The organism is Thermanaeromonas sp. DSM 22490 (assembly GCF_056378755.1).
In genome coordinates, this window is the sequence record NZ_JBJHHE010000002.1 from 111,536 (window position 1) to 226,878 (window position 115,343).

The 115,343-nt window shown below is 51.6% G+C and carries 112 protein-coding genes, 1 pseudogene and 2 riboswitches (2 of these 115 running past the window's edge); of the genes and pseudogenes, 106 read left to right on the forward strand and 7 right to left on the reverse strand.

Annotated elements, in window-relative coordinates; translation table 11 throughout:
* From AC1BI1_RS02145 to AC1BI1_RS02175, 7 genes are all read right to left on the reverse strand, one after another.
* Nucleotides 1-984, reverse strand: the 5' end (the start) of a protein-coding gene (locus tag AC1BI1_RS02145) for a DEAD/DEAH box helicase (protein ID WP_476715620.1). Its footprint begins 1,821 nt before the window's first position; only the first 984 of its 2,805 coding nucleotides appear in the window; the start codon lies at nucleotides 982-984; the stop codon falls past the left edge of the window.
* Nucleotides 965-1,465 (reverse strand): hypothetical protein, encoded by a 501-nt coding sequence (locus AC1BI1_RS02150; protein WP_476715621.1) that lies wholly within the window; start codon nucleotides 1,463-1,465, stop codon nucleotides 965-967. The genes AC1BI1_RS02145 and AC1BI1_RS02150 overlap by 20 nt, the downstream gene beginning before the upstream one ends.
* Nucleotides 1,462-5,046, reverse strand: coding sequence for a DUF1156 domain-containing protein (locus AC1BI1_RS02155; protein ID WP_476715622.1), 3,585 nt, complete (start codon nucleotides 5,044-5,046; stop codon nucleotides 1,462-1,464). Before AC1BI1_RS02155 ends, AC1BI1_RS02150 begins: the two co-directional genes overlap by 4 nt.
* An 18-nt stretch (nucleotides 5,047-5,064) precedes the next feature.
* On the reverse strand, nucleotides 5,065-6,033 hold the full coding sequence (locus tag AC1BI1_RS02160) for a PglZ domain-containing protein (protein ID WP_476715623.1): 969 nt from the start codon (nucleotides 6,031-6,033) through the stop codon (nucleotides 5,065-5,067).
* The gene (locus tag AC1BI1_RS02165) at nucleotides 5,999-8,800 is read right to left on the reverse strand and encodes a DUF499 domain-containing protein (RefSeq protein ID WP_476715624.1); all 2,802 of its coding nucleotides are present in this window, start codon (nucleotides 8,798-8,800) and stop codon (nucleotides 5,999-6,001) included. Before AC1BI1_RS02165 ends, AC1BI1_RS02160 begins: the two co-directional genes overlap by 35 nt.
* 1,633 nt (nucleotides 8,801-10,433) lie before the next feature.
* On the reverse strand, nucleotides 10,434-11,486 hold the full coding sequence (locus tag AC1BI1_RS02170; protein ID WP_476715625.1) for a uroporphyrinogen decarboxylase family protein: 1,053 nt from the start codon (nucleotides 11,484-11,486) through the stop codon (nucleotides 10,434-10,436).
* A gap of 29 nt (nucleotides 11,487-11,515) precedes the next feature.
* Nucleotides 11,516-12,322: a DeoR/GlpR family DNA-binding transcription regulator gene (locus tag AC1BI1_RS02175; RefSeq protein WP_476715626.1), complete on the reverse strand. Its 807-nt coding sequence runs from the start codon at nucleotides 12,320-12,322 to the stop codon at nucleotides 11,516-11,518.
* 471 nt (nucleotides 12,323-12,793) lie between these two features.
* Between AC1BI1_RS02175 and AC1BI1_RS02180 the strand changes: the two genes are divergently transcribed.
* The 106 genes and pseudogenes from AC1BI1_RS02180 to cobC form a co-directional block, all read left to right on the forward strand.
* Nucleotides 12,794-13,831, forward strand: a complete 1,038-nt coding sequence (locus AC1BI1_RS02180; protein ID WP_476715627.1) for a TRAP transporter substrate-binding protein — start codon at nucleotides 12,794-12,796, stop codon at nucleotides 13,829-13,831.
* Nucleotides 13,832-13,910: 79 nt separating this feature from the next.
* On the forward strand, nucleotides 13,911-14,393 hold the full coding sequence (locus tag AC1BI1_RS02185; protein ID WP_476715628.1) for a TRAP transporter small permease: 483 nt from the start codon (nucleotides 13,911-13,913) through the stop codon (nucleotides 14,391-14,393).
* On the forward strand, nucleotides 14,387-15,667 hold the full coding sequence (locus AC1BI1_RS02190; protein WP_476715629.1) for a TRAP transporter large permease: 1,281 nt from the start codon (nucleotides 14,387-14,389) through the stop codon (nucleotides 15,665-15,667). Before AC1BI1_RS02185 ends, AC1BI1_RS02190 begins: the two co-directional genes overlap by 7 nt.
* An 81-nt stretch (nucleotides 15,668-15,748) precedes the next feature.
* Nucleotides 15,749-16,396 carry a class II aldolase/adducin family protein gene (locus tag AC1BI1_RS02195; RefSeq protein WP_476715630.1) on the forward strand — a complete coding sequence of 216 codons (648 nt, stop codon included), beginning with the start codon at nucleotides 15,749-15,751 and terminating at the stop codon, nucleotides 16,394-16,396.
* Nucleotides 16,397-16,429: 33 nt separating this feature from the next.
* Nucleotides 16,430-17,467 (forward strand): alcohol dehydrogenase catalytic domain-containing protein, encoded by a 1,038-nt coding sequence (locus AC1BI1_RS02200; protein WP_476715631.1) that lies wholly within the window; start codon nucleotides 16,430-16,432, stop codon nucleotides 17,465-17,467.
* An 80-nt stretch (nucleotides 17,468-17,547) separates the two neighbouring features.
* A complete protein-coding gene (locus AC1BI1_RS02205; protein ID WP_476715632.1) occupies nucleotides 17,548-19,083 on the forward strand; it encodes a xylulokinase in 1,536 nt (511 codons plus the stop codon).
* Nucleotides 19,084-19,221: 138 nt separating this feature from the next.
* Entirely contained in the window at nucleotides 19,222-20,268 is a 1,047-nt protein-coding gene (locus tag AC1BI1_RS02210) for a uroporphyrinogen decarboxylase family protein (protein WP_476715633.1), read from the forward strand.
* 770 nt (nucleotides 20,269-21,038) lie between these two features.
* Complete coding sequence (locus AC1BI1_RS02215) at nucleotides 21,039-21,482, forward strand: exoribonuclease R (RefSeq protein ID WP_476715634.1); 444 nt, start codon at nucleotides 21,039-21,041, stop codon at nucleotides 21,480-21,482.
* Between the two features lie 699 nt (nucleotides 21,483-22,181).
* The gene (locus tag AC1BI1_RS02220) at nucleotides 22,182-22,451 is read left to right on the forward strand and encodes a hypothetical protein (protein WP_476715635.1); all 270 of its coding nucleotides are present in this window, start codon (nucleotides 22,182-22,184) and stop codon (nucleotides 22,449-22,451) included.
* Nucleotides 22,452-22,608: 157 nt separating this feature from the next.
* Nucleotides 22,609-23,130 (forward strand): hypothetical protein, encoded by a 522-nt coding sequence (locus tag AC1BI1_RS02225; RefSeq protein ID WP_476715636.1) that lies wholly within the window; start codon nucleotides 22,609-22,611, stop codon nucleotides 23,128-23,130.
* A gap of 167 nt (nucleotides 23,131-23,297) precedes the next feature.
* Nucleotides 23,298-23,369: pseudogene (locus tag AC1BI1_RS02230) on the forward strand (SEC-C metal-binding domain-containing protein); the annotation flags it as partial.
* Between the two features lie 1,088 nt (nucleotides 23,370-24,457).
* Complete coding sequence (locus AC1BI1_RS02235; protein WP_476715637.1) at nucleotides 24,458-25,477, forward strand: DUF362 domain-containing protein; 1,020 nt, start codon at nucleotides 24,458-24,460, stop codon at nucleotides 25,475-25,477.
* Between the two features lie 125 nt (nucleotides 25,478-25,602).
* Nucleotides 25,603-25,842: a toxin-antitoxin system protein gene (locus tag AC1BI1_RS02240; protein ID WP_476715638.1), complete on the forward strand. Its 240-nt coding sequence runs from the start codon at nucleotides 25,603-25,605 to the stop codon at nucleotides 25,840-25,842.
* Entirely contained in the window at nucleotides 25,826-26,188 is a 363-nt protein-coding gene (locus AC1BI1_RS02245) for a type II toxin-antitoxin system PemK/MazF family toxin (protein WP_476715639.1), read from the forward strand. Before AC1BI1_RS02240 ends, AC1BI1_RS02245 begins: the two co-directional genes overlap by 17 nt.
* 172 nt (nucleotides 26,189-26,360) lie before the next feature.
* Nucleotides 26,361-26,489, forward strand: a complete 129-nt coding sequence (locus AC1BI1_RS02250; RefSeq protein WP_476715640.1) for a hypothetical protein — start codon at nucleotides 26,361-26,363, stop codon at nucleotides 26,487-26,489.
* Between the two features lie 110 nt (nucleotides 26,490-26,599).
* The gene (locus AC1BI1_RS02255; protein WP_476715641.1) at nucleotides 26,600-26,869 is read left to right on the forward strand and encodes a hypothetical protein; all 270 of its coding nucleotides are present in this window, start codon (nucleotides 26,600-26,602) and stop codon (nucleotides 26,867-26,869) included.
* A 240-nt stretch (nucleotides 26,870-27,109) separates the two neighbouring features.
* A complete protein-coding gene (locus AC1BI1_RS02260; RefSeq protein ID WP_476715642.1) occupies nucleotides 27,110-27,505 on the forward strand; it encodes a hypothetical protein in 396 nt (131 codons plus the stop codon).
* Nucleotides 27,499-27,912: a type II toxin-antitoxin system VapC family toxin gene (locus AC1BI1_RS02265; protein WP_476715643.1), complete on the forward strand. Its 414-nt coding sequence runs from the start codon at nucleotides 27,499-27,501 to the stop codon at nucleotides 27,910-27,912. Before AC1BI1_RS02260 ends, AC1BI1_RS02265 begins: the two co-directional genes overlap by 7 nt.
* Before the next feature lie 183 nt (nucleotides 27,913-28,095).
* Nucleotides 28,096-28,395 carry a hypothetical protein gene (locus AC1BI1_RS02270; protein ID WP_476715644.1) on the forward strand — a complete coding sequence of 100 codons (300 nt, stop codon included), beginning with the start codon at nucleotides 28,096-28,098 and terminating at the stop codon, nucleotides 28,393-28,395.
* 93 nt (nucleotides 28,396-28,488) lie between these two features.
* A complete protein-coding gene (locus tag AC1BI1_RS02275; RefSeq protein ID WP_476715645.1) occupies nucleotides 28,489-30,012 on the forward strand; it encodes a YifB family Mg chelatase-like AAA ATPase in 1,524 nt (507 codons plus the stop codon).
* A gap of 112 nt (nucleotides 30,013-30,124) precedes the next feature.
* Nucleotides 30,125-31,708: a murein biosynthesis integral membrane protein MurJ gene (murJ, locus tag AC1BI1_RS02280; protein ID WP_476715646.1), complete on the forward strand. Its 1,584-nt coding sequence runs from the start codon at nucleotides 30,125-30,127 to the stop codon at nucleotides 31,706-31,708.
* 10 nt (nucleotides 31,709-31,718) lie between these two features.
* On the forward strand, nucleotides 31,719-33,113 hold the full coding sequence (locus AC1BI1_RS02285) for a MurT ligase domain-containing protein (protein ID WP_476715647.1): 1,395 nt from the start codon (nucleotides 31,719-31,721) through the stop codon (nucleotides 33,111-33,113).
* The gene (locus tag AC1BI1_RS02290) at nucleotides 33,073-33,825 is read left to right on the forward strand and encodes a type 1 glutamine amidotransferase (RefSeq protein ID WP_476715648.1); all 753 of its coding nucleotides are present in this window, start codon (nucleotides 33,073-33,075) and stop codon (nucleotides 33,823-33,825) included. The genes AC1BI1_RS02285 and AC1BI1_RS02290 overlap by 41 nt, the downstream gene beginning before the upstream one ends.
* A 37-nt stretch (nucleotides 33,826-33,862) precedes the next feature.
* On the forward strand, nucleotides 33,863-33,997 hold the full coding sequence (locus AC1BI1_RS02295) for a hypothetical protein (protein ID WP_476715649.1): 135 nt from the start codon (nucleotides 33,863-33,865) through the stop codon (nucleotides 33,995-33,997).
* A 35-nt stretch (nucleotides 33,998-34,032) separates the two neighbouring features.
* A complete protein-coding gene (gene dprA, locus AC1BI1_RS02300) occupies nucleotides 34,033-35,142 on the forward strand; it encodes a DNA-processing protein DprA (protein ID WP_476715650.1) in 1,110 nt (369 codons plus the stop codon).
* A gap of 21 nt (nucleotides 35,143-35,163) precedes the next feature.
* Nucleotides 35,164-37,263, forward strand: coding sequence for a type I DNA topoisomerase (gene topA / locus AC1BI1_RS02305; protein WP_476715651.1), 2,100 nt, complete (start codon nucleotides 35,164-35,166; stop codon nucleotides 37,261-37,263).
* A 2-nt stretch (nucleotides 37,264-37,265) separates the two neighbouring features.
* Nucleotides 37,266-38,585 carry a methylenetetrahydrofolate--tRNA-(uracil(54)-C(5))-methyltransferase (FADH(2)-oxidizing) TrmFO gene (trmFO, locus tag AC1BI1_RS02310; RefSeq protein WP_476715652.1) on the forward strand — a complete coding sequence of 440 codons (1,320 nt, stop codon included), beginning with the start codon at nucleotides 37,266-37,268 and terminating at the stop codon, nucleotides 38,583-38,585.
* A gap of 65 nt (nucleotides 38,586-38,650) precedes the next feature.
* Nucleotides 38,651-39,586, forward strand: a complete 936-nt coding sequence (locus AC1BI1_RS02315; protein ID WP_476715653.1) for a tyrosine recombinase XerC — start codon at nucleotides 38,651-38,653, stop codon at nucleotides 39,584-39,586.
* 1 nt (nucleotide 39,587) lies between these two features.
* Nucleotides 39,588-40,112 carry an ATP-dependent protease subunit HslV gene (hslV, locus tag AC1BI1_RS02320; RefSeq protein ID WP_476715654.1) on the forward strand — a complete coding sequence of 175 codons (525 nt, stop codon included), beginning with the start codon at nucleotides 39,588-39,590 and terminating at the stop codon, nucleotides 40,110-40,112.
* A gap of 55 nt (nucleotides 40,113-40,167) precedes the next feature.
* Nucleotides 40,168-41,550, forward strand: coding sequence for an ATP-dependent protease ATPase subunit HslU (gene hslU, locus AC1BI1_RS02325; RefSeq protein ID WP_476715655.1), 1,383 nt, complete (start codon nucleotides 40,168-40,170; stop codon nucleotides 41,548-41,550).
* Nucleotides 41,551-41,579: 29 nt separating this feature from the next.
* Nucleotides 41,580-42,362 (forward strand): GTP-sensing pleiotropic transcriptional regulator CodY, encoded by a 783-nt coding sequence (codY, locus tag AC1BI1_RS02330; RefSeq protein WP_476715656.1) that lies wholly within the window; start codon nucleotides 41,580-41,582, stop codon nucleotides 42,360-42,362.
* A 231-nt stretch (nucleotides 42,363-42,593) separates the two neighbouring features.
* Nucleotides 42,594-43,304 (forward strand): 30S ribosomal protein S2, encoded by a 711-nt coding sequence (gene rpsB / locus AC1BI1_RS02335; RefSeq protein WP_476715657.1) that lies wholly within the window; start codon nucleotides 42,594-42,596, stop codon nucleotides 43,302-43,304.
* 12 nt (nucleotides 43,305-43,316) lie between these two features.
* Nucleotides 43,317-43,916, forward strand: coding sequence for a translation elongation factor Ts (tsf, locus tag AC1BI1_RS02340; protein WP_476715658.1), 600 nt, complete (start codon nucleotides 43,317-43,319; stop codon nucleotides 43,914-43,916).
* 105 nt (nucleotides 43,917-44,021) lie between these two features.
* Entirely contained in the window at nucleotides 44,022-44,738 is a 717-nt protein-coding gene (gene pyrH / locus AC1BI1_RS02345) for a UMP kinase (protein ID WP_476715659.1), read from the forward strand.
* 39 nt (nucleotides 44,739-44,777) lie between these two features.
* On the forward strand, nucleotides 44,778-45,299 hold the full coding sequence (gene frr, locus AC1BI1_RS02350; RefSeq protein WP_476715752.1) for a ribosome recycling factor: 522 nt from the start codon (nucleotides 44,778-44,780) through the stop codon (nucleotides 45,297-45,299).
* Between the two features lie 7 nt (nucleotides 45,300-45,306).
* On the forward strand, nucleotides 45,307-45,549 hold the full coding sequence (locus tag AC1BI1_RS02355) for a hypothetical protein (RefSeq protein WP_476715660.1): 243 nt from the start codon (nucleotides 45,307-45,309) through the stop codon (nucleotides 45,547-45,549).
* Nucleotides 45,530-45,700 (forward strand): DUF362 domain-containing protein, encoded by a 171-nt coding sequence (locus tag AC1BI1_RS02360; RefSeq protein ID WP_476715661.1) that lies wholly within the window; start codon nucleotides 45,530-45,532, stop codon nucleotides 45,698-45,700. The genes AC1BI1_RS02355 and AC1BI1_RS02360 overlap by 20 nt, the downstream gene beginning before the upstream one ends.
* Nucleotides 45,701-45,737: 37 nt before the next feature.
* On the forward strand, nucleotides 45,738-46,532 hold the full coding sequence (locus tag AC1BI1_RS02365) for an isoprenyl transferase (RefSeq protein ID WP_476715662.1): 795 nt from the start codon (nucleotides 45,738-45,740) through the stop codon (nucleotides 46,530-46,532).
* Nucleotides 46,533-47,318 (forward strand): phosphatidate cytidylyltransferase, encoded by a 786-nt coding sequence (locus AC1BI1_RS02370; RefSeq protein WP_476715663.1) that lies wholly within the window; start codon nucleotides 46,533-46,535, stop codon nucleotides 47,316-47,318.
* A 15-nt stretch (nucleotides 47,319-47,333) separates the two neighbouring features.
* Nucleotides 47,334-48,422, forward strand: coding sequence for a sporulation integral membrane protein YtvI (gene ytvI / locus AC1BI1_RS02375; RefSeq protein ID WP_476715664.1), 1,089 nt, complete (start codon nucleotides 47,334-47,336; stop codon nucleotides 48,420-48,422).
* A gap of 19 nt (nucleotides 48,423-48,441) precedes the next feature.
* Nucleotides 48,442-49,614, forward strand: a complete 1,173-nt coding sequence (locus tag AC1BI1_RS02380) for a 1-deoxy-D-xylulose-5-phosphate reductoisomerase (protein ID WP_476715665.1) — start codon at nucleotides 48,442-48,444, stop codon at nucleotides 49,612-49,614.
* Nucleotides 49,614-50,624 carry an RIP metalloprotease RseP gene (rseP, locus tag AC1BI1_RS02385; protein WP_476715666.1) on the forward strand — a complete coding sequence of 337 codons (1,011 nt, stop codon included), beginning with the start codon at nucleotides 49,614-49,616 and terminating at the stop codon, nucleotides 50,622-50,624. Before AC1BI1_RS02380 ends, rseP begins: the two co-directional genes overlap by 1 nt.
* A gap of 16 nt (nucleotides 50,625-50,640) precedes the next feature.
* Nucleotides 50,641-51,723: a flavodoxin-dependent (E)-4-hydroxy-3-methylbut-2-enyl-diphosphate synthase gene (gene ispG, locus AC1BI1_RS02390; protein WP_476715753.1), complete on the forward strand. Its 1,083-nt coding sequence runs from the start codon at nucleotides 50,641-50,643 to the stop codon at nucleotides 51,721-51,723.
* Nucleotides 51,710-53,446: a proline--tRNA ligase gene (locus tag AC1BI1_RS02395; protein ID WP_476715667.1), complete on the forward strand. Its 1,737-nt coding sequence runs from the start codon at nucleotides 51,710-51,712 to the stop codon at nucleotides 53,444-53,446. The genes ispG and AC1BI1_RS02395 overlap by 14 nt, the downstream gene beginning before the upstream one ends.
* Before the next feature lie 96 nt (nucleotides 53,447-53,542).
* The gene (locus AC1BI1_RS02400; protein ID WP_476715668.1) at nucleotides 53,543-57,181 is read left to right on the forward strand and encodes a PolC-type DNA polymerase III; all 3,639 of its coding nucleotides are present in this window, start codon (nucleotides 53,543-53,545) and stop codon (nucleotides 57,179-57,181) included.
* 202 nt (nucleotides 57,182-57,383) lie between these two features.
* Nucleotides 57,384-57,797, forward strand: a complete 414-nt coding sequence (locus AC1BI1_RS02405) for a ribosome maturation factor RimP (protein WP_476715754.1) — start codon at nucleotides 57,384-57,386, stop codon at nucleotides 57,795-57,797.
* A gap of 16 nt (nucleotides 57,798-57,813) precedes the next feature.
* Nucleotides 57,814-58,887: a transcription termination factor NusA gene (nusA, locus tag AC1BI1_RS02410; RefSeq protein WP_476715669.1), complete on the forward strand. Its 1,074-nt coding sequence runs from the start codon at nucleotides 57,814-57,816 to the stop codon at nucleotides 58,885-58,887.
* A gap of 19 nt (nucleotides 58,888-58,906) precedes the next feature.
* Nucleotides 58,907-59,194, forward strand: coding sequence for an RNase P modulator RnpM (gene rnpM, locus AC1BI1_RS02415; RefSeq protein WP_476715670.1), 288 nt, complete (start codon nucleotides 58,907-58,909; stop codon nucleotides 59,192-59,194).
* The gene (locus tag AC1BI1_RS02420) at nucleotides 59,178-59,489 is read left to right on the forward strand and encodes a L7Ae/L30e/S12e/Gadd45 family ribosomal protein (RefSeq protein WP_476715671.1); all 312 of its coding nucleotides are present in this window, start codon (nucleotides 59,178-59,180) and stop codon (nucleotides 59,487-59,489) included. Before rnpM ends, AC1BI1_RS02420 begins: the two co-directional genes overlap by 17 nt.
* A 19-nt stretch (nucleotides 59,490-59,508) precedes the next feature.
* A complete protein-coding gene (gene infB / locus AC1BI1_RS02425) occupies nucleotides 59,509-62,007 on the forward strand; it encodes a translation initiation factor IF-2 (RefSeq protein ID WP_476715672.1) in 2,499 nt (832 codons plus the stop codon).
* A 15-nt stretch (nucleotides 62,008-62,022) separates the two neighbouring features.
* Nucleotides 62,023-62,379 (forward strand): 30S ribosome-binding factor RbfA, encoded by a 357-nt coding sequence (gene rbfA, locus AC1BI1_RS02430; protein WP_476715673.1) that lies wholly within the window; start codon nucleotides 62,023-62,025, stop codon nucleotides 62,377-62,379.
* Nucleotides 62,376-63,359, forward strand: coding sequence for a DHH family phosphoesterase (locus AC1BI1_RS02435; RefSeq protein WP_476715674.1), 984 nt, complete (start codon nucleotides 62,376-62,378; stop codon nucleotides 63,357-63,359). The genes rbfA and AC1BI1_RS02435 overlap by 4 nt, the downstream gene beginning before the upstream one ends.
* A complete protein-coding gene (gene truB / locus AC1BI1_RS02440) occupies nucleotides 63,340-64,257 on the forward strand; it encodes a tRNA pseudouridine(55) synthase TruB (RefSeq protein WP_476715675.1) in 918 nt (305 codons plus the stop codon). The genes AC1BI1_RS02435 and truB overlap by 20 nt, the downstream gene beginning before the upstream one ends.
* 31 nt (nucleotides 64,258-64,288) lie before the next feature.
* On the forward strand, nucleotides 64,289-65,218 hold the full coding sequence (locus AC1BI1_RS02445) for a bifunctional riboflavin kinase/FAD synthetase (protein WP_476715676.1): 930 nt from the start codon (nucleotides 64,289-64,291) through the stop codon (nucleotides 65,216-65,218).
* 79 nt (nucleotides 65,219-65,297) lie between these two features.
* Entirely contained in the window at nucleotides 65,298-65,519 is a 222-nt protein-coding gene (locus AC1BI1_RS02450; protein WP_476715677.1) for a hypothetical protein, read from the forward strand.
* A 176-nt stretch (nucleotides 65,520-65,695) separates the two neighbouring features.
* A complete protein-coding gene (gene rpsO, locus AC1BI1_RS02455; protein WP_476715678.1) occupies nucleotides 65,696-65,965 on the forward strand; it encodes a 30S ribosomal protein S15 in 270 nt (89 codons plus the stop codon).
* Nucleotides 65,966-66,109: 144 nt separating this feature from the next.
* Nucleotides 66,110-68,329, forward strand: a complete 2,220-nt coding sequence (locus AC1BI1_RS02460) for a polyribonucleotide nucleotidyltransferase (protein WP_476715679.1) — start codon at nucleotides 66,110-66,112, stop codon at nucleotides 68,327-68,329.
* Nucleotides 68,330-68,391: 62 nt separating this feature from the next.
* Complete coding sequence (locus AC1BI1_RS02465) at nucleotides 68,392-69,126, forward strand: polysaccharide deacetylase family protein (RefSeq protein ID WP_476715680.1); 735 nt, start codon at nucleotides 68,392-68,394, stop codon at nucleotides 69,124-69,126.
* 75 nt (nucleotides 69,127-69,201) lie between these two features.
* Complete coding sequence (locus AC1BI1_RS02470) at nucleotides 69,202-70,296, forward strand: D-alanyl-D-alanine carboxypeptidase family protein (RefSeq protein ID WP_476715681.1); 1,095 nt, start codon at nucleotides 69,202-69,204, stop codon at nucleotides 70,294-70,296.
* Nucleotides 70,297-70,323: 27 nt separating this feature from the next.
* Nucleotides 70,324-71,589, forward strand: coding sequence for a M16 family metallopeptidase (locus AC1BI1_RS02475; RefSeq protein WP_476715682.1), 1,266 nt, complete (start codon nucleotides 70,324-70,326; stop codon nucleotides 71,587-71,589).
* A gap of 27 nt (nucleotides 71,590-71,616) precedes the next feature.
* Complete coding sequence (locus AC1BI1_RS02480) at nucleotides 71,617-71,988, forward strand: dUTPase (RefSeq protein WP_476715683.1); 372 nt, start codon at nucleotides 71,617-71,619, stop codon at nucleotides 71,986-71,988.
* Nucleotides 71,985-72,155 (forward strand): aspartyl-phosphate phosphatase Spo0E family protein, encoded by a 171-nt coding sequence (locus AC1BI1_RS02485; RefSeq protein ID WP_476715684.1) that lies wholly within the window; start codon nucleotides 71,985-71,987, stop codon nucleotides 72,153-72,155. The genes AC1BI1_RS02480 and AC1BI1_RS02485 overlap by 4 nt, the downstream gene beginning before the upstream one ends.
* Nucleotides 72,156-72,198: 43 nt before the next feature.
* Nucleotides 72,199-72,522, forward strand: a complete 324-nt coding sequence (locus AC1BI1_RS02490; RefSeq protein ID WP_476715685.1) for a hypothetical protein — start codon at nucleotides 72,199-72,201, stop codon at nucleotides 72,520-72,522.
* A 7-nt stretch (nucleotides 72,523-72,529) separates the two neighbouring features.
* The gene (locus AC1BI1_RS02495) at nucleotides 72,530-72,772 is read left to right on the forward strand and encodes a YlmC/YmxH family sporulation protein (RefSeq protein ID WP_476715686.1); all 243 of its coding nucleotides are present in this window, start codon (nucleotides 72,530-72,532) and stop codon (nucleotides 72,770-72,772) included.
* Between the two features lie 99 nt (nucleotides 72,773-72,871).
* Nucleotides 72,872-73,045: riboswitch (Lysine riboswitch) on the forward strand.
* A gap of 99 nt (nucleotides 73,046-73,144) precedes the next feature.
* Nucleotides 73,145-73,957 (forward strand): 4-hydroxy-tetrahydrodipicolinate reductase, encoded by an 813-nt coding sequence (dapB, locus tag AC1BI1_RS02500; protein ID WP_476715687.1) that lies wholly within the window; start codon nucleotides 73,145-73,147, stop codon nucleotides 73,955-73,957.
* Nucleotides 73,958-74,056: 99 nt separating this feature from the next.
* Complete coding sequence (gene dpsA / locus AC1BI1_RS02505) at nucleotides 74,057-74,950, forward strand: dipicolinate synthase subunit DpsA (RefSeq protein ID WP_476715688.1); 894 nt, start codon at nucleotides 74,057-74,059, stop codon at nucleotides 74,948-74,950.
* A 23-nt stretch (nucleotides 74,951-74,973) separates the two neighbouring features.
* A complete protein-coding gene (locus AC1BI1_RS02510; RefSeq protein WP_476715689.1) occupies nucleotides 74,974-75,576 on the forward strand; it encodes a dipicolinate synthase subunit B in 603 nt (200 codons plus the stop codon).
* 29 nt (nucleotides 75,577-75,605) lie between these two features.
* Nucleotides 75,606-76,616: an aspartate-semialdehyde dehydrogenase gene (locus tag AC1BI1_RS02515; protein ID WP_476715690.1), complete on the forward strand. Its 1,011-nt coding sequence runs from the start codon at nucleotides 75,606-75,608 to the stop codon at nucleotides 76,614-76,616.
* Between the two features lie 18 nt (nucleotides 76,617-76,634).
* Nucleotides 76,635-77,840: an aspartate kinase gene (dapG, locus tag AC1BI1_RS02520; RefSeq protein ID WP_476715691.1), complete on the forward strand. Its 1,206-nt coding sequence runs from the start codon at nucleotides 76,635-76,637 to the stop codon at nucleotides 77,838-77,840.
* Between the two features lie 23 nt (nucleotides 77,841-77,863).
* Nucleotides 77,864-78,748: a 4-hydroxy-tetrahydrodipicolinate synthase gene (gene dapA / locus AC1BI1_RS02525; protein WP_476715692.1), complete on the forward strand. Its 885-nt coding sequence runs from the start codon at nucleotides 77,864-77,866 to the stop codon at nucleotides 78,746-78,748.
* Nucleotides 78,749-78,900: 152 nt separating this feature from the next.
* The gene (locus AC1BI1_RS02530; protein WP_476715693.1) at nucleotides 78,901-80,565 is read left to right on the forward strand and encodes a ribonuclease J; all 1,665 of its coding nucleotides are present in this window, start codon (nucleotides 78,901-78,903) and stop codon (nucleotides 80,563-80,565) included.
* A gap of 139 nt (nucleotides 80,566-80,704) precedes the next feature.
* Nucleotides 80,705-81,529, forward strand: a complete 825-nt coding sequence (ku, locus tag AC1BI1_RS02535; protein WP_476715694.1) for a non-homologous end joining protein Ku — start codon at nucleotides 80,705-80,707, stop codon at nucleotides 81,527-81,529.
* A 10-nt stretch (nucleotides 81,530-81,539) separates the two neighbouring features.
* Entirely contained in the window at nucleotides 81,540-82,475 is a 936-nt protein-coding gene (ligD, locus tag AC1BI1_RS02540; protein WP_476715695.1) for a non-homologous end-joining DNA ligase, read from the forward strand.
* Between the two features lie 6 nt (nucleotides 82,476-82,481).
* Nucleotides 82,482-83,426: a non-homologous end-joining DNA ligase gene (ligD, locus tag AC1BI1_RS02545; RefSeq protein WP_476715696.1), complete on the forward strand. Its 945-nt coding sequence runs from the start codon at nucleotides 82,482-82,484 to the stop codon at nucleotides 83,424-83,426.
* 299 nt (nucleotides 83,427-83,725) lie between these two features.
* Nucleotides 83,726-85,840 (forward strand): DNA topoisomerase III, encoded by a 2,115-nt coding sequence (locus tag AC1BI1_RS02550; protein WP_476715697.1) that lies wholly within the window; start codon nucleotides 83,726-83,728, stop codon nucleotides 85,838-85,840.
* Nucleotides 85,841-85,938: 98 nt separating this feature from the next.
* Nucleotides 85,939-86,682 (forward strand): ClpP family protease, encoded by a 744-nt coding sequence (locus tag AC1BI1_RS02555; RefSeq protein ID WP_476715698.1) that lies wholly within the window; start codon nucleotides 85,939-85,941, stop codon nucleotides 86,680-86,682.
* Nucleotides 86,682-86,909, forward strand: a complete 228-nt coding sequence (locus AC1BI1_RS02560; RefSeq protein ID WP_476715699.1) for a YlzJ-like family protein — start codon at nucleotides 86,682-86,684, stop codon at nucleotides 86,907-86,909. The genes AC1BI1_RS02555 and AC1BI1_RS02560 overlap by 1 nt, the downstream gene beginning before the upstream one ends.
* A 103-nt stretch (nucleotides 86,910-87,012) precedes the next feature.
* Nucleotides 87,013-89,316, forward strand: a complete 2,304-nt coding sequence (locus tag AC1BI1_RS02565) for an FtsK/SpoIIIE family DNA translocase (protein WP_476715700.1) — start codon at nucleotides 87,013-87,015, stop codon at nucleotides 89,314-89,316.
* Between the two features lie 80 nt (nucleotides 89,317-89,396).
* The gene (locus tag AC1BI1_RS02570; RefSeq protein WP_476715701.1) at nucleotides 89,397-90,149 is read left to right on the forward strand and encodes a helix-turn-helix domain-containing protein; all 753 of its coding nucleotides are present in this window, start codon (nucleotides 89,397-89,399) and stop codon (nucleotides 90,147-90,149) included.
* A gap of 44 nt (nucleotides 90,150-90,193) precedes the next feature.
* Nucleotides 90,194-91,522 (forward strand): 30S ribosomal protein S12 methylthiotransferase RimO, encoded by a 1,329-nt coding sequence (gene rimO, locus AC1BI1_RS02575; protein ID WP_476715702.1) that lies wholly within the window; start codon nucleotides 90,194-90,196, stop codon nucleotides 91,520-91,522.
* A gap of 85 nt (nucleotides 91,523-91,607) precedes the next feature.
* Nucleotides 91,608-92,162: a hypothetical protein gene (locus AC1BI1_RS02580; protein ID WP_476715703.1), complete on the forward strand. Its 555-nt coding sequence runs from the start codon at nucleotides 91,608-91,610 to the stop codon at nucleotides 92,160-92,162.
* Nucleotides 92,155-93,636, forward strand: a complete 1,482-nt coding sequence (locus AC1BI1_RS02585) for an AAA family ATPase (RefSeq protein WP_476715704.1) — start codon at nucleotides 92,155-92,157, stop codon at nucleotides 93,634-93,636. Before AC1BI1_RS02580 ends, AC1BI1_RS02585 begins: the two co-directional genes overlap by 8 nt.
* A gap of 47 nt (nucleotides 93,637-93,683) precedes the next feature.
* On the forward strand, nucleotides 93,684-94,259 hold the full coding sequence (thpR, locus tag AC1BI1_RS02590; RefSeq protein WP_476715705.1) for an RNA 2',3'-cyclic phosphodiesterase: 576 nt from the start codon (nucleotides 93,684-93,686) through the stop codon (nucleotides 94,257-94,259).
* A 76-nt stretch (nucleotides 94,260-94,335) separates the two neighbouring features.
* Nucleotides 94,336-95,349, forward strand: coding sequence for a recombinase RecA (recA, locus tag AC1BI1_RS02595; RefSeq protein ID WP_476715755.1), 1,014 nt, complete (start codon nucleotides 94,336-94,338; stop codon nucleotides 95,347-95,349).
* A gap of 362 nt (nucleotides 95,350-95,711) precedes the next feature.
* The gene (gene rny, locus AC1BI1_RS02600; protein ID WP_476715756.1) at nucleotides 95,712-97,250 is read left to right on the forward strand and encodes a ribonuclease Y; all 1,539 of its coding nucleotides are present in this window, start codon (nucleotides 95,712-95,714) and stop codon (nucleotides 97,248-97,250) included.
* A gap of 149 nt (nucleotides 97,251-97,399) precedes the next feature.
* Nucleotides 97,400-97,918: a hypothetical protein gene (locus AC1BI1_RS02605; RefSeq protein WP_476715706.1), complete on the forward strand. Its 519-nt coding sequence runs from the start codon at nucleotides 97,400-97,402 to the stop codon at nucleotides 97,916-97,918.
* A 24-nt stretch (nucleotides 97,919-97,942) separates the two neighbouring features.
* Nucleotides 97,943-98,773, forward strand: coding sequence for a PHP domain-containing protein (locus tag AC1BI1_RS02610; RefSeq protein ID WP_476715707.1), 831 nt, complete (start codon nucleotides 97,943-97,945; stop codon nucleotides 98,771-98,773).
* A gap of 136 nt (nucleotides 98,774-98,909) precedes the next feature.
* A riboswitch (cobalamin riboswitch) is annotated at nucleotides 98,910-99,091 on the forward strand.
* 107 nt (nucleotides 99,092-99,198) lie between these two features.
* Nucleotides 99,199-99,765, forward strand: a complete 567-nt coding sequence (gene cobU / locus AC1BI1_RS02615) for a bifunctional adenosylcobinamide kinase/adenosylcobinamide-phosphate guanylyltransferase (protein ID WP_476715708.1) — start codon at nucleotides 99,199-99,201, stop codon at nucleotides 99,763-99,765.
* A gap of 11 nt (nucleotides 99,766-99,776) precedes the next feature.
* Nucleotides 99,777-100,892, forward strand: a complete 1,116-nt coding sequence (cbiD, locus tag AC1BI1_RS02620) for a cobalt-precorrin-5B (C(1))-methyltransferase CbiD (protein ID WP_476715709.1) — start codon at nucleotides 99,777-99,779, stop codon at nucleotides 100,890-100,892.
* Nucleotides 100,876-101,529, forward strand: coding sequence for a precorrin-6y C5,15-methyltransferase (decarboxylating) subunit CbiE (gene cbiE, locus AC1BI1_RS02625; RefSeq protein ID WP_476715710.1), 654 nt, complete (start codon nucleotides 100,876-100,878; stop codon nucleotides 101,527-101,529). Before cbiD ends, cbiE begins: the two co-directional genes overlap by 17 nt.
* Complete coding sequence (gene cbiT / locus AC1BI1_RS02630) at nucleotides 101,516-102,109, forward strand: precorrin-6Y C5,15-methyltransferase (decarboxylating) subunit CbiT (RefSeq protein ID WP_476715757.1); 594 nt, start codon at nucleotides 101,516-101,518, stop codon at nucleotides 102,107-102,109. The genes cbiE and cbiT overlap by 14 nt, the downstream gene beginning before the upstream one ends.
* A gap of 11 nt (nucleotides 102,110-102,120) precedes the next feature.
* A complete protein-coding gene (cobI, locus tag AC1BI1_RS02635) occupies nucleotides 102,121-102,834 on the forward strand; it encodes a precorrin-2 C(20)-methyltransferase (RefSeq protein WP_476715711.1) in 714 nt (237 codons plus the stop codon).
* The gene (cobM, locus tag AC1BI1_RS02640) at nucleotides 102,831-103,631 is read left to right on the forward strand and encodes a precorrin-4 C(11)-methyltransferase (RefSeq protein WP_476715712.1); all 801 of its coding nucleotides are present in this window, start codon (nucleotides 102,831-102,833) and stop codon (nucleotides 103,629-103,631) included. Before cobI ends, cobM begins: the two co-directional genes overlap by 4 nt.
* A complete protein-coding gene (locus AC1BI1_RS02645) occupies nucleotides 103,582-104,655 on the forward strand; it encodes a cobalt-precorrin 5A hydrolase (protein ID WP_476715713.1) in 1,074 nt (357 codons plus the stop codon). Before cobM ends, AC1BI1_RS02645 begins: the two co-directional genes overlap by 50 nt.
* Nucleotides 104,595-105,374, forward strand: a complete 780-nt coding sequence (gene cobJ, locus AC1BI1_RS02650) for a precorrin-3B C(17)-methyltransferase (protein ID WP_476715714.1) — start codon at nucleotides 104,595-104,597, stop codon at nucleotides 105,372-105,374. The genes AC1BI1_RS02645 and cobJ overlap by 61 nt, the downstream gene beginning before the upstream one ends.
* Entirely contained in the window at nucleotides 105,371-106,126 is a 756-nt protein-coding gene (gene cobK / locus AC1BI1_RS02655; RefSeq protein WP_476715715.1) for a precorrin-6A reductase, read from the forward strand. The genes cobJ and cobK overlap by 4 nt, the downstream gene beginning before the upstream one ends.
* A gap of 84 nt (nucleotides 106,127-106,210) precedes the next feature.
* On the forward strand, nucleotides 106,211-106,609 hold the full coding sequence (locus tag AC1BI1_RS02660; RefSeq protein WP_476715716.1) for a sirohydrochlorin chelatase: 399 nt from the start codon (nucleotides 106,211-106,213) through the stop codon (nucleotides 106,607-106,609).
* Complete coding sequence (locus tag AC1BI1_RS02665) at nucleotides 106,578-107,207, forward strand: precorrin-8X methylmutase (RefSeq protein ID WP_476715717.1); 630 nt, start codon at nucleotides 106,578-106,580, stop codon at nucleotides 107,205-107,207. The genes AC1BI1_RS02660 and AC1BI1_RS02665 overlap by 32 nt, the downstream gene beginning before the upstream one ends.
* Before the next feature lie 104 nt (nucleotides 107,208-107,311).
* Complete coding sequence (locus tag AC1BI1_RS02670) at nucleotides 107,312-108,856, forward strand: cobyric acid synthase (RefSeq protein WP_476715758.1); 1,545 nt, start codon at nucleotides 107,312-107,314, stop codon at nucleotides 108,854-108,856.
* A complete protein-coding gene (cbiB, locus tag AC1BI1_RS02675) occupies nucleotides 108,846-109,805 on the forward strand; it encodes an adenosylcobinamide-phosphate synthase CbiB (RefSeq protein ID WP_476715718.1) in 960 nt (319 codons plus the stop codon). The genes AC1BI1_RS02670 and cbiB overlap by 11 nt, the downstream gene beginning before the upstream one ends.
* A 51-nt stretch (nucleotides 109,806-109,856) precedes the next feature.
* A complete protein-coding gene (locus tag AC1BI1_RS02680) occupies nucleotides 109,857-111,278 on the forward strand; it encodes a cobyrinate a,c-diamide synthase (RefSeq protein ID WP_476715719.1) in 1,422 nt (473 codons plus the stop codon).
* Complete coding sequence (gene cobT, locus AC1BI1_RS02685; RefSeq protein ID WP_476715720.1) at nucleotides 111,244-112,305, forward strand: nicotinate-nucleotide--dimethylbenzimidazole phosphoribosyltransferase; 1,062 nt, start codon at nucleotides 111,244-111,246, stop codon at nucleotides 112,303-112,305. The genes AC1BI1_RS02680 and cobT overlap by 35 nt, the downstream gene beginning before the upstream one ends.
* Nucleotides 112,302-113,084: an adenosylcobinamide-GDP ribazoletransferase gene (gene cobS / locus AC1BI1_RS02690; protein ID WP_476715721.1), complete on the forward strand. Its 783-nt coding sequence runs from the start codon at nucleotides 112,302-112,304 to the stop codon at nucleotides 113,082-113,084. Before cobT ends, cobS begins: the two co-directional genes overlap by 4 nt.
* Nucleotides 113,085-114,032 carry a GHMP family kinase ATP-binding protein gene (locus AC1BI1_RS02695; protein ID WP_476715722.1) on the forward strand — a complete coding sequence of 316 codons (948 nt, stop codon included), beginning with the start codon at nucleotides 113,085-113,087 and terminating at the stop codon, nucleotides 114,030-114,032. It begins immediately after the preceding gene.
* Complete coding sequence (gene cobD / locus AC1BI1_RS02700; protein ID WP_476715723.1) at nucleotides 113,944-115,095, forward strand: threonine-phosphate decarboxylase CobD; 1,152 nt, start codon at nucleotides 113,944-113,946, stop codon at nucleotides 115,093-115,095. The genes AC1BI1_RS02695 and cobD overlap by 89 nt, the downstream gene beginning before the upstream one ends.
* Nucleotides 115,040-115,343 carry the 5' portion of an alpha-ribazole phosphatase gene (cobC, locus tag AC1BI1_RS02705; protein WP_476715724.1) on the forward strand. The gene runs 320 nt beyond the window's last position, so the window shows 304 of its 624 coding nt (coding positions 1-304); it begins with the start codon at nucleotides 115,040-115,042; its stop codon lies beyond the right edge, outside the window. Before cobD ends, cobC begins: the two co-directional genes overlap by 56 nt.

Below are 115,343 nucleotides of genomic sequence, written 5' to 3' on the forward strand. Positions count from 1 at the left end.
ACCCTGGGTGTATACCACCCGCCGGGCGAAAAGCGGGCTTCCGTCGGCCGCGCAGGCCTCAGCCTTGGTGCGACGGATTACCACTGCGTTCAAGCGGTGGCGGTTCTCTACCATATCCCTTTCGTCTTCAAACAAAGTAGGGTTTAAAAGCCGTATAAGCATCCAGAAGCGAAAATGATCGCCCTGATGCGGAGTGGCGGACAGTAGCAGAAGGTCGCGGCAGCGATCCCGGAGGGCTTCGGCCAACTTAAAGTTCTCGGTTTTCCTGACCTTCCTACCGTTCCGGTAAGCACTCAGGTGATGTGCCTCATCGAACACCACCACATCCCACGGAGGCGCTTCCAGAAGGCGCCTGACGCGGTCACGTCTTTTTAGAGTGTCGATCGAAACAATAAGGCGGTTATGCCTGGCAAAGGCATTTGACTTCCGGTCCGTAACGTCCCCTTCGGCGCCGAACACCTCAAAATCCAGATCAAAGACTTGGTTTAGTTCTTGCTCCCAGTTGTCTACAAGGCCGGCCGGCACAATAACCAGCGCCCGCCTGAGTTCGCCGCGAAAAGCCAGTTCCCGTAAAATCAGGGCGGTTTCGATGGTTTTCCCTAACCCCACCTCGTCGGCAATAAGAAACCGCCGGGGTTGGGCATTGGCAATGCGGTGAACCAGAACTATCTGGTGCGGCAGCAGGTCCACTTTGGCTGCGGTCAAGGTGGCAACGCTCTCCAGAAGCGGCAGTTCCACGGCCTCAACTGCCAACCATAACCGCTCTAGGGCGTCGGGTGTGACCGGTCGTAGCCCGGATATCACCCGGTCGGCCCAGCTTTCCACCTCCCGAAGGTCCTCTGCCGATACCCGGCGCTCGCCGAGGGAGCGGAAAAATACGCGGGCGAACCCGGTAGGCTCGAGGGCGATGATGACACCTTCACCCAGATCCGGGTGCATTACCTTCTTCCCCGGCTGCAATTGCTCAAGAGATCCTGGCAACATGGTATCCCACCGTAAACCGTCTACCAGTTTGAGCCTCCTCGCGCACCAATCGGGTAACGTCCAGGGTAGCGCTGCCGTCCCAAAGGGCAAAGGAAAGATGAACTCGCTCGCCGTCCCGTCTCACGAACAAAACTTCTTCGTCGGCAACCGTGACTTCGAAGGAACGCTCCGGGGCGGCAAACCCAAACACGAGGCCGCACTGCTCCCACCGGTACTGGAACTCTAGGATCAAGGGCTTGACCCGCTTGCGCAGGAAGGCCTCCGCGTCCGCCGGGTCCAGCACTTCCAGAACGGTTTCCAGGCCGCTGACGAGCAAGGTGTTCCTTCCACCCGGGGGCTCGACCGGCCATGCCTTCAACCACCCCAGCGCCTGCCGAAGCGAAACCAGACTGGCGGCCTCGATCAGACGACCGAGAATATACTTATCAAAGACCACGCTAGATCCGCGCCGTAGCCATGCACTGCTGGACATCTCCCTCATGGCACTTCCTCCGCTTCCAAACGGTCAAACAGCGTCATCTGACGGACCCCCTCATTCCTGGTTGGTCTGGCCCGCCAGTGACGAATCAGGTCAAGGGCCAGGCGTGCAGCCTGGCGGATGTCGGCGTCCGGGTCGGTCTCGGCGTACCATTCCAGGATGGCATCTACGGCCTTCTTGAGCTGAAAAGTATGCCGGTCGAGTTCATCGATGACATTGACCCCGCTACCGGGCTGCGCCGCCCCAATAAGGAAATGGGCCTGATCAAGGTCCGTCTTAATTACCTTGCGGTTGCGGCCCGGTGCGGTGAAATAGCGGAAGCGCTCGGCGATGGGTACCACATGCACCGTAGTTCCTGCAGACCTTATCCACCCCCTCGCCTCGAGGTCATCCTGGGACACGCCGGTGCCGCGCAACATTTTATGCAGGTCGTCCCGCGCAAGGGATGTGCGCCCCTGGAAGATGTATAGAAAGAGCCGGGTGGCGGGCTCGGCCATGTCGGGCGGGCGGCGCCTACCGTTGTCGCCTTCACCGTGAAGCAGGTCATCGAGTAGCTGGTTGATGCCCAGGAGGGCCTCCCGGACGGTAAGCACCTGGCCCTCGCCCTTATACACCTGGCCGTAGTGACGGCTGTAAAACTCCAGCGCCTTGCCGCGCAGAACTACGCGTAGATCTGCTTCCGATAGCCCCTTGCCGTGGGAGTGCTCAAGCAGCTCTTTGAGTCGCGCGGTTTCCTCCTTCACCCAGCGTCGCATCCGGGCCCAGCTTACCGGTTGCGGGGGTTCGAGACGCTTGCGGCAGACGTGGATGATGTCGTACTCGATTTTCTGGCTACCAAACTGCGCCCGTTCGCCCTTGGTCTCGTCGCTACGTATCGGGTATGTGGCAACCAAGATGAACCCCGCGCCGAATAGGGCCTCCAGGACATTTACCCAGGTCTCATCCTCATTGTGGTGGAAGGTAAAAGCCATGAGGCCCCCGGGTTTAAGGAGGCGGTTGGCCTCAGCCCAGCAGGCCATAAGGGTTTGCTGGTAGAATTCGGAGGATGGCTCGGGGCGGTAAAGGGGGTTGCGGTCCTTCTCTTGCAAGTCCGGATTGCCCGTTAACGCCCGCACTTGAGCAAGGATGGCGCGGGTAATGAAGGGTTCCTTTTCCCATTCCTCCCGGTCATCCGGGTGCTCCACGGAGTTATCCACCGCCTCCAGGGCGTGGGGCGTGCGCTCCGGCTCGAAGTAAGCCCGCTCGGGCAGGCCCGCGTACCACCTCAAGAGGGGTATGCGGAGCCAGACGTAAAAGAAATCGGCCAGATCGGCGTAGAACACGTTGTCTCCAAAGGGCGGATCAGTAATGACGAGGTCGAAGGGCTCGTGGCCGAACATGGATAGGTCGGTAGCTGACCCGCAATAGGCTGCGGCAATACCCTTTAGCGGGTCGCCAGGCTTGACCTTCCCAGATTTTTTTCCATCGACTCCTGCCGCCGCGCCAACAACAAATAACTCCCAGGGGTCTAATGACCATTGCACGGCCTGGAACACCTTTTGGGAAGATGAAACCCAGTTGCCGCGACCAAGTATATTAAAGACACAGTTCTCAATTACTTGCTGCTTGGGATGGTAGTTGGGATTCGAGAACATCGGTTCAGGCGTATCACGCTGTGGATTCCAAAATGCAAACATATTCTGGTTCCGCAGGTATTGCTGGAATGCACCAAGTGCCTGCTCGCGCACATCTAGGGGCCACTTTTCCTCCGGGGCTTCGGTGATGGCCCGGAGGAGCTGGGCGTGCACCAGGAGCTGGCGGGGATTGAACATCTTCCACCAGTGGGTATAGCCCCACCGGTCCAGCGCGTCCCTCTTGTGTGTTCTCTCACCGTAAGCTATTTCTTGCCGCGGCCAGTAAGCCGCCAAATCGGTATCCCGGCGCGCCGCCCATTCCCTTTCCGCCTGAGCCAGGCGCCTCAGATCTTCGGCGTCGGGAGCCTTGAAGTACCGCCCGCCGTAGTTATACCCTTCCGCCTCGCACTGCGGGCAGTAGCACTGCAGAGCGTAAACAGCGATAGGCTGGGTTTTACCGAATTCCGCTGTACTATCGAATATCGGCTGCTGCCGTCCGCAGTTATAGCAACTAAAGGTAGCCTTTGACGGCACTGTGCCAACTCGTGTCTGGATCCTGGTGCCGTCGGCAAGGACGATTTCGCGCGGCAGGCCGTATTGTTTGCGGTCGACAGTTTCTTCTTCTGTTTCGTCCCCGGTGTCCTCCGGAATTTCTGCTCCTTCCTCTTGGGCAAGTCTCTCCTCTTCAGTTAGCTTGATCCGGCCCCGCACTTCAATAAGCCTCAGGCCTTCCAGCCGCTTCTCGAACCAGGCGATGGTCGCCTCCGGGTCGGCCCCGGCGTAGCCTCCCATTTCCCTCCCGTGGTCCCAACCGCCGGCGCCCTGGAACCAGTCTGGATGAATTAAAAGGTACATGTGGACGGGGCGAGTGCGGATACCGAAGTCTTGCTTCTTCAAATCGCTGACCCGGCGCGCCCTGGTATGGCGGTAAAGGACCTCCTTGACCTGGTTGCCGGAAAAGGCACCGCATTTAGGGCACCGCAGGCCCGGCTCGCGATCCACAAGGGCAAGGAGTTCCCGTACACGGCCGAACCGCTCCGTGGCGTTACCCTTGGAATAGTCTTGCAGCAAACGGGCAAAAGTCTGGGTGGTCTCGGTAAAGCTCGGCTCAGTAGCTAGCACCACTCGCTCGGCACCGGGGGCCAGGCGGGTCTCGCCCAGTTCTACGTTAAAAGTGTGGCCGCAGGAAGGGCAGGTCGTTTCGATATAAGCAGTGGTCAATTTCTTCTCAGCTATAACCGGGTTTTTGAAAATCGGGGTGCGGTGGCCGCAATCCCGGCTCTGGCACGGCCCGTGCTTGGCCCAAAAGGTGTAGATAACCTCGGGGCCCTCCCAGCGGTAACGCTTCCGCTCTTCCGGAGAGAGGTTAAGGGGGGCCACATCGGCAATTTTGCCGGTTTCCGTATCGATCCAGCGGCCCCGGTGCCCGCGCGGGCAAGTAGTAACATAAAAAGGCTGGACGAGGGGCTTGAGCTCTGCTTCAATGTGGTCAAAGAAGGCCTTAACTTGTTCGGGGTCGCTGCAGGCGAGTTCATTCTTGGTGACAAACCAGGCCACCGGGTTAAGGTCCACACCCACCACGTGGAAGCCCAGCCGCGCTCCCTCGACCAGGGTAGTGCCACCGCCCATGAAGATATCCAATACCCGTAACTTCTTGAAGGAACCGGCCTTCTGGTGATTGGCGTAGTAGTGATCCCAAACCAGCTTCGCCGCCTGAGCCGGATCCTGGGGAGCCTGGGTGGCAGCGGCGATCAAGAGACTCCGGAACACGCTGGAACGGCGCCGCGCCCACCATTTTGACATCTGGTAAATGGGTTTGCCGGCGTTACCCTCGAGCTTAGAGAGGGCGTTGATAGGCGCAATGGGAAAGTCTACTTCCAGGCAGACCGGGGGCCGCCGGGGATCGTTAAAGTCGGGTACGGGCAGTCGCACAGCCTTGCCCAGATTGGGTGGCTCGTTTGCTCCGTGCATTTTCGGATCACCCTCCCATCAAAGCGGGGGAAATTCCACGAACGGCACCGCCACTTCGAGAAGGCTGAGTCCACCGTGGATCAGGTGGGGAAACCCGCCCTGGACCTTCCATTTGCGCTGCCCCATAACTACATGGAAGTTGTTTTCGGTTAGCACTACCGGTGGCATGGACCTGGCCGGCCACGGCCCGGAGGCCACGCTGTAGCGGGAGGCACCAAAAGTACCTCGTAACGCTTCGACTACCTCCGGGTCGGTTTCCTCGCTAGAAAACAGCCGGCTTTCGGCGTACCCGTGGTCGGCCGTAATGACTAGCTTTCTTCCTTGCCGCAGGCGATCCACAAAGGCCCAGAAACCCTCGCTCCGTAGAACCCTCGAAGCTTCTCTGGCGATTTGTTCGGGTGAGTTTCTGTACACATGGATAAGATCGTCCAGCCAAGTATGCCAGATAAAGACATTTGGCGCGGCCGGGACGTACGCCGCGCTATCCTCAAAGGGTATGCTGAGGACATGGGTGAAGACCGGCCCGTCACGGAATACGAAGCTTGCGGGGGCGCCGTTATTCTCCAACCGGTGACGGGCCGGCACCCCCAGGGCCACAGCAAACTGGTCGGTGTCCGAGGGTACTTCGGATCCCGTTACTCTTATCTTTGTTGGCGAGAGGCCACGGGCCTGGGCTCCCTCCAAGAGCGGGGTAAGCTGCCTTAAGGAAAAGGCGTCCAGGATAAGCACAGCCCGGCCGAGTGACGTAGGCGCGGACCACCACTGACGCAGCGCTTCAGAAGTCCGTAGAGCCTCCCTCTGGTACGCCACCCAAAGTTCCCACGCACTCTCCGCAAGCAGGCGGTCTGCAGCCACGGTTTGGTGGTGAAGCTCTGTAGGCGCTAGGCCGGCCACGGCCAGGTCTCTGAGCCGCCCGAAGATTGCTTTCCACACCTCTGAAGCTGACGGGGAATCAAAAATTATCTCCACCCAAGGACAGGCGGCCATTGTCTTTCCCTTCTTCCGTATAGGTAACCTCTAGTAAGGCCCGGGCGAAAGATGGTAGTCGCTGGAGGATTTGTTTTACCTGTTGCACCGTAAGGCCGCGGAACTCGAGCTTTACCGTATCCAGGGTGTGCTCGGGTGAAAGACACCATTTCTCAAAGTAACCGCAAAGATTGATTCCGGTGTTCGGCTCTTCGGTCAAACAGGTCTTCTGTATACCTGAGGGCCTCGTTCCAACAGCAGCCCCAGCAACAGCGGGCGACAACTGGGTGACCTGACCAGGGGGTAGGGGGGCCGTCTCTCTGATTACCAATGCTTCCTGCTCCGGTGATATGGTCGCGGTTCCGGCCGACGGCGCCGTTACCGTTGCCCCGCCTACTGAGGAAGGGAGCCCTAATTGTACCGCGCGGATGTCCAGCCCGGAGCAAAACGCTTTTGAGCGGATGTAGCGCAATGCCTCTTCGTCGTCGGCATGTTCCGGCAGGCGTCCTACCCAGGTGCCGCCGACGTTGACCACCAGCTTGCCCCGGGCCACTGCCTTGAGAATCTCTTCGTAAATCCTGATATCGCCTAAATAGGGAATGGCGTCGCGAGACTCGGCCGGTGGAGGCTCGACCAGCTCGTCGAGGAGCTTGCCCACGAGAAACGATTCTCCGGCCCGCTGAATAAGTAGCTCTTGAAAGGCCTCAGGATCAAAAAGGTCCTCCGTAACCCTCTTTTCAACTGCGGATGGTATCTCCTCACCTTGGGCATTAATGCGCTCCACCTCAAAAATACACTGCTCGGGATTGCGGTAGTCCCAGCGCTTCAGGATCGCGAGACGGTCAAAGCGCCTCTTAAGGGCCTCCCTGAGCGGTTTGTCAAATTCGTCTTTTAGCGCCCTATACTTCGGGTCATCTCTCCAGGCAATGGAGGTAAGATAAGAACACCGGGCGCAAAACAAGAGCTCCACATCTTTATACAGGCCCTTGCTTCCCGCCTCGGGGAGGAGAAAGCGTACGGTATTGCGCCGGGTGGAAACATGCCGGACCAACCACATTCCCAGTTCGGGAATTCTCCCGTCGCTTATCGGGAGTGGATCGGGCACGAGGATAAGTACTGGACGTTCCCAGCGGCCGGGCCTGTCTGCCTCATCAACGTCGGCCCAGGGATCGTTAGCCCAGTCAGGGCCCAAGACAATTACCCTAGAAGGAGGTTCGCGGTCGGCCGGAACAAGAAGATGGCGGAGCGTATTACGAATATGTTCGATATCCTTGCCCGGGTAACGCACCTGCCCCGCCTGGGTGGCCGAACCTGGCTGCCAAAACCTGTCATTCCTCGCCGTTGCCCTCACCCTCGAACGCGGGTTTTCTTCAAGAGCGAACCGCAGCTGGCCCTCCGGGCTTTCCTCCCCGTGGATGTTAATACTGTTCTCTATCAATTGTACGATCTCGCCCTGGAAGGCATTGTCATCGATAGCTTCGTGGCGAGTGATATCCAGGTGGAGTTCCTGGCGCGTGCCGCCCGCGTTTGACCAGGGGGACATGGATCGCACCCACAGCGCGCTCACCAGTTCCCGAGCATGAGGTATCACTGTATTGGTGGCTTTAACGGCCTCTAGGTTCCGTCTGGCAATTTCCCGTAGCCGCTCGTGATGTGCGCTGGCAGATATGGAATCAAGTAGGGATTGGACGCCACAAGAGTCATCGTCAACGAAGAAATCTGCCGGGGTAATAATCGGCACCTCTTCGCCCCTGGCCCGGTACACCTGGGCCAAAATGCGGATGAGGTCCCTGGTCTCCTGAGCGGCCTCAGCCATCAGTATCTGGTCCTCCAAGAGCTCCAGCAGCTCTGGCGAGAAGGGCCAACAGGCTACCACTTCCTCAGCGACGCGCCCGCGCTCGGATTCCGGCAGGTGGGAGAAGAGCAGGCGGTAGCGCTCGGCTGCATAAGGGGCAGTAAGATGCCTGATATCAGAGGTTGGTATGTTCTCCCTGTTTTCAAAAAGACGGTAGAGTACCAATTTCTGCCGATCCTGCTTGGCAGTCGGCCCGCGAAAATCAATAAGAACCGGGCCGACTCTGTGAACCTGGCGAAACGCCTCCGTGTTGTTGTTCAGGACCGAAACCACTAGTATTAAAAGGTCAGGCCGTTCTTTGGAGATCTCGGAAAGGTTTTGAATGAAATTCTCCGCCCAAGTTCTATACTTCCTCCCCTCCGGGCCGGGTTCGTCGCGCAGTCCGTCGAACCATTTCTGGAACTCGTCCAAGATCAAGACTATCGGCTGGGCTGTAAGCATTTCCTCGATGAGTGAGCGCGGGGGATAGGGATGCCCTATTTGCTGAAACTTGCCCCGGAATAGTTCGCCCCTGGGGTGCCGATCGAACAAGAGCTCCCAAAGCAACGGGTATTCTTGATTGTGTACAGGTTCGGAAATAGCGCGAAATCCTCTTTGCAGATGCAAGTTCTGTAGCGCGCCTATGCCCAATCTTTCTCCCCATTCTCTGGCCCAGGCCTCTACGTAGTCTGGCGATTCAATAGCGTGGTGCATGACCGACATTATGTGCGACTTCCCACGTCCCCGGTCACCCAGAAGTACGATCGGGCGGCCGGCACGTTCAACGCTTATCGCCCGCAATGCTGTCACCACATCTGCAGTTGGATAGGTTATGGAAAGTATACGGTCAGGACTTTGCTGAGTGGAACCGGTGTTATCCGGCCTGCGCAGCATAATAGTTGTGCCAGGCATTTGCGGGCCAAGGAATTCGTCTCTGAGCCTAAGGCCTAACATAAAGATTACCCTGCCTTCGATGGTTATTTAAGCGTTCTTTTTCCTAAATTAGCTAATTCCTTGACTTGCTGGCCACTACCGCAACAACCAAAACCAATTGCCCCATGAGTTTTTTAATATGACCGGCGGTAGGATTTGTATTAGTTCGAAAATAGCCTTTTACTTATTTTCATTATTGGTAGCGCCGGACAGCCTAGACGGTTAGTAGGTAATTTCCGCCTCCCTGGCCTCCTGATGAAGCTTCACAAACAAGTTCTGTATACTTTGCGTTGGGCGCGACGGTTATCACCTGGGCTATGCTGGTCAGCAGCAGCTTGGCGTTGAATATCTCGGCCCGGACCCCCGGCTCCTACCCGGTTTCTGGCGGGGAAACCAGACATACACCAGGAGCCGACCGCACTTGTCGCGCTCGTCAACGTCCAGCAACAAGGACAAAGAATGGAAGAAGGGGGCCCGCCGGCGCGGCGCCGCGCGCTAGGACGTTACCCGCGATCCGCCCGGCGGGTCACGCTCACCCCCCCCCTGGGGGTTATTGCTACATAACACGCATGGAGCCAGCAGCATCTCCGGCCCAATTTCTGCACTATTTTGGTATTATTCGCTGCCGTTCAAGAAACTCCTGCATACAGCAGCAGGACTATCTTACGGCGGATAGGCCTCCATTTTGCTCCAAGAACTTGAAAACAGCCTAGACTGAGAAGAAGGGTACTACCAAAATTTCGTTATGTCTCGGACGAGGTTACATGTATCCCTTAATTTATTCTGCAAGTATCCCCCGGCGCAAGGTTGAAGAAATCATTGAGCCGATTATCCGGATTCTGGAACCGACCAGCTCACTATAACGCTCCTTTCCTCAGAAGTTAACGGTGCCGGAAGGCCGTTGATGCGGTTTTCCCAGTAGTGCCGGACCTCAACGCAGCATTCGAGAGAGACCAATTGATAGAAGGGGACGGGAAGGTTTGCCGGGGAGGAAAGCCGGGCTGTCGTTCAACCAGCTCTCGAGTTCCTCCTCACGGACCGGGCGGAGTATTAAATCGGGGGCCAACTACACCTGCTGGGCACCTTTCATTGAAGCGTTGAGCAGTGGGGCCACGAATGTAAAGTCCGCTACGAGTGAGTCCGCCTCACTATTAGTCTAGCAACGGCAACCCGCTCGGCTAGGGTGTCACCGTAGGCGAAGGCACCTGCCTGAGGTAGGCAGGCATCACCGACGGAAGAAACTGGTTTATTAACCACTGTGCGGAACCGTTTAACGCCGTAGTTCGAACGGGATTAATCGGTTCGTATTCCGGAAAGGTGATGTATTATTCAAAAAGGTCATCCTACCGTACTCCTGTAGGATGGCCTTTTTGCATTTCTCTATCTTATAGTTATACGCAAAAAATATTGCCGCGAAATAGGTTCTTGGCATTCAGGCAGATAATACACCAGCTATCGTCAGGGTTAGCAAAGGGAGGTATATTCTCCTTGCTTACTTCTTTCTCTATCTCTCGTGCTTCATATAAGCGACGGTTAGCGTCCTGAATTATAAGGAAATGGTCGTGCATTTTTTTTCATAGGTGGGAGGAGGGGGGCTAATCATCCCCTTCTACCCGATTTAATCTTCTCGTTTGTTATTATTACGCCAGAACGTTTAAAAGAGGGTGCGGTATCGGCGAATAGCTTTAACCAGGGCAATAATGTTTTCTAAAGGAACATCCGAGGTGATATGCTGGGAAGGAGCAATGATATAGCCGCCGCCTTTACCCAAGACTTCAACACAATGACGGACAGTATTATCAACATCCTCGGGGGTTCCAAAGGGCAAAACGCTCTGGGCACCTATGCCGCCATAGAAAGTCAAGTTTTTACCATAACGTTTCTTGAGGTATTCTATGTCCATGGCTTCGGGCTGAACAGGGTGCAAAACGCTAAGCCCCATGTCGACCATATCATCAAGGATAGCCGTTACATCACCGCACGTATGGTGAATGATGGGGATACCGGCTTCCAGGTACACATCCCAAATTCGCTGGAGACGGGGTTTTATCATCTCCCGCCAGAGTTTGGGGGAGAACAGGAGGCCTTTTTGCGCACCGTAGTCATCGCCGGTGCGGGCTCCATCAACACCCAGAGCCACATATCGCCTGGCGACGGCGGCCTGGTAATCGGCTATTTTATCTAATAACTCCTCAGCAAAATCCCGGTTGACCACCATATCGCACATGAAGTTTTCCAGGCCCCTGAGGGCCCAGGCTCGTTCAAACAGTAAGATATTCTGGTAAGAACAGATAAAGTGAGTGCCGCCATACTTTTTAATCGTATCGATGGCGATATCCATCAGGTGTTCGCTATTGGGATCAGGAAGCTGGTAAGATTCCCACTTTTCCATGTCCTTCAAGGGATGAACCCGGAAATTGGCCCCTTCGGCGTGGTTATCCCAGCCGATACCCCATTCATCATAAAGGATGTTCTCCTGGCGGTTGATAGTTGCCCGGTTGCGCTGTTGGCCATAAGGGTCATTCAGGTAAGCATAAATAATATCACTTTCTGTAACATCCAGTAAGCCCTGCTCACCTTGCAGCTCAAAATATTGGGAAAGTTTGTCCAGGGCCGAAGGCGTAAAATCGATCTGAACCGGGTGCATATCTACTTCCTCGTGCTTAATGGTACGGATAATCCTTTCTTTGGGTGTCAGTTTTGCCATGCTATGACCTCCTGAAGGTAATGAGTTGATTATTGCTCGTCAGCGGCCGGGTACATTTCGGTGGAACAAGGGGCTACCAAAACCTCTATGCCCTTTTGCCGGAATTGCTCCAGCACGCGAGGAGAGGTCTGCCAATCCGTTACAATGGTATCGATCTGCTCAACGGGAGCTACAGTTGCCAGAGCTATACTCTCAAATTTGGTATGGTCAGCTACGACTATTACTTTTTTACTGATGGCCACCAGGGCCTTTTTGGCTCCCACTGCCAGCAAGTTGGTGTTCATAGCACCCTTCTCTGGGGTCAGCGAATGGCAACCGATTACGGCCTTGTCACAACGGTAATTGAGCAGAGTCTCTTCCGTTAGAGGCCCCACCAAGGATAGGGTTCTACTCCGTACCATACCGCCGGGCATAACGACCGTTATTTCCTCGCTATCACATTCAGCAAATATCTGGGCAATGGTCAGCGATGGCGTCACTACAGTCAGGGGCCGGGTGTTCACCAGTAATCGCGCCAATTGTGTGGTGGTAGTACCGGCATCCAGGGCCACAATATCGCCCGGATTAATCAATTTGGCGGCTACCTGGGCAATAGCCTTTTTCTCCGGCAGGCATACTTCCAGACGTTTGCTATAGTGAGGCTCATAGCCCACCCGTTGCAGCTCTACGGCGCCACCATAGGTACGCAGCAGGTAGTTTTCTTGCTCTAACCGTTCAAGATCGCGCCGGACGGTGGCCGGGGAAACCTGCAAGAGCTCCGTCAGTTCATTAACAGAAACGGAACCCTTTTGCTGCAAAAGTTCAAGGATCTTTTGCTGGCGTTTGCCCAAAGGCATTTAGCAGACCTCCGTTTTATTATTATAAAGCTGACTAAATTGTAGCATAACTGATTGAAATATGCAAGAGAGTGATAAAAACGCAAGATGATTGACAATTAAATATTGACACCAAGATTCGAATGGCGCTATAATCTCGTTAGCCAGACTGGTTGGAGTTGTCATTAAACGCAACAAAAGCCCCAAAAATATGATAGTTCCACTCGAACAATAGGCACTAGCTCATTAAATAGAGCAACTCAATTTGCGTACCAATTAAAAGTTGCGTTTAAAATGTGCAGATAACCCCGCCTAATTGAGTTACTATTAAAATAACCCATCCGGATTTATGGAAACGACAGGACCCCCATGAGTTTAATCTACTGCCTAAAGGGAAGGGGTGATGCTGGTAGTTTAAAAGGAGGTTGGGCAGGGGGGTTATTTGCTTAAGCCAGTACAAATTATTCACCACTTTATGAAGGAGGCACATCCATGAGGAAAAAGACTGTAAGCATATTACTGGCTATGGCGCTATTGCTAACATGGTTACTTACAGCTTGCGGTAGCAAGCAAGACAACAATTCCGGCGCTCAAAAAAGCGGAGATCAGGGGAACAAGGATAAAATCGTTATTCGGGTCGGTTACATTACTCCGCCCAATAGTTCGGCGGACAAAGGTGCCAAGAAATTTAAAGAACTAGTCGAAAAACGAAGCAACGGCCGCGTTGAAGTCCAGGTGTTCCCCTCAGCTCAGCTTGGCGGCGAACAGGATATGTTGAACCTCATCCAGATGGGCAGCCTGGAAATGGAGATTACCGGTGACGGTCCTATTAATGTTTTCCTGCCGCAATATGGTGCCATGACTATGCCCTTTGTCTTCCGCGATTCTGATCACATGAAGAAAGTGCTGGATGGGCCTATCGGTGAAGAAATCAGCCAAGCCCTGATTAAAGCGAAGGGCAGCCGGATTATTGACTGGTGGGTTAGGGGACCGCGCTACCTGACGGCCAACAAAGAAATCAAAACACCGGAGGATCTCAAAGGTGTTAAGCTGAGGGTGCCGGAGATGCAGGTTTACATTCAAACGTGGAACCGCTTAGGCGCCAGTGCTACCCCGATGGCCTTCTCGGAAGTCTATTCCGCCTTGCAACAGAAAGTTATCGATGCCCAGGAAAACCCCCTAGACCTAATCTATACCTCCAGCTTCTTTGAAGTACAGAAATATCTGATGAAGACAGCCCACGTTTATGGACCTTATCTGGTGGTCATTGGTGAACAGTTCTATCAGAAGTTACCCGAGGACCTGAAAAAGATCGTGACCGACAGTATCAAGGAAGCAGGCGAGTATGTAAAGCAGGAAACCCTGGCCGAACAGGATAAGTTGTTCAAGGAACTGCAAGCTAAGGGCATGACTATAGTTGATGTTGATCGCAAGTTGTTCATGGACAAACTCCAGGGCTTGCCCCAGGAACTGGAGAAGAAACTAAACTGGAAACCGGGTCTGTACCAGCAGATTGTGGACGTAAAGTAATAACAAACTAAAGCTAACCAACCGGGGGCAGAGCACGAGTCTGCCCCCGGACGCAAAATCCCCGGGGAGAGGTGGAACTTTGAGCAAGATTACCAAGGTGCTGGACGACGTCTTAAGGGTAGTCATTATTTGTCTGTCGGCCGGTATGGTGACAGTTATCTTCCTCCAGGTGCTTACCAGATATTTTTTCCAGTTGCCCCTTTCTTGGTCAGAAGAGTTAGCCCGTTACCTTTTTACTTGGGTAACATTCCTTGGTGCCGCTGTGGGAGTGGGTAAAAAGAGCCACATCGTCATTGACTTTGTTACCAATTTAATCCCTTCCAGGTATAAAGCCGCCCATGAACTGCTCATAAGCGTTATCACGGCGCTTTATATCGTGATTATCGGTTATTCCAGCTACAAACTTTTGCCGATGGTGGCCACCAGCATTACACCGGCGCTCCAGCTACCCTATACCTACGTTTACGCTTCCCTTCCGGTAGGCAGTCTCATCATGATTATTTATTTGCTGGACAACGTGTTAAAGGATGTAGCCAAACTCCGGGAGGGGAAAAAATGTTAAGCATAATGATTGCCTCCTTCCTTGTATTATTGGTTATTGGGGTACCGATGGCCTTTGCCCTGGTGCTGGCCTCGGCAATGTATGTAGCCACTGGCGGTAATATTCCGTTGCCGTCGTTTCCCCAGCGAATGGTAGCCAGTGTGGACTCCTTCACCTTTATGGCCATCCCTTTCTTCCTTTTAGCTGGTGAACTCATGAATCACGGCGGTTTAACTAAGCGCCTGGTGCAGTTTGCCAATGGCCTGGTGGGGTGGGTGCGCGGTGGGCTAGCTTATGTGACCATCGTGGTGAACATGATTATGGCCGGCATGTCTGGATCGGCTCTGGCGGATGCGGCCGCTACCGGGAGCGTATTAATTCCCGCTATGGAAAGAACCGGCTTTGAAAAAGGCTTCGCTTCAGCTGTCGTGGCTGCAGCAGGGACCATTGGTCCGGTAATTCCCCCGAGCATCCCCTTTGTTGTTTATGCTGGCATTGCCGGAGTTTCAGTTGGCAAAATGTTTTTGGCCGGGGCCTTGCCGGGGATCGCTATGGGACTATTTATGATGGTAGCGGTCTATATCATTGCCAGCAAACGTAATTACCCCCGTGAACGACGCCAGAGTTTTAAGGAAATACTGGTAGGTTTAAAGGACGCTGTCTTGGCCCTGATTATGCCGCTGATTATCCTGGTAACCATCCTAACGGGAATGACTACGCCGACGGAAGGGGCCGTTATAGCTGTAGTCTACTCTTTATTTGTTGCTACCGTCGTCTACCGAGAAGTCAACCTGAGATCTTTGGGTGAAATTCTTTACCGTACGGCAATAAACAGCGCCATTGTCATGTTTATCGTCTCGGCTGCCAGCCAGTTCGGTTGGGTTCTGGGCCGGGAGCAGGTGCCCATTAAGCTACAGATGCTGGTCAGCAGCCTAACGACCAACCCGCTAATGGTGCTATTACTTATTAATATTTTGCTGTTATTTCTGGGCTGTTTCATGGAAGGCACATCGATCATCATCATCCTAACCCCCGTACTCTTGCCGATGCTGCAAAGCTTCAACATTAATTTGATCCATTTCGGGGTTGTCTTAGTGCTAAATATGATGATCGGTCTGCTCACTCCACCGGTAGGGATGAACCTCTTTGTCGTTTCCAAGGTGGCTAACGTCCAGCTAACAGAGATCGTTAAAGAACTGGTGCCGTTTATTATAGCTTTGCTGGTTACCTTGGTCCTGGTGACTTATGTACCTAAGTTTTCTTTATGGCTGCCTTCCCTAATTATTGGCAATTAACTAAAGCTGAAAATTTTTTCACAGCAAGGTCTTGCGCGATTTAATCACAAAGGTTTATACTATCCCCAGGAAGGTGATAGAATGAATCACGAAGAAGCGCAATTAGCGCAAGAACTGATTGAGACATGCCACCGGCTCTATCAGATGGGGCTGGTGTCCAGCACCGGTGGAAACGTCAGCATCCGGTGCGCCGACGGGCTGCTGATTACACCAACCGGTTGTTCCCTGGGGACGGTCAAGGCCGAAGAACTGGTAAAGCTGAGTCTGAACGGCGAGGTTTTGAGCGCTGGCAAGCCCTCCAAGGAATGGGCCTTTCATACAGGGATCATGAAAAAATGGACGGAAGTGAACGCCGTTATCCACGTCCATCCCACCTATGCTGTAGCCATAGCCTGCAGGCAAGACCTCTGTTTTGCTGACGCTATGCCAGCCTACACCCCGGGCTATGCCCTCAAAGTCGGGACACTGCCGGTGGTGCCCTATATGTCCCCCGGTTCCCCCGAACTGGCGGCTACCCTGTTGGAGCTACTGGAGGGGCATAAGGCCGTGCTGATGCAAAACCATGGAGTTACAGCCATTGGTAAAAACCTGGAAGACGCCTACAATATTATTGAAGAGATCGAAGAAAATGCCCATCTTTGCTTGATCCTGGGCGACAAAGGCCGGCCGCTTACCGAGGGAGAGTTGAGCCAACTGCGCTACCGCCTAAAAGGGGCCAAATCGGCTTAAGTAAAATACATCTTAGCAAGGGGAGAAACCGATATGGACGGAACAATGCGGGCCCTGTGCTTTAACAGTCCGGGTAACATGGAATTAATTACAGCACCTATTCCCGAAATAAATGCCGGTGAGCTACTGGTCAAAGTTCACTTCGCCGGGGTTTGTGGTACAGACCTGCGCATTTTTCGCGGCACAAAGGTAATTAAAGGTCCCCGTATCATCGGTCACGAGTTTGCCGGCGTAGTTGCCGAAGTAGGCGCTGGCGTTAGCGAGTTCCAGGTAGGCGACCGCGTCGTGGTCTACCCGGTCATTGCCTGCGGCCGATGCTATGCCTGCCAGGCCGGGCGACCTAACATCTGCCTCAACCGGGTGACTATCGGTTATGAACTAGATGGCGGGTTTGCCGAATACGTCCGCATCCCAGCGGAGGCAATTAAAGGTGGCAACGTCATCCACCTGCCGGAGGGAGTGAGCTTTAAAGAAGGAGCGGCCTCTGAACCTGTCACGGCGGCCCTCCACGGAGTCCTGCGTTCCGGGCTTGGTCCTGGTCAGACAGTAGCTATCTTTGGCGCCGGTCCCATCGGTCTCTATCACGTCCAACTGGCCCGCTGGAAAGGGGCCAGCAAGATAGCCGTTTCCGAGCCTCAGGCCCACCGACAGGCCATGGCCCAGAAATTTGGCGCCGACGTGGTGGCGGCTCCCGAAGAGGCCCATGACGCCATTATGGGCATGACTGCCGGTGAAGGCGTTGATGTCGCTTTCATCGATGTAGGCATACCGGCGATTATCGATCAGGCCTTGGGGGCTATGAAAAAGGGCGGCACCTGTGTACTCTTTGCCGGCTGTCCGGTAGGCAGCAAGGCTGAAATCGATCCCAACGTCATTCATTACCGGGAAATAAACTTCATAGGTTCTTCCGCCTCGACGCCCAATAACTTAAAGACCGTCCTGGAGTTGGTGGCTACGGGTAAGCTTAACCTGAAGGATACCATTGCCAACGTATTACCCCTGGAGCAATGGCAAGAAGCCTTTTTAATGAAAGAGAATTTCTCCGGATTTAAGACTTTACTAGAACCTTAGGTTTAATAGAGAGAAAAGACTTACACGTAATTGAGGAACCCCTGTCCGGGGTTCTTCAATTAACCCGTGGGGGCAGTGTGGTGCTCATCATTAATAAAAAAGAGACCTGTGTCATGGGGATCGACATCGGGGGAACCGGGTGTAAGGTTACACTTTTCAATCGCCAGGGAAACCCGGTGGCCAGTAGCTATCAAGACTACCCTCTTTTATTTCCCCGGCCCGGTTGGGTGGAAGCGAGCCCGGAAACCTGGTGGGATGCCTGTGTGGCGAACATCCGCAAGGTACTGGAAGCAAAACCCGAAATAACGATTGCAGCTATTGGTATCAGCTGCACCAACGCCCTGGTGACGGTCGATGCAAGTGGCAAGCCCCTCGACAATGCCATCATGCAACTCGACCAGCGATCGGCAGCCCTGGTAGAAGCTATTAAGGAAAAGATCCCCGCTGAGCGGGTAGGCCAGATCACCGGGAACCGGGTAGCTTCCGGCACCTACGCCTTGCCCACGATCCTGTGGTTAAAGCAAAACCGGCCCGAAATAGTAAATCGGCCCCACACTTTCCTGGCCCCGACCGGTTTCATCGTCCGCCGGTTAACCGGCCGGAATACCATAGACTACAGTCGGGCAGCCACCACGATGCTCTTCGATATCCATCATGAGCAGTGGTCCGCAGAAATGATGAAGGCTGTCGACGTGGCTGAGGCAGAACTGCCGGATATTTACGCCCCGGGGGATATTGTCGGGGGTGTGACGGCAGAAGCCGCAGCAGTGACGGGAGTGCCAGCGGGCACGCCCGTGGTGGCGGGTTGTATGGATACGGTAGCCGCCATGTTAGGGGCGGGACTGGGCGACGCTGGGGAAGTCCTGCTCACCCTGGGGACGGTGGGGCGGTTGTCGGTTTCTCTAGAGAAGGATAACTTTGACCAGCGCTTTCTCAACTGCCACCATGGCGTCAAAGGTCGTTGGATATCCATAGCCCTGGTTAATACCGTAGGTGCTGTCTTGAAATGGTACCAGCGCACAACCGTTGACCGGAACGGTAATGTCGACTCCCTGGAATACCTTGATGAGCTGGCCGCCCAGGTACCGGCGGGTTCGGAAGGATTGATCTTTTTGCCCTACCTAGCCGGTGAACGTTCCCCCTTATGGGACCCCGAGGCCCGGGGAGTCCTTTTCGGACTCACCTTACGCCATGGCAAGGGGCATATCTTCCGGGCGATCCTGGAGGGCATAGGTTATGCCCTGCGTTCTAACCTGATAATTCTGGAAAAACTGCTTGGTCAACCGGTAGCCCGTATCAGCTTAGGTGGCGGCGGTGCCAGGAGTAGAATTTGGAGCCAGATCCTCGCCAACATTTTACAGCGGCCCCTTGTAACTCTGAAAGACCCCAATATAGAGCCTCTGGGCTCGGCCTGGCTGGCCGGGAATGCCGTCGGCGCCATTGACTTTAGCCTGAAGGATATTGCCCTGAGGCAACAAGACGAGGTAATCGTACCTACCGATGAGGGCCAAAAAGAATACGAACAGTTGTTTGCAGTCTTCGAAGGGTTATACCGCAACTGTTCCCAGGCCTTTAGCGACGTATCGAGGATGGTTACCTCATACAGCAGGACGTAAAGGCCAGGTGTAAATATTAAAACCCAAGGGACCGCATGGGTTTAAACTTCCGTTAGTGTTCTAGAATGTCAAGGTACAGGTTAACAAAGTCACCAGGAGCCTTGGCGTACGTGCTAATGCAAATAGGGGGAAACTCACATGAATTATATGACCACGGAGGAAAAGCAGGCGTATATTCGCCGGACCTGGGACCTTAAACCGCAGCCAGTGCCACCGTTCATAGTTCGCCCACGCGGTAAGTGGTTTGCTACCAAGGCACGACTCGAAAATACCCAGGCCGATCTTGAAGAGCAACTGGAGGTTCTGGAGAATGATGCCACAGTGGGTGACTTTGCCGTGCCGGCCCTTTATACCGGCGTGGGCATCGGTGTGATCGCCGCTGCCTTCGGCTGCGAAAGTGTACTTGATGAGGTTCAAGACCCCTGGGTTAAGCCCATTGTTAAAGAAGATCCTCGGGCGGTTTACCAGCTTAAACTACCCGATGTCGACCGGGATGGTCTTTACCCCCTGGTCTGGCAACGGATTGAATATTTCCAGCGACAGTCAAAATTACCCCTAAGGGCGTGTAATATCCCTTCACCCTTAACCGTGGCCTCCCAACTCTGGGATTATACCACTTTCTTGACGGCGCTCTATGAAAACCCCCGGGAGATTCACCACACCCTGGAGTTGGCTACCCAGGCTATCATAGATTTTGTTAAAGCCCAGGAACAACGAATCACGAATTTGTTTGGCCTGACCCATGAGGACTGGTATTTTCCCCGCGAGTATGGCATCCGCGTCAGCGATGACGTGCTGGCGGAAATCTCACCGAAGCATTACCGGGAATTCGGCGTGCGATATAATAATAGGATTTCCCGTGCCTTCGGTGGCATTTTAATCCATTCCTGCGGCAACATCGGTCATAACCTCGATGTTTTGCTGGAGGTAGAAGGGCTGCGGGGTGTGGAGTGCAACGTCCCGCAGAACGACCTGGCCTTGCTCAAAGAGAAACTGGCCGGCCGGACGGTACTGTCGTTGCGTTACTGGACCATGGACTGGGTGGGCCAGGACATACCGGAATTAGGGAGTTATACGCGGGAACTGATAGATTTCTATGGCCCCAACGGCCTTTTACTCCTCATGGAAAGCAAAGATCTAAGTGAGGCCAGAGAGCTGGCAGCAGCCCTGCGGCAAGGGATGTAGGTGGCCCTTCCTGTTCTGCAACCACCATCTTGTCTGCCTTTATTCCGGGTGTGGCTCTGTATAAGGAAGCGCTGAAAGTGGTTTTAATCGAACTTTATATTACATACGTTCAGAAAGCGGTGTGGAAGCGGAGAGGAAGCGGAGAGATTCCGACCCGAGCCGTTAAATATAATTAAACCTTTCGAAAGGAGGTAGCTGCGGCTCAGTTGACCAACATCGGGCACGGAGCCTCTGGCAGCAGGCCAAAAAAGTGACCGAGCGCTAACAGGAAGTACTGCCCTGGTGGCGAATAGCAATGGTTAGGGAAAAACTACCAGGGGGTTGAGTGGTTTGCCACTTTTTGAAAGTGTGGGATCGTATTCCAGATATGGATATTAAAGAGCGATAACCTGGTGGTAACCGGGTTCCACATGAGGTACAACTTTAGTATAACTTCAGAGGAATTGGAAAAGTATGCCTTTCTGCCTCTGCTAGTTAGAGAGCAGGTGCTCAAGGAGCAGGTAAGGTTGTTGTGGGCGGGCTGCTGCCGATTTCCGGTGGCGGCCCAAATTTGTGCATAGATCCGCAGGCCTTGGCCGATAATGTAGCCTTGTGCCAATTCCCGCGCGGCTGGCCTTGTTCAGGGGGGATTGGCAATCTGGCTATGGCGGTCGATAGGATAAAGATACGTAATTTTAGCCTGACCCACCGCGCGGGCGGGGAGGTGTCTTACTGAGACATATTGTACATTTTGAGCAGTTTGTAGATAATTAAAACTGAGGTGTTGGGTAATGCTTCAGGAACACCAGTTCTCTGAAGTGCGCCGGGAATTTAGCGCCATCTATGATAGTATTTATAACGCCCTCAGGCCTGCCATCATACGGCGGGGGCGGGGGGAGGAAATTCTGCTCCTGCGAAAAGACATTTTTAGAACTATGTTGGAAATGTTTCCTTTAAAGGCCGAACTGCTGGAGGAAGAAGATGGCTCAGTCACCCTCGCCCTCGACCAACTGGACATAGCCGTAAACGCTCCTTCTTTGCAACAGGCTGTGGAGGAAATTGTGCAGGAACTCAAGATTTATGCCAGAGACTATCTGGACCGCGGCCAGCTTTTCTTTAATGCGCCCAACCGCCGTCACGACTTTCCCTACGTACTTCGCATCGCCCTGTGTAACAGTGATGAGGAGATCAAAGCCCTAATAGAGGTATCATGCCGCCAAAATTCAGAGATCTGAAGGCTTATTGTGAAAAAGATGGCTGGGTGCTGGTACGCAAGACTGACCACTACTATTATGAAAAAGTGTTAGCTGACGGTACCGTACTGCGTACAAGGGTGAGCATGGCCTTAGACAAAGAAATCCCCAAGCACCTCTGGAAACGCATTCTATCGCGGTAGTTGCGGGTGACGGAGCAGGAGTTTTACCAAGGATTACGTTGAAAAATAGAAACTTAACTAAGCAGCTGCACTGAGACCAAGCTCTACCGTTACTAAACAGTCATCCCGATAGATATTAGCAAAACGCCACGGCATATAGCTAAACCTTCAACTTACTGAAGCCAGTATCGCCATAGGCGAAATCCGGAAAGATTATTTGGGCCATAGATAAAAAGACGAGAAATATCAGCCGTGAAGGGAGGAAAAATGTACTCTCCTTATTGAGAAAAACCCTTTTCAGGGTTATCATATATTGCCAAAACTTCGGAACTAGCCTTTCGGGATAGCGGGCAAAAAAGAAAAAATAAATAAGTTGATAGTGTGGAAATATCTGGGTAAAATAGAGGCAAAGGTAGACCCAGTTCTGCCAGAAGAAAAATTTTTGGGAGCCTTAATTATTCTCCGGGTATAGTATAAATAAGCTGTAGTATAAATAAGCTGGGGAGTGAGCTAGGGAGAGGGACGATGGATATTATACAAGCAAGGAGACGGAGAATAAATGATAACTAGACAAGATGTAGCCAATAAGTTAATTGACTACCTTTATAAACGTATAAACCTTGCAGAATTGGTCGATTGGGCTGAAAAAGTGATGATGGAAGAGGAATTTGAAGAACGTGATCTACCGTTACTCAGAGATATAATAGCTCGCCTGGGGCTTAGCGATACTCTGGCCTTTGGCTTGAGTTGGGAGGACTGTCAAAAGTATCTACAGTCCCTTGGGTACCGGGTAGAACTAACAATTATCAAGGCAGCTAGCAATCAATAGAGTGCTGAGTTCCTTCCCAAGGCTGAAGCCTGTGGGTTCCTGAAGGCGGTGTAGCACCCTTAGGAATACCGCACGCTACTGGCCAAACAATCCATGATAAGAGATTTGGCCGGACGAGGCTTGTGAAATGCCTGAAGTAAAGGGGAACCTGAGAGGTATGGTAAGAAAACCTCCTAAATTCCTAAAGGCGGACGTAGAGCGAGGATTTATTTGGGCTTATTATGAACTGGTTAAAGGCTGTGCAGTTAGTCTGGATATGCGGGGAGAAAATATTGTACCGGTGGTAGCCTTTGCTCATAAACCAGGAGAAGTATATGGTATGGACTTCTCTAGCACTTATCATTTTGCAGAAAAAGAAAAACCCAGTACACGCTATCGTTGGTTAAAACGAAAAGTAGAAGAGCTTACAAGGTACGCTCAGTTTTATGCAGAGCAGAACAAGACGAAATACCAGGTACTCTATGAAATCTGGTGCTTTATCCCACCCAATGAATTGGTCACCGATACAGTAGCCAGGGCCGTAGCGGAAGGGATGCCTGTTAAGCTGGTGGATTTGAGGGAAGTACATGAGCGAATAAGACAAGTAGCCCTTTTGGAGCCCCTTGACCGGGATATTATTTACGAAAACGCTTTTCTTTGGGCAGCAGAACTTTTCCGGGAGGCTGGCGCTTGGAAATAGCAATATTTTCTAAGTGCTCCCGGAATGGGTTAATGTACGTGTATGTATGGGGGATAAGCTGCTCTATTATATATATGTTATATTGCCGGATAAAAGGCTGGCGACGAAGCCCTAACATAGGAAGGCAAAACAGAAGGAACTTCACTTAGGAAGAGTGATATAGTTTGGGTAAAGTCGGCCGAAACGACCCCTGTCCCTGCGGGAGCGGGAAGAAATACAAGAAATGTTGCCTTCCGCTGGAGAGGCAAAAGCGGTGGAGCGTGGAAGAGGTTCGCTCTCTTTCCACGAAAGAGATAATTTCCAAGCTGGGTTCCATGGGCATTGCAATTACTGAAGAGAGTTTCCTTCAGGAAGTCGGAAACTTTTATTCCGCCTATGATCTGGCCGAAAACTGGTGGAAAATCTACCCTGTGACAGCCAAGGATTTTGATCAGGACTTCCCTTGGACGGCCGCTGTTGTCTTGTGGGAAAGGCTCGCCCCTCACGTAATGAATTCAGAGAAACTTGACCAGATGATGCAGGAGGGATACAACCTTTGCGATGAAGGCAAAGAGGTTGAAGGCTGTCAGATCTGGCTCAAAGTGTGGGAACACTTAAAGGAGCGGTTCACGCCTGACATGAAGTCCGTGGAACAAGCGGAAAGAGTTTTTAGCGGAATGGAGTTCTTGAGTAATTGGTGTCAAGATTTAGAGATGGAGCTGGGCAACGCGGGGTTAAAAGATCCTTCGTTTTACAAAAAGCGGATAGAATACTGCCGGGAGTTCTGTACACTTTTCCCGGAATCAGACAGACTGATTATAGAGAACATGAAGCGAGCGGAAGCGGAGTCTTACTTTGCTCTGGGTATGCTGGAAGAAGGGGAAAAGGCCTTTCAGGACCTGGTGGCAGAGTTTCCTGATTCCGCGTGGGCCTACATAGGTTGGGGAGACATGTATTGGCTCTATGAAGACAGCAAGGCGCCGCGCAACTATGAGAAGGCGGAAGATATTTACCGTATGGCCCTGGATAGAGGTGTTGATGAAAGGGAAGAAGTTTTGGATAGGCTGGAGATGCTGAAGGAAGAGAAAAACAAAAAAATTGATATAGGTAATCAGTTGCGTTGTAACTGCACTTGAAGCGGAACCCACCTTATTCCTTCATATGGATTGTTTGAGGAGCGGTAACCGCATGATTCTGGTTACCGGTGCTACCGGCTTAGTCGGTCGACATATCGTTTGGGCCCAAGGGCTTGCTGACTGCAAATCTTGATCTACTGCACCCAGCGACGCGCAGGTGGTGAGCTGCTATTTTTGGAGACAGAGTATTAAATCGTCGGGAATTTATACGAATGTGCTATTATGCCGGTCTAGGCATAACGGCTTTGGGGCTTGCATCGTGCGCCTGGCCGGGAAGCTGGAGGGAAAAGGAACGGCAAATGGTGAGAAAAGAATCGGGTTTGGCTGGTAAAGAACCGACGGATACGGCAAAGGTATTTATGGTAAAGACCCGGGACAGGAAAGAAGGGGTTAAGAGGTTGTTGGCGCTCCTAGGACCTTTAGCATACGCGGGAAAGAGTATACTTGTGAAGCCCAACTTTAACACAGCCGATCCGGCGCCCGGCTCCACCCATAACGATACACTGAAGCAGCTATTAATTGAATTAAAGGCGGCTGGTCCATCCTCTATCGCCGTCGGGGAAAGGAGTGGCCCCCCTCTGACTGAAATCGTACTCAAGCAGAAGGGGGTAATCGAGCTTTGCGATCGATTAGGAGTAACGTTAATTAACTACGATAAGCTTTCTCCCGAGGGCTGGGTGAAGTTCTGGAGAGAAGGTTTACACTGGAAGGACGGATTTTATGTGGCCAAGCCCGTTTTAGACGCAGACGTGAATATCGGCACCTGTACCCTGAAGACCCATGCTTACGGAGGGGTTTTCAGTATGTCTTTGAAGCTGGCGGTAGGAATAACTCCGCGCAGGGGATACTCTTTGATGAGCGAACTCCACAGTTCACCCCATATGGGAAAGATGATCGCTGAAATTAATCTAGCATATACGCCAGACTTCGTTCTGATGGACGGAGTTGATGTCTTTGTAGACGGAGGGCCGGACCGGGGAACGAGAAGGGAAGGAAACGTTATGCTTCTTTCCCGGGACCGTGTAGCGTTAGATGCCGTAGGTCTGGCTGTTTTAAAAGATTTAGGCAGCAATAGGGAAATTATGGAGGTACCGATCTTCAAGCAGGAACAAATATCGAGGGCGGTAGAACTTGGCCTTGGAGTTCGCAGTGCTGATCAGATAGAGATAATTACGGACGACAAGGAAGGCAAACAGTATGCAAGCCACCTGGAAAAAATCTTAAGAGAATAGACTGGTGTCTTTCGGGTACATGTATATTATCAGCGATTCAGATAGTGTTACAATTACGTTGACAAAAGTGTATGCAAAAGGGTATGCTAATCTGTAGATGATCCTAAAACAGGGGGTTGATCACGGTGCCTGTGACTCGCGTTTCTGAAAAGGTAGTAGAGCTGCTGAAGGAAATAGTCTCCCTGACTGGCGAATCCAGGCAAGAAGTGTTGCTTAAAGCGCTTGAGGCATATAAGCGTCAGAGATTTTTAGAGCAAGCCAACGCTGCTTTTGCTGCATTGAAAGCCAATAGTGAAGAGTGGAAGACGGAACAGGAAGAAAGAAGAATGTGGGATGTGACACTAAACGATGGTTTGGAGAGATAAAGAAGTTCTGATACCGTACCGAGGCGAGATCTGGCTGGTTGATCTAAATCCTGTTCGCGGACATGAGCAGGCAGGTACGCGGCCGGCTCTAATTATTTCAGTGGATCCTTTCAATCACGGACCGGCCGGCATGGTAGTGGTTATCCCGCTAACTACTAGGGATAAGCGAATTCCGTTCCACGTAAGGTTGACTCCGCCCGAAGGCGGTGTGAAGTCGGTTAGTTTCATTAAATGTGAGGACGTTAGATCTATATCCAAGGAAAGGCTTATAGAGCCTCTGGGGAGAGTTGAAGCCGAGACTATTGTTGCTGTAGAAGAGCGTTTAAGAATTCTACTGGGGCTCTGATTGTTATAGGCTCTCGTAAATTTCCGGAAAAAGCCAAATAAAACTATATTAGTTGACCAATACCAGGTACGGCCTCAGGCAGCAGGCCAAAAAAGTGATAAGGCGCTAGCAGGAAGTACTGCCCTGGTGGCGAATAGCAATGGTTGGGGAAAAACTACCAGGGGGTTAACTAGTGCTAGCCATCATTCATTCTGTGGTTCTCGTGGGCCTGGAGGGGCAAAGGGTAAGGGTAGAAGTTGATATCAGCAATGGATTGCCAGTATTTGAGAATGTGGGATCGTATTCCAGATATGGATATTAAAGAGCGATATCCTGGTGGCAACCGGGTTCCACATGAGGTACAACTTTAGTATAACTTCAGAGGAATTGGAAAGTATGCCTTTCTCAAAAAGTTAGTGAGGTGGAGAATAAATGATAACTAGACAAGATGTAGCCAATAAGTTAATTGACTACCTTTATAAACGTATAAACCTTGCAGAATTGGTCGATTGGGCTGAAAAAGTGATGATGGAAGAGGAATTTGAAGAACGTGATCTACCGTTACTCAGAGATATAATAGCTCGCCTGGGGCTTAGTGATACTCTGGCCTTTGGCTTGAGTTGGGAGGACTGTCAAAAGTATCTACAGTCCCTTGGGTATCGGGTAGAATTGACAATTATCAAGGCAGCTAGCAGTCAATAGAGTGCTGACTTCCTTCCCAAGGCTGAAGCCTGTGGGTTCCTGAAGGCGGCGTAGCCGCCTTAGGAATACCGCACGCTACCGAGATGTGTCGGCGCATTTGTGACATTAACCGGAAGCTTAGGCAGCTGCTGCAGGCTGAAGGTGGTAACCCTACGACGGCGGAAAAATGGAAAGAAAGGGCCTCTTGGCACAAGTGACGTGGCACGGCGCGGACGGCCGTTTTAATGGAAGTTACCTGATGTGGATGATATAATATTCACAGGAGGTACGTACAGTGGATGTGGAGAAGATAAAAAAGGCATAGCGGTCCTGATTTTGCGGCGGCAAGGTGCAACTAGTGCGTTCATTTTCGGTTCCCACGCAAGGGGAGAACAGGTTGAAGATAGTGATATAACACCAATACCGGGAGGGATGGCGGTGGCCGCGGTAGAGAAAATCCTTGACGAAATCAGGCGCCTCAGCAGGAAGGAAAGAGAAATACTGCTGCGCGCCCTAGAGCACGAAAGGGTGAAAGACGAGGCTGCCGAGAGGTTCGAGAAGGCGGCTGGTTCCTGGGCTGACTTTGACGCGGACAGTTTCCTGGCTGAAGTCTATGCCTGTCGGCGCAAAGGAGAAAGGGCGGTACCGGAGTGGTGATCCCGGCAAGGTACCTCGTGGACACCGACTGGGCAGTATACTACCTCCGCGGTAGGGAACCCTACGTAACCAGGCTGAGGCAGTACCGGGAGGCAGGCCTGGGCATTAGCGTGGTCTCCCTGGCTGAGCTGTACGAGGGCGTATTCCGGGCACCGGACTGGCAGGACAAGGAGAAAGCCCTGGAAGACTTTCTTGCGGGACTGGCTGTGGCTGATGTAACCCGTGACGTGGCCCGCACCTTCGGGCGGCTCCGAGCCGAACTGCGGGCACAGGGGATAACAGTGCCTCAGCTGGACCTTTTAATCGGGAGCACGGCAGTTTATTACGGGTTGGTGCTCCTGACGGACAACCGCCGGCACTACGAAAAGATACCTGGGATCCAGTTGGTAGAAGCGGAGGCGGAATGAGGCTCATTAGGACATTGCCATAGCGGCTTCTGGCAGGGCAGGTGTTTTTCCCACCAGGAATAACGTCTGCCGGAGTGAAGCCACCAATACCCTCCTACGGCCGGCTGTAGTTGTAATGCTCGATATACTGGCTGATGCGGGCATTGGCTTCTTCCACGGGGAACGCGAAGGGAAGGAAACGTTATGCTTCTTTCCCGGGACCGTGTAGCGTTAGATGCCGTAGGTCTGGCTGTTTTAAAAGATTTAGGCAGCAATAGGGAAATTATGGAGGTACCGATCTTCAAGCAGGAACAAATATCGAGGGCGGTAGAACTTGGCCTTGGAGTTCGCAGTGCTGATCAGAGAGATAATTACGGACGACAAGGAAGGCAAACAGTATGCAAGCCGCCTGGAAAAAATCTTAAGAGAATAGACTGGTGTCTTTCGGGTACATGTAACTTCTTAATACTGGACACGGCTCAGACCAGCGGGTTTACATCCTGATCCTATCACCAGAAAAAAGTAAAACGAAAGCAGGAAGTACTGCCCTGGTGGCGAATAGCAATGGTTGGGGAAAAACTACCAGGGGGTTGACTGGTGCTAGCCATCATTCATTCTGTGGTTCTCGTAGGCCTGGAGGGGCAAAGGGTAAGGGTAGAGGTAGATATTAGTAATGGTTTGCCAGTATTTGACATCGTAGGTTTACCTGATCCTTCCGTGAAGGAAGCCCGGGAAAGGGTGCGGGCGGCCCTCAAGAACTCTGGCTTTGAGTTTCCTTTACGCCGCATTATCGTCAATCTAGCCCCCGGTGATATCAAAAAAGAAGGCCCTATTTATGACCTTCCGATAGCTCTGGGCATCTTAGCTGCCGCCGGGGAGCTTAGCAGGGAGCCAGCACCGACCATCCATGCTGTCGGCGAGCTCTCCCTGGAAGGAAGCTTGCGGCCCATTCCGGGAGTCTTGCCCATGGCCCTGGCTCTCCAGGAAATTGAGCCGGGGGCTACCTTTATTGTGCCGTCGGCCAATGCCAACGAAGCCGCCCTGGCTACTCGCTTAAGAGTGCTGGCTGCTGAAAGCCTGGTACAAGTAGTGGCTTACTTGCGAGGAGAGGGTGAGCTAGCTGAGGTTAAACCGGCAGCCCCTAGCAGCCAGATTGAAGCTTTTACAGGTATTGATATGGCAGACATCAAGGGTCAAGCAGCTGCTAAGAGGGGTTTGGAAATAGCCGCTGCCGGCGGTCATAATATTCTCCTTATCGGTAGCCCCGGGGCGGGGAAAACTATGCTGGCCCGGAGTCTACCTTCTATTTTACCGCCGTTGACCTACGAAGAAGCTTTAACCGTAACCAAGATTTACAGTGCTGCCGGACTACTGGCCCCAGGCCAGGGGCTAGTAACGGAACGCCCTTTCCGCACACCCCACCATACTGCTTCCACGGCCAGCATCATTGGCGGTGGCCGGGTCCCCAAGCCCGGCGAGGTGAGCCTGGCTACCCATGGTGTTCTTTTTTTGGATGAGATGCCTGAGTTTCGCCGCGATGTATTAGAAGCCTTGCGCCAGCCTTTAGAAGACCGGGTAGTTACCGTGGCCCGCGTAGCAGCAGCCGTTACCTATCCGGCTAATTTCCTGTTGGTGGGGAGTATGAATCCGTGTCCCTGCGGTTATTATGGGGATGAAAGGCATAAATGTAATTGTACCCCCTATCAGGTAGCCCAGTATCGCAAGCGCCTATCCGGGCCATTGCTGGACCGCATTGACCTCCACCTAGAGGTGCGCCGCTTGGAGTACCAAGAGATCGAAAATCGCGGACCGGCAGAAACGTCGGCCCTTGTACGGCAAAGGGTGGAAGAAGCCAGGCAGAGGCAGCGCCGGCGCCTGGCTGAGGTTGGCCTTAATTGCAATGCCGAAATGAGCGGCCAACAGGTGCGGAAATTCTGTCAGCTCACGCGACCAGCTCGTATGCTTTTACGGGCTGCCTTTAATAAGCTGGCCCTTTCCATGCGGGCCCATGACCGCTTGCTCAAGGTAGCTCGCACTATTGCCGACCTGGAAGGGGCGGAAATTATTGAAGAGCATCACCTGGCGGAGGCCATTCAATATCGCTCCCCGTGGGGAAGCTAACCTGGTTGCGTTAACTTCCTCTTTTTTTGCAGTGGAAAGAGATTAAAATACAGTTAGCCTGGCAAAACTGAAGGAATACAGTCTGGCTAAAATTTAGGGGAAGGTTTGTTCGGTGACGGAAAAGGCAGAGTTGGGTTTAGCCCATTGGGCAATTGTGATGACTGTTGCTTCTATTCTTTCTCGTATACTGGGTTTTTTGCGCAATACCATCATCTCGGCCCTTTTTGGTCAAAACCGGCTAACCGATATGCTTAATGCTTCTTTTGTTATTCCCGATACCATTTATCTTATTTTGGTAGGCGGGGGTATAAGTTCAGCTTTTATTCCGGTGTTATCGAGTTATTTAGCCGAGAAACGCGAAGAAGAGGTTTGGGAAATAGTAAGTATTGCTTTCAATTTAGTTTTATCCCTGGTGGGGTTAGCAGTAATTTTGAGCATGATTTGGGCACCTATTCTGGTGCGCGTAGTAGCTCCGGGCTTTGACCCCCAGGAAGTAGCCTATACGGCTTATTTAACCCGCATAGGCTTAGTAAGCATCTTATTCCATTCGCTTAATGGCGTGCTCATGGGAACCGAATATGCTTATCAATCCTTTCTGGGTACAGCTGTCGGTCCCCTGGTTTATAATGCGGCCATTATAATTTTTGGCGCTGCCCTGGCTAATCATCTGGGTATTGCAGCCTTTGCCGTGGCTACCCTTATTGGCGCTTTTCTTAATTTCCTGGTGCAAGTTTGGGGTGTTTGGCGCTTACGACCGCGCTACATGTTATCCCTGAATTTTCGCCACCCGGCCATCAGGCGGATAGGCCAGCTCATGTTACCGGTCGCCATAGGTTTATCTGTAGCTCAAATAAACCTTTTTTTAAACCAGACCTTCATTGCTTCTTTTTTGCCCCAGGGCTCTATAAATGCGCTGACCATTTCCAGCCGGGTCGTCCTGGTTCCTATGCTTTTTGCCACTTCTATAGGTATTACCTTGCTTCCTGCCTTAACCCGGTTGGCCGTAAGGCAGGAGGAGCGCACTTTTAGCCATTATTTAACTACTTCTTTAAGGTCCATTATTTTTCTGGCCTTCCCGGCCACTGTGGGACTGGCGGTCCTGGGCCAACCGGTGGTAAAAGTACTTTTTGAGCACGGACGCTTTACCAGGGAAGATACCCTGGCTACTGCTAACGCTCTAATTTTTTATGCCATAGGTATTACGGCTTATGGAGCCTATGAGATATTGATCCGCGCTTTTTATGCCTTGCAGGATACCAGGACACCTTTAAAGGTGGGGCTCTTGACGTTGGCCGTGGGTTCTGCTTTAAATTTTACTTTGGGTCCCCTCTGGGGAGTGAGGGGACTCGCCCTGGCTTATTCCTTGGCCGGGTGGTTTAATGTTATTCTTCTTTTTTATTTTCTCCGCCAGCGAGGAATTATTCAAACAGACCTGAGGCACCTCGGGGTTAGTCTGGCCAATAGTCTGGTGGCCTCCCTGGCCATGGGCTTAATTTTAAAGTTGGTGGCCAGCAGGCTTTCTTTACCTTACTTTGAACCCCAGCTGGTTAGGGAAGGATTGGAACTCTTGCTTTTAATCGGCTGTGGTGCCTTGATTTATTTTGGTCTGGCCAGGGTTTTGCAGATGGAGGAATTGAATTTTTTGCTGAAAATCGTGCGGGGTCGTCTGCAGCGTTCGCGGCCTCTAGGAGGATAAACGTTTCAGCATGTTAAACTTTTTGCTTGGTGCAATAGCTATTTTGCTTGGGCGCCTGGTGGCTGTAATTTGCCGCTTAAGTGGGCGGGAAGGTACTTCTCTGCCGGGTTATGTAGCTTTAAAGGTGGACCCCGGGCTTTTGGAGAAGCTTTCCCGGGACCTGGACCACATAATAATTGTAACAGGGACCAACGGCAAGACCACTACTGCAAACTTACTGGCCAGGATCTTGTCCGGCCAGGGCCTAGAGGTAATCCACAACGGTGAAGGAGCTAATATGCCTGCTGGCATAGCTACTGCCTTGATCAAGCCCCGAGGGAAGCGACGGGGAAAAAAGGCTGTGGCAGCTGTTTTGGAGGTAGATGAAGGTAGTTTGGGCCTTGTTTTACGGCAGGTGCCGGCCGAAGTGGTGCTGGTCACCAATCTTTTGCGGGATCAGCTGGACCGCTATCATGAATTGGAACAGCTGGCCAAAGCTATGAAACGGGCCCTGGATCAAGTGCCGGGTGCGGGGCTTTTGCTCAATGCTGATGATCCTCTTGTTACTTTACTTGGACGGGGACGGAATAAAGTATATTATTTTGGTCTTGAGCGTAACCCTTATAGCCGCACTACTACCGAGGAGGTACAGGAAGGGCACATTTGTCCGGATTGCCAGGCGCCTTTGGAATTTATTTATTACCATTACAGCCATTTGGGCGATTACCGGTGTCCTCGTTGTGCCTGGCGACGGCCGGCACCGGACTTTAAGGCAGAACACTTGGTCTGGGAGGATAAAGGCTGTTCTTTTACAGTGGTTTATTCCGGAGGCCGCCTGGATCTTACCACTCCTTTGCCGGGGATTTATAATTGTTATAACCTTTTAGCTGCGGCAAGTGCGGGACTAATTTTGGGAGTAAATCCGCAGGTCATCGCTGAAGAAGTAAAAATTTTTCGCCCCGGACAGGGGCGGATTGAAGGCTTCTTCCTGGCCGGCAAGAGAGGCACTTTGCTTTTGGTCAAGAACCCTACCGGCTTGACCGAAGCTTTGCGCACAGTGGCCGGGGAAAACCGTGCGGCTTATGTTTTGGCTATCAATGATTTGGCGGCTGACGGCCGGGATGTGTCCTGGTTGTGGGATGCCGACCTGGAGCCTCTACTGACTGCCTCTTATTCCCACGTTATTTGTTCGGGTTTAAGGGCTTGGGATATGGCTGTATGTTTGAAATATAACGGTATTGATCCCAAGGCTATAAAAATTGTTCCCGACCAGGAAGCGAGTATCCAGGAACTACTGCAAGAGCCCGTGGAGAACCTATTCATCTTGTGTACCTATACTAACCTGGCTGTTTACCGCCGCTTGTTGCTTAGGATGGGTGCTCAAAGTGAAACTGCGCATTGGCCATCTTTATCCCGAACTGCTTAATTTATACGGTGACCGGGGTAACATCTTGATTTTGCGCCGCCGCGCAGAGTGGAGGGGTATAGAGGTGGAAATAACCCGGATCTCCTTAGGTGACCGGCTGGACTCGCACGCCTATGATCTGTTCTTCCTGGGAGGAGGGCCGGATCAAGAGCAAGGGGTGGCCAGCAAGGATTTGCTCGAAAAGGGACCATACTTGAGGGAAGCCGTGGAGGAAGGGGCAGCTGTGCTGGCTATCTGCGGTGGGTATCAGCTTTTAGGCCGATATTATCGTACGGCTACAGGAGAAATTTTGCCGGGTGTGGGTATTTTTCCTGTTTATACCGAAGCAGGAAATACGCGCTTAAAGGGGAATATAGCTATCGAGGTTGGAGATTTATGTGACTCCCGTCCTGTAGTTGGTTTTGAAAACCATGGGGGGCGCACCTTTTTGGAAGATTATGAGCATCATAGCCGGCCCCTAGGCAGAGTAATTTTTGGCTTCGGTAACAATGGAATAGATGGGACTGAAGGTTGTGTTTACCAGAGGGCCATAGGTACTTATTTACACGGGCCTCTGCTAGCCAAAAATCCCCATTTGGCTGACTATATCTTAACCTTGGCCCTGGAAAAGCGCTATGGACGTGTCGAACTATCTCCGCTAGATGATGGGCTGGAATGGAGGGCTAACAGGGAAGTATTCCGGCGCTTCAGTAAGCGGAGGAAAAAAATCTAATATAAAATATAACTTTAATTGTAGGGGGTTGGTGTTAATGCTAAAATTCTTCTTCGCCTTGGGCTCCATGGTTATTCAGCTTTTTGCTTTTTATCTTCTTCTTTTAGTTATAGGCGATAAAAAGGGCGAGGTAAAAGAAAAACACGAGCACAAGCCAGCCCACGGCCATTAATGGTGTAATAATTTAATTATGAGGAGCAGGTAAAATTGAATTATATAGGGCACGACAAAACTTATTGGGTAGCCCTGCAACAGTCACCCGGTCTCGGTGCTCGAAAGATGTTACAATTAATAGAGCACTTCGGCAGCGCAGAAGCGGTCTGGAGGGCCAGCGAAAGGGAAATTTTGAGCCTGCCCTGGCTGGGCGGTGCGGGCGAGGGGTTTCTCGCCTGGAGAAAAAGTGTAACACCGGCAGCTCTCTGGGATGATTTATGCCGCCAGGGGGTTGGAGTCCTTACTTTTTCTGACCCGGCTTATCCCTGGGAGTTAAAAAGTATTTACAATCCGCCACCTGTGTTATATTATCTGGGCAGTTTAGCCTCTCTAGAAAATATCAGAATTGCCATAGTAGGCACCAGGCAGGCCACACCTTACGGTTTGAAAGTAGCCCAGGCCCTGGCTCAAGGCCTGGCTGAAGCCGGAGTAAGCGTGGTCAGCGGGCTCGCCCTGGGCATAGATGCTGCTGCCCACCGGGGAGCTTTAAAGGGAAAGGGTAAAACTATAGCCGTTTTGGGCTGTGGCGTGGATATTGTTTATCCTCGAGAGAACGCTTCCCTCTTCCGGGAGATAGCTCAAGAGGGGCTCATTCTGTCTGAGTTGCCCCTGGGGACGCCGCCTGAAAAACGCCATTTTCCGTCGCGTAACCGTATTATTAGTGGTCTGGCCCGGGGAACAGTAGTGGTAGAGGCGGGCGAAAAAAGCGGCGCCCTTATAACGGCTGATTTTGCCCTTGAACAGGGGCGCGATGTGTTTGCCGTACCGGGGCCCATTACCAGTGCTCAGAGCAGAGGGACTAATAATTTAATTAAGCAGGGGGCTAAAATGGTTACTGAAGTGAACGATATTCTGGAAGAATATATCTCAGTAGAGAATACCCGGTATGCCCCTTGGGCAGTAAGAACGGAAGAGGAGATTAAGGTCAAGCTATCTCCAGTAGAGGAAAAGGTAATGGCAGCAGTTGCCTCGGTACCCGTAGCCATTGAGGACTTGGTGGTCGCTACCGGCTTATCTACTCAGGAAATAAGTATAGCCCTCACTTTTTTAGAATTGCAAGGGCTGGTACGGCGGCTACCAGGGGGGCTCTATGTACGCTGTTGATATAGATAGAGGTGAAGGGGATTGGCGAAGACCTTGGTTATAGTAGAATCGCCAGCCAAGGCCAAAACTATAAGCAAATTTTTAGGCCGGGATTATTTAGTCAAATCCTCCATGGGGCACGTGCGGGATTTGCCTAGAAGCCAGTTCGGCATAGACATTGAAAATGGGTTCGAGCCCCACTATATTACCATTCGCGGCAAGGGAGAAATAGTAAAGGAATTAAAGCAGGCAGCCCAGAGAACAGAGCAAGTTTTACTGGCCCCCGACCCGGATCGCGAAGGCGAAGCCATTGCCTGGCACTTGCAGCACCTGCTGGGCCTTCCTGATGGCCAGTGCAGGATAGAATTCAATGAAATAACGCGCCAGGCTATCCAGGAGGCTATTAAAAAGCCCAGACCTATTGACCCGTACCGCGTTGCTGCCCAGCAGGCCCGCCGGGTGTTGGACCGCCTGGTAGGCTATATGCTCAGCCCCCTTTTGTGGCGCAAAATAAAGAGGGGCTTGAGCGCAGGAAGGGTGCAATCGGTAGCCGTACGCCTTATAGTGGACCGGGAAAGGGAAATTGCCAGTTTTAAACCGGAAGAGTATTGGAGTTTGACGGCCTGGCTAAAAGGAGAGAACGATGGTTTAGCTTTTGCGGCCAAGCTTCATAAATGCCAGGGCGAAGCGGTTACTATAAGCGACAAAGAGGCTATGGACAAGGTTTTGGCCGCCCTCCAGGGCGTGCCCTTTAAAGTAATAGACGTAAAGAAAAGGGAACGGCGCAAAAATCCACCTACCCCCTTTACTACTAGCACCCTGCAACAGGAAGCCTATCGCCGCTTAAATTTTACTACGCGCCGTACCATGCAGGTAGCCCAACAGCTTTATGAAGGCGTTGATGTGGGCCCCGATCTGGGCCGGATAGGCTTAATTACTTATATCCGTACGGATTCTACTAGGGTAGCTGCAGTGGCCCAGGAAGAAGCGCGGAATTACCTGCTGGAGCATTTTGGGCCGGCCTATGTTCCGGTGGAAAAGCGCCAGTATACCGGCCGTAAAGATAATATTCAGGATGCCCATGAAGCTATAAGGCCTACGTCCATATGGGTGCAGCCCGAGGCCGTTAAGGGCTATTTGACGCGGGATCAATATCGCCTGTATTCCCTTATCTGGGAGAGGTTTTTAGCCAGCCAGATGGAGGCGGCTCTCCTGGATACAGTAACAGTAGACATTGCTGCTGGCGACTATATTTTTCGAGCCACCGGCTCGGTAGTTAAATTTCCTGGTTTTCTTAAGGCTTTACAAGGGGACAGGGAAGAAGAGGAATGGGAAAAAGAGGAACGTTTGCCGGAACTGTTCCCCGACCAAATTCTTACCGTTGTTTCTCTGGAACCTAAGCAGCATTTCACCCAGCCGCCGCCGCGTTATACCGAAGCGACCCTAGTGAAAACCATGGAGGAATTGGGTATCGGCCGGCCGAGCACTTATGCGCCTACTATTGAAACTATCTTGAGCCGCGGTTACGTGGTGCGGGAGCAGAAGCAACTGGTCCCTACTGAACTGGGCTGCGTAGTGGTGGACCTTTTGAAGGAGCATTTTCCCGATATTATTGATGTAGAGTTCACGGCCCATATGGAAGCTAAGCTGGACCAGGTTGAAGAAGGGAAGTTATCCTGGCGCCAGGTAGTGGAAGAATTTTACCTGCCCTTCAGCCAAATCTTAGAGCAGGCAGAGGCTAAGATCGGCATCATTGAGTTGCCGGAGGAGGTTAGCGAAGAGAAGTGCGAGATATGCGGGCGTAATCTGGTGGTGAAACAGGGGCGGTATGGCAGGTTTTTGGCCTGTCCGGGTTTTCCGGAATGCCGCTTTACCAGGCCGCTTCTTAATACTATAGGTGTTTCCTGTCCCAAGTGTGGCGGGGAGATTGTGGAAAGGCGCAGCAGAAAAGGACGCAAGTTTTATAGTTGTAAGAATTACCCCCAGTGCGATTATATCTCCTGGGACAAACCCAGCCAGACCCTTTGCCCTCGTTGCGGTAATCGCCTGGTAGAGAAAGCTGGACGAAACACGTTGCGCCTGGTGTGTCCTCAAAAAGACTGTGGGTATGAAGAAGAGGTTAAAAGGCAGGGAGAAATGTAGAAATGGAAGAGGCAGCGCTGGTAGTTATAGGGGGAGGCTTGGCCGGCAGTGAAGCAGCTTGGCAGGCTGCCACAAGGGGCATAAAGGTGGAGCTGTGGGAGATGCGGCCTCATAAGAGCACGCCTGCCCACCATACGGGTTATCTGGCCGAGCTGGTTTGCTCCAACTCTTTGCGCTCTAATGAACTGGAAAATGCAGCCGGCCTGCTCAAAGAGGAAATGCGGCGGGCAGGCTCCCTAATTATGGAAGCAGCCGAAAGGCACCGGGTACCGGCGGGCAAAGCTCTGGCGGTAGACCGGGAAGGTTTTAGCCGGGAAGTAACGGCTAGGATAGAAGCTCATCCATTCATAACGGTAATAAGGGAAGAGGTTGAGGAAATCCCTGCCGGCCGCGTAGTCATTATCGCTACGGGTCCCCTCACCTCACCAGCCCTGACCCGGGCTTTGCAGGAGTTAACCGGCGAGGAATATCTTTATTTTTATGATGCTGCTGCACCTATTGTTACTGCCGAATCCCTGGACTGGAGCCAACTTTTTCGCGCTTCTCGCTATGGGCGGGGGGAAGAAGATTACTTGAATTGTCCCCTCACAGAAGAAGAATATTATACCTTTTATGAGGCCCTGGTCCGAGCCGAACGCCACCACCCTCACCCTTTTGAAAAGGAGATTTACTTTGAAGGATGTATGCCGGTGGAAGAGCTGGCCCGGCGGGGGCCGGAGACTTTGCGCTATGGCCCCATGAAGCCTGTAGGATTAATTGACCCAGCTACCGGAAAGCAGCCCTTTGCGGTAGTACAGCTGCGGCAGGATAACCGCGAGGGCACTTTATATAATCTGGTAGGCTTTCAAACCAGTCTTAAATGGGGCGAGCAGGACCGGGTTTTTCGCCTCATTCCTGCGTTAGCTCAGGCGGAATTTGTCCGCTACGGGGTTATGCACCGCAATACGTATATAAACTCGCCACGCTTATTGCTGCCTACTTTACAGCTCCAAAGCCGGCCGGAGATCTTTTTGGCCGGCCAGATTACCGGGGTAGAAGGCTATATTGAGTCCGCAGCCATGGGCTTGGTGGCTGGTATTAATGCGGCCAGGTTGCTAAAAGGTCTGGAACCTCTAATTCTGCCCCGTGATACAGCCCACGGGGCTCTGGTATATTATATTACTGAAGCTAACCCGGAAAGATTTCAGCCCATGAACATTAATTTTGGTCTGTTGCCCCCCCTTACGGTTAGGGTACGTTCCCGACAGCAGCGCAATCTCTTACTCTCGCAGCGAGCCCTAGAGAGCTGGCAAAGGATTCTCGGTGAATTTTCGCGCAATTGACTTGCTCTTTACTTAAAGATTTGGTAGGATATAATACGATTGTATGGGGAGGCCCTTTTTAAATAATGATTAAAGCTTTCGAGGAGGCGCTGGCCGGTTTTAGTACCTATTTGGCTGCCGAGAAAAACGTTTCCGCCAGTACCTTAAAAGCGTATTTGACTGATTTAAAACAATTTGTTTCCTATGTGGAAAAAAACTTGGGGCCCGCCGCGCATCCAGAGCAGGTTGACCACACGTTAGTCCGGCGTTTTTTAGGCTGGCTTAATGCTCAAAACCAAAAGAAGAGCAGCATGGCGCGTAAACTGGTGGCTTTGCGGGTATTTTATCACTATCTTATGCGGGAAGGGCAGGCCAGCAAAAACCCGGTGGAGCTGATCAAATCGCCCCGGCAAAATAAGCGGCTACCCCGTTACTTAACTTATAGCGAGCTTCTTAAGCTCCTGGAGATACCCGCCCATACACCCTTAGGGTTAAGGGATCGAGCTATTTGGGAAACCCTTTATGCTTCCGGCGTGCGGGTAAGTGAGCTGGTTAATCTCAATATAGAAGATCTGGATTTAAGCGCTGGACAGCTGAGGGTTATGGGTAAGGGCCGGCGAGAGCGCCTGGCGCTTTTGGGTTCGGCGGCTATTGCCGCCCTTAAGGATTACCTGATTTCTGCCCGGCCGGTTCTGGAACGCCAGGGGAAGGGGGAAGAGCGGGCCCTTTTCCTTAATTACCGCGGCCAAAGGCTTACTTGCCGGGGCGTTAGGGATCGGCTGGAATATTATGTAAAGAGAGCGGCCTTGAGCGGTGGTGTTTCCCCGCACACCTTACGCCACTGTTTTGCTACCCATTTGCTGGAGCGCGGGGCTGACCTGCGGGCAGTACAGGAATTGCTGGGACATGTCCGTCTTAGCAGCACCCAAGTGTATGCCCATGTAAATCCCAGGCGCCTGCGAGAAGTTTATGATCTAGCCCATCCCCGTGCTGGTAAAAATTTACCGGGAGGGGAAGAATAATATGGAAGGAACTACGGTTATAGCTGTTAAGAAGGGTGATAAAGTAGCTGTAGCCAGCGATGGCCAGGTGACGCTGGGGAATACGGTGCTGAAACACCGGGCCCGTAAAGTGCGCCGTCTCTATCAGGGACAGGTGCTAGCCGGCTTTGCGGGAAGTGTGGCTGACGCCTTCACCCTCTTTGAAAAATTTGAAGCTAAACTGGAAGAATACCGAGGAAACTTGCAGCGGGCTGCAGTAGAGTTAGGTAAGGAATGGCGTACCGACCGCATGCTCAGGCGCCTGGAAGCCCTGCTGGTGGTGGCCGACCGGGAGAAGCTGCTCCTTATTTCTGGTGGAGGTGAAATTGTAGAGCCTGATGATGGCCTGGTGGCTATTGGCTCAGGGGGACCTTATGCCCTGGCGGCAGCGCGGGCCTTGCTCACCTACACCGATTTGGAAGCAGCAGCCATTGCCCGCGAGGCTTTAAAAATTGCAGCTTCAATTTGTATTTACACTAACGATAATATTATAGTAGAAGAATTGTAGGGTATGTGGTGAAGAGGGGAAAAGTAGGGAGTAGCTAAGGAAAGGGGGTCCAGGGGTGACGATTCTGACTCCGCGTGAAATTGTGCACGAACTGGATAAATATATCATTGGCCAGGAAGAGGCCAAGAAATGTGTAGCTATAGCCCTCCGTAACCGCTATCGGCGGCAAAAGCTTCCGCCGGAAATAAGGGATGAGGTTTTGCCCAAGAATATCCTCATGATTGGTCCTACAGGTGTAGGTAAAACCGAAATCGCCCGGCGTCTGGCCCGCTTGGTGGGCGCGCCTTTCCTCAAGGTGGAAGCCACCCGTTTTACCGAAGTCGGGTATGTAGGTCGAGATGTAGAGTCCATGATCCGGGAGTTAGTGGAAAATGCGGTAAGGATGGTTAAGGCAGAAAAACGGGCCGAAGTGGAAAAAGAGGCAGCCAAGTTAGCAGAAAAGAGGTTGCTGGATTTGCTCCTGCCCCGTTCGCGCCGTAGTCAACCATCCCGCAATCCCCTGGAGGTTCTTTTCAGCGGGCTGGTTAACGAAGGGGGTACTACGGAGCAGGAGGAGGTAACGGAGGACAAGAGGGCTATCTTACGCGAAAAACTCAGACGACAGGAACTGGAAGACATGATGGTAGAAATAGAAGTAGAAGAGAGCAGCATGCCGGGGGTTATGTTTGGCGCCTTGGGTTTGGAAGAATTTGGAATAAACTTACAGGATGCCTTGAGCAATGTATTGCCCCGGCGGAAGCGCAAGCGCCGGGTGACGGTAGCTGAGGCGAGGCGGATCTTGACCCAGGAAGAAGCCGATAAACTTATCGATATGGATGAAGTGGCCGCCGAAGCTGTACAGCGAGTAGAGCAGAATGGTATTATATTTATCGACGAAATCGATAAGATTGCTGGGCGAAATGGGGGAGTGGGCCCTGATGTTTCCCGGGAAGGGGTCCAGAGGGATATCCTTCCCATTGTGGAGGGCACCACTGTGCAGACTAAGTATGGTCCGGTCAAGACCGATCATATTTTGTTTATCGCTGCCGGCGCCTTTCATGTAGCCAAGCCGGCCGATTTAATTCCCGAGTTGCAGGGCCGTTTCCCCATCAGGGTGGAGTTAAAAAGCTTAACCCGCGAAGATTTTAAGCGAATTTTAACGGAGCCCAAAAACTCTTTACTGCGCCAGTATGCAGCCTTATTGGCAACTGAGGGTTTAGAATTAGAATTTACTGGTGATGCTATTGCGGAAATTGCTGATATTGCTTATACTGTAAATACTCAGGGAGAAGACATCGGCGCTCGCCGTCTCCATACAATCTTAGAAAAGGTGCTGCAGGATCTCTTGTTTGCTGCTCCAGAAGTGGAGACCAACCGGGTAGTTATTGATCGTAACTACGTCCGGGAGAAATTAGGAGAAATCCTTCAGAATGCCGATGTAAGAGCCTATATTCTGTAAAAATTAGCTTGAGGGGAGGAATGATTGTCATGCAGACTCTATTAGAAAAAACTCGTAGTATTAACCGCCTTCTGCAGAAGACAGCGGGCAACCCGGTGGACTTTCAGGAGATGGCCAGCGTCCTCCGGGATGTTTTGGGGGCTAACACTTATATCGTAGGCCGCCACGGGCGAGTTCTGGGATATGCCTTTGTGGAGGGCTTCACTTGCGACATCATGGAGGAGATTGTATTTCAATCGGAGCGTTTTCCGGAGAAATACAATGAGCAGCTCCTCCGTATTGATGAGACACAAGCCAACTTCTGCCAGGTGGGTAATGCTTGCGTTTTCGACTCAGATAAAAGATGTGTTTTTAACAACAAATTAACTACTGTGGTGCCTATAATCAGCGGCGGGCAGCGACTGGGTACATTAGTGCTGTCCAAATTTAATATCCGCTTTACTGATGAGGATTTGATCTTAGCTGAATATGGAGCCACAGTAGTAGGCATGGAGATCCTGCGCTCAAAAGCTGAGAAGATTGAAGAGGAGGCGCGCAAGCGGGCTGCCGTTCAGGTGGCGCTGGCTACCCTGTCTTATTCCGAATTGGAAGCAGTTGAGCACATCTTCGCCGAACTGGACGGAGATGAGGGAATTCTAGTAGCCAGCAAAATTGCCGATAGGGCAGGCATTACCCGTTCGGTAATTGTCAATGCCCTGCGGAAGTTTGAAAGCGCCGGTGTCATTGAGTCGAAATCCCTGGGTATGAAAGGAACCTATATCCGCATCTTGAACGATAATTTACTGGAAGAACTGCAGAAGCTTCGCCGGTAAGAAAGAGTCAAGTTCTTCTATGCCGGCCAGCAAAGCCAGGGGGCAAAATGAATTCCCCTGGCTTTGTTGTTTTCGGGTTTTTCTGTTATAAACTTGCGGGTGGTTCAGGTTTATGCTATACTACCGCTGGTGTCTGATTCCACACGCTGTTAGATGCACAGGACGGTGCCTAAAAGGTCTCCTGTGAAGATGAGGGCAGCGGAGGTATAAAACCAAAGAGGAGGTTAATTTATGGCAGTTATTTCCATGAAGCAATTGCTAGAGGCCGGGGTGCATTTTGGCCATCAGACCCGGCGCTGGAATCCCAAAATGGCGCCTTACATTTTTACCGAGCGCAACGGGATATACATCATCGACCTGCAGCGTACAGTAAAAAAGATAGAGGAAGCCTATAATTTTGTACGCGATCTGGCGCGGGACGGCGGTAAGATTCTTTTTGTGGGCACTAAAAAGCAAGCGCAGGAATCGGTCAAAGAAGAAGCAGAACGGTGTGGTATGTATTACGTTAATGTGCGCTGGTTAGGGGGTACTCTGACCAATTTCCCGACCATTCGCCGGCGCATCGATCGCTTGAAGGAATTGGAGCGCATGGAAGAAGATGGCACTATGGAGCTGCTGCCCAAGAAAGAAGCCATGAGGTTGCGTAAAGAAAAAGAAAAACTGGAACGCTTTCTGGGCGGCATCAAGAACATGAGGCAACTGCCGGATGCCCTTTTTGTAGTGGACCCCCGGAAAGAGCGCATTGCCGTAGCCGAAGCTCGGCGCTTAGGGATACCCATTGTAGCTATCGTAGATACCAATTGCAATCCAGATGAAATAGATTACGTGATTCCGGGTAATGATGACGCTATTCGGGCTGTCAAACTCTTAACAAGTAAGATAGCCGATGCCGTGCTGGAAGGATTACAAGGACAAGATCAGCCTGAAGCTGTGGGCGAATAGAGGGGGATAGCCATGATTTCTGCTGCTGATGTCAAGGAGTTGCGTAACCGCACGGGTGCCGGTATGATGGACTGTAAAAGGGCTCTAGAAGAAACCGGCGGTGATATGGAGAAGGCTATTGAATATTTGCGTATGAAGGGTCTGGCAGCTGCTGCCAAAAAGGCGGGCAGGGCGACCAAAGAGGGATTGGTGGAGGCCTATATCCACGGCGGTGGCCGCATTGGGGTTTTAATTGAAGTGAATTGCGAAACAGATTTTGTGGCCCGGACTGAGGATTTTAAGGCCCTGGTTCATGACCTGGCCATGCAGGTGGCTGCTGCCCGACCGCGGTATGTAAAAAGAGAAGATGTGCCGGAGGAAGTGGTGGAAAAGGAGAAAAGTATACTTCGGGCTCAGGCCCTTAACGAAGGCAAGCCGGAGAAGGTTATTGATAAAATAGTGGCTGGGCGGTTGGAAAAATTTTATCAAGATACCTGCTTGCTGGAACAGCCCTTTATTAAAGACATGGAACGCACGGTGAAGGATATAATTGCGGAGAAAATAGCCAAGCTGGGCGAGAATATCGAGGTACGCCGTTTTGCCCGCTTTGAGGTGGGCGAAGAGTTATCATAGGCGTAAAGAAAAAAAGAGCACGGAAGTGCTCTTTTTTTCCAAAGGCGAAAGGAATTTTGCTTAACATGTAGAAACATTATGGGGAGTCACGGAGGTACTCACCTCATGCGGAAACCCAAGTATAAAAGGGTGGTTTTAAAATTAAGCGGAGAAGCGTTAGCCGGGAACCAAGGTTTTGGTATTGATCAGGATACTATAAGTTCCATCGCAGAACAAATTAAAGAGGTGCGGGATCTAGGAGTAGATGTAGCTGTAGTTGTAGGCGGAGGCAACATCTGGCGGGGAGTCAAGGGAAGCGCTAAAGGCATGGACCGGGCTACAGCCGACTACATGGGCATGCTAGCCACGGTTATTAACGCTCTGGCCCTGCAGGATGCCCTGGAACGCATAGGGGTTGATACGCGGGTGCAGACGGCTATTGAAATGCGGCAAATAGCTGAGCCTTACATCAGGAGGCGGGCCATCCGCCATTTGGAAAAAGGTCGGGTAGTAATTTTTGCCGCAGGGACGGGCAACCCTTATTTTTCTACGGATACCACTGCCGCCCTTAGGGCGGCAGAAATAGAGGCCGAAGTAATCCTTATGGCCAAGAAAGTTGACGGGGTTTATGATTCCGATCCGGAACAAAATCCTAATGCCAAACGGTATGCAGGGTTGGATTACCTGGATGTGTTAAACGGCAATTTAGGAGTAATGGATTCTACTGCTACTTCTCTTTGTATGGATAATAACATTCCCCTAATTGTTTTTGGCATTAAAGAAAAGGGTAATATTCTTAAAGCGGTGATGGGTGAAGAAATAGGCACTTACGTTGGGAGGTAGGTACAGTTGGAAGAGATCCTAAAAGAAGCAGAAAGTAAAATGCAGAAGGCTGTGGAGGGGCTGCGGCGGGAGCTGGCTAGCATTAGAGCAGGGAGGGCTAATCCTGCTCTGCTGGAAAAAGTACAAGTCAATTATTACGGAACACCTACTCCCATTAACCAGTTAGCTACTATTTCCGCTCCCGAAGCCCGCTTGCTTGTCGTTCAGCCCTGGGATCGTTCTATGCTGGGTGAAATGGAAAAGGCCATTCTTAAATCTGATTTGGGCTTAACCCCTACCAGCGATGGAACGGTAATCCGCATTGTTCTGCCCCAGCTCACCGAAGAAAGGCGGGCTGAGCTGGTTAAGCTGGCCAGGAAAAAAGCAGAGGAATTCCGGGTGATTGTACGCAATATCCGGCGCGATGCCAACGATAAGCTTAAAGCCAAGGAGAAGAGCGGTGAAATTTCGGAAGATGAAGTGCGCCGGGCCCAGGATAAAGTGCAAAAGTTGACGGATAAGTATATTCAAGCCATTGATAGGGCTTTGGCCACCAAGGAAGAAGAAATTATGGAGGTTTAAAGAGGAATTGTTGGAGGATTATCTGGGTTTACCACCTGAAGAAGCAAAACCGGCCCTTGCTGAAGCTGGTTACCAGGTGGTGGCTATTAAGTTTACCGGCGGGCAGAATTCTTCCCCTTCAGAGGCTGAAAGCCGGGTTGTCAGGGTTCGGGTGGTGGGAGCCGGCCAGGTGGAGCTGGTACTGGCTCCAGTATATACCCAGCCACCAGCGAAAGGAGGTGTAGGAACCTATGCCCCATCGGATTACTGAGGAATGCCTCGCCTGTGGTGTATGTGCTGATGAGTGCCCTAATGGAGCTATTTCCGAGGGAGATAACATCTTTGTAATTGACCCGGAACTTTGTACTGATTGTGGCGCTTGTATGGAAGCTTGTCCTAATGAGGCCATCGTTGAAGAGTGATGGCGACAATCCCCCTCCCCCGGAGGGGGTTTGTTTTATGGAGTTGGCAGGAGGTATACAGGGAGTGATTTATTCGTTATTTCCCCGGCGACGCAGCAAAAACGCGCAACAGGCAAGCCTTCCCGATCATGGACGTTTACCCCGGCATGTGGCTATTATTATGGACGGGAACGGGCGCTGGGCTTTGCGCAGGGGGTTGCCCAGGGTGGCAGGGCACAAGGCCGGGGTCGAAGCCTTGCGAGAGGTAGTCAAAGCTTGTCTCGATTGGGGCATTGAGGTTCTTACGGTTTACGCTTTTTCTACGGAGAATTGGAAGAGGCCGCACGCGGAAGTAGAGGCTTTAATGCAGCTTTTAGTGGAATATCTGGAGCGTGAGGTGGAGGAGCTACACAGGCAAGGTGTACAAATACGGGCTATTGGGCGGTTACACGAACTTCCTTCTGAAGCTCAAAGAGAACTGCACCGAGCCATGGAACATACAGCCGGTAATAAAAGGTTAATCCTTAATCTGGCTTTAAATTATGGAGGACGGGCTGAACTGGTAGATGCTTGTTGTGCTGTGGTTCAGGATGTTCTTCAGGGGAAACTGGATATAAACGACATTAGCGAAGAGGTTTTGAGCAATCATCTTTATACTTCTGATCTGCCGGATCCCGATTTATTGATTAGAGCTGCTGGAGAAATGCGCCTTAGCAACTTTTTGCTATGGCAGTCAGCTTACACGGAATTGTGGGTTACTTCTACTTTATGGCCTGATTTTCGTCGCGAAGATTTACTGGCTGCCCTTCAGGATTATGCCCGGCGGGAGCGTCGCTTTGGAGGATTAAAATAGGTGTTGGGTCAACGTATCCTGGTAGCCATAGTAGGTATCCCTCTTTTATTGTTGCCGGCCTATGCAGGAGGGGGCTGGTTTTTCGCCCTTATAGTTATATTATCGTTTTTGGGGCTAAGGGAGTATTATCATTTATTAAAGCATATGGGGTTAAATCCTCCGATCGCTTGGGGCCAGTTAGGCGGCTTGGGTTTACTGGTGACGGTATATTTAAGGCAAGAATTTCCCGCTTTCCTGCCGCAATTTCTTCTCTTCTTATTTCTTTTAGGATTTTTATTGACCTTTCCCCGCTATTCTCTGGCGGAGGTAGCCACGAGTTTTTTAGGTGTTCTTTATGTGGCCGGTTCCTTCAGCTATTTACTGCTTTTACGGCTTATTCCCGGCTGGGGTTTCTCTCTTTTGCTCTTCACTTTACTCCTCGTTTGGGCCAATGATACGGTAGCGTATTTTGCAGGGAAAATCTGGGGCCGAAAAAAAATGTGCCCGATTTTAAGCCCGGGGAAAACATGGGAAGGAGCTTTAGGGGGGCTGGCGGGGACTTTAATTGTTGGCGTTCTTATAGGCAGCAGATTATTGCCCCAAGGCCAGCTTTTGCTCCTCATCCTTTCCTTACTGGTTGCTTTAGCCGGTCAAACTGGAGACTTGATAGAATCGGGGATAAAGCGACTGGCGCAGGTTAAGGATAGTGGCCGTTTTTTGCCCGGCCACGGCGGCATCTTAGATCGCTTTGATAGTTTGTTTCTAGTGGGACCAGTGGTATACTATTTCTGGATATTTGTTAGTTAAGCAGAGGTGAATTTCTTGACTGCACAGGATCGCTTTATGCGGGTATTTCAGGTATTACTATTGGTCCTAATGGTTATTATTATTTGCTTCTTTCTTTTTTATTATATTTTCCCTGCGGTGGCAGTGATTATAAATAAAATAGTGCCGGTGATGCTTCCTTTTGCCCTGGCGGCTTTACTTGCTGCTTTAATAGATCCGGTGGTAAACTTTCTCCAGGAGCGGGGAAGATTAAGCCGGACTGTAGCTGTACTGGCTGCCATTTTGGTTGTTTTAGGTTTAACAAGTATCGCCCTTTTTTTCTTAATTTCTAACCTTATTCTGGAACTCGAGGTCTTAGTGGCCAGCCTGCCGGCTCAGGCCCGAGCCCTGGGACCTGTGCTGCAAAGTTTGCTGGCGCGGGTGCAGGCTTTTTATTTTTCCGGTAACCTGCCGCCCGATATTTGGAATTCGATCCAAAACCTCCTAAATACAGGTATTGCCAGTTTAAGGGGACTATTAACCTTTATAGTCCAGTGGCTGATAGCTTTCTTGAGCTCCTTGCCAGAACTTTTTATTTTGGTTATTATCACCCTGGTGGCTACTTTCTTCTTCAGCCGGGATAAAGAAGTAATTCTGACCACCCTGCGACGTTCTTTGCCCCGAATTTGGGCAGAGCGGGTGGAGAGGACCGGAGCTTTTTTGGGCAAGGCAATTATCGGGGTGCTGAGGGCAGAAACAGTTTTAATTAGCCTCCAAATTACGCAGACGGTAATCGGCTTGCTGATACTGCGAGTAGACTACGCTCTAACCTTGGCTTTTTTGATCGGCTTGGCCGACATCCTGCCCATTGTGGGCCCGGGCACCATTTATATTCCCTGGGCTATTTGGGAATTTATCCGGGGCAGGTACGGGTTGGGCATTGCTCTACTAGTTCTTTATAGCTTTATTATCCTATTGCGCCAGCTTTTGCAGCCCAAGCTAGTAGCCATCAACTTAGGCCTGCATCCCTTGACCACTTTGATTGCCCTTTATGCAGGATTAAAATTGCTGGGCATCGCGGGATTGATCGTAGGTCCCCTAACGGTAGTTGTCATCAAAGCTTTTTTAGCAGCAGGCAAAAGATAGAAGAGGCAGGAGGCCCTTAATGGCTAAAAGTATAGTCATTTTAGGTTCCACCGGGTCCATCGGCCGGCAGGCCCTGGAAGTTATAGATAATTATAGGGAGAGGTTCCGGGTAGTGGCCCTGGCTGCGGCCCGCAATATAGATTTGCTGGAGGAGCAGGTGAAGCGTTACCGGCCCCGGGTGGCGGTGGTGCTGGATAAGGGGAGGCAGAATGAGCTAAGAGCAAGGGTGCAGGGATTAGGAGTCGAGGTACTGGCCGGCGAGGAAGGGCTGGCCGCCGCAGCTACCCTGCCTGAGGCCGAGCTGGTGCTGGCTGCCATGGTAGGGATTAAGAGTTTGCCGGCAGTGCTGGCAGCCATTGAAGCGGGGAAAAACATAGCTCTGGCCAATAAAGAAATCCTGGTGACGGCCGGAGACCTGGTCATGGAGAGGGCCCGGTTTAAGGGAATCAAGATTTTGCCCGTGGACAGCGAACATTCGGCCATTTTCCAGTGCCTGCGAGCGGGGGAGCGGGTCAAAAAAGTTACCCTCACAGCTTCTGGCGGACCTCTGCGGCGGTTGCCTTTAGAGGAAATGGACAAAGTTACACCGGAAATGGCCCTGGCCCACCCCAATTGGAAAATGGGGCCCAGAATTACCGTGGATTCGGCTACTTTGATGAACAAGGGATTCGAGGTTATCGAGGCCAAACATCTTTTCCAGCTGGAGTACGAGGATATTGAAGTTTTGATTCATCCCCAGAGCATTGTTCATGCTATAGTTACATATAATGATGGCAGTTCTCTGGCTCACATGAGTTTACCAGATATGCGTCTTCCTATCCAGTATGCTCTGACGTGGCCGGAGAGGTGGGACAATGCCTATAGTTGTCTTGATCTGGCGGCTTTAGGGGAACTCACTTTTGAGCGACCTGACTGGCAGCGTTTTCCCTGTTTTAAGCTAGCCCTGGAGGCCGGCTGCCAGGGCGGGACGTTCCCGGCCGTCTTAAACGCTGCCGACGAGGTGGCGGTGGACCTGTTCTTGCGGGGTAATATAAAGTTTTCGGACATCTCCCGCTTAGTAGAAGAAGTTTTAACCCGGCATGTTAAGCTTTCCAACCCCAGCCTGGAAGATATACTGGCTGCTGACACCTGGGCCCGCCGAGAGGTTTTATCCTTGGTCTCCGGTTTGGAGAAAGGAAGGAGTAGGTCTTAGTGACGATAATATTGGCATTGCTAGTTTTCAGCCTCCTGATCGTTGCCCATGAGCTGGGCCATTTTTTGGTGGCTAAAAGGGCCGGTATTAAAGTGGAGGAATTTGCCATAGGCATGGGCCCCGCCCTTCTTAAATTTAAGCGCGGTGAGACAATATACTCTTTGAGGGCGTTTCCCTTCGGCGGCTTTAATCGCATGGCCGGGATGGAGGGACAGGGCGAAGATGATCCCCGAGGTTTTAATAAGCAGCCGGTACTGACGCGCATGGCCGTGATCGCCGCTGGCTCAGGCATGAATTTTGTCCTGGCGGTTGGGCTATTTGTTTTTATTTTCATGGTCTTAGGTATTCCTAAAGATGTAAATGTTATCGGTAGGGTGGAACCCGGAAGGCCGGCAGATTTAGCCGGATTGAAGCCCGGAGATAAGGTTCTCTCTATTGACGGCGTGCCGGTGGATAGCTGGACAGCCATGGTGCGGGAGATTTACCAGCGGCCGGAAGAGGATATTGTTTTAGAAATAGAACGTGGGGGTCAGCGGCAGAAGGTAACGGTTAAAAGCGAGCGCGATCCGCGCTCGGGAGTAGGAATGATAGGGATAGGCCCCCTGTGGGAACGGCAGGGATTCTGGCGGTCCATACACCTGGGTTTTTCCCAGGCAGTGGCCATAACAGCTATGATTATTGTTAGCCTGGTACAGATGCTTACCGGTAGGGTAGCCCCGGAAGTGGTAGGTCCGGTAGGCATAGTCCAGATGGTGGGCCAAGCGGCTACCTTTGGTCTGGCCAATGTCCTCAATTTTACTGCTGTGCTAAGCCTGGATCTAGGTTTAATAAATCTCTTACCCGTTCCGGCTCTAGACGGCAGCAGATTGGTTTTCTTAAGCTGGGAATGGATCCGGGGCCGACCTATTGATCCTGCTAAAGAAAATATGATTCACCTCATAGGATTTGCCCTGCTCATGGGTTTATTGATATTAATAACCTACCAGGATTTGATACGCCTTTTCAGCTGAGGTGAAGATGGTGGAGATTAAAAGGCGGCCTTCCCGCAGAATTTATGTAGGCAAGGTGCCCGTCGGGGGCGGGGCTCCCATCTCCGTCCAATCTATGACCAATACTGATACCCGGAACGTGGAAGCTACTGTGGCTCAAATTAGGCGCCTGGAAGAGGCAGGCTGTGAAATTGTCCGGGTGGCTGTGCCGGACCGGGAGGGAGCGCGGGCCTTAAAAAGAATAAAAGAGCAGATCAATATCCCCCTTATTGCCGATATTCATTTTGATTACCGCCTGGCTTTGGAGGCCCTGGCTGCCGGGGTGGATGGCCTGCGGATAAATCCCGGTAATATTGGCGGTCCTCAAGCTTTAAAGCTCGTAGCCCGGGAGGCAGCGGAGCGCGGCGTACCCATCCGGGTGGGAGTAAATGCGGGTTCTCTAGAGGAGGAAGTGAAGGCCGCCCATGGGGGCGTAACGGCGGAAGCCATGGTGGCCAGCGCTCTGCGCTCTATACGCCTTTTGGAAGATCAGGGATTTTTTAATATTAAAGTTTCCCTTAAAGCCTCGGAAGTACTTTTAATGATAGAGGCTTATCGCCTTCTGGCCGAGCAAGTCGACTACCCTTTCCACCTGGGCGTGACCGAAGCGGGTCCTGTCCTACCGGGGGCAGTGAAATCGGCGGTGGGTTTAGGTATTTTGCTAAGCCAGGGCATCGGTGATACTATAAGGGTTTCCTTGACGGGCGATCCCGTTTTAGAGGTAGAAGTAGCCTATTACATTTTGCGCTCCTTAGGCTTGAGGCGGAGGGGAGTGGAGCTTATTTCCTGTCCTACCTGCGGCCGCTGCCAAATTGATTTAGAGAGATTAGCTGCTCAAGTGGAAGAGAAGTTAAAGGGCATTACTTTTCCCCTAAAAGTAGCCGTAATGGGCTGCGCGGTCAACGGTCCCGGAGAGGCCCGGCAGGCCGATGTCGGTATAGCCGGGGGGCGGGGGTGGGGTACGGTTTTCAGGAAAGGAGAAATAGTCAAGCGGGTGCCAGAAGGACAATTGGTGGAGGCCCTGCTAGAAGAAGTTAATGAAATTATACTGGGATGGGAGGAAAAGGATGCGAGCAAGTGAACTTTTTGCTCCTACTTTAAAGGAAATACCTGCTGAAGCCGAGGTTATCAGTCACCAGTTATTATTGCGGGCAGGTTTTATTCGTAAGGCCGCTGCCGGCATTTATACTTTCCTTCCTTTGGCCTGGAGGGTTCTGCGCAAAATTGAAGATATTGTTAGAGAGGAAATGGACCGCGCCGGTGCTCAGGAATTGGTGCTACCCATTATTCAGCCTGCAGAAATTTGGCAGGAGAGCGGTCGCTGGGAAGTTTACGGTGAAGAAATGTTTCGCCTGCAAGACCGCCATGGCCGTAATTTTTGTTTAGGCCCCACCCATGAGGAAATAGTTACGGCCCTGGTTCGCAGTGAGGTTAATTCTTACCGGCAACTCCCTTTGCTGTTGTACCAGATTCAAAATAAGTACCGGGATGAGCGGAGGCCGCGCTTTGGCTTACTTAGGGGCCGGGAATTTATCATGAAGGATCTCTATTCCTTCGACCGGGACGAAGAGGGCCTGCAGGAGAGCTACGACAAGATGTATGCGGCTTACAGCAACGTCTTTCGCCGGTGTGGCCTAAAGTTTCGGGTCGTAGAGGCCGATACGGGAGCTATTGGCGGGAGTTCCAGCCACGAGTTTATGGTCCTGGCCGAAGCCGGAGAAGCCGTGGTACTTTTCTGCCACCATTGTAATTATGCTGCCAATGTAGAAATAGCTAAGGCTACACCGCGACCCTTAACAGGAGATGACCAAGCCTTACCTTTGGAGAAGGTGGCTACCCCGGGCCAGCGCACCGTTAAAGAGGTCTGCGCTTATCTGGGCATTGAACCCCAGCGCCTTATTAAGACCATCCTTTATGAAGCGGATGGTCAGCTGATAGCTGCCCTGGTGCGAGGAGACCGCGAGTTAAACGAGGTTAAGCTGCAGAAAGCCGTGGGATGTCGCCAATTAAACTTAGCTGAACCGGAGAAGGTCGAAAAGTTGCTGGGAGTGACTGTGGGATATGTAGGTCCGGTAGGCCTGGGCAATATTCCTATCTATGCAGATTTGGAAATTCCTTACCTGGTTAATGCGGTGGCCGGAGCTAACTACAATGATTACCATTTCGTGAATGTTAACCCGGGCCGCGACTTTACCCCCGTCAAGGTGGCGGACCTGCGCCAGGCCGAAGCGGGTGAACCCTGTCCCCAATGCGGCTCTGTTTTGGACCAGGCCCGGGGAATAGAGGTAGGGCAAATTTTTAAGTTGGGTACCAAGTACAGCCAGGCCTTAGGCGCCACTTATGTGGATGAAAAAGGCGAGGAACATCCCGTGGTCATGGGTTGCTACGGAATCGGCATTAGCCGGACTATGGCTGCTGCTGTGGAGCAGCACCATGATGAGCATGGCATTATCTGGCCTATCTCCATTGCTCCCTATCAGGTGGTAATAATACCTGTTTCCGGACGGGATGAAATACAGATGGCTGTGGCAGAGAAGCTTTACCAGGAATTGCAGGCGGAGGGGCTGGAGGTAGTCCTGGATGACCGGGATGAAAGGGCAGGGGTTAAATTTGTAGAGGCCGATCTCATCGGCTATCCTCTGAGGTTAACTATTGGCAAGAAAACCCTAACGCAGGGTACCGTAGACTGGAAGTGGCGCTGGAGCAAGGAAGAAAAGGCGGTACCGCGAGAAGGTCTGGCCCGGCGAGTAAAGGAAGCCATAATGAGAGCACTGCAGTCACCGGAGGAATTTTATCTGGGTTAGTCCAGGTTTTGAGCCTCCTTTGGCTTCTAGCGAATGGGCTTCTTTAAAATTTCCCACAGCTATGAGGCTTAGAGCGTTTCATGGGGGAGCAGTGGCATGGCTGTTGATCTTGCGGCCATTGAAAAGGTAGAAGTGTTTCGTCGTCAGGGCCGATGCCGCATCTGGCTGCGAGGTGGGCTAACACCCGCGGAAGAGGTCTCCTGGCAAAGCTTCCTGTCAGAGCAGTTTCCCGGCCTGGAAATCAAGTTGGAACAAATTGAACCTACTAGCTGGGAAGAAGAGAAAAAAAAGGAAAAAGAGGAAAAAGAAGAAAAAGAATTATTTAAGGAACAGATTTTACAGCAAGTGGCCAGCTACCTAGGCAATGGTAGTCGGGCCTGGCTGGCCGGGGCCCGCCTAGAAAAGGGCGAGGGCAGCAAGTGGGAGCTAATCCTGCCGGGCAAGCTAGCGGTGGAAGCGTTGAAACAACTGGGTTGTGCGGCGGTCTTAACCGAAGTCTTGCAGCGCGCCCTGAAGCAGGAGGTAAAGGTAGAACTTAAGGCCGATAAGGATTACGGCCAGGAGCTGGCCCGGGTGTCCAAGGAGTTACAGGCACAAGAACTCCAAAAAGTTCTCCAGCCGGCCAAGGATAATGAGGGCTGTCAGGAAGGAGCCACGGCTAAGCCGGAAGACGGGAGGGTGTTGCTGGGCAATAAAATTAAAGGTCCAGAGCGCGCCCTTAAAGAAATTCAGGATGAAGAACACCAGGTAATCGTACGGGGAGAGGTGTCAAATTTTGCTGCCAGGCAGCTTAAGAGCGGCCGCCTGCTGGTAACCTTTGATGTGACCGATAGAACCGATAGCATAAGTGTAAAGGCTTTTGTTGCCGAGGGGCCCTTAAAGGAGAAGACTTTGCAGCCGGGCGACTGGGTATTGATCAGGGGAGATGTCCAGTACGATCCCTATAGCCAGGAATTAGTGCTGCTGGCCCGGGATATTGAGCTGGCCGAACCGCGCTTACGCCAGGATCTGGCACCGGTGAAAAGAGTGGAGCTACATCTTCATACTAAAATGAGCGCCATGGACGGTGTGGCGGAAGTTGAGGAAGCAATATGCCTGGCTGCCCGCTGGCAGCACGGAGCCCTCGCCATTACTGATCATGGTGTTCTCCAAGCTTTCCCGGTAGCCGCTGAAGCTGCCCGCAAATATGGAATAAAGATAATTTATGGTCTGGAAGGGTATTTATTTGATGATGACGGTTCTCCACCGGACCAGCAAAAGACCTACCACATTGTGCTTCTAGTTAAAAACCGGGAGGGACTCCTTAACCTTTATCGTCTGGTAACTGCTTCTCATTTGCAATATTTTTACCGCAAGCCCAGGATATCTCGCCAACTGCTAAAGCAATATCGTGAGGGATTACTTTTAGGTACAGCCTGTGAGGCGGGAGAGCTTATTCGGCACTACCTGGCCGGAGCGGATGAGGATAAGCTCACCGAGATAGCGGCTTTTTATGATTACCTGGAAATCCAGCCCCTGGCCAACAATGAATTTCTGGTTCGGGAAGGGAAAGTGCCTGATAGGCAAGCCCTGGAAGAGATGAATCGCAAAATTGTGGCCCTGGGTGAAAAATTAGGTAAGCCGGTGGTGGCAACCGGCGATGTCCATTTTATCGAACCCGAGGATGCCATCTTTCGCCAAATTCTTCTAGCAGGCCAGGGTTATGAAGATGAAGTCCAGGCCCCCCTTTTTTACCGGACAACAGAGGAGATGCTGACCGAGTTCAGTTATTTGGGTGAAGAGAAAGCTAGGGAGGTAGTGATTGATAACCCGCGGGCTCTGGCTGAGGCGGTGGAAGAGATCAAGCCCATTCCCGATGAATTTTATCCGCCGGAAATTCCAGGGGCGGAGGAAGAACTGACCCGGATTGTCCTGGGCCGGGCGCGGGAGTGGTATGGCGATCCCCTCCCACCGGTGGTCCAGGCCCGCTTGGATAAGGAACTCGGTTCTATTATTAAACACGGTTTTGCGGTTCTTTATCTCATTGCCCATAAGCTGGTCAAAAAGTCCAACGAAGATGGCTATCTGGTAGGTTCCCGGGGTTCGGTGGGCTCTTCCTTGGTGGCTACCATGGCGGGTATTACAGAAGTTAACCCCTTACCTCCCCACTACCGGTGTCCGGGCTGCCGCTATACCGAGTTTATCCAGGATGGCAGTGTTAACTGCGGGGCCGACCTGCCGGATAAGCGGTGCCCCCAATGTGGCCAAAGGCTGGTTAAGGATGGCCATGATATACCTTTCGAGGTTTTTCTCGGCTTTAAAGGAGATAAGGTGCCAGATATTGATCTCAATTTTTCCGGGGAATATCAGGCCCGGGCCCACCGTTACGCAGAAGAGATGTTTGGCAAAGACCACGTGTTCCGGGCCGGCACTATAGCTACCATAGCGGAGCGTACGGCCTTTGGCTTTGTGCAGAAGTACTTGGAAGAGCGCAATTTAAAGCTACGGCAAGCGGAGATTAACCGCCTGGTACGCGGTTGCACAGGGGTTAAACGGACTACCGGCCAGCACCCCGGCGGACTAATGGTGGTGCCCCGAGGGATGGATATCCATTTATTTACTCCTCTGCAGAGGCCGGCTGATGATCCCTCCAGTAATGTTATTACTACCCATTTTGATTACGAAGCTTTAAGTGAGAGATTGGTAAAGTTAGACCTGTTGGGCCACGATGATCCTACGGTAATAAAGATGCTGGAAGATTTGACTGGCGTACCGGCACGGGAGATACCACTGGACGAGAAGAAAACCATGTCCCTCTTTTCCAGTGTAGAGGTCCTGGGGGTTAACCCCGAGGACATCGGTTCCCAGGTGGGGACCTTGGGCATTCCCGAATTTGGTACGCGTTTTGTACGCCAAATGCTCGAGGAAACCCGCCCCAAAACCTTTTCTGAACTGGTGCGGATCAGCGGTTTTTCCCATGGAACGGATGTCTGGCTTAATAATGCTCAAGACCTCATAAGGAGCGGGACTGCCCGCCTGAGTGAGGCCATTTCTACCCGGGACGATATTATGAACTTCCTGATCCAAAAAGGTGTGGCTCCGGATGTGGCCTTCCGGGTTATGGAAGATGTGCGCAAAGGCAAAGGCGTAAAAGGGGAATACGAAGAGATAATGCGGGCAGCAGGGGTGCCCGAATGGTTTCTGCAGTCGTGTAAAAAGATTACTTATCTGTTTCCTAAAGCACATGCTGTGGCCTATGTTATGATGGCCTTTCGTATTGCCTACTATAAAGTTTATTATCCAGAGGCCTTCTACGCTGCTTTCTTTAGCGTCCGGGCCGAGGAATTCGATGCTGACATCATCTGCCAGGGCCTGGACCGGGTCCGGCAAGAAATAGAAACATTGGAGCGCAAGGGTAATGAGGCTAGTGCCCGGGACAAGAATTTCTTGTCAATTTTAGAAGTGGCCAGGGAAATGTTTTGTCGGGGCATCAAATTAAAACGGGTGGACCTGGCCAGGTCCGCTGCCACTCGTTTCTTGATAGGCCCCGGAGAACTGCTCCCTCCCCTGGGTGCGCTGGCCGGGGTAGGCCGGGCGGCGGCGGAAGCCATTGTCCGAGCCCGCGATGAAAAGCCTTTTACCTCGGTGGAAGATTTGCAGCGCCGGAGTCGGATTAACCGGGCGGTACTGGAAATTTTAGAGCGCCATGGATGTTTGGCAGATCTTCCGGCCACTGACCAATTGGTGCTGTTTTAAAGGCTCAAGACTTGCATAGGGTTAAAAGCTGTGCTATACTATGGCTAGGTTTTAGCTTGCATTTTAAGCCCTTAAGGAAGGAGAAGTAATGTGCGCAAAGAGTGGGTGAGAACCCACTCTTTTATGTTGATGTTGGGGAGGGAAGGCTGTGGGTAAAATAGCCTCCACTGTACAGAGTTTGGTAGAACCTATTATTGTGCAAATGGGTTACGAACTGGTGGATGTAGAATACTGTCGCGAGGGGCAGAGGTATTTCCTACGCTTATTTATTGATGGCCCGGGGGGAGTCAGCCTGGATGATTGTGAGAGGGTTAGCCGGGCGGTCGAAGAGGAATTGGATCGCGCGGATCCCATTCCTCATAGTTATTATTTAGAAGTATCCTCGCCCGGGGTAGAACGCCCCCTTAAAAAAGATGCTGACTTTATACGTTTTCAAGGGCGCAAGGTTACCATACGTACTTTTGCTCCTATATATGGGCGGCGAAATTTTGAAGGCGAGCTTTTAGGCCTGGAGGGGGAAACGGTCGCCATATTGACTCCCTCAGGGGAGCAGCTCAGCATTCCTCGCCAGGGAATAGCCAGCGCCAAACTTAAGTATGAACCCAGGAAGGAGTGAGGAGGGCTTAAAGACAATGAATACGGAGTTTATATACGCTTTAAAGGAACTGGAGCGGGAAAAAGGCCTGCAGATAGCTGTTTTGTTAGAAGCCATTGAAGCAGCCCTGGTATCGGCTTATAAGAAAAATTTTGGGTCTGCTCAAAATGTTCGGGTACACATTCAGCCAGAGACGGGTGAAATAAAAGTTTTTGCCCAAAAAAAGGTGGTGGAAAAGGTTAACGATCCCCGGACAGAAATTAGCCTGAGTGAGGCGCGATATCTCAACAGCAATTATGAAGTGGGAGATATAGTAGAAAAGGAGATTACTCCTAAAGAATTCGGTAGAATAGCAGCTCAAACGGCCAAACAGGTAGTAATTCAGCGCATTCGAGAAGCTGAGCGCAACTTAATTTATGAAGAATTTATCGCCCATGAAAATGACATTGTTACAGGTATCGTGAGACGCCAGGAAGGTAAGAATTGGATTATTGACCTGGGCCGCGTGGAAGCCATAATGGCCCCTACCGAACAGATACCGACGGAAACCTATTCTCCGGGAGAAAGGATAAAGGTTTATGTGGTAGAAGTCAAGAAGACCACTAAAGGGCCACAGATTTTTGTTTCCCGCACTCACCCAGGACTGCTTAAACGTTTGTTTGAATTAGAGGTACCCGAAATTCATGATGGCATAGTTGAAATTAAAGGGGTGGCTCGTGAGGCCGGTACTAGGTCGAAAATTGCCGTCCATTCCCGGGAGGAAAGGGTGGACCCGGTGGGAGCTTGTGTGGGACCTAAGGGTATTAGAGTTCAGGCAATTGTTAATGAATTACGAGGAGAAAAAATTGATATCATTAAATGGAGCGATGACCCTGCGGTTTTTGTGGCCAATTCTTTAAGTCCCGCCCGGGTTCTGGATGTAGAGATTGATTATGAAAACAAGATTGGGAGCGTTATTGTACCTGATAATCAGCTATCTTTAGCCATAGGCAAAGAAGGCCAAAATGCACGCCTGGCAGCTAAACTCACCGGGTGGAAGATTGACATTAAGAGTGAAAGTGAAGCAGGGGACTGGGACGCTTGGGATGACGATCTAGACCTTGAGGCTTAAAAATGGGGGAGAAGGAAAGGTGCCTCGACCGAAAAAAGTGCCTGTGCGCATGTGCGTGGGCTGTCGCAGCCGGAAAGAAAAAAAAGAGCTGATTCGCGTAGTCCGGACTCCAGAGCTAACTTTGCTCATAGATCCTACAGGCAAGAAAGCCGGGCGAGGTGCTTACCTTTGCCCGCGAATAGAATGCTTACAGAAAGCCATTAAAAGCCGCGCCCTAGAAAAGACCCTGGGTGTACAGATTAATCCTGAAATACTGGCCGAACTGGAGGCCAGCTTGAGAAAGGAGTCTTATGAAGAGGATTCTTGAGCTTCTGGGCCTGGCTTTGCGGGCCAGAAAGCTTGCCTGGGGGGCCAGGGCAACAAAGGCTAGCTTAAGGAAAGGCAAAGTTTATCTAGTGATTATAACTGAGGATGCCAGTCCCCGCCTTAAGAGAGAGTTCTGGCTCCTCTGCCAAAAGACTGGTGTTCCCCTGGCGATATGGGGTAAAAAAGAAGAAATAGGTCTGGCCCTGGGAAAACCTCCTTGTACTGTAGTGGGGGTGGAAGAAGTGGGCTTTGCTGAGTTAATACGACAGGTAGCAGGGGAGGTTGGTTGGCCATGAAATTTATGGAGGTGATTGTATGGGCAAAACCAGAGTTTATGAACTGGCTAAAGAGCTGCACGTTTCCCATAAAGAGCTAATGGATACTATGGCCAGCTTAGGGATTTATACTAGGTCTCATATGAGCGTATTAGAAAATGGTGAAGTTATTAAGATTCGCAATCATTACAGGCGGATGAGACGAGCCGCTAAGGCGGCTGCTGCCCAGGCTCCTGCTCCGGAGGCAGTTCAGGTTGAGGAGAAAAAGGTAACAGAAGCGCCACAGACAGCAGAAATACAAGCTGAAACTGTACAGGTTGAAACCCCAGCTCCTAAACCTGAAGAAAAAATACAGGAACAAAGAGCACCAGAGGAAGTTCAGCCCAAGGTGGAGAAAGTGGCGGAAAAGGCAGTCCAGACGCCGGTGACCCCCAAGGAAGAAGTAAAACCGCCTGCGCAGCAAACAAGGACGGAAAGAACTGCTGCGCCCCAGGAACAGCCCCGGGAGCGGCAACGCCGGGACTACGGGCGCAGGCGCAAGGCCTTACCGCCTGAAGCCGGCAAGCCTCCCCGCAAGCGCACGGATAGCAAACCCTTGCGCATCCCTAAACCTCCGGAGCCGGCTACTAAGGACCAGATAGAAAAAAGGCGCGAGCGCCCCAGCAAGACAGAGTTAAAAGCGCGGGAACGGAGCCGCGACAAGTTTTATGAGGAACGGGAAGAAGAACGCCTGCTGTGGCGGGAGAAGGCGCGGCCTAAGAGCAAAGAGCAGCAGGTAGATGTGCCACGGGTGGTACCCCATGTTGTTTTAAATGGTCCCCTTACCGTGCAGGATTTGGCTAAAAAGCTTAACAAAACGGCGGCGGAAGTTATTAAAAAGCTCATAAGTCTGGGTGTAATGGCCACTATCAATCAGGAGCTGGATGTGGATACGGCGGCCATTGTGGCTCAGGAATTGGGGGCCGAAGTGGAGGTTAAGATAGAGACGCCCATTACCGAATTACCGGACATTCCCGATGACCCGGCTACCCTTAAAGATCGTCCGCCGGTAGTGACGGTTATGGGTCATGTCGATCACGGCAAGACTACCCTTTTGGATGCCATTCGCCAGACCAATGTAACGGCTACTGAAGCGGGCGGTATCACCCAGCATATTGGCGCTTATCAGGTCACGCTTAAGGGGCGGAAAATAACTTTTATCGACACGCCTGGCCACGAAGCTTTTACCGCCATGCGAGCCCGCGGAGCACAGGTTACGGATATCGCCATTTTAGTGGTTGCTGCCGACGATGGAGTTATGCCCCAGACGGTAGAAGCTATTAACCATGCCAAAGAGGCCAATGTCCCTATTATCGTGGCCATTAATAAGGTCGACAAACCCGGTGCTAACCCGGAACGCATTAAGCAGCAGTTGACTGAATACGGGCTGGTACCGGAGGAATGGGGCGGCGACACCATTATGGTACCCATCTCGGCCTTGAGGAAGCAGGGTCTGGACCAACTGCTGGAAATGGTGCTCCTGGTAGCCGACCTGGCTGAGCTAAAGGCGAATCCTGATCGGCCTGCTCGAGGTGTGGTTATTGAGGCCAAATTGGACCGGGGCAGAGGACCCGTAGCTACAGTACTGGTGCAAAAGGGTACTTTAAAAGTAGGAGATAATATTGTTGCCGGCAGCGTTTACGGCCGGGTGCGGGCTATGTTTGACGACCGGGGTAACCGCGTCAACGAAGCACCGCCTTCCATGCCGGTAGAAATTCTGGGCCTGGATAATGTTCCGGAAGCCGGAGATATATTCCAAGTGGTGGAAGATGAAAAGCTGGCCCGTCAGATTGCGGAACAGCGCCAGATAGAAAAACGGCAGAAAGAATTACAGGTAGCGAGCAAAACTTCCCTGGATGAGATTTTCAAACAGATGGAGGGCCAGGTTAAAGAGCTGAAGCTTATCCTCAAGGGTGATGTACAGGGTTCGGTGGAAGCTTTGCGCAATGCCCTGGAACGTTTATCTACAGATGAAGTTAGAGTAAGCCTTATTCATACCGGAGTAGGCGCTATTACGGAGACGGACGTGATGCTGGCAGCAGCGTCCAATGCCATAATAATAGGTTTCCAGGTCCGTCCGGATGCCAATGCCCGCAAGGCTGCTGAGAGTACAGGAGTGGAAATTCGCCTCTACCGGGTAATATATGAAGTCCTGGACGATATCAAGGCAGCTATGGCCGGTCTCCTGGAACCTGAAAGGCGAGAAGTTACCCTGGGCCACGCTGAGGTAAGGGCTACCTTCAAGGTGCCCAAAGTGGGAACTGTGGCGGGTTGTTATGTTACCGAAGGCAAAATAGTTAATAAATCTATGGTCAGGTTGATTCGTGACGGGGTAGTAGTGTACGAAGGCCGTATTGCCTCTCTCAAACGGTTCAAAGATGATGTGCGTGAGGTTGCTCAAGGGTTTGAATGCGGTATAGGGTTGGAGAAGTTTAACGACATTAAGGAGGGCGACATTTTAGAAGCATACACGATTGAAGAGATAAAGCGCGAATTATAGGAGGGTGAGTCGCCTATGTCTCTACGAGCCGAGCGCGTGGCGGAGCAGATGAAAAAAGAAATAGCTCAGATACTGCAGGACGAGCTTAAAGATCCTCGAATAGGTTTCGTTACCGTAACAGCAGTAGAGCTATCCAACGACTTGCAGCACGCCAAAGTTTACGTGAGTATATATGGGACGGAGCAGGAAAAAAAGCAAACCATGGAGGCTCTGGCCAGGGCGACGGGTTTTGTACGGCGGGAAATAGGCCGGCGGATTAAACTGCGGTTAACACCGGAGATTGTATTCAAATTTGATGCCTCCATTGAACATGGAGAACGTATAGCCAGACTCCTATCCCAGATCAAAGCGGAGGAAGCTAAAGAATCATGAACTCCTTGGGAGAAATAGCGGCGGAGCTAGCCAGAGCCAGAGAAGTAGCCATAGCTTCCCACAGCGTTCCAGACGGTGACTGCATCGGCTCAACTATAGCCCTGGCCCGGGGATTGCGCCAGCGAGGGGCGGCGGTTACGGCCATTATTGGGGACCCGCTACCCGAGATGTACAGTTTTTTGGCTGGCAGTGAGCGCATACTGCTTCCCGGCCAGGTCACCTCCTTGCCCCCTTTGCTGGTGGTGGTGGATTGTACGGACCTGGATCGGGTACAGGAAGGGTTCAAAGCCTGGCGCAATAAGGTGGAGCGGATTATAAACATTGATCACCATAAGAGCAATACTTTCTTTGGCGACCTGAACTTGGTAGATGAAGGGGCAGCAGCAACCGGAGAGTTGATTTATGCTATATTAAAAGAGCTGGGAATAGTCGTTGATTCAACTATGGCCAGTGCCCTGTACACGGCCCTGGTCACCGACACTGGTTCTTTCCAATACGAAAATTGCCAGGCTAAAACCTTGAGGATGGCAGCAGATTTAATTGACCTAGGTGCGAATATAAACTTGATCAGAGAATTCTTATGGGAAAGCAAGCCCTTGTTGAGCATACGCTTGCTGGCCGAAGTCCTGCCTACCCTTTCCTTAGCCTATGAGGGGAAAGTAGCTTGGGTAGTAATAACCCGGGAAGTTATGGAGCGCCTGGGTGCTAAACCAGAACATGCAGAAGGGCTGGTGAACTATCCCCGGTCCATTGCCGGGGTGGAGGTTGGTCTATCCTTTCGCGAATTAGAGTCGGGGGTCATTAGGGTGGGCCTGCGGTCTAAGAAGTTGGTAGATGTTAATGAGATAGCGGCTATGTTCGGGGGCGGGGGCCATAAGCGAGCGGCGGGTTGCACCGTATACAGCCCTCTGGAAGAGGCTGTGAAGCAAGTAATAAAAGCGGTGGGTGATAAATTAAAAGGTGCTGGAGGGCTTTATTAATGTATTAAAGCCGCCGGGCCTTACTTCTCACGATGTAGTTCAAAGAGTCCGGCGACTTCTGGGGATAAAAAGAGTGGGCCATGGCGGTACCCTGGATCCTGTGGCAACCGGGGTGTTACCCCTGGCCCTAGGAAGAGCCACCCGGTTATTGGAATATGTTCAGGCGGGTTCCAAGGCTTACCGGGTAGAGGTTATCTTTGGCCTAAAAACAACCACCCAGGATATAACTGGAGAGGTGCTGGAGCGGCGTCCAGTGGACAGGCTGGAAGAGGAAGCTGTGCTGGCCGCTTTGCCCCACTTTACAGGAGCTCAAGAGCAGTTACCTCCTATATTTTCGGCTCTTCATTACCAAGGGCGGAGGTTTTATGAGCTGGCGCGCCAGGGCAAGGACATACCCCGGCAACCCAGGCAAATTTTTATTTATGAGCTGCAGCTGAAAAGAATGTGGCCGGACGGTCCATATCCCCGTGCCTTGCTGGATGTAGTCTGTTCCAAAGGGACTTACGTCCGGACCCTGTGCCACGATCTGGGTATCTACCTGGGGTGTGGAGCCACTGTATTTTTTCTCCTGAGGCGGCAGTCCGGTCCTTTCGTAATAGAGGGGGCCTGGACCATGGAAGAAATGGAAGCAGCGGTGAAAGAGGGGCGACAGGATTTCCTGTTGCCCTTAGAAGCGGGAGTCCAGCATCTACAGGCAGTAATAGTAAAACCAGAGGCTGTAAGCACTGTATTGAGAGGAGCGGCTATAAAAATATCCCTCTGCCAGGAGGTGCCTGAAGGTTTGCGCCTAGGAGATGAGGTTCGGCTGCATCGGGGAGATGGGACACTTTTGGCTATAGGCTCTTGTACAGGTAGATCCCGGCTGGAAGGTATAAAACCTCACAAGGTTCTTGCTTAAATTTCCTTAACGGAATAAGGGTTTGAGGAAAATGAGGGTTTATCAAGGTTTAGAAGGGACAGAAGAGGTAAAGGGCTGTTGCCTGGCTTTGGGCAACTTCGACGGAGTTCACCGGGGGCACCAAAGGCTTATAAGGCTTACAGTAGAGAAGGCCCGCGAAAGAAATTTAGCCTCTGTAGTTCTGACTCTTGATCCCCATCCTGAGGTAGTTCTGGCCCCGGCCACTTCGCCTGGGCTTTTGACAACTAAAGAACAAAAAATTGAACTTATGTCGGCCCTGGGTGTAGATTATCTTTATTTTTTACCCTTCACTTCAGGGGTGGCTTCTTTATCGCCCGAAGCTTTTGTAACAGAAATCTTGTGGTCGTATTTTAGGCCTTCCCTGGTAGCGGTGGGTTTTAATTATTCCTTTGGCTGTAAAGGGAAAGGTAAGCCGGCTTTGCTTGCTAACTTGGGGGCTAAGATGGGGTTTGAGGTTATGGTATTGCCTCCGGTAAAAGTGGGTGATGAAGTAGTGAGTAGCACCGCTATCCGGGAAGCTCTGGCAGCGGGGGACATCAACCGGGCCAAGGACTTTTTAGGCTACTGGCCCACCTTAAGCGGTTATGTGGTAAAGGGGGAGCAGCGTGGACGCACTTTGGGTTTTCCCACAGCTAATGTGGCTGTACCCCCTGAGATAAAATTGCCGGCTTACGGTGTTTATGCCTGCCGGGTTCTTCTGCCCGATAAGACCTGGCACCCGGGAATAGCCAATATCGGGCTACGCCCTACCTTTGGAACCCATTCGTCTCCTACTGTTGAAGTATATTTAATGAATTTCTGCGGCGATCTTTATGGGCAAAGAGTCAGGGTGGAGTTACGGTATTTCTTAAGGCCGGAAAAAACCTTTAATAATACAGCTGAATTGGTAGAGCAGATAATCCAGGATATAAAGCGGGCCAGGCAGCTCTTGCAAGCGTAACCAGCTTTTCTGTAATAACGTAAGATGATAATGTAGCCCGAATTTTTAAAGGGTAAGAGGGAAGTGGAGCTGGTGCCAGGTGCGGGTTATAATTACTTCCCACGCGCGCAAACGCTTAAAAGAGCTGCGGCAAGAAGGTATACTTATGGGGGATATTGTCTCTGCTGCCCGCCAGCTTCCTGGCCGGATTGCAGTGGCTACTAGATTTAGAGGTTTTATCGCAGCCTCGGGGAGAGCCTTTGATTTGGTCATCAAGGATGTACCGGCCGGCAGGCTCGTTATCACTATCATTGGAAAATAAGCTGAGGAAAGTTGGCTTCCCGTGACCAAATAAAAAGTTGCAAGGGTGGCTTCTAGTATTTTATAATTGTTATTGTTAAAAAAGAAATCAAGATGAACCTGTGGCGAGGAAAGGCGAGGCTCCGGCGCTTTTCTTGGCCAGAGGGGATGAGGATACAAAAGGAGGTGAAGGTCCCCATGGCTTTAGAGAAGGCTAAGAAGTGGGAAATCATTAAGCGCTTTCAGCAGCATGAGAACGATACAGGCTCACCGGAAGTCCAAATAGCCATTTTGACCGAGCGTATCAATTCTTTAACGGAACACCTAAAGGTACACCGGAAGGACCATCATTCCCGGAGAGGGCTTTTCAAAATGGTTGGCCAACGCCGACGCTTACTCAATTACTTGCGGGATACCGACATTGAGCGTTATCGTCAGGTAGTAGAGGCCCTGGGCTTGAGGTATTAAAAGGGAGCGGTGAAGCCGCTCCTTATTTAATATGCTGGTAACCTTCCGGGATTTAAAAGAACATAAAGCAGGAAATACTATGATAAATGTCGAAGAAATATAAGCTTATCGAGGTTAGAGTAGAGGAGGAAACAAGCAACGCATATGGAGGGGGTATTACGCAAAGCACTTCCCCTAGCCGGGCGCGATCTAATTCTGGAAACCGGTCGCCTAGCAAGGCAGGCGGGTGGCGCAGTACTGGTTCAATACGGGGGAACTATGGTACTGGTTACGGCCACGGCGTCTGCTGAACCCAGGGAAGGAATTGATTTTTTTCCACTTACTGTAGATTATGAAGAAAGGCTATATGCTGCGGGGAAAATTCCAGGGGGGTTTATTAAACGGGAAGGCAAGCCCAGTGAGAAAGCTATTCTTTCGAGCCGCCTGATTGATCGCCCCATTAGACCTCTCTTCCCCAAGAGTTATCGTCACGATGTGCATGTGGTAGCCACTGTTTTATCAGTAGATCAGGATTGCCCGCCCAACGTGGCAGGAATAATCGGGGCCTCGGCAGCCCTGACCATCTCTGACATTCCCTTTAATGGACCCATTGGAGCAGTGGCGGTGGGGTTGATCGACGGACAACCCGTTATCAACCCTACCCTGGCACAGGATGAGAAAAGCCAGCTTCACCTGGTAGTGGCCGGTACGGCCGAAGCTGTAATGATGGTAGAGGCTGGAGCTGAAGAAGTGCCTGAAGATTTATTATTGGAATGTATCATGGCCGGCCACGAAGAAGTTAAGCGCGTGGTATCTTTTATTCAGGAATTTTACCAGGAAGCTCGGGCTATGGGGCTGGCCAAAGAGAAACAAGAAGTGCCTGTGGTGGAGGTAGTTACAGAGATAGAGGAAGCCACGCGTGAACTGGCCACAATCCGGTTAAAGGAAGTTATACAGCGGGGTATAGCAGAAAAATGGAGTAAACAGGAACGTGATAAGCAAATTGAGGCTTGTAAAGAAGCCATTAGCGAGGAAATTTTGGCAGCCCATAGTGAAGCCGCTGTAGAACAGCCCGAACTGGCCAGGCTGGTAGGGGAACTGGTCACGCAGGTGGAAAAAGAAATAGTCCGGAAGATGATTCTGGAGGAAGGTATCCGGGTTGACGGCCGGGGTTTGGAAGATATTAGACCCATTAGCTGTGAAGTAAGTGTTTTAGCCCGTACCCATGGCTCAGCCCTATTTAATCGAGGAGAGACCCAGATACTTACAGTGGCCACTTTAGGGTCTATAAGTGATGAACAAATTCTAGATGACTTGGGAGTGGAAGAATCTAAACGTTATATGCACCATTACAATTTTCCGCCCTATTCCGTAGGGGAGGCGCGGCCCATACGAGCCCCCGGGCGGCGCGAGATTGGCCATGGCGCCTTAGCCGAACGAGCCTTAGAGCCGATGATTCCTTCTGAGGATGAATTTCCTTATGCTATCCGGTTAGTATCGGAAGTGTTGGGCTCTAATGGTTCTACCTCTATGGGCAGCGTATGTGGCAGCACTCTGGCCCTGATGGATGCCGGGGTCCCCATTAAGGCACCGGTGGCAGGGGTGGCTATGGGCCTGGTCAAAGAAGGGGATAAAATTGCCATCCTTACCGACATTCAAGGTATAGAAGATGCCCTGGGGGATATGGATTTCAAAGTGGCCGGTACTGCTAAAGGGGTAACTGCCCTGCAGATGGACATTAAAATTCCGGGTATTGACCGTTCTATTCTCTCCCGGGCATTAGAACAAGCGCGGCGCGCCCGCCTCTATATTCTGGAAAAGATGCTGGAAGTGTTGCCAGAACCCCGGAAAGAATTGTCACCCTACGCCCCGCGGATGCTCACCACAGTGATAGATACGGAAAAAATCCGCGATATTATCGGGCCGGGCGGCAAAGTTATTAAGAAGATTATTGAAGAGACAGGCGTGGAAATTGACATCGAAGATGACGGCCGTATTTTCATTGCTGCTAACGACCCCAAAGCCGGGGAACGCGCTCTGCAGATTATTGAAGCCCTGACCAAAGATGTGGAAGTGGGCAAAGTTTACAGCGGCAAAGTAACCCGTATTACCGATTTCGGGGCCTTTGTAGAGATAATACCGGGTGTGTTAGGCTTGCCAGGCAAGGAAGGCCTGGTGCATATTTCCCAGCTGGCGGAAGGCCGGGTAGGCCGGGTAGAAGATGTGGTAAAGGAAGGGGATGAAATCCTGGTAAAAGCCATTGGCTTTGACCCTCAGGGTCGCCTTAAGCTGTCCCGGAAGGAGGCCCTTCGCTCTTTGGAGAATAATAACAATATTGGACGCCAGTCTTACCGCCGGTCCGGTCGGGAACGCAAGACGCGCTAGTTTTTGATTGCTATATCTTTGCCAGTAGAGCATATATTTTTGGTACAGGGGAAATTTTGAGGGTGGTGGCGAATATGTATGTGCTCTACTGGCAGCGCCGGCGCCTCGTTCTTTTACTAGTGATGGCTCTGGCGGTAATCAGTACAGTTATAGGTATAAGGGGTTGGCGTTGTCTTAAGGGAGAAGAAGTACCAGTTTTGAAGGTGCAGCCTATCTACCAGGGTAACGTCAATAAAAAAGCTGTTGCCCTGGTATTTAATATCGACTGGGGAGAGGAATACCTGCCGGAGATTTTAAGAATATTGTCCCATAAACAGGTCCGTGCTACCTTTTTCCCTACCGGACAGTGGGCTATCAAGTTTCCTGACCTGGTGAAGCAGATGGTCAGGGAGGGCCATGAAATAGGAAATCATGGTTATGGCCATCTCCATGTAGATACCTTGAGCCGGGAAGAAAATCGCCGGGATATTAAACAGGCGGAAGAAGTATTAATAAGTTTAACAGGCCGCAAACCCGTCCTCTACGCCCCTCCCTACGGAGAAAATAAACCGCACGTAGTAGAGGCGGCAGCTGATCTGGGTTATAAATTTATTATGTGGACGGTCAATACAGGGGACTACTTGCCAGGTATTAAACCTGAGGATATTATTAAACTAGTAGTTTCCCATAGCCAGAATGGGGCTATTATTTTATTACATCCCACAGGTCCTACTGCTCAGGCTTTACCGGAGATAATTAACCATTTACAAAAACGGGGTTACTCATTGGTTACAGTATCCGAAATCCTTAATTCTTAGTACGAAAACCATAATAGGAGCTCTCCTCCTCGAACATAATAGTCTTATAAAGAGAGTTGCGAGGAGGAGGAAAAAATGGGTCTTTTATTAAGGGTTATACCCTGCTTTTTTTTGTGCTTCACTTTAGCTTTCTCGGCTGAAGCAGCCAGCAGACCGGATATCAGCGCCCCCTGGGCGGTGCTGATGGAGGGAAGCACGGGCCAGGTTCTTTATGCCAAACAGGCTCATGAAGCCCGGCCGCCGGCCAGCACTACCAAAATCATGACGGCCATCCTGGCCCTGGAATTAGGACGGTTGGATAGCGAGGTTAAGGTTAGCCAATACGCTGCTACCACTCCGGGAGCGAGCGTAGATCTACTTCCGGAAACCATATGGAAGCTGGAAGACCTTATCAAGGGAGCGCTAATTAGTTCAGGAAATGATGCTTGCGTGGCTATAGCTGAACATCTGGCCGGTTCGGAAGAGACTTTTGCATGGCTCATGAACCGTAAGGCGAAACTTTTGGGGGCTTACCACAGTCATTTCGTAAACCCCAACGGGCTCCCGGATGATAACCATTATAGTACGGCTTATGATCTGGCGGTTATGAGCCGCTATGCCTTAGATCATCCTCTGTTTCGTCAAATAGTAGGTACTCGCCAGGCCATAATTCAAGGCTCCGATGGCCCTCGCTATTTATATAATACCAACCGCCTTCTGGGGAGCTACGAGGGAGCCGATGGAGTGAAAACAGGTACTACCAACGCGGCAGGCCAATGCTTGGTGGCTTCAGCTACGCGGGAAGGGCGCCAATTGATAGCGGTAGTATTGCGTAGCTGGGATCGCTATACGGATGCGCGCGCTTTATTGGATTATGGTTTTAATTCCTTTTATCTGGAAAGGGTTCCAGCCGGAGAAGAGGTGGGTAAAGTTTATGTTCCCAACGGCCGGCAAAAAGACCTGATGGTTGCGCCTTCCCAAGATGTTGTCTGGTCGGTACCTGTGGAGAAGCTGGCTCAATTGGAAAAAAGGGTGATTTTGCCACCGGTTATTAAAGCGCCGGTTAAGAGAGGACAAGTTGTGGGGGTAGTAAAACTCGTGTATGAGGGAGAGGAGGTAGCTTCTGCTCCTCTGGTAGCTGCTGAAGCTATAACTGCCGAATCAGGATTTTTCCGATTCCTGGGCTGGTAAAATTAGGAGCAGACGGGGAGGAGAGGGATGTATCGTAAAATAACCTTGGCCAATGGCATCAGGGCAGTGAGCGAAGAAATACCCTATGTTCACTCGGTAGCTTTAGGTGTTTGGGTGCGGGCAGGGTCCCGTAACGAGACAGAAGAAAACCACGGGGTTTCCCATTTTCTGGAACATCTCCTGTTTAAAGGTACTGAAAAGCGAACTGCCCGGGAAATTGCCGAGGCGTTGGAATCGGTAGGCGGAGTGCTAAACGCCTTTACCACCAAAGAATATACTTGTTTTTATACCCGCGTTTTAGCCGACCATTTAGATCTGGCCATCGATGTCTTAAGCGATATGTTTTTTAACTCTCGCTTCCACCCGGAAGATATTGAAAAAGAAAAAAAGGTCATACTGGAAGAAATTAAAATGTATGAGGACTCTCCCGATGAGGTGATCCACGACCTTTTTGCTCAGACTGTTTGGCCGGGGCATCCCCTGGGAAGGGCTATTTTAGGCACTTATGCGTCTATTGAAAGCTTGGACCGGGAGCGAATATATGATTATTATAGACAGCATTATAATGGCCGTAATATCGTTTTAGCAGTAGCAGGTAATTTCCGAACTGGTGAGCTGGAGGATAAGCTGGAAAAGGCCTTTGGTCAACGAGAATTGCCGGGGCCGGAAGTAGTCTACTGCGCTCCCAGGGAAAGGGCTGCTGTAAGCATCAACCCTAAAGATACAGAGCAAATACAGATCTGTCTGGGCACGCCGGGTTTGGCCCAGGATGATCCTGATATTTATGCCCTCCAGGCTCTAAATAATATTTTAGGTGGGGGTATCAGTTCCCGTTTATTCCAGCTCATCCGTGAGGATCAAGCCCTAGCGTATTCAGTTTACTCTTACCATGCCGGTTATGTAGATAGCGGGTTGTTTACCGTATATGCGGGAACCAGTCCGGGTAATGCGCGGCAGGTCATAAGGCTGATTTTAGAGCAACTGGCCTTGATTAAAAATAAAGGGGTTACAGAAATGGAGCTGCAGCGTACCAAGGATCAGATACGGGGCAATCTTCTTCTAGGACAGGAAAATGTTAGCCAGCGAATGAGCCGACTAGGCAAAACGGAACTATCCTTTGGTCGAGTAATTACTGCCGAAGAAATGATCGAACGCCTTAATAAAGTCACTGTGGAGGACGTCCAGCGCGTGGCCAGGAGTTTATTTTCCCCCGGGCAACTCTCCTTGACCACTCTGGGACCGCCTTTAGAAGAACTGGATTTAAGGGCCGTGGCTTTAGAGGCCGGTCTTTAACTGTTCTTGAGTTAAGGGGGGAATGCGGTGGATCGCTTACAACACATTTTTGAGCTCCAGGCTAGCTTAGATGAGGAAATAAAAGTGGGCCACCGATTACCGGAGTGGGATTTAGCCAGTTGGATACAAAAAGAAGCCATGGCCATAATGGTAGAGTTAGGAGAATTATTGGAAGAAGTAAATTTCAAGTGGTGGAAAGTTCCCCGGCCTATTGACCGTGAAGCCATAAAAGAAGAGCTGGTGGATATATTTCATTTTTTTGTAAGTATGTGCTTAAAAGCGGGGATTAGCGCCGAAGAGCTGTACCAGGCTTACCTGGCCAAAAATGCGGAAAATTTCCGGAGGCAGAGGGGGCTATCTCGAAAAGGATATACCCCGGGGGGCGAGGAAGGAGAATGAACAGAGCGCTGGTTCTGGCTCAAGAAATAGAAAGATTGCGCAGGCAACTGGGATATCTGATCAGCCAGGGTACAAGGGTGGATAGCGAAGAAGTTAAAGCTTTAAGCCGTAAGATTGACGAAATGGTAGTGGAATATACCCGCCTGCAGAAAGGTAACCACAAGTAATAGAATACCTCTTACCCCCATATTTTTTAGCGGGGGTGTAATTATGTGGGGGCAAGTAGCAGCCGGAGGCTTGTTACTTTTGCTCCTCTATGGAGCGCTGAAAGCTAAGGTTCGCCGTTACCGTTCAATCGGCACTGGTGAACAATTGCCCAGCCCCGCTTCTCGGGCCCTGGGCGAACTGGTAGCTATTGCGGGCGGCATTTATCTATCCCTGGTGATGTTGGTTAGTTTTTTAAAATTAACTGTGCCCGAAACCATATCTTTCGGGGGCTGGCATATGGATCCTTTGGCTCTAATAGCTATTCTTATTGCTTTAATTCAGCCCCTGGTTTTAGCCTGGTGGCCAGGCAACAAAGGCGGCAGGTGACGGGAAAGTGCGTCTTGCCGAGCTTAAGGGGAAGGAAATTATTAACCTATATGACGGCTCCCGGCTGGGAACTCTAGGGGAAGGAGATCTTATTATCGACATAGAAACGGGAGAGATTAATGCCCTAGTACTTCCGGCAGGAAAGGGCTTTTTTTCCTTTTTTGGTCGGCGCCAGGAGCTGGTTATACCTTGGTATAGTGTGCACAAAGTTGGTTCGGAAGTAATTACGGTTGATTTTAACTACAGTTAATTGAGGATACCTCAGACTTTTACAGGCGTTGACAGGGCTTGGAGCTTTGTGTTAGCATATTAACAAAATAACAGGTTAAAAACTACCTCATCTCGTGCGGAGCGGGGTAGAGGCGCGGTACAGCATGATTACCATACCGGAGTTGGGAAGCGAGGAAGGGATGGGAAAGGGCTGGCCGCCGAAGTAGGTGAGCTTCCCAGGTTCACCTGCTGGGCTGGTGCTGAACAAGTACCAGACTGTCACTACCAGGGGTAGTGGAGCGCTCCTCGCACGAAAGTAGAACGAGATGAGTATTCTTTGTTCATCCGGGGAGGACCGGAGCAAGAATGCTCATGGTTTTCCCCTATTTTTTTAATCCAAGGGGTGAAAGAATTGGGCAAAAGGATAAAGGTGGTTATTGCCGGCGCAGCGGGTAAAATGGGTAGGGAAATGACTAAAGGGTTACTCACTTCCCCCCAGACTGAGGTTGTAGGAGCGGTCGATATAGTAAAAGTTGGCACCGATATTGGCCTGCTGAACGGTCTGCCGGCCGCAGGAATTGCTATAAGCTCGGATCTGGACGAAACATTGAAGCGAACCCAGCCTCAGGTGCTGGTAGATTTTACTGTAGCCGAGGCAGCTTTACATAATGCCCGCCGGGCAGTAGAGCACGGAGTTCGCCCGGTAATAGGGACTACGGGGATAGGCTGGTCGGATCTAGAGGCCCTGCATATCCTGTGCGAGGAGAGGCAGATCGGAGCAGTGGTGGCCCCCAATTTTTCTCTGGGCGCCGTATTGATGATGCATTTTGCCCGGCAAGCAGTTCGCTATTTTCCCCGGGCGGAAATAATTGAGCTACACCATGAAGAAAAGCTGGATGCGCCCTCGGGCACTGCTTTAAAAACAGCAGAATTAATGGCCGAGGTAAATGGGAAGGAAAAAGAGTTGGCTTATGCCAAGGAAGAGAAGATAAAAGTAGAGGGGGCTCGCGGGGGCAACTACATGGGTTTTCAACTGCACAGCCTGAGGTTGCCCGGAGCAGTGGCCCACCAGGAAATCATCTTCGGCGGTCGAGGCCAGCTCTTAACTATCCGCCATGATACCACCAGCCGCGAAGCTTTTCTGCCCGGATTGTTGCTAGCTATTGAAAAAGTCCTCCACTTAAAGGGGGTGGTCTTCGGCTTAGAGAAGCTATTAGAGCTTTAGGGGCTTTTAAAGGATTAAGCCGGTTACGCACCTCTGGACCTGCTAACACATATATTGCAAGTAGCAAAGGGTGTTAGTATGGCAGGAGGTCGTTCCAGCATGAGCGAGAGGCTGGCGGGGGTTAAAGTAACTATCCTGGGTGGCGATGCTCGGGAGTTAATTCTCATCCAAGAGCTTAGGCGCCTGGGTGCGACAGTCAAGGTGGTTGGTTACCCACCATTGCCGGAGCTAAAAGAATGCCTTTTATTGAGCGATGCGGTGCAGGCGGTTCGGGGTGCCGATGTTCTCATTTTACCGGTACCAGGGGCAGATGAAAAAGGTGTTATTAGGGCCTCCTTAACCGGCCAAACTTTCAGGGTAGACGAAAACTGGGCAAGCGAAGTGGCAGCCGGGACGACGGTGCTGGTAGGAGTGGCCCGGCCTATCTTGCGCCGGGTAGCCCAGGAGAACGGTTGGCGGCTAATAGAGACGGCCGAGAGGGACGAAATGGCTATCCTTAATTCCATACCCACTGCCGAAGGGGCTATTATGTTAGCCATACAGGAGATGCCCATCACTTTACACGGTAGCCAGGCTTTCGTCCTGGGATTAGGTCGTACCGGCTTAACTTTAGCCCACATGCTGGCCGGAATTGGCGCCAGGGTTACGGTAGTAGACAGGGGGGCTCCTGATAGAGCGCGGGCCATGGCTTTAGGGTGGAGGGCTATTTCCTTTGAGGATCTCAACTCCGCCATTGAGCAGGCACAGGTTATCTTTAATACAGTACCGGCTCTAGTATTAACAGCTCAGCTTCTGGCCACAACTTCCCCTGAATGTTTAATCATCGATCTAGCTGCGGCACCCGGCGGAACCGATTTTGCGGCTGCCCAAAGTCTGGGAAGAAAGGCGATACTGGCTCCCGGACTGCCCGGCAAAGTAGCGCCTAAAACCGCCGGGGAAATTCTGGCCCGTCTTTACCCTCGCTGGATCTTGGAGAGCCTGGGACGACTGTAAACCCTACCCGGAGGTGCGTTAAAATGCGGCTGGTTGGTAAAAAAGTAGGGTTTGCTGTTACAGGTTCACATTGTACTTTGACTAAAGTTTTACCTGAAATTAAGAAACTTATGGACGAAGGGGCAGAAGTTTATCCTATTTTGTCCCGCTCAGTAAAAGAGATGGACACCCGTTTTGGTAGGGGGGATTTCTGGCAGTCGGAGTTCGAGCGCTTGACAGGCCACTCCGCTATAACTACTATTGTAGAAGCCGAGCCCCTTGGTCCCCAAAAGCTTTTGGATGTACTGGTGATTGCACCTTGCACGGGCAACACCTTAGCTAAGCTAGCCAATGGTATAACCGATTCACCCGTGTTGATGGCGGCCAAAGCAGTTTTACGCAACCAGCGGCCGGTGGTAATAGCCATCTCTACCAACGATGGCCTGGGGGCTAATGCTAAAAACTTGGGGTTGCTCCTGAATACTAAGAATGTTTATTGGGTACCTTTTGGCCAGGATGATCCTTTTAACAAGGCTAATTCTTTAGTAGCAGATATGAGCTTGATTGTAGAAACAGTTATTGCCGCCCTAGACGGGAAGCAATTGCAGCCTCTTTTGCTGGCTCCCGATACAGGTGGCAATAAATAGCCATAACCAGATGGAGGGATAGTCTGATAATGCACCCACTAAATGTAGCAGTTGTAGGAACAGGCGCTGTGGGCCAGACTATGTTACAAGTGCTAGCGGAGAGAAACTTTCCTGTGGGGAAGTTAAAAGTATTGGCCACGAGCCGTTCAGCAGGTAAGACAGTAATATTTAAGGGAGAAGACTATACTATAGAAGAAACAACGCCGGACTCCTTTGAGGGGATAGATTTAGCCCTTTTTGCCGGAGGAGAGGCCAGCAAACTCTTTGCTCGCGAAGCTGTAAAGCGAGGAGCAGTAGTAATTGATAATAGCAGTACCTTCCGCCTGGATCCTGAGGTTCCGCTAGTAGTGCCGGAGGTCAATCCTCAGGATGTGCGCTGGCATAAAGGTATTATTGCCAATCCCAATTGCTCTACCATCCAGATGGTAGTGGCTCTGAAGCCTCTCCATGATGTAGCACGCATTAAGCGCATTGTAGTGGCCACTTACCAGGCTGTTTCCGGTGCTGGCCAGGAGGCCATGGAAGAGTTACGGCAACAGTCGGTCCAGATACTGGCCGGTGAACAAGAAGTAAAGGGGACAGTTTTTCCCCACCAGATCGCCTTTAATTGCTTGCCCCATATAGATGTCTTCCTGGATAACGGCTATACCAAAGAAGAAATGAAAATGGTTTATGAAACCCAGAAAATCATGGGAGACCAAAGCATACGGGTCACAGCCACCACGGTCCGGGTGCCGGTGTTTAACGGCCATTCGGAAGCGGTGACTATTGAAACAGAAAGGAAACTTACGGCGGCAGAAGCTCGGGAAATCTTGAGCCGGGCACCGGGGGTAATAGTTGTGGATGACCCGCAGGCCAAGGCCTACCCCTTACCCATTATGGCCTCCGGCCGGGATGAAGTCTTTGTAGGCCGCATTCGAGAAGATATTTCCGTAGAATGCGGGTTAAATTTATGGGTAGTGGCGGATAACCTGCGCAAAGGTGCGGCTACCAATGCTATACAGATTGCGGAAGTGCTGCTTAAGGAGGGCCTGCTCTAAAAAGCGGGGTGTAATCCCATGAGGATCCTCGTGCAAAAATTCGGCGGTTCTTCGGTGGCTAAACCCGACGACCGTCGGCTAGTAGTCCAGCATGTCCTTAAGGCCCGGCAGGCGGGGTACAGCGTGGTGGTAGTGGTATCGGCCATGGGGCGGAAGGGAGCCCCCTATGCCACCGATACTTTACTGGATTTAATTGCGGGCCAGGATGTTAAGGAGAGGGAGAAGGACCTACTCCTTTCCTGCGGAGAGATCATAGCGAGCGTGGTTTTGGCGGGAGCCTTGAGGGAAGTCGGTTTACCGGTGGTATGTCTGACTGGGGCCCAGGCGGGTATCATTACCGATGACCGCTTTGGCGATGCCCGTATCATCCGGGTGGAGCTCCAGCGCATCCGCCGGGAGCTGGAGCTGGGCCGGGTAGTAATTGTAGCGGGGTTCCAGGGAGTCACAGAAAGCGGGGAAATCACTACCTTAGGCAGGGGTGGCAGCGATACCACGGCAGCTGCCTTAGGGGTAGCCTTAGAAGCCGAAGCTGTGGAAATCTTTACCGATGTAGATGGCTTAAAAACAGCCGACCCTCGTATTGTGAGTGAAGCGCGAACCCTGGAAACCATTACCTATAGTGAGCTATGCCAGCTGGCCTACGAAGGGGCTAAAGTGATCCACCCCCGGGCAGTGGAAATTGCCTGGGAGAAAAACCTTCCTTTAAGAATTCGATCTACCTTTAGCGACAGTCCAGGCACCCTGGTGGTAGCCTGGCAGCCTGGGGTGAGGGGGGTAACCTTGAGCTGCGACCGGGTAGTTACCGGTATAACTAATATGGGAGGTCTAACCCAGCTGCGGGTTAAATTAACCGAGGAAGACAGCGCTAAAGAGTTGTTTAACACCCTGGCCGCAGCCGGTATCAGCGTAGATTTTATCAATCTTTTTCCGGAAGAGGCCATCTTTACGGTTACTAAGATAGTAGCCGAACGGGCTGTTGCTCTGCTAAAAGAAAAGGGATTTAAAGTAGAGGTACGCCCCGGCTGTGCTAAGGTAGCAGCTGTAGGTGCAGGTATGCGCGGGGTTCCGGGGGTTATAGCAGGTATTGTTGCAGCCCTAAGTCAGGAGAAAATTACTATTTTGCAATCGGCAGACTCTTATGCCTCAATTTGGTGCTTGGTAGATGAAGAAGACATGGAGAAGGCGGTACGCGCTCTTCACCGCCAGTTTAAACTAAGCGCTTAAAAATTTATTGGAGGTGGTAGCCCTTGGTCAAGTGGGGACGTATTCTAACAGCCATGGTAACCCCTTTTACTCCTGGGGGAGAACTCGACCTGGAAGGCGCCAAAAAGCTGGCTAAATATTTAATAGATCACGGCAGCGATGGCCTGGTGGTGGCCGGCACTACTGGGGAGTCGCCCACCTTAAGCCAGGAAGAGAAAATAGCTCTTTTTGCGGCAGTAAAGGAGGCAGTAGGGGACAGGGCTGCGGTCATTGCCGGTACGGGGGGCAATTCTACGGCGGCCAGCATTAAGCTCACCCGCGAGGCTGAAAAGTTAGGTGTTGACGGTATTATGCTGGTAGTACCCTACTATAACCGGCCTTCCCAGGAAGGGCTATACCAGCATTTTAAAGCCATTGCTGAATCAACTTCTCTGCCCGTTATGCTCTATAACGTGCCCTCCCGCACTGGTCGCAATATGGAGGCTGAAACCACTTTGAGACTGGCCCAAATTGATAATATTGTGGCCGTCAAAGAAGCCAGCGGTGACCTCGATCAGGTCACAGCCATCTTGCGCAAGGCTCCCCAGGATTTCCTGGTATATAGTGGGGACGATTCCATAACTCTGCCGCTGATGGCCATAGGAGGTTATGGGATCGTCAGCGTGGCTTCCCATGTGGTGGGAGAGCGCATGCAAGCCATGGTCCAGGCGTATGTCCAGGGGGATACGGCTAAGGCCGCGGCTATACACCAGGAGCTGTTCCCGGTCTTCAAAGCCCTGTTTATTACCACCAATCCCGTACCCGTCAAGGCAGCGCTCAACATGCTCGGCCTGCCTGGGGGACCGGTAAGGTTACCTTTAGTGGAGGCTACGACAGTAGAAAAAGAAAAAATTGCTGCTGCTTTACAGGCAGTAGGGTTAAAAGTTTAGGTAAAAAATACCAAAAAAGGATTATAGGCAGTTGCTGCTAGGTAGGAAATAAGCTATAATATAAATAGCTGGTTTTGAGCGGTGCAAGGAAACCGGGCCGGCAGGAGACGCCCGGTTTTTTGTTGGTCAAAAAAGCAAACGGAGGTGGATTGATGGCGGAAAACGAGCAAAAAGTTTCTTTGATCCCCTTGGGCGGCCTCGGGGAAATCGGCAAAAACATGATGGTCATCAAATACAGTAATAATATTCTGGTAATCGATTGCGGGTTGATTTTTCCTGAAGACGAAATGTTCGGCATCGATGTAGTTATCCCTGATATCAGCTATTTGATGGACAACAGGCATATGATCAGGGGTATTGTTGTTACCCATGGCCATGAGGACCATATCGGGGCTTTACCTTATGTTCTGCGGGATCTCAATGTTCCTGTGTATGCCACCAAATTGACCCTGGCTTTAATCCAGGCTAAACTTAAAGAATATGGATTAAACAATGTACGGCTGCACCAGGTCAAACCCCGGGATACTTTAAAGCTCGGACCCTTTAGGGTGGAGTTCTTACGGGTTAGCCACAGTATTGCTGATTCGGTAGGTCTGGCGGTCTATACTCCCGTAGGAACTATTGTCCACTCTGGCGACTTCAAGATAGATCATACACCTATCGATGGTGAAGTCTTTGATTTTTATAAGTTTGCCCAACTGGGAGAAGAAGGGGTCCTGGTACTCCTTTCCGACAGCACCAATGTGGAACGGCCCGGCTTTACCATGTCGGAGCGCATGGTAGGGAATACCTTTGATGAGGTTTTTCGTCAAGCTAAAGAGCGGATAATTGTGGCCAGCTTTGCCTCTAACATCCACCGTTTACAGCAAATAATCTCTATAGCCCATAAGTATAACCGCAAAGTAGCCATTGTAGGCCGTAGTATGGTCAATGTGGTCAATATTGCCTGCGAACTGGGCTATCTCACTATACCTGAAAAAACTCTGGTTGATGTGGAGGAACTGGCCCACCTCCCCAAGAATAAAACGGTAATCATTTCTACCGGTAGTCAAGGGGAGCCCATGTCAGCCTTGAGCAGAATGGCTATGGCCGAGCACCGGCAAATAGAAATAGTGCCGGGGGATACAGTCATTATTTCTGCCCTGCCTATCCCGGGAAATGAAAAGCTGGTGGCCCGGATAGTTGACCAACTCTTCAAACAGGGGGCTGATGTATACCACGAAGCCGAGGCGGGTATCCATGTTTCCGGCCATGCCAGCCAGGAAGAGTTGAAATTAATGATAAGCCTGGTCAAACCGAAATTCTTTGTGCCCATTCATGGAGAATACCGGATGCTAATAAAACATGCTCGCCTAGCCCAGGAGTTAGGTATACCGGAAGAAAATATTTTTGTAGCCGAGAACGGCCAGGTTCTGGAATTCACCCGGGACAGGGGTTATATTGCTGGGCGAGTCCCGGCGGGAAGGATTTTAGTAGATGGCTTAGGAGTAGGTGACGTAGGAAATATTGTCCTGCGCGATCGCAAACAATTAGCCCAGGATGGTATTCTCATCGTGGTCCTCACCTTGCACAAGGATACCGGCACCATTATGGCCGGGCCGGACATTGTGACCCGCGGCTTTGTTTATGTTCGGGAAGCTGAGGAATTAATAGAGGAAGCTAAATCCAAAGTTCGCCAGGTTCTGGAAAGGTGTGAGGAAAGGAGAATAACCGACTGGTCGACCATTAAGGCCAATGTACGGGATATCTTGGGCAAGTTCTTATATGAAAAAACTCGACGCCGCCCGATGATATTGCCGATTATAATGGAGGTTTAATAAAAAGTTTATTTAGCAGTTCATTTTAAGGCCTGAGCTCCATTGTGGGGTTCAGGCTTCTGTTTTTTAAAGCCAGCCTCATGTTCCAGCTCTATAAAGAGCATGCTATAAGAAAAGATAGTTCACGGGGGCGATGTTTTTGAAAGCGCTATGGAAGGGCAGTATCAGTTTCGGTCTGGTGAACATCCCCGTACAGCTTTACCCCGCCACCAAGAAAAAAGAAGTCAAGTTTAATTATCTCCATGCCCGCTGTCTAACCCCTATCAGCTATCAAAAACGCTGCCCTACTTGTGATCAAGTTGTAGCCAGCCAAGAAATTGTATGGGGTTACCAGTACGAAAAAGGCAAATATGTAATCTTTAAAGAAGAAGATTTTGAACAGCTCCCACAGGTAATAAAGAAAACCATCGAAATAATTGATTTTGTACCTGCAAGTGAAATTGACCCCATTTTTTTTGACAAGAGCTACTATGTAGAACCCCAAACAGGGGGGCAGAAAGCTTATGCCCTATTGCTACAGGCTATGGAGAAAACTCAGAAGATAGCCGTTGCTAAGGTTGTTCTCCGGACCAAAGAAAACCTGGCCGCTCTGCGGGTGCGGGATAACTTGTTGCTCCTGGAAACCATGTTTTATGCCGACGAGATTCGTTCCCCCCAGGAGCTCAATCTTCCTGCTGCAGGGGCTAACCTGGGGGAACGGGAAATTGCCATGGCTATTACCTTAGTAGAAAATCTGACCGCGCCTTTTCAACCGGAGAAATACGAGAATACCTACCAAGCTGTCCTGCGCGAACTGATTGAAACTAAAATAACCCGGGAAGAAGTCAAGGTGCCCCCGCGACCCGAAACAGGCAGGGTAGTCGATCTAATGGAAGCTTTAAGGGCCAGCATAAAAATGGCGGAAGAAACAAGGCGTGGGGATACCAAGACAAGGAAGAAAAAGGCGGCCCGGCAGAAGGCCTAGAGGGAAGAAAATGCTGGAGGAAAAAATTGTACCCATGGAACCGCGACCCTTTCCTTATCCGCCCAGAGACAAGAAATATGCTTTTCAAGTTAAATGGGACGGCGTACGACTGCTGGCTTATGTGACCCCCGAGGGGGTACGGTTGCAAAATCGGCACCTCAAAGATAAAACCGCCCAATATCCTGAACTGGCCAACCTGGGTTCCTTTCTCTTCGGGCGGGAAACCATCCTGGACGGAGAATTAGTCGTTCTCACTCCAGAAGGCAAGCCCAGTTTTGCCCGTATTATACGGCGGGATAATGCTACAGAGCCCGCCTTGATTAAACATTTATCCCGGGTTATCCCTGTAACTTATGTCCTCTTCGATATTCTTTACCTGGATCAGCAGGATTTACGTTCTCTCCCCTGGGATAAGCGGCAAGATATTCTATACCAAGCAGTGCGTCCCCATGAACACCTGCACCTAGCAGAAAATTTTACCGATGGTGTGCTTCTTTTTACAGCAACCCGGGAATTACAATTAGAAGGGATTGTGGCCAAAGACAAGGGAAGCCCCTACATTTCAGGTAAAAAGAGTTCCTTTTGGCTAAAAATAAAGCACCGACGTAGCTTAACTGCTTTGGTGGGGGGCTACACTGTAAAAGGCAACAATTTAAGCTCCTTATTATTAGGCGCCTATTCTGAGGGTCGGCTGAGGTATATCGGCCGGGCCGGCTCAGGTCTGGATGAAGAGGAGCGCCGCTTGCTGGAGGCCAGTTTACCCCAGCTCGCTGTACCTTTCTCTCCCTTTATGAACCCCCCGCGCTGGACGGGGCTTAAGGTAGTTTGGGTCAAACCCCTCTTATCAGTTTTAATAGAATTTAGCGAGTGGACCGAGGACTTGTTGTTGAGGGCACCTGTAATTAAGGGCTTTACATCTATTCCTCCGGAGGAGTGTGTCCTTTAAAAAGCTATGCAAGAATTCTGGTGCAGGATCAATGGCCGGGAGGTGAAACTAACTAACCTCCCCAAAATATTTTGGCCGGAAGAAGGTTTTACTAAGGCTCACCTCATAGAATACTACATTAAAATTTTTCCCTATATTAGGCCTCACTTGCAGAACAGACCCCTGGTGGTCACCCGTTACCCGAATGGTATTCATGGTAAATTTTTCTATCAAAAAAATGCGCCTCCTCATACGCCAGAATGGGTAGAGCTTTATCCGTGGTGGAGCAGAAGTGGCGGACGGGTTATCAATTTTATTCTCTGCCATAATCTAGAGACCCTTATCTGGCTGGGGAACGAAGCTTGCCTGGAACTCCATCCCTGGCTTTCTTCTGTTAATACCATTGACTTTCCTGACTTTGTGGTTTTTGATTTAGATCCGGCTCCCCCTGCCGGTTTTGCGGAAGCCAGGGAAGTAGCTCTGATCTTACGGGGACTTCTGGCAGAGTTCAAATTACAGGGCTGGGTAAAAACTTCAGGGGCCACCGGAGTTCATGTTTATTTGCCCGTAGAGCCCCGCTATACCTACCGACAAACAAGGGGGCTGGCCAAGAAAATAGCTGAGATGATTAAGGATACAATACCCGATAAGGTAACTCTGGAAAGATCGGTGCGAGAGCGAGACGGTAAAGTATATATTGATTACCTGCAAAATGTGCGGGGCAAAACCCTCTGTGCCCCTTATAGCCCCCGGCCTTTGCCCGGCGCTCCTGTTTCTACCCCTGTAGCTTGGGAGGAGTTAGAAGATATCGAGCCCCTCCAGTTCAATTTGATAACCTTACCCCAACGCCTGAAGGAAAAGGGAGACCTCTTTGCCCCGGTTTTACAGGTGCGGCAAAGGCTGGAACACGTTTTATCCGTGGCTGTTCCCGCACACCTACGCCTTCAGCAATGGTCTGGGCCAAGGCTTTAATCTTTTCCGGTGGAGCGGCCGCACCAGAGATTAGATGGAGCATGATCAAATTCATTTCCTTAAAAAGTCAAATTAAGCTCTAAACCTGGAATAACTCAGCTCGATCTCACTTGAATCTCTCCGCGTTTCTAGTTAACATGGTTATGCTCAGCTTGTCAGAATCAAGGCCGTTCTGCGCCCCAGCCCTTGGGTGAAGTTGAGAGTGCGTACTGGAGGTTGAACCAGGATGAATCTTGTGGAAAAAGTGCGGCAGTATCTAGCTCAATTCCCCTATGGGATTTAGTTAGCCAAATAAGGGGGTGACAGCTATCAAAACCCTCGTTATTGCCGAAAAGCCTTCGGTGGCCCTGGACCTGGCTCGGGTCTTAGGGTCTTTTCGCCGCTATGAGGGCTATTTAGAGAGTGACCAGTACTATATCTCCTGGGCCCTGGGCCACCTATTGGAGCTCGCTGAACCGGAGGACTATGACCCGACACTCCAAAAATGGTCGCTGGCTCAACTGCCCTTTATCCCGGAACAGTTCAAGCTTAAACCCATAGATAGCGGTAAAAAGCAACTGGCGGTGTTAAAACATCTGATACAATCTCCCGAGGTAGGTATGATAGTTAATGCCTGTGACGCCGGCCGGGAGGGAGAATTAATTTTCCGGCGCATTTATACCTGGTGTAACTGTAATAAACCTGTAAAGCGCCTGTGGCTTTCTGAGGCTACGCCAGCAGCTGTAAGAGAAGCTTTCCAGCGTTTGCGCGACGGCCACGAGCTGGACAACCTGGCGGCAGCGGCCGAAGCACGAGCTCAGGCCGACTGGCTGGTGGGTATCAATGCTACCCGCGCTTTCACTTGCCGCTATGGGCAATTGTTTTCCGTGGGCCGGGTACAGACGCCCACCCTGGCCCTGGTAGTGGACAGGGAACGAGAGATCCGGAACTTCCGGCCGGAGGAATACTTCGAGCTATGGGTTACTTTCCAAAAAAGTACAGGCGAAACTTACCGGGGCAAGTGGTTTCGGGATAAAGAGGACCGGTTGAAAAGCAGGGCAGAAGCTGAAGATCTGGCCAAGCAGGTGGGTCTGAGCGGCCTGGTGGAGACGGTGGAACAGAAAGAGGTGCGGGAGCAACCGCCCCAGCTCTTCAACCTCAACGACTTGCAGAAGGAGGCCAACAAAAGATACGGCTTTACGGCCCAGAAGACCCTGGACGCGGCCCAGGCCCTGTATGAAAAGCATAAACTTCTGACCTATCCCCGCACCGACAGCCGATATTTGCCTTCGGCCCTGGTCCGGGATACCCTGCAAAAACGTTTGAAGGCCCTGGCTACCACCGCAGAGTATGCCAAGCTGGTACCTGAAGCCTTACCCCGGTTGGGAAAGCGTTACATAGATGACAGCAAAGTGAGCGACCACCACGCCATTATCCCTACAGACCTTAGGCCTGAACTGCAAAACCTGACACCCACTGAGCGCCGGATATACGATTTAGTAGTACGGCGCTTTCTAGCCATCTTTTATCCCGAGGCCAGGTACGGAGTAACTAAGGTCATCACTGTGGCCGGTAAAGAAAAATTTATCTCCCGGGGAAGAGTAGAGCTGGAGCCGGGGTGGAAAGGAGTATATAACTTTCAAGAAGAGAAAAAGGAAGATACCGAAGAGCAATCCCTGCCGCCTCTCCAGGAGGGAGAACCGGTAGCCATCCGGGAAACCGAGATCAAGGCCAAACAGACCAGGCCGCCCCAGCGCTACACCGAGGCCTCTCTCCTGGCAGCTATGGAAAACGCTGGCCGCCTGGTGGAGGACAAAGGAATGGCGGATACCTTAAAAGCTGCGGGCGGTATCGGTACCCCGGCCACCAGGGCGGCCATTATTGAACGGCTTTTGGAGGTAGGATATCTCCGGCGGGAGAAGAAAACCCTGGTGCCCACAGCTAAGGGCGAAGCACTTATTGACCTGGTACCAGAAAGTGTAAAGTCGGTGGAACTGACAGCCCAGTGGGAGGAAAGGTTGAAGCGCATCGAAGAAGGAACGGATAAGGCCGACTTATGGCTAGCCGGCATCAAAGACTTTACTGCTGAGGTAGTTCAAAAGGTAAAGGCTCAGGAACCCGGGACGGCGGTGAAGGCCGGCCAAGTAGTGCTGGGCCGGTGTCCCCTTTGCGGCAGGGAAGTGGTGGAATATCCCAGGAGCTATGGCTGCAGCGGGTATAGAGAAGGCTGCCGGTTTGCTATCTGGAAAGAAATCGCCGGCAAGAACATAACCCCGAGACATGCCGGGGAACTTTTGCAAAAAGGCAAAACCAGTGTCATAAGAGGCTTCAAGACCAAAGATGGTAGGAGTTTCGCTGCGGCCCTTGTGCTGTCTGAAGAAGGAAGAGTTAACTTTATGTTTGCGGAAGAAACTTCCAAGCACTGCAGGCGGTGAGGATGCTTGCTGACCGGGTAAAGACTGTATGTTTATCCCGGCTTTTTTCCATACTAAAAGGGAAAGTTTTTAAAATCTCCTTGCTGGAGGGTAGCCCTATGGAGAACCAAGAGGTACAGCCTGAAGCCAAAGAGCGTGGACAACGGCGGCAGGTGGCGGCCAAACCGGCGAGTAAAAGATTGGAAAATATTAAGGAATTGGGCCAAATGAGCGTCCCCGACGTTAAAAGCGAAATTCATTGTCTGCCCATTGTGGGTCAAATCGAAGGCCACCTAGTCTTACCCCCGCAGAACAAGACCACGAAATATGAGCATATTATTCCCCAGCTGGTAGCAATCGAACAGGATCCGGACATTAAGGGCCTACTTGTGGTCTTGAATACTGTAGGCGGAGACGTAGAAGCAGGGCTGGCTATTGCCGAAATGCTGGTAAGCATGTCCAAACCGGTGGTGTCTTTAGTTTTAGGCGGCGGCCATAGCATAGGGGTGCCGATTGCTGTGGCAGCTAATTATTCCTTCATTGCGGAGACTGCCACTATGACGGTACACCCCATACGCCTGACGGGCCTGGTGATCGGGGTACCCCAGACCTACGAGTACCTCGACAAAATGCAAGATAGGGTGGTACGCTTTGTTACCGAGCATTCCCGGATTTCCGAGGAGAAGTTTAGGGAGCTCATGTTCAGAACCGGCGAACTCGCTCGGGATATAGGTACCGTACTGGTGGGAAGAGACGCGGTAGAAGTAGGTCTGATAGATGCTGTGGGCGGCCTATCCCATGCTGTAAATCATTTAAAAAGGCTAATTGCTGAAGGTGTCCCTGGTCCGGGGGGGCTCCATTAATGATCATATATAGTCCTATGGTACCGGAATTGATCTGGGAGGGAGCTGACCAGTTCTGGCTCAACTACCAGGAGATAAAGATGGGACGATTGACTTTATTGATCGAGCCTTTAGGCTTTCACCAGGCCAGGGTTGTTCGCCTCTTAAGCACTAATCCGGCAGACTACCTATACAGCCCCTACCAGCCGGGCAAAATTATCAGTTTTATCCCAGGCAGTATTGATTAAAGGGGAAAGCAGCAGGAAGGAAAGAGCTGTTTTTTTTATGACTTGCCGCGACAAGGAATTTTTTTGCCCGTGTAGAAATAGTAGCTAGCTGGGGGGATGGAAAATGCCGCCTACTAAAACTTTGACCAATAGGCTTAAAAATGAAATATTGGGAGTCATCCTGCTGGCCTTAGCCCTTCTCTTCGCCGCAGGATTATATATCACCGCAGTGGGATGGGCTGCCCCCAGCGCCAGCATCGGCGCCGTGGGGCAGTTTATGGTCCGTGTTTTGCAAGGTTTAACGGGTCAGGGAAAGTTTTTGGTGCCCCTTTTCTTTGGTTTGTGGGGTTTAAGACTTATCATCGGCAGGCAAGGGCGGGATTTAAATACACGCCTGCTAGGAACGCTGCTATTTATTTTGGCACTGCTCAGCGGATTGCACCAGCCTTACCTGACCGGGCGGGGGTTTAAAGAGGTTTTAGCCGTGGGCTTGGAGGGCAGCGGAGGAGGACTTATTGGCGGCTTGTTATCTATTATTCTGGGAACTATCTTCGGCCGCATCGGTACATGGATTATTTTAAGCGCCATCAGCTTAATTGCTTTTCTACTCTTTACAGGTGTCTCCCTCTCCAAAGTGATATCCTCCCTGGGCCACTGGTGTATTGCAGCCGGGCAGAGCTTTAAGACATGGCTGGTAAATTTCCTTTATACTGAAGTAACAGTAGAGGAAGGAGAGAATACCCAAACCCGAGTTCCACCTGTTGTGAAACCAGAACGAGAAGTGGTACCGGTAATCGTGGACAGCCGTCCGGCCAATCCGGTAGTAACACCGGAGGTTAAAGAGGAGCCAGTCCAGGCTAAGATTTATCCGGACACCCCGCCTCCTCCTGCGTTAGAGGAGGAGAGCAAGCGGCGCCGTCGGCCGCGCAGTGTCCTGCCCCCTCCAGAAGAAGTTGGCTTGGAAGAAGCAGGGGTAGAGGCAGGAAATTACTGGAATTACGTTTTACCTCCCCTTAATTTATTGCATAAACCGGTGAGGGTGAAAAACCCGCGTTTAGAAAAAGATATAGCTGAGCGCATCAAAATTCTCGAAGATACTTTAGACAGCTTCGGTGTTAAGGTAAAAGTAACGCAGGTGAGCTGTGGACCTGCTGTTACCCGCTATGAGGTACAGCCCGCTCCCGGTATTAAGGTCAGCCGTATCGTCAGCCTAGCTGACGATATAGCCCTAAGCCTGGCGGCGCCCCAGGTGAGGATAGAAGCGCCCATACCGGGAAAAGCTGCTGTGGGTATAGAGGTGCCTAATAAAGAAGTGGCAGTGGTCTATTTACGCGAGGTTTTGGAAAGCCCGGCCTTTGCCGAATCCCCCAGCAAGTTGACCTTGGCCTTGGGCAAGGATATTGCTGGTAACCCGGTTATAGCGGACCTCGCTAAAATGCCCCACCTTCTTATTGCGGGTGCCACAGGTTCCGGTAAAAGTGTGTGCCTTAATGCTATAATCTGCAGCATGCTCTTTAAGGCCAAGCCCCATGAACTAAAATTTCTCATGATCGATCCCAAAATGGTGGAGTTGACACAGTATAACGGTATTCCTCACCTTATAGCTCCTGTGGTGAGCCATCCCAAGAAAGCGGCTGCGGCTTTACACTGGATGGTAAACGAGATGGAAAAGCGCTATGAACTTTTTGCTGCCACGGGAGTAAAAGATATCTCTCGCTATAATCGGTTACAACAAAAGGAAAATAATGGTCAAGGGGCTTTGCCTTTAGTAGTGGTACTCATAGATGAGCTGGCCGATCTTATGATGGTAGCACCGGCGGATGTGGAAGATGCCATCTGCCGCCTGGCCCAAATGGCCAGGGCGGCGGGTATTCACTTAGTTGTGGCTACTCAGCGCCCGTCAGTAGACGTAATTACTGGCTTGATCAAAGCCAATATTTCTGCTCGTATTGCCTTTGCTGTATCTTCCCAGATAGACTCCCGGACCATCCTGGATATGGCTGGCGCAGAAAAGCTTTTAGGGCGAGGCGACATGCTCTTTTTACCCACGGGCGCCAGCAAACCTATCCGCATCCAGGGAGTTTATGTTTCGGATCGCGAAGTGGAGGATCTGGTAACCTATATTAAGCAACAAGGCCGGCCGGAATATGATCCCGACTTCTTGAAGGAAGAAGAGCAGTTATCTTCTGAGGAAAATGGTGGTGATGAATTGCTTCCGGCGGCAGTACGGGTAGTATTAGAAACAGGCCAGGCTTCCATTTCCATGCTCCAGAGGCGCTTGCGAGTGGGGTATGCCCGTGCTGCTAGGCTTATGGATATGATGGAAGCGCGCGGCTTTGTAGGTGGCCATGAGGGGACAAAACCGCGAGCAATTCTCATTAATTGGGAGGAATACCGCCGAATTTTTGGTGAAAATGCCGATACTTAAAGGGGAGGATTTTATTAGGTCCATGTCGAAGAACCAAAAGGAGTAATTTTGCCCAAGGGGAAAATATCAGGGGTGGAGCTATGGGGAAAATTGGTGAGGCACTACGAAAGGCCCGGGAAGAAAAAGGTATTACTTTAAGACAGGCAGAAGAGGCTACTAAAATTCGCCTTAAATATTTGGAAGCCCTGGAGAGGGAAGATTACAGCCAGATACCAGGTCGGGTGTATGCTATTGGTTTCCTGCGCAATTATGCCCGTTATTTGGGCCTTGATTGGCAACCCTTAGTTGAAGAATTAAAAGCAGCGTTACCGCCCGAAGAGGAAGAAGAATATAAAATCAGTCCTTCGCCCTCCGAGGAGAGCCAGGACAGGCCGAAAAAGGGCATCTGGCGCTGGTTCACCGTCCTCCTAGTATTGTTATTATTGTGGGGTCTTAATCAGCTGTATAACCGGGCCAGGCCGACTCCGGACACTAATCTGTCGTCGTCTCCTCCTGCGGCGGAAAATAGAGGGGAAACCCCCTCTCAAGGTCAGGTATCGCCTCCTACCCCTGTTCCTCCTTCTCCTCCTCCGCCCTCAATAAGCGGAGTCGAAGTTAAGGTATACATCAAGGAAAAAGAATGCTGGATTGGGGTTAAGATAGATGGAAAGGATAGCTTTTCAGGATTGTTAAAGGCCGGAGAGACAAAAACCTTTCGCGGTGATAAGGAGATAACCCTTACCTTGGGCAGCGCCGGCGTAGCGGAAGTAACGGTAAATAATCGGGTGCTTCCGCCCCTAGGCAAAGTGGGAGAAGTGGTTACTAAGACCTTTACCACTTCCCGTACGCCTTAATAAGCTAACTACAGAAGTAGAAAGGAGAAAAATAAGAGCATGTAATGGCTAAAGTAGTTCTAATCACTTTGGGTTGTGCTAAAAATGAAGTGGACAGCGAATATATGCTGGGGGTACTAGAGCAGAGCGGTTATGAACTGGTAGGTAGCCCAGAAGAGGCGGAGGTTGTTATAATTAACACCTGTAGCTTCATTAGGGCGGCCAAGGAAGAAGCCCTGACCACCATTTTAGAGGTGGCCAGCAGGCAGCAGGGACCTTACCCTTATCTTATAGTAGCGGGTTGCCTGGCTCAACAGCACTCCCGGGAGCTTTTTCAGGAATTACCGGAAGTGGCGGCTTTTATTGGTCCAGGTGCCATTCCGCGGCTGCCCCAAATAGTGCACAGAGTGCTTCAGGGCGAGCGTTTGATTGATGTACCGGATCCTCGGGAAGAAAATTTAAGAGGGCTACCCCGTTTAAGGCAGGAAAAGGGTCCCACGGCTTACCTTAAAATAGCCGAAGGCTGTAATAACAATTGTACCTACTGTACCATACCCCAAATCAAAGGTCCCTACCGCAGCCGGTCGCAGGAAGAAGTGATAGCTGAAGCAGAATTTTTAATTTCCCGCGGAGCCCGTGAATTGGTGCTGGTGGCTCAAGATACTACTGCTTATGGTATAGATTTATACGGGCGCTACGCTTTGCCGGAGTTGCTGAAAGCCCTGGCCCGGCTGCCTGAAGTCAGATGGCTCCGCCTTTTGTATGCTTATCCTATCAGGATAACGCCAGAATTAATTGAGGTTATGGCTGGCGAGGATAAAATCTGTGCTTACCTAGACCTTCCCTTACAACATGCCCACCCCGAAATTTTGCGGGCTATGGGAAGAGGCAATAGCCAGGAGGCAGCACGTAAGGCTATTGCCAGGCTGAGAAAATACCTGCCGGACATAGCTCTGCGCTCTACCTTCATGGTCGGCTTTCCCCGAGAAAAGGAGCCTCATTTCCGGCAGCTCCTGCAATTTTTGGAGGAAATTCGCTTCGACTGGGTGGGAGCCTTCACTTTTTCGGCGGAAGAAGGTACGCCAGCGGCAGCTATGCCCGGCCAGGTGCCAGAAAGTATTAAACAAAAACGGTACGAGCGCTTATTGCGCCTTCAAGAGGGAATTACCCAAGAGAAAAATTCTGCCTGGGTGGGGCGGGAAGTAGAAGTTCTGGTGGAGAAGAAAATATACTCTGACCACGGGGAGATATTCGTAGGGCGTAGCTTTCGCCAGGCACCGGAAGTAGACGGAGTGATATATGTTAAAGGAAATTGCCGTCCGGGGGAAATGGTAAAGGTGAAATTAACCGCAGTACAGGATATCTATGACCTGGCAGGAGAGGTTGTATCTTAATCCATTAGAACCAGGTAATTACTAAGGTTTAAACAAAATAATTTTGCTATAATTGAAGGTGCTACCCCAAGGAGGAGTGTTACCTTTGTTTTTGCAGGGTTGGCGCCTTCATTTTATTTTTTTAGCCTGTATTTTGAGCGTGGGTCTCTTTTTCGCCGGACAATTCGCTTACCAAGAATTTTTCCTGGAAAAACCGTTACGGGAAAAATTACAAGCCGAACAGGGAGTACAAGGGGTTAGGATGGAAAGAGCCGGCGATGTTGAACAAGTGATTGTAGAATTGGGACCGGTGGAGAACTTGGAAAAGACGTACCTCAACGTGAACAGGGTTTTGCACCAGTTTTACCGCCAGGGTGCGGTACAGCTGATAATACGGGATCAGCGTTCCCCTGCCCTGGAACAGGCATGGGAAAAAATCCAGTTTGCGATTTATGAGGCAGCAGTTCGCGGCAATTTTACGGCCATGGCTAAAGAAGTTGAAAGGGAAGCTAATGAGCGGGGAGTACGCTTAAAGCTGGATATGGACAGAAACTATATTTACGTCGCCTTATACCAAGGATCCAATTACCTTTATGAAATAGTACCGCGGGAACCTCAGGGTAAATTTTTGAGCTCTGGAGGTGAAATTAGCGGTGCTTAAAGAGTGGTTGGCCGGCAGCGCCATTGGCTTATTAATTTTTTTGTTTTTTAAAGGCTTTGATATAACTCCTTTGCTTTTGCTCGGGGGTATAGGGTTCGGATTTTATTGGTTATTGGAGAAAAAGGGCTTGCTTGCTGCCCGTAATTATGAACCTTATTCCCCCGAGGGCACCATTACTTTTGAGGATATAGGCGGGCAGGCTATGCCTATTCAAGAATTAAAGGAAGCGTTAGAGTTTTTGATACGAAGCGATCAGGTAAAGACCATGGGCATAAGACCCATAAAAGGCATTCTCTTAAGCGGCCCGCCCGGTACCGGGAAAACGCTAATGGCCAGGGCAGCGGCAACTTATACGGATGCAGTATTCCTGGCGGCCAGCGGGAGTGAGTTTATCGAAGTTTATGCTGGGGTTGGCGCCCAGCGGATAAGAAGCCTCTTTCGCCGGGCTAGGGCGTTAGCCCGCCGGGCGGGTAAGAACCGGGCTATTATTTTCATAGATGAATTAGAAGTTTTGGGGGGTAAGCGGGGAAGCCATTCTTCCCATTTGGAATATGATCAAACGCTGAATCAATTATTAGTGGAAATGGATGGCCTGGAGAGCAGCGAGGGTCCTCAAATTTTGGTTATCGGTGCTACTAATAGACCGGATTTACTGGACCCGGCTTTGCTCCGGCCCGGTCGCTTTGACAGGCATGTTAAGGTAGAATTGCCGGACCGGGAGGGGAGGTTGCAGATCCTGAAATTGCATACGGCCAACAAGCCCCTGGCCCCCGATGTGGACCTGGAAGCTATAGCCCGGGAAACCTTTGGCTTTTCCGGCGCCCACCTGGAGAGCGTGGCTAATGAAGCGGCCATTCTGGCCTTAAGGGCTAACTCCCCGGTTATCCGGCAAAAACATTTTCAGGAAGCAGTAGACAAGGTAATGCTGGGAGAAAAGCTGGGCCGGAAACCCGGCAGGGAAGAACTTTACCGCCTGGCGGTGCATGAGGCCGGCCATGCGCTGGTGGGGGAATTGGTTAAACCTGGCTCTGTAACTCACGTAACAATTGCTTCCCGCGGCCAGGCCTTGGGCTATACCAGGCAAAGGCCCGCCGATGATGTTTATCTTTATACCAGGGAATATTTGGAAGGACAGATCTGTATCTGCGTGGCCGGGGCTGTGGCCGAGGCCCTGCTCTTAGGAAGTCGAAGTACGGGCTCGGTAAATGATTTTAAGGAGGCCGTCCGCCTGGCTAGGGTTATTATTACTTCTGGCCTCTCAGAACTGGGCGTAGTGGCCGAGGAGAATTTGACTAAAGAACAGATTCATCGGGCTACTACAGAAATTATCAAACGCCAGGAGGAAAGAGCGGGAGAACTCCTGCAATACCATAAGCACCAGCTAAAGGAAATTGCAGACCAGTTGGTGAGGGAGGAGACCCTTAAAGGAGAGGCTCTACACTCCATCCTTACAGCAGGAGCCAGGGCTTCTTGAAAATTCCTGGCTCTTTTTTTATATTGCTAACAGGGGAATGTTAGGTTATGCTAAAAAGGCCGGAGGAGAGGACTATGCGCTTGTTTATCGCCATAACTTTTTCTCCAGAATTAAACTCCCGTCTGGCAGCCCTCCAGGAGGAACTTCGCCGTTGCCAGGCTGACGTGAAATGGGTAGAAAAAGAAAACTTTCACTTGACCCTGAAGTTTTTGGGGGAAGTTCAGCCAGAAAAAGCGCGAAAGCTGGGGGCCGCTTTGGAACGGGGGACCAAGGGTTGGGGAGAAATGTTGGTTCAGTTTAAAGGTACGGGTGTTTTTCCGAGCTGGTCGAGGCCCCGGATTATTTGGGTTGGTATTACTACTAATCCTTCATTATTAAATTTATACCAGCGCCTGGAACAGGAATTGATCTCCCTTGATTTTTCCCCAGAGCCTTTCACCCCGCATTTGACTTTGGGGCGCCTGCGTTCGTCCCGTAACTGGCCTGCTTTGCAGAAGAAATTGCTAGCCTGGCAGCTGGAGTTTTGGGGCGAGGAGCGGGTAGATCAAATAGTGCTCATGGAGAGCCATTTAACACCTAAAGGTCCGCGCTATTGTATCAAAGAAACTTTTCCCTTGACTTAGCGCTAAAATTTTTTCTAAAATGGAAATAGTAACCTGGGGGAGGAGCCTAAGGGTGGTAGTATCAGAAAAACAGAAGATGTTGGAACATACTTTAAACCTGATTGAAAAGCATTTCGGTAAAGGTTCCATAATGAAGCTGGGCGAAGCCAGCGCGCGCCTCAACGTGGAAGTGATACCTACTGGAGCCCTGCCGTTAGATCTGGCTCTAGGAGTAGGCGGAGTGCCGCGGGGGCGTATCGTGGAGATATTTGGGCCGGAGTCTTCGGGCAAAACAACAGTAGCCCTGCACATTATAGCTGAGGCTCAGAAACAGGGGGGTACCGCCGCCTTTATAGATGCCGAACACGCCCTGGATCCCTTTTATGCGCGCAATTTAGGAGTGGACATAGATAACCTCCTGGTTTCCCAACCGGATACGGGGGAACAGGCTCTAGAGATAGCCGAGGTTCTGGTTAAAAGCGGGGCTGTAGATGTAATTGTCATAGATTCCGTAGCGGCGCTGGTTCCCAGAGCAGAATTAGAAGGGCAAATGGGCGACGCCCATGTGGGACTCCAGGCGAGGTTGATGTCCCAGGCCTTAAGAAAGCTGGCAGGAGTAGTATCCAAATCGCGCACAGTGGCCATCTTTATTAACCAGTTGCGGGAGAAGGTAGGAGTATTATTTGGTAATCCGGAGACCACTCCGGGAGGTAGGGCTTTAAAATTCTATGCTTCAGTTCGACTGGATGTGCGCAAGGTAGACAATATTAAGCAGGGAGCTGAAATTATCGGCAGCCGCACCAGGGTGAAGGTGGTCAAAAATAAAGTGGCTCCTCCTTTCCGGCAAGCGGAATTCGATATAATTTATGGCCGCGGCATCGACAAAGAAGGGTGTCTTATCGACCTTGGGGTTGATTTGGGGGTAATCAAGAAGAGCGGTACTTGGTATTCTTTTGGGGAAGAGCGCCTGGGACAGGGGCGAGAGGCAGCCAAAGAGTACCTGCGCCAGCACCGCGAGTTGGCAGCCACTATAAGTGAGCAGGTGAAACAGAAGGCCAGCAGCAATATGGGTGCTCTGATTATGAAGACAGAGGAAGTTACCACTGAGTAGACCTAAACCAACTTGACAGTAGTAAAATGAAGTAATACAATACCATCGAGGGAAACTAGGTGTAGGCTCACTACCAAGTCCTTGACATAAATGCACCTTAATTATTATTTGCTTAACTTATAAAAAGTTGCCGGTGTATTAACGGGAAGGGCTCGTTACGTTAGTTAGGCTGTGAAAGGGCTTCCTGTGCCATAGGCGCAGGAGGGATAATATGTTATTGCCCTTTGAAAAAGTTGCTTTCACAAAAGGTGCATATTTGTATCTTTGCAAGGGAAAAAACTGGTAGGGTGCCTTTTTACAAGCCGGGTTTCTACTCGGCTTTATTTTATGTGGGCGAGGTGGGAGCAATTTTAGTAGAGGAGGTGGGAGCGATTCTAATTATTGCTGCTGTATTAGCCCTAATGGTAGGTATAGGCAGTGGTTATATTCTCCGCAAATACGTTGTGGAGACTAAAATAGCTTCAGCCGAAAAGACTGCGGCAGCCATTATTGAGGAAGCCCAAAGAGAGGCCGAAGCTAAAAAGCGCGAGGCCTTGCTGGAAGCCAAGGAAGAAGTCCATCGTATGCGCCATGAACTGGAGCGCGAGAGCAGGGAACGGCGAAATGAACTGCAGCGTTTAGAGCGCCGCCTGCTCCAGAAGGAAGAGGCCCTGGAGCGTAAGATGGAGAATATTGAGCGCAAAGAAGCCAATCTTCACCGTCAGGAGGAAGAAATACAGCGCCTTAAACAAAATTTAGAAGAATTGAAGCGGCAACAGGTAGCTGAACTGGAGCGTTTATCGGGTTTAACTACAGAGGAAGCTAAGACCCTGTTACTCAAGAATATTGAAGAAGAAATACGCCATGAGGCTGCTCTGTTGATTAAGCAGGTGGAAACAGAAGCCAGAGAAGAAGCGGACAAACGCGCCAAGGAAATTATTACTTCGGCTATTCAGCGGTGCGCTCCAGAAGTGGTGGCCGAAACTACGGTTTCTGTCGTTAACCTTCCCAGTGATGAAATGAAGGGGCGGATTATTGGCCGGGAAGGCCGCAACATCCGTGCCCTGGAGACCCTTACTGGGGTAGATTTGATAATCGATGATACGCCGGAAGCGGTTATCTTATCCGCCTTTGATCCCATCAGACGGGAAATAGCCCGGATTGCCCTAGAAAAACTTATAGCCGACGGTCGCATCCATCCGGCCCGTATAGAGGAAATGGTAGAAAGGGCCCAGCGGGAAATAGAACAAAAGATTCGAGAGGAAGGTGAACAAGCTGCCTTTGAAGCCGGCGTTCATGGCTTACATCCCGAGTTGATAAGATTGTTGGGGCGCCTTAAATATCGTACGAGCTATGGCCAAAATGTTCTAAAGCACTCTTTAGAAGTAGCTTTTTTGGCAGGAGCCATGGCGGCAGAGCTAGGTGCGGATGTGCAGGTGGCCAAGCGAGCGGGATTGCTTCATGATATCGGCAAGGCAGTGGACTATGAAGTGGAAGGGCCCCACGTAAGCATAGGGGTGGAGCTGGCTAAAAAATACCGGGAATCTGCGGAAGTAATCCATGCCATTGCTGCCCATCATGGAGATATAGAACCGCGGAGCATAGAAGCTGTGCTAGTTCAAGCTGCAGATGCCATTTCTGCAGCTAGGCCAGGTGCTAGGCGCGAAACCTTGGAGGCCTATATCAAACGCTTGCAGAAGCTAGAGGAAATAGCCGATTCTTTTAATGGAGTGGATAAGGCTTACGCCATCCAGGCAGGCCGCGAAATCCGCATTATAGTTAAGCCGGAAAAGATAGATGATACCACGGCTGTGCAATTAGCTCGGGATATAGTAAAGAAAATTGAACAAGAGCTGGAATATCCTGGGCAGATCAAAGTGGTAGTTATCCGGGAAACAAGAGCTGTGGATTATGCGAAATAGATGGAACGGGTGGCAGGGATAGGTGGCAAATTACCATCTCTGCCACTATATTTTCTAGATCAAAAAAGTTAAAGAAGCAGGATTTTTAAAGAAGGTGCAGAACTAAGCTTTGATGATGGTTTTTGGACTAAAAGGCAGGTGGAGACCATATGGGCCTTAGATACAAGTATGATGGCGAGATATCCGATAGCGTTGGCCTTTTGATTTCCATTTTAGTGCGCTATCCGGAAGTAGGGACTATTAATTATGAGCCCAGTAGCCGCATATTAAAGTTTTCTTTTATGTTAACCAGTTCTTTAAAAGAAAAGGATCTGGAGCAGTTTGCCCGGCGCTTTATTAAGTCTTTATCTACCTATAATCTTCTCGAAAATCGGGTGCCGCGGGTGATCAGCTTAAAATATAGTTGTTTTCAGCAGCTAACCGTCTTGGAAGTGCAGCGGGATGTTGAGACCCTATCCCAGGGCGAAATTGGCCTGATCATCACCCTGGTGCGTCAGGAATTTAACGAAGCCCTGGTGGCTGAGGCGACCGAGAATATTCAGGAAGAAGAATTGTTGGTTCAAGAAGAAATAATTGATCATATGTTGGAGAGTATAAAAGGAGAAGTACCTCAGAAAAAGTTAATAGCTTTCCGGGAAGAAGGGCGAGTCCTGGTTTTTAATAAATAGCCAGAGGATACCGGGAGGACGGAAATGAGCAAAAAGGGTGACCTCCATACCCATACCGTAGCCTCCGACGGCAAGCTCAAGCCGTTGGACCTGGTTAAACTGGCTTGGGGAAAGGGGTTAAGCACCATAGCTATTACCGATCACGACACCGTTGATGGATTAGAGGAAGCTCTGACAGGGGCTTCTCTCTATAATCTTGAGGTTATTCCCGGTATTGAATTGAGCACCGAATGGGAAGGACGTGATGTACACCTCCTAGGGTATTATATTGATTTTCAAGGGGACAAGCTACATAATTTTTTATACCAATTGCAGCAGGACAGGCAGCAGCGAGGTCTTAAGATGGTAACCAAATTGCGAGAACTGGGCTACGAACTTACGTGGGATGAGGTGGCCCGGTTCGTCCAGGGTAAAGCTGTAGGCCGCCTGCATATCGCCCAGGCCCTGGTGGCCAAGGGATTTATGCCTTCCATAGAAGCTGCCTTTGGTGAGCTCCTGGAACGTGGACGGCCGGCCTATGTTCCGCGTTATAAAATTTCACCTGCAGAAGCTGTTCAACTAATTTCTGCTTGGCGGGGCGTAGCTGTATTGGCCCACCCGGGATTGATAGGTAAAGATGAAATAATAAAAGAGCTAGTGGCTTATGGTTTGCAGGGGCTAGAAGTTTATTACCCTTTACATGACCGAGAAGCCGTTGCCCGCTATCATTCTTTAGCCAGGGAACTAAACCTATTAGTTACCGGTGGGTCGGATTTTCACGGCTTGAATATTCCAGACCATAGCGAGTTGGGCGCAGCCACCGTTAGCGAAGAGGAAATAGATAGATTAAAGGAGCGCGCCCTGGCCATAAAATGAGGTGGTTACCCATTTTTATCCTGCTAGCCTGCTTGTGGGCTCGCACTGGGTGTCCTCAATAACTAAGCACATAATCTTAAGCCATAAAATCCCTTGATTAGTAGTGGTCATTGCGATATACTGAAGAAAATAAAAAAATATGGGAAAGCCGACAGGTGCCATAAAGGTTAAAAGGGAATCAGGTGCAAATCCTGAGCGGGCGCGCCACTGTAACCGGGGAGCTTTTCTTCGGTAAGCCCACTGGGCCTGTAGCCTGGGAAGGGGAAGAAAAAGCGGTGAGCCGGAAGCCAGGAAACCTGCCTGTTGGTAAGCCTTGTTAACCCTCGCGTCAAGGGAAGGGCTAGTGTTTTAGACAGAAAACCCAGCCTTTAGGCGAGAGGCTGGGTTTTTTTGTAGTGCAGCGCGTGGCTTAAGGGGGTTAAGGAGTGGACAGGGGCAGGCTGGTGTTAATCACTGGCGGCGCTAGGAGCGGCAAGAGCCGGTTTGCAGAAGAACTGGCCTCCGGCTGGGGCGGAGAAGTTATTTACGTGGCCACAGCCAGGGTGACGGACGCAGAGATGGCCAGCCGGGTGGCCCGGCACAAGATGCGGCGGCCGGCCGGGTGGCGCACTGTAGAGGAGCCCTTAAAGGTGACCCGAGTTATAGAGGAATGGGGCAAGCCAGGGCGACTTCTCCTCATCGATTGCCTGTCCGCTTACGTGGGCAACTTGCTGGTGGAAGAAAAGATGGATGAGGAGGCTATATTACTTTTTGTTAAAGAGATGGCCCAGAAAGCCTGGGAGGTCCCTGCTGAGGTGATCATTGTGAGCAATGAGGTGGGCTCGGGAACAGTACCACCCTATCCCCTGGGTCGCCTATACCGCGACCTTTTGGGACTGGCCAATCAGGAGATAGCCAGCCTGGCCGATGAAGTTTATCTGGTGGTTTGTGGGGTGCCGGTGGAGATAAAAGCTTTAGCTAAAAGCTCGGACCTGCTAACGGGTAGGCGGTAATGGAGGAAAGGATGGTCAAGAAATTACGTCAGGGTTACACCACCGGTACTTGTGCCGCGGCTGCAGCTAAAGCAGCAGTAAAGGCCCTCTGGTGTAAGGACGGGGTCCAAAATACAGTGCGAATAACTCTTCCTCAGGGAAAGGAAATCGAGTTACCTGTAACTGTTCGGCGGGGGGAAGGCTGGGCTGAGGCTACGGTTATAAAAGATGCTGGCGACGATCCTGATATTACCCACGGAATAGCTGTCCAGGTTAGGGCCCGGCCGCAAGAAAAGGGCTTTATTTTGCGGGCCGGTGAAGGAGTAGGAATAGTCACCCGTCCCGGCCTGGCTGTTCCAGTAGGTGAGCCGGCCATCAATCCCGTGCCCCGGGCCATGATTAGGGAAGCGGTTAAAGATTTTATCCCCCCCGGGCAGGGGCTGGAATTAACTATTAGCATCCCCGGCGGTGAGGAATTGGCCCGGCGCACCTTAAATCCCCAGTTGGGGATAGAGGGCGGGCTCTCTATTCTGGGAACTACCGGCATTGTGGAGCCCATGTCGGAAGAAGCTTTCCGTACTTCCCTCCTGCCCCAGATCGATGTAGCCCTAGCCGCAGGTTACGATACTCTGCTTTTAACTCCCGGCCGTATGGGCCAGCGCCAGGCGGTGGAAGGTTATGGCTTGCCGGCGAGGGCGGTTATTTTGACCAGCAACTTTATCGGTTATCTTTTGGAGGCTTGTGCTGAACGAGGGATTAAGCGGATTCTCCTTTGGGGCCATGCCGGCAAGCTGGTTAAAGTAGCAGGAGGCATTTTTTATACCCATAGCCGCATAGCTGATGCCCGGCGGGAAATAGTGGCGGCCCGGGCTGCAGCCTGGGGCGCCCCCGCAGAGGTGGTCCAGGCTATCTTAACCGCTACTACGGTGGAGGCGGTGTTCTCTATCCTCGAGCAAGCCTTGGAGGGAGAGCGTTATTTCGCTTTTTGGAATTACTTGGCAGGCCTGGCTAGCGAGCGAGCCCGAGAATTAGTTCATGGGGCACTGGAAGTAGGGACCGCCCTTTTAGACCTGCAGGGGAGAATCATTGGCCAGGATGAGCAGGCCAGGGCCATACTGGGAGAGTGGAGAAATGGCGGGAAGGAATAACAGGTGGTTAACGGTGGTGGGGGTGGGTCCGGGAGATCCCTCCTGGCTAACACCGGCAGCCTACCAGGCGGTGGCCGAGGCCGAGATTTTGGTAGGCGGTCCCCGAGCTTTGCATCTATTTGCCTTTTTGGAACGGGAAAAAAAGGCGATTGATGCCGACCTGGACGCTTTATTCCACTACTTAACGCAGGTGCGTGGGCGGCCTACCGCCGTCCTGGTATCTGGAGATCCTGGCCTTTACAGCCTCCTGGGATGGCTGAGATGCCGTTTCCCCCCGGAAGAGATCAGGGTGATACCAGGAATAAGCTCCGTACAGCTCGCCTTTGCCCGTCTAGGTTGTGGCTGGGAAGGAGCGACTATTGTGAGCCTGCACGGGCGCCCGCTGAATATGTTGGACGCCTACCTGGAGGGCCTGGCCCGAAATGAACTGTTGCTTGCCCTTCTCACAGGGGGGAGCAACACTCCGGCAGAGGTAGGAAGGTACTTGACGGATAAGGGGTTGGGGGAACTTAGGCTCTGGGTGGGAGCCCAGTTGGGAGGACGGGAGGAAAGGGTGGCCCACCTTTTGGCCAGGGATCTGGCTGGCTCCGATTTTGATCCTATGGCAGTGATCATAAGTGGATATGACAAAGCGTAGATGGCCCTACAGCACCCCGGGCATTCCCGATGAGCTCTTCGAGCGGGGAAAAGTACCCCTGACCAAAGAAGAGCTCCGCACTTTGACTTTAGCCAAGGCCCGCCTGGCGCCCGGCCAGACCGTTTATGATGTCGGCTCCGGCACCGGCTCTTTAACGGTAGAGGCTGCTCGTCTGGTAGCTCCGGGACGAGTATATGCCGTGGAAAAGGATGAAGAGGCCCTAAATTTAACGCGGGCTAACGTGGAATCTTTTGGGTTAAAAAATGTGGTGATAGTAGCCGGCAGGGCGCCAGCGGCCTTAGCAGATTTACCACCTGCAGATCGCGTATTGATTGGAGGTAGCGGGGGAGAACTCCGGGCTATCCTGGAGCACTGCAGCCAAAGTTTACGGCCCCAAGGCATTATGGTTATAAATGCCATTACCCTGGACACCCTGTGGGAAAGCGTGGCTTACGGGCGCGAAAAAGGATATGCTACATCAGCAGTGGCAGTCAACCTGGCCCGTTTAGAAAAGGTGGGTGAGCGCCACATGTTTCGTGCCCTTAATCCTGTCTATATTATCCAATTGGTAGCCGGTTGAGGAGGAGAGCTATGAGCGGCAAATTATACGGCCTGGGGGTGGGCCCCGGTGACCCGGAGCTGATCACTTTAAAAGCCCGGCGCATCCTAGAGGAAGTGCCTGTCCTGGCCGTTCCCGTTTCCCAGCGGGGAGAAGAGAGCTTGGCCCTAGGAGTAGTTAAACAATTTATCCGGCCGGAACAGGAGATCCTTTCCCTTTTCATGCCCATGAGCCGCGACCATTCTTACCTGGAGCGCTGCTGGGAGGCAGCGGCTAAAGCCTTATTAGATAAATTGCAGGAGGGGAAGGATGTAGCCTTTTTGACCCTGGGCGATGCCAGTCTTTATAGTACGTACAGCTATTTGATGGAAATAATCCAGAGACTGGATCCAACCATTTGCATTGAAACTGTACCGGGTATCACTTCTTTTTCAGCGGCTGCCGCCAGGTTAAATTTACCCCTGGCCAAGGGGGATGAGCCCCTGGCCATTATACCGGCCCTGCGGAATCCTGAGAGTTTAGAGGAGTTAATCCCCCTGTTCCCCAATTTGGTGCTAATGAAGGTAGCCAGGCGTTATGATGAGATAGTTCGAATACTGGCCCGGGCCGGGGTGGTGAAAAATTCTGTACTGGTAACCCGGTGTGGGCAAAAGGGAGAGAGCTTTTCCTGGGACCTGGAAGCCGGGATGGGCCAAAAGCAGGATTATCTTTCCTTGATCATTGTTAAAGGAAGGGACCGGACGTGAAGGTTTATTTTGTAGGTGCGGGACCGGGAGACCCGGAATTAATCACCGTTAAGGGACAGCGGCTGCTTAAAGAAGCTGAGGTTATTATTTATGCTGGCTCTCTAGTTAACCCGGCTTTGCTGACGTGGGCTCGACCCGGTGCTGCTTGCTACGATAGCGCTTCCCTGACCCTGGAAGAGATCATTGATCTCATGGAGCAAGCGGTTAAAAAAGGCCAGAAGGTGGTACGGCTGCACACCGGAGACCCTTCCTTATATGGGGCTATTCAAGAACAGATGGAGGCCTTAGCCGCCCGCGGCATCCCCTATGAGATTGTGCCCGGGGTAAGTTCCTTCGCTGCCGCTGCTGCAGCGGTAGGCAAGGAATTTACGGTGCCAGGTCAGAGCCAAACCCTTATTTTGACGCGCCGCGGTGGCCGGACACCTGTGCCGCCAGGAGAAAATCTGGTAGACTTAAGCCGCCACCGCGCCAGCCTCTGCCTCTTCTTAAGCGCCCAAAATTTTGCGGAGGCCGCTGCCGAACTGGCTGCAGGGTACGGTAAGGAGACGCCGGCAGCGGTGGTTTATAAAGCTTCCTGGCCGGAGGAAAAGATTATTTACGGTACCCTGGAGAATATTGCCACCAAGGCGCGGGAAGAGGGCATCCAGCGGACAGCTCTCTTGTTGGTGGGCGACTTTTTGAAAGGGACCTCCACTCGATCTTGTCTCTACCATCCGGAATTTTCCCATGGCTATCGGAGGAAAAGGGATGCGTATAGCCATTGTGACCTTGACCAGGCAGGGCCTGGCCACGGCTAAACGGCTGGCCTGCGCCTATACTGCTGGCGCCGATATTTATGCCCCGGCTGGCTTAATAGTTGGAGAATCCCTTACCACACCTCTTTTTCCCCTGGAAGGAGGCCTGGGAGCTTTTTGTGGTAGGCTGTGGCATAGCTACCGCGGACTGGTCTTTATTATGGCTACCGGCATCGTAGTCCGCTGTCTGGCTCCTTATCTAGAGAATAAAACGAAGGACCCGGCAGTGGTGGTCCTGGATGAAAAGGGCGAGTATGCCATAAGCCTTTTAGGAGGGCACCTGGGCGGCGCCAATGCTTTGGCCAGGCACCTGGCCGAACTCCTGGGCGGAAAAGCCGTAATTACCACTGCTAGCGATGTACAAAATTTGCCTGCTTTGGATGTACTCGCCCGGGAGTTGGGCCTGCAGGCAGTCCCGGCAGAAAAACTGACCAAGGTCATGGCAGCCTTGGTCAACGGGAAAAAAATAGGGTTTTGGGCGGAGGATCCCTGGCTGGGGAAGCTTTCCCGGAGGATGCCGGGGCTTAAGGTCCAGCCCCTGCAGGAGTATAGGGACCCTCAACTATGGGAAGGGGGAGTGCTGGTAACTTCCCGCCGGCTTGTTCTGCCTCCAGGGCCCTGGATCTTTCTGCGGCCGCGGGAATTGGTGGCCGGTATAGGTTGCCGGCGCGGTATAGACAAGAGGGCAGTATTATCCGCCCTGGGGCAGGCCCTTAAAATGACGAGGCGAAGCCGCTGGAGCCTTCTTGCTCTGGCTACTATAGAAATAAAGGCCAAGGAAGACGGATTGCTGGCCGCAGCCCAGCATTTAGGCTTACCCCTCTTAACTTTTAAAAGGGAAGAGCTGGCTATACTCTTAAAGGAGTACCCTGAGCTTTCTCGGTCAGGGCTAGTAGAAGAAAGAATAGGTATTGGCGGTGTGTGCGAGCCGGCAGCTCTCCTGGGAGCAAAAAAGGGGGAACTCTTATGCCGCAAAATGAGTCACCAGGGAGTAACCGTGGCCCTGGCGCGGGCAGTATCGCCATAGTGGGCCTGGGGCCCGGAAATTTAGAGGATATGACACCCAGGGCTAGGGAAGCGTTGGCCCGGGCAGAAGTAGTAGCCGGCTACCCTCCTTATCTGGAGCAGATTAGTGAACTGCTTCCAGGGAAAGAGATAATTGCCACGGGCATGACGGGAGAAGTAGAGCGCTGCTGGAAGGCTGTCCAGCGAGCCAGGGAAGGTGCTAGGGTGGCGGTGGTTTCCGGCGGAGATCCGGGAGTTTACGGGATGGCTGGGCTGGTACTGGAAATTCTGCACCGGGAGGGTTTAAACCGGGAGCTGGCAGTAGAGATTATACCCGGTGTTACGGCAGCTACGGCAGCGGCCGCGGCTCTGGGCGCACCGCTGATGCATGATTTCGCCGTCATAAGCTTAAGCGATCGCCTTACTCCCTGGGAGCTGATTGTAAAACGCATCGAACTGGCTGCTCAAGCTGATTTCGTCCTGGTTCTATATAATCCCAGAAGTAAAGGTAGGCCTGAACACCTGGCCCGGGCCCGGGAGATAGTGCTTAAGTACCGTCGCGGCACTACCCCTGTGGGAGTAGTGCGCAATGCCGGCCGGCCAGGAGAAGAAATATGGCTTTCGGATCTGGATTCCTTCATTAGTCTGCCCATAGACATGCAGGCTACCGTAATTATCGGGAACAGCCAGACCCGGGTTTTAGGGGGCTGGATGGTAACGCCCAGGGGGTATCCTTGGTGATCTTAGTTTTGGCGGGTACTTCTGACGGCTGCCGGGTTATCCAGGCTTTGCGTGAGCGGGGCTATAGAGTAATAGCTACAGCTGTTACTCCTTATGGAGCCGAGCTGGCCCGGGAAGCAGGAGCTTCTGAAGTCTGGCAGGGCGAACTGACGGCCTCTTTGCTTAAAGAGTTGCTGCTGGAAAGAAAGCCTTTAGCCTTAGTTGATGCGACTCACCCTTTTGCTTTGCAGATAACTGCTTTAAGCCGGCAGGTCTGTGGCGAGTTATCTATCCCTTATTTCCGTTACCAGCGGGAGAAGGCGCTGTTGCCCGGGGACCCACGGTTAAAGGTGGTAAGTAGCTGGGAGGAAGCCGCCGCCGCTGCGGCTACCGCGCAGGGTAAAACCATTTTCCTGACCATCGGCACCCGGAAGCTGGAGATCTTTGCCCAACACCCGGCCTTAAAACTTAAGCGCTTGATAGTCCGGGTGTTACCCGAGAGGTCCTCCCTGGAAAAATGCCTGAGCCTAGGTTTTGGCCCCCGAGACATTATTGCCATGCAGGGCCCCTTTAGTTACGAGCTAAACCTGGCCCTCTATAAGCAATATGGGGCGGAAGTCCTGGTGACCAAAGACAGCGGTAAGATTGGCGGCACGGAGGCTAAAATTCAGGCGGCCCTGGATTTGGAAATGGAAGTAATTGTGGTGGAGCCCCCGGCAGAAGCTCAAGGGATGTCCTTAGAGGAAATTTTGGCGGCATTATCCCGTTTGTGAATTTTAACGAGGATCGGTGAGTTTAACCGTGGCGGCGTAGGAAGGATAGGCAGGAAGTACATCTTTAAATCGAGGAGGAACGGTATGAGGACCGGTGTAATCCTTTTGGGTCATGGCAGCCGCATACCAGAAGCTAATGAGCACTTGCGCCAGCTGGCGTGGCAGGTAGCGGAATTGCTGGGGGGTATCCGGGTGGATGCCTGTTATATGATGCGCGCCAGGCCCGACCTGGCCGAAGGAGTAGCCCGGGTGGTTGCCGAGGGGATAAGAAGGATTATAGTGGTACCCATCTTTTTCTGTAATGGCCTGCATGTCCAGCGGGATATACCCGAGGAGCTGGATAGAATCCGCCAGGCATACCCTGAAGTAGAACTGATCTATGCTTCTAATCTAGGAGCCGACCGCCGTATTGCCGAAATAATAGTTGAGCGGATCCTGGAGGTGGCGCCGGGTGGACTTTTTGCGGGACCCCAGGGCCATTGAAGCTAAAAGCTGGGAGGTCATAGAGTCCAGGCTTAAAAAAGTAGTTAACAGCCGTGAGGAAAGGGAAATCCTGACCCGTATTATTCACGCCACGGGGGATTTGAGCTATGCGGAACTTACGGTAATTCACCCGGAACTGGTAGCAGCCGCTACCGCCGCTCTGCGCCGCGGTGCGGCCATTATCACTGATGTGGAGATGGTGCGCAGCGGTATTAGCGCTGCCCTGGCCAGCCGGGGAAATTGCCCTATAATTTGCGCCATCCGGGATGAAAGGGTGGCCCAGCTGGCTTTAGCCCGCGGGCAGACCCGGGCCATGGTAGCTATGGAGCAACTGGCGCCTCAAATCCAGGGATCTTTAGTGGCCATCGGCAATGCTCCTACGGCCCTGTTCCGCTTGCTGGAATTAATTGAAGCCGGGGAGACCAGACCGGCCGCCATAGTCGGGACGCCGGTAGGTTTTGTGGGAGCGGCCGAAGCTAAGGCGGCTCTGGAAGCAAGTCCCATCCCCTTTCTTACAGTACGCGGGTCCAAAGGAGGGAGCGCGGTGGCCGTAGCCGCTGTCAACGCTTTGCTATACCTGGCCTTTCCCACCAGCTAACAGCGGTATTTTTAAGGCCTTGCCAGCCAACCCCCACAGGTAAAGCTGGCTATTTCAAGAGGGTCCAAGAAAGGGGAAGTTTTAAGGTGAGGGCCAAGAATATTATGCTGCAGGGCACCAGTTCCAATGTGGGCAAAAGCCTCCTGGCAGCTGCGCTATGCCGTATTTTTTACCGTAGCGGCTTTAAGGTGGCCCCCTTTAAAGCTCAGAACATGGCCAACAATTCCTATGTAACTGCCACCGGAGGGGAAATGGGCCGGGCCCAGGTGGTCCAGGCGTGGGCTGCCGGAATAGAGCCCCGGGTGGAAATGAACCCTGTGTTGCTGAAACCGACGGCCCATGCTTCTTCCCAGGTTATTGTGCTGGGCCGTCCCCTAGGCAACCTGGGGGCTAAAGAATACCATGGTGACTTAAGCTTGCACTTGCTGGAGGCCGTAGCCCAGGCTTATGAAACTCTGGCCCGGGAGTTTGAAGTTATTGTTATCGAAGGGGCCGGTAGCCCGGCAGAAGTTAATCTGAAGGACCGCGAGATAGCCAATATGCGCATAGCCAAAATGGTAGGCGCCCCTGTTTTGCTGGTGGCGGATATCGACAGGGGCGGAGCTCTGGCCGCGGTAGTAGGTACTCTGGAGCTTCTGGAGCCGGACGAGCGGGAACTGGTGGCCGGCATTATTATAAATAAATTCCGGGGTGACCTGGATTTATTAAGGCCTGCCCTGGATTTCCTGGAGCAGCGAACGGGCAAGCCTGTTTTGGGAGTAATTCCCTACCTAAAAGATCTCGGGCTTCCGGAAGAAGATTCGGTGGTGCTGGAACAAAAACAGTGCAGGTATGCTGGACCGGAAGAATTGGATATTGCGGTGGTACTCCTTCCCCGAATTTCTAACTTTACCGATTTCGACGCCCTGGAGCAGGAGCCGGGAGTTAATGTTCGCTATGTGGACATCCATACACCCTTGGGGAAGCCGGACCTTTTGATTCTTCCGGGCAGCAAAAACACCATCGAGGATTTCCTTTACTTGCGCCGTTACGGCCGCGACCAAGAGATTAAAAATCTGGCAGCCCGGGGAGTCCCGGTAATAGGGATATGCGGTGGTTTTCAAATGCTGGGGGAAGTTATAAGGGATCCTTTAGGCGTTGAAAGTAATATCGAAGAAGTAGAGGGCTTAGGTTTATTACCTGTAGTTACTACCTTTTTGCCGGAGAAGGCTACTTATTTGGTGGAGGCGGAAGCAGCAGGACAAGGGCCTTTTCTTAGCTTACCACCCCAGGAGCGGGTCCGCGGCTATGAGATTCATATGGGGGTTACGGAAAGAGGAGCGAATACGCCACCGGCCTTTTATTTAAAACGACGTGGGGAAGCCGAAGTAGAGATCGAGGACGGGGCCGTATCGCCAGACGGGAACATCCTGGGTACCTATATCCACGGCATCTTTGACAACGACAACTGGCGGCGACTGTTGCTGGGTGAGCTTCGCCGGCGGAGAGGTTTAAAGGTTTCCGCCACCTCATATGTGAACTATATTGCCGACCGGGAAAGGCGCTTGGATGAGCTGGCCAGGGTGGTGGCGGCCAATCTGGACCTAAAAAGATTGTCCCAAATCATGGACCTGGACCGTCCGCTGGCAGGTGAAGATTTTGCCCCCTGACCTGGCAGTTTTTATACTGGCCCTGCTCCTGGATATAGTAGTGGGCGATCCCCAGTGGCTGCTCCACCCTACCCAGATAATGGGCCTAGGTATTGTGGCCCTAGAAAAGCGGCTCAGGCCCTGGGCAGTTACTATACGCCGCCAGTATGTGGCCGGACTTATAATAGAGGTAATAATCGTAGGCTCGAGCTGGGCTGCCACTAAGGCTTTAATCCTCTTAAGCCGGGGGTGGAGCCCCTTCTTAGCGCTAGCTTTAAGCGCCTGGCTGCTTTCTACTACCGTAGCTGCCAGGGGATTAGCGGGGGCAGCCCTGGAAATTGCCTCTTCTTTGAAGAAGGGGGATTTGGCAGTTGCGCGCCGCCAGGTGGCCCTGATTGTGGGCCGGGATACTCAGAAGATGGACGAAAGTGAGATAGCGCGGGCCGCCGTGGAAAGTGTGGCGGAAAATACCAGCGACGGCGTTATAGCTCCCCTCTTTTATGCCTTAATAGGTGGTGTACCCCTGGCCATGGCCTATCGCGCTATTAATACTTTAGATTCCATGCTGGGTTACAAGAATGAACGTTACCTTTATTTCGGCCGGGTTGCTGCCCGGGTGGATGACCTAACCAATTTTATCCCCGCTCGTTTGACCGCCGGCCTGCTTTGCTTAGCTGCTTGGCTCTGGAACGGCAGGGGGTTAGAGGCCTGGCGGATAGTCCGGCGCGACGGGCGCAGCCATCCCAGTCCCAACAGCGGATATCCTGAAGCTGCTATGGCCGGGGCCCTGGGAGTGCGCCTGGGCGGTGTAAATTACTACCAGGGAAGACCGGAAGAACGGCCTTTTATCGGCGAAGGAGAGACTCGTTTGAAAGCTCAGCATATCGTCCAGGCGGTTTGGCTTATGGGTATAACTCTCTTGTTATTTGCTACCTGCTCGGGGTGGATAATCTGGCTCTTTAGCCGTTAGGAGGAGATACCTTTGTGCGGTGATTACTTGTAGCGGGAAGGATGAAAGGGTGTGAACCAGCCCCGGATAGTCATTGCTGGTACGAAGAGCGGTGTGGGCAAGACCAGTATTGCCACCGGCCTGATGGCTGCCTTTGCTCAATGGGGCTTGAAGGTGCAGGGCTTTAAAGTGGGGCCCGACTATATAGATCCGGGATATCATACTGTGGCTACCGGTCGCCCGTCGCGCAACCTGGACACTTTTCTGGTACCGCCGGAAAGGGTAGTGGAACTTTTTGTGCGCGCCGCTGAAGGCTGCGATATTTGTGTGATAGAGGGCGTTATGGGCCTCTACGATGGACGGTTGGAGGACGCGGGCAGCAGTACGGCGGCCATCGCCAAACTGCTAAAAGCACCTGTCCTGCTGGTAGTGGACGTTACTTCCCTGGGGCAGAGCGCTGCCGCCGTAGTCCTAGGCTATAGCCGCTTGGATCCTGAAGTGAAGGTGGTGGGGGTGATCCTCAACCGGGTAAGCAGCTCCCGCCACCTGGAGCTGGTAAAAAGGGCCGTGGAAGAGGCGACGGGTATACCGGTGGTGGGCTGGTTGCCCAAGGGAGCTTTACCTGCCTTTCCTTCCCGGCACCTGGGATTAGTGCCGCCGGTGGAACAGGCCGGGATAAGGCAAACCATAGAGCGGCTGGGCTATATTATGGCCCGCAGCCTGGACTTAAGGCAGATTTTTCGCTTGAGTCAACAGGTGCCACCTTTACCCTCACCCCCAACAAATTGCTTTCCCGGGGAGCCTTTAAACCCCAGGGTAACCATAGGGGTGGCCCTGGATAAAGCTTTCAACTTTTATTACCAGGACGGTCTGGATTATTTACAGGCTTTAGGGGCGGAATTGGCTCCTTTCAGTCCCCTAAAGGATGAAAAACTCCCGGCGGGAATAGCGGGCCTGCTCATAGGCGGTGGCTTCCCCGAGGTTTTTCTGCCGGAACTATCCGCCAACAGGAGGATGCTTAAGGAGATCCGCGGGCTGGCTGCTGCTGGCTTGCCTGTTTTCGCTGAGTGCGGCGGCTTAATGTATCTCTGCCGGGGTTTGCAGGATAAGGAAGGCAGGTACTGGCCCCTGGCCGGAATAGTGCCGGCCCGATGCCGGATGGAAGGCCGCCTGGTAGGCATGGGCTATCGACGGGCCAGGGCCTTAAGAAATACTCTGTTTTGTAAGCGAGGAGAAATGATACACGGGCACGAGTTCCATTATTCTAGCATGAGGCCGCTGTTAGCTTCTTTCCCCTGGGCCTACATCTGGGAGGGCAGACCCGGAGGGAAGGAAGGCTTTGCCTACCGCAATATTCTGGCGTCTTATCTCCATATTCATTTTGCCGGCAATCCGGAAATAGCTAAAAGTTTCCTGCGAGCTTGCCTTCGTTACCAAAAGGGAAGAAGGAGGAAAACTTATGTCTCTGCTGGAACAAACCTTGGCGGCTATTAAGCCGTTAAATAAAGAGATAGAGTTTATAGCTCAGGAGCGCCTGGACAATTTGACCAAGCCTCCTGGAAGTCTGGGGGTTCTGGAGGACCTGGTGAAGAGAATAACCGGCATTCGGGGAGAAGAACCCCGTGGCCTGTTAAAGAAAACCCACATTTTACTGGCCGGAGATCATGGAGTAGTAGCAGAAGGGGTCAGTGCTTATCCCCAGGAAGTAACCCTCCAAATGGTCTTAAACTTCGCCCGGGGCGGAGCGGCCATTAACGTCCTGGCCCGCCACGCGGGGGCCAATTTAGTGCTAGTCGATATCGGTGTGGCCAGGGATTTACCCGAGGTACCGGGCTTAGTAAAAAGGAAAATAGCTTACGGTACGGCCAATCTGGCTCAAGGACCGGCCATGACACGGGAACAGGCTTGGCACTCCCTGGAGATAGGGATAGAAGTGGCCCGGGAACAAATTGAGGCCGGTGCGCAAATCTTAGGTATCGGAGAGATGGGTATAGGCAACACCACCCCCAGTACGGCCATTTTAGCCGCTTTCAGCGGTCTGCCGGTTAAGGAGATCGTGGGTCGGGGTACAGGAGTAGATGATGAGCGGCTGCAACGAAAGATCAAGGCCATTGAACAGGGCTTAAGGGTTAACCAACCCGATCCCCGGGATCCCTTAGACGTGCTGGCCAAGGTGGGTGGTTTCGAGATAGGAGGGCTGGCCGGGGTCATCCTGGCCGGCGCCGCCCATCGAGTGCCCGTCGTCATTGATGGTTTTATTTCCGGAGCAGCGGCTCTCATCGCTACACGCCTTTGCCCTTTGGTCTCTGAGTACCTTATAGCTTCCCATTTATCCGAAGAACCGGGACATCGCATCATGCTGGAAATGATGGGGTTAAAACCTATGTTGACCATGCGCATGCGCCTAGGAGAAGGGACGGGTGCTGCTTTGGCCATGACCCTTATAGATGCTGCCGTTAAGATATATAATGAAATGGCCACCTTTAGCGAAGCCGGTGTCTCGGGGGCGCTGGATTCTTGAAGGCGCAGGTTAACTCCTTTGTAGCGGCCCTGCAGTTTTTGACCCGCTTGCAAGTCGGCGGTTGCCCCCGGAGAGAAGATTTTCTTTCTAGCCCAACCTATTTTCCACTGGTAGGGCTGGTGCTGGCCGGTATACTGTATCTTTTCTGGTGGGTAGTCTTGTCCCGGCTCCCGGTCCCCGCCCAGGCCGGGTTATTGCTGGCGGTGGAGATATATTTGACAGGGGGACTTCACCTGGACGGGTTTATGGATACCTGCGACGGCTTATTCTCCGGTCGTGAGCGGGAACGCATGCTGGAGATTATGAAGGATAGCCATGTGGGTGCCCACGGGGTGACTGCAGCGATCAGCTTGCTATTGGTGAAGTTCAGCCTTTTTTTTAGCCTCCTCATGAACTTACGCCCCGCTTCCATTAACGGCGCCGGGCAGGCTGTCACTGGTCTAGCGCCTGCCTTAATACTAATGCTGGTGCTGGCCCGCTGGGCCATGGTTTTAGCCTTAAAGGTTTTTCCTTATGCCCACCACCAGGGATTAGGTACTATTTTTGGTGCAGGGAAGGCACGCGGCCCCTTGTATTTGGCCAGTGCCTTTACCCTGGCCATAGTGTATGGCAGTGCCAGGTGGTGGGGCCTAATTCTTATGGCCACCGTAGCCCTGTTTGCCTTCTGGTGGGGCCGGTGGGTATCGCGCTTTATCGGCGGTTTAACCGGCGATACTTATGGAGCCCTGGCCGAGCTGGTAGAAGTGCTGGTGCTATTTATACTGGTGGTGATAACTTAAATGCGGGCCACTGTACGTGTTCCCGGTTCCTGCGGCGAGCTGGTACAGGGGATGGTAGACGGGAGTTATTTTTTAATTACTTGTCCTATTAATATAGCCTCCGAAGTTACCGTAACCTTGGAACCTGGGGAGGACATCCGGGGACCGGCCTGGAGGTCCAAAGCCCTAGAGGCGGTAAAGTTGACCTTTAAGTTGTTAGGGATAAGGGCCGGCGCGCGGGTTGAGATCAGGAATGCCTTGCCTGTAGGGAAGGGACTGGCCAGCAGCACGGCTGACGTAGCAGCGGCGGCAGCGGCTGCTGCTTTGGCTGTCGGCAGGATTTTAAGTGAAAAAGAACTGATTGACATTGCCGTAGGGTTGGAACCCAGCGATGGTGTCTTTTTACCCGGAATAGTGCTTTTTGAGCACTTGACCGGAAGGCGGTGGGAATATTTAGGAGAGCCGCCTCCCCTGGATATCCTTATAATCGATCTGGGCGGAACGGTGGATACCATAGCCTTTAACCGGCGGCCGGACCTTATGAAATTAAATCAGGCTAAGGAAGCCATGGTGCAACAGGCGGTTAAACTGGTGCGAGAAGGGCTGGCCAAGGGGGAGGCTACGCTGGTCGCCCGGGGCGCTACTATAAGCGCCTGGGCCAATCAGATTATCCTACCCAAGCCGGAGTTGGAGTTCGTTATAGAAATGGCCCAGGCTTGCGGGGCTCTGGGCGTAAATGTGGCCCATAGCGGTACCGCAGTCGGAGTACTTTATAGGCCCCGAGAAGTAGACCGGGAAAGGTTACAGGCCCGCCTTAAGGAAAGGTATCCCTGGCTGGCCTTTATACCGGCTAAAATGAGGGGTGGGGGAGTGGAGATCGTTGAACCGCGCTGGTATTCTCCACGGCGGCAACTGGCAGGAAGTGCAGCAAAAGTATGGCTGGTCGCCGGAAGAAATTCTGGATTTTAGTGCCAACATTAACCCCTGGGGGCCTCCGCCTGGAGTGTTAGCTTGTTTGGCTGCCAACTTAAAGGCCATCCAGCGCTATCCTGATCCTGCCAATGTGAAGCTTAGAGAAGCCCTGGCCCTGTATCTCAATGTGCCCCCGGAAACCCTGCTAATAGGCAACGGCGCTACCGAGATTATTTATCTGCTTTGCTTTTTGTTGAAGCCAAAGGCGGTACTGGTGGCTGAGCCCACCTTTGCCGAATACAGCCGGGCGGCCAGGGCGGCGGGTTCTGAAGTAATTTCGCTACAACTAGAACCATCCGAAGGTTTTCACCTGGATGTGGCTGCCTACTGCCGCCACCTGTCCCGGGTAGATATGGCCTTTCTTTGCAATCCTAACAATCCGGTGGGCAACCTCTTGGAGGGGGAAGATCTCTTCCGGATATGGGAGGAAAGCGAGAGACAAGGTACCTGGCTGGTAGTGGACGAATCTTTTCTAGATTTTGTGGCAGAGTGGCCCGAACTCTCCTTGTGCCGGATAGCCGCCCGGACCGCCCAACTTATTGTGCTGCGCTCTTTAACTAAGTTCTTTGCCCTGCCGGGGTTGCGTCTGGGGTGCGCAGTGGCTGCGCCGGGCTTAATCAGCTACTTAGAAGGAAGAAGGGATCCCTGGAGCGTTAATATTCTGGCCCAGATGGCCGGAGTAGAGGCTTTGAAGGATGGAGAGTATCAGCTGCGCACCAGGGCCTGGCTGGAGAAGGAAAGGGACCGCCTTTATAGGGGATTGGCCTCCCTGCCGGGCAGCAAGCCCTACCAATCCAAGGCCAACTTTATTTTAGTGGACATCAGCTCAAGCAGTTGGACTTCCCGCCAACTGGCGGAAACCTGTGCCCGCCGCCGGATTATAATCCGGGATTGCTCTACTTTTCCCGGTTTAAAGGAAGCTTATATCCGTGTGGCAGTTAAGCAAGAGGAAGCTAATAACTTTTTATTGCATACGCTCAGAGAACTGCTGGAGGGGGCCAGCCATGAGACAGGGTACCAGGCTCTATCTCATCCGCCACGGGGAAACAGAATGGAATAATAGCGGGCGATACCAGGGGCACATGGATGTGGCTCTAAGCCCCCGGGGACGCCGGCAAGCAGCCTTGCTCCGCGAACGCTTACTGGAGGAAAGGCTGGCTGCCGTCTACGCCAGTGACCTGAAACGAGCCCGGGAGACGGCCGCCATAATAGCCTGGCCCCACGGCCTGGCCGTAATTGAGATGCCTGACCTGCGGGAACTAAATTTCGGCTTATGGGAAGGGCTTACTTACCAGGAAATTGCTGCTG

Coding starts and splice junctions, on each gene's coding strand:
- AC1BI1_RS02150 (WP_476715621.1), bottom strand. CDS start 1,465: ATGAGGGAGATGTCCAGCAGTGCATGGCTACGGCGCGGATCTAGCGTG.
- AC1BI1_RS02155 (WP_476715622.1), bottom strand. CDS start 5,046: ATGCACGGAGCAAACGAGCCACCCAATCTGGGCAAGGCTGTGCGACTG.
- AC1BI1_RS02160 (WP_476715623.1), bottom strand. CDS start 6,033: ATGGCCGCCTGTCCTTGGGTGGAGATAATTTTTGATTCCCCGTCAGCT.
- AC1BI1_RS02165 (WP_476715624.1), bottom strand. CDS start 8,800: ATGTTAGGCCTTAGGCTCAGAGACGAATTCCTTGGCCCGCAAATGCCT.
- AC1BI1_RS02170 (WP_476715625.1), bottom strand. CDS start 11,486: ATGGCAAAACTGACACCCAAAGAAAGGATTATCCGTACCATTAAGCAC.
- AC1BI1_RS02175 (WP_476715626.1), bottom strand. CDS start 12,322: ATGCCTTTGGGCAAACGCCAGCAAAAGATCCTTGAACTTTTGCAGCAA.
- AC1BI1_RS02180 (WP_476715627.1), top strand. CDS start 12,794: ATGAGGAAAAAGACTGTAAGCATATTACTGGCTATGGCGCTATTGCTA.
- AC1BI1_RS02190 (WP_476715629.1), top strand. CDS start 14,387: ATGTTAAGCATAATGATTGCCTCCTTCCTTGTATTATTGGTTATTGGG.
- AC1BI1_RS02195 (WP_476715630.1), top strand. CDS start 15,749: ATGAATCACGAAGAAGCGCAATTAGCGCAAGAACTGATTGAGACATGC.
- AC1BI1_RS02200 (WP_476715631.1), top strand. CDS start 16,430: ATGGACGGAACAATGCGGGCCCTGTGCTTTAACAGTCCGGGTAACATG.
- AC1BI1_RS02210 (WP_476715633.1), top strand. CDS start 19,222: ATGAATTATATGACCACGGAGGAAAAGCAGGCGTATATTCGCCGGACC.
- AC1BI1_RS02215 (WP_476715634.1), top strand. CDS start 21,039: ATGCTTCAGGAACACCAGTTCTCTGAAGTGCGCCGGGAATTTAGCGCC.
- AC1BI1_RS02220 (WP_476715635.1), top strand. CDS start 22,182: ATGATAACTAGACAAGATGTAGCCAATAAGTTAATTGACTACCTTTAT.
- AC1BI1_RS02225 (WP_476715636.1), top strand. CDS start 22,609: ATGGTAAGAAAACCTCCTAAATTCCTAAAGGCGGACGTAGAGCGAGGA.
- AC1BI1_RS02235 (WP_476715637.1), top strand. CDS start 24,458: ATGTGCTATTATGCCGGTCTAGGCATAACGGCTTTGGGGCTTGCATCG.
- AC1BI1_RS02245 (WP_476715639.1), top strand. CDS start 25,826: ATGGTTTGGAGAGATAAAGAAGTTCTGATACCGTACCGAGGCGAGATC.
- AC1BI1_RS02255 (WP_476715641.1), top strand. CDS start 26,600: ATGATAACTAGACAAGATGTAGCCAATAAGTTAATTGACTACCTTTAT.
- AC1BI1_RS02270 (WP_476715644.1), top strand. CDS start 28,096: ATGCTTCTTTCCCGGGACCGTGTAGCGTTAGATGCCGTAGGTCTGGCT.
- AC1BI1_RS02285 (WP_476715647.1), top strand. CDS start 31,719: ATGTTAAACTTTTTGCTTGGTGCAATAGCTATTTTGCTTGGGCGCCTG.
- AC1BI1_RS02295 (WP_476715649.1), top strand. CDS start 33,863: ATGCTAAAATTCTTCTTCGCCTTGGGCTCCATGGTTATTCAGCTTTTT.
- trmFO (WP_476715652.1), top strand. CDS start 37,266: ATGGAAGAGGCAGCGCTGGTAGTTATAGGGGGAGGCTTGGCCGGCAGT.
- AC1BI1_RS02315 (WP_476715653.1), top strand. CDS start 38,651: ATGATTAAAGCTTTCGAGGAGGCGCTGGCCGGTTTTAGTACCTATTTG.
- hslV (WP_476715654.1), top strand. CDS start 39,588: ATGGAAGGAACTACGGTTATAGCTGTTAAGAAGGGTGATAAAGTAGCT.
- codY (WP_476715656.1), top strand. CDS start 41,580: ATGCAGACTCTATTAGAAAAAACTCGTAGTATTAACCGCCTTCTGCAG.
- rpsB (WP_476715657.1), top strand. CDS start 42,594: ATGGCAGTTATTTCCATGAAGCAATTGCTAGAGGCCGGGGTGCATTTT.
- tsf (WP_476715658.1), top strand. CDS start 43,317: ATGATTTCTGCTGCTGATGTCAAGGAGTTGCGTAACCGCACGGGTGCC.
- pyrH (WP_476715659.1), top strand. CDS start 44,022: ATGCGGAAACCCAAGTATAAAAGGGTGGTTTTAAAATTAAGCGGAGAA.
- frr (WP_476715752.1), top strand. CDS start 44,778: ATGCAGAAGGCTGTGGAGGGGCTGCGGCGGGAGCTGGCTAGCATTAGA.
- AC1BI1_RS02360 (WP_476715661.1), top strand. CDS start 45,530: ATGCCCCATCGGATTACTGAGGAATGCCTCGCCTGTGGTGTATGTGCT.
- AC1BI1_RS02365 (WP_476715662.1), top strand. CDS start 45,738: ATGGAGTTGGCAGGAGGTATACAGGGAGTGATTTATTCGTTATTTCCC.
- AC1BI1_RS02380 (WP_476715665.1), top strand. CDS start 48,442: ATGGCTAAAAGTATAGTCATTTTAGGTTCCACCGGGTCCATCGGCCGG.
- AC1BI1_RS02395 (WP_476715667.1), top strand. CDS start 51,710: ATGCGAGCAAGTGAACTTTTTGCTCCTACTTTAAAGGAAATACCTGCT.
- AC1BI1_RS02400 (WP_476715668.1), top strand. CDS start 53,543: ATGGCTGTTGATCTTGCGGCCATTGAAAAGGTAGAAGTGTTTCGTCGT.
- AC1BI1_RS02405 (WP_476715754.1), top strand. CDS start 57,384: ATGGGTTACGAACTGGTGGATGTAGAATACTGTCGCGAGGGGCAGAGG.
- nusA (WP_476715669.1), top strand. CDS start 57,814: ATGAATACGGAGTTTATATACGCTTTAAAGGAACTGGAGCGGGAAAAA.
- AC1BI1_RS02420 (WP_476715671.1), top strand. CDS start 59,178: ATGAAGAGGATTCTTGAGCTTCTGGGCCTGGCTTTGCGGGCCAGAAAG.
- infB (WP_476715672.1), top strand. CDS start 59,509: ATGGGCAAAACCAGAGTTTATGAACTGGCTAAAGAGCTGCACGTTTCC.
- rbfA (WP_476715673.1), top strand. CDS start 62,023: ATGTCTCTACGAGCCGAGCGCGTGGCGGAGCAGATGAAAAAAGAAATA.
- AC1BI1_RS02435 (WP_476715674.1), top strand. CDS start 62,376: ATGAACTCCTTGGGAGAAATAGCGGCGGAGCTAGCCAGAGCCAGAGAA.
- AC1BI1_RS02445 (WP_476715676.1), top strand. CDS start 64,289: ATGAGGGTTTATCAAGGTTTAGAAGGGACAGAAGAGGTAAAGGGCTGT.
- rpsO (WP_476715678.1), top strand. CDS start 65,696: ATGGCTTTAGAGAAGGCTAAGAAGTGGGAAATCATTAAGCGCTTTCAG.
- AC1BI1_RS02460 (WP_476715679.1), top strand. CDS start 66,110: ATGGAGGGGGTATTACGCAAAGCACTTCCCCTAGCCGGGCGCGATCTA.
- AC1BI1_RS02470 (WP_476715681.1), top strand. CDS start 69,202: ATGGGTCTTTTATTAAGGGTTATACCCTGCTTTTTTTTGTGCTTCACT.
- AC1BI1_RS02475 (WP_476715682.1), top strand. CDS start 70,324: ATGTATCGTAAAATAACCTTGGCCAATGGCATCAGGGCAGTGAGCGAA.
- AC1BI1_RS02485 (WP_476715684.1), top strand. CDS start 71,985: ATGAACAGAGCGCTGGTTCTGGCTCAAGAAATAGAAAGATTGCGCAGG.
- AC1BI1_RS02490 (WP_476715685.1), top strand. CDS start 72,199: ATGTGGGGGCAAGTAGCAGCCGGAGGCTTGTTACTTTTGCTCCTCTAT.
- dpsA (WP_476715688.1), top strand. CDS start 74,057: ATGAGCGAGAGGCTGGCGGGGGTTAAAGTAACTATCCTGGGTGGCGAT.
- AC1BI1_RS02510 (WP_476715689.1), top strand. CDS start 74,974: ATGCGGCTGGTTGGTAAAAAAGTAGGGTTTGCTGTTACAGGTTCACAT.
- AC1BI1_RS02515 (WP_476715690.1), top strand. CDS start 75,606: ATGCACCCACTAAATGTAGCAGTTGTAGGAACAGGCGCTGTGGGCCAG.
- dapG (WP_476715691.1), top strand. CDS start 76,635: ATGAGGATCCTCGTGCAAAAATTCGGCGGTTCTTCGGTGGCTAAACCC.
- AC1BI1_RS02530 (WP_476715693.1), top strand. CDS start 78,901: ATGGCGGAAAACGAGCAAAAAGTTTCTTTGATCCCCTTGGGCGGCCTC.
- ligD (WP_476715695.1), top strand. CDS start 81,540: ATGCTGGAGGAAAAAATTGTACCCATGGAACCGCGACCCTTTCCTTAT.
- ligD (WP_476715696.1), top strand. CDS start 82,482: ATGCAAGAATTCTGGTGCAGGATCAATGGCCGGGAGGTGAAACTAACT.
- AC1BI1_RS02555 (WP_476715698.1), top strand. CDS start 85,939: ATGGAGAACCAAGAGGTACAGCCTGAAGCCAAAGAGCGTGGACAACGG.
- AC1BI1_RS02560 (WP_476715699.1), top strand. CDS start 86,682: ATGATCATATATAGTCCTATGGTACCGGAATTGATCTGGGAGGGAGCT.
- AC1BI1_RS02565 (WP_476715700.1), top strand. CDS start 87,013: ATGCCGCCTACTAAAACTTTGACCAATAGGCTTAAAAATGAAATATTG.
- AC1BI1_RS02570 (WP_476715701.1), top strand. CDS start 89,397: ATGGGGAAAATTGGTGAGGCACTACGAAAGGCCCGGGAAGAAAAAGGT.
- rimO (WP_476715702.1), top strand. CDS start 90,194: ATGGCTAAAGTAGTTCTAATCACTTTGGGTTGTGCTAAAAATGAAGTG.
- thpR (WP_476715705.1), top strand. CDS start 93,684: ATGCTAAAAAGGCCGGAGGAGAGGACTATGCGCTTGTTTATCGCCATA.
- recA (WP_476715755.1), top strand. CDS start 94,336: ATGTTGGAACATACTTTAAACCTGATTGAAAAGCATTTCGGTAAAGGT.
- AC1BI1_RS02605 (WP_476715706.1), top strand. CDS start 97,400: ATGGGCCTTAGATACAAGTATGATGGCGAGATATCCGATAGCGTTGGC.
- AC1BI1_RS02610 (WP_476715707.1), top strand. CDS start 97,943: ATGAGCAAAAAGGGTGACCTCCATACCCATACCGTAGCCTCCGACGGC.
- cbiD (WP_476715709.1), top strand. CDS start 99,777: ATGGTCAAGAAATTACGTCAGGGTTACACCACCGGTACTTGTGCCGCG.
- cbiE (WP_476715710.1), top strand. CDS start 100,876: ATGGCGGGAAGGAATAACAGGTGGTTAACGGTGGTGGGGGTGGGTCCG.
- cbiT (WP_476715757.1), top strand. CDS start 101,516: ATGACAAAGCGTAGATGGCCCTACAGCACCCCGGGCATTCCCGATGAG.
- cobI (WP_476715711.1), top strand. CDS start 102,121: ATGAGCGGCAAATTATACGGCCTGGGGGTGGGCCCCGGTGACCCGGAG.
- AC1BI1_RS02645 (WP_476715713.1), top strand. CDS start 103,582: ATGCGTATAGCCATTGTGACCTTGACCAGGCAGGGCCTGGCCACGGCT.
- cobJ (WP_476715714.1), top strand. CDS start 104,595: ATGCCGCAAAATGAGTCACCAGGGAGTAACCGTGGCCCTGGCGCGGGC.
- AC1BI1_RS02660 (WP_476715716.1), top strand. CDS start 106,211: ATGAGGACCGGTGTAATCCTTTTGGGTCATGGCAGCCGCATACCAGAA.
- AC1BI1_RS02670 (WP_476715758.1), top strand. CDS start 107,312: ATGCTGCAGGGCACCAGTTCCAATGTGGGCAAAAGCCTCCTGGCAGCT.
- cobT (WP_476715720.1), top strand. CDS start 111,244: ATGTCTCTGCTGGAACAAACCTTGGCGGCTATTAAGCCGTTAAATAAA.
- AC1BI1_RS02695 (WP_476715722.1), top strand. CDS start 113,085: ATGCGGGCCACTGTACGTGTTCCCGGTTCCTGCGGCGAGCTGGTACAG.